The following is a 112240-nucleotide window of genomic DNA, read 5'->3' as shown; positions in this document are numbered from 1 at the left end:
GGGCCTTCGAGAAGATTCTCGCGGACGGCCGCGCCAGGGCGATCGGCGTCTCCAACTTCCTTCCGGAGCACCTGGAGACGCTGCTCGCCGAAACCTCGGTCGTTCCGGCGGTCAACCAGATCGAGCTGCACCCCCAGCTTCAGCAGGGCGAGTTGCGCACGTTCCACGCGGGGCGTTCGATCGCCACCGAGGCCTGGTCGCCGCTCGGCCAGGGCAAGGGCCTGCTGGAGGTTCCCACGGTCGTGGCCGTGGCCCGCAAGCACGGCAAGACCCCTGCCCAGGCAGTACTGCGCTGGCACCTCCAGCTCGGCAACGTGGTGATTCCGAAGTCCGTGACCCCGTCGCGGATCGCGGAGAACATCGACGTCTTCGACTTCGAGCTGGACGCCGACGACATGGCGGCCTTCGCGGCCCTGGACGAGGGCAAGCGACTGGGCTCCGACCCGGCGGTCGTCGGCGCGTAGCGGCGATCCGGGGACTTCCGGACACGCGCGGGGCGGCGCGTAGCAGCGTCCCGGGGACTTCCGGACACGCGCGGGGCGGCGCGTAAGCAGCATCCCGGGGACTTCCGGACACCCAACGGGCCGCCGCGCGAGCTGCGCGGCGGCCCGACGCCCGTCCCCCGCCGGTCCACGGACCGGGCGCAAGATCGCCGTACACTCGTATCCCTGGCTTGCTGCATCCCCGGCTGCTCCGCGCGGCCCTCGACCCACCTGCCGGAGAGGCACTTCCGTGACGCACACCGGTGAGGCGAACCCCACTCCCGCGGGCACCTTCCTGCTGCGCAACGTCGGCAGCGGGCTGCTGCTGGAGGTGCGCGACGGGGCGAAGGGCAGCGGGGCCCCCGTCCAGCAGGGCAAGGAGACCGGGGCCGCCGCCCAGCGGTGGACCCTGACCCCGGTGCACGAAGGCAGCGGCCTGCACCACGTGGTCAATCTCGCCAGTGGCAAGCGGCTGGACGTGGCGGGCGCCAAGCTGGAGAACGGCGTACGCGTCCAGCAGTGGTCGCCCAACAACTTCGGCGCCCAGGAGTGGATCGTCGAGCGGCACCCGGACGCGCCGGGGCGGATCAGCCTGGTGAGCTGGATCAGTGGGCTGCTCCTCGAAGTGGCGGACCGCAGCACAACCGAGGGTGCCCGGGTCCAGCAGTGGGAGGACACCGACTCACCTTTCCAGTGGTGGCAGTTGGAGCCAGCTCCGGCCAACTGACCGCTTTTTGGGCGCGGTTACCGCCCGCGTCGGTGCCATGTTTCGACAAAAACCCTTGCCCCCCGCACCCACCCCTCCAAGAATGCCCCTGACATTCGTCACTGGAGGGGATCCCGCATGCACAAGCCTTACCTCGGTGCACTGCTCGCACTGACGCTCCTGGGAGCCGGCGCGGCGCCCGCGATCGCGGCCACCGGTCAGGACACCGCCGCGACCACCCCGCAGTCCGCCCGGTCGGCGGCCGCGCAGAGCCTCACGGCGGCCGAACACCGGACGAAGGCGGTCGACTTCGCCGGTTCGGTCGCCCTCAGCAACTGTTCGGGGTCCGTGGTGCGAATGCCGCAGTCACGGCCGGACGACCCGGCCCTGGTCCTCTCCAACGGCCACTGCATCACCGAGCAGGACATGCCGGGCGCGGGTGAGGTCGTCGTGGACCTGCCGTCGAGCAGGACCTTCGCCCTGCTGAACGCGAAGGCGGAGCAGGTCGCCACCCTGACCGCGAGCAGGCTGGCGTACGCGACGATGACCGACACGGACATCTCCCTCTACCGGCTGACCAGCACGTACGCCCAGATCAAGAAGGCCTACGGGATCAAGGCCCTGGAGCTGAACACCGAGCACCCGAGGCAGGGGCGGGCCATCACGGTCGTCTCCGGGTACTGGAAGAAGACGTACGGCTGCGCGGTCGACGGTTTCGTGCACCGGCTGAAGGAGGGCGACTGGACCTGGAAGGACTCGCTGCGGTACACCGCCGCCTGCCAGACCATCGGCGGCACCTCCGGCTCCCCGGTGATCGACAACCGCACCGGCAAGGTCGTCGCGGTCAACAACACCGGCAACGAGGACGGCGAACGCTGCACCCTCAACAACCCGTGCGAGGTGGACCGGCACGGCAAGGTGACCGTACGTCAGGGCATCAACTACGCCCAGCAGACGTACGGCATCGCACGGTGCGTCTCGCGTGACAGCGAGGTGGACCTGGACCGCCGGGGCTGCCGACTGCCGCAGCCGGCCGCCAAGCCCTGACCTCTCCTCACGAGTCGCGGCGCGCGGAGCACAGAGTGCGGCGCCCGCCCCGCGCGCCGCGACACTCACAGCAACCTCACAGGTGCCCTCTTGTCCGGCGCGAGGAATCGCCGAACAATGCCCATGACAAACCGGGGTCGACCAGCCCCGGTCACATAAGGCACTGAGGGGACCCCCACATGAAGAAGCCTCTCGTCGGCGCTTTCCTCGCCACCCTGCTCGTCGGGGCAGGCGCGGTACCCGCGTTCGCGGCCACGAGCCAGGACGCGGCGCCGACAGCAACGAGGACGGCCACGGCGCCCGTGACGAACACGTCAACGGGCGTCAAGGCCAAGGCGGTTGACTTCGCGGGAACGGTGGCACTGAGCAACTGTTCCGGTTCGGTCGTGCGCACGGCCGCCTCGCAGCCGAACGACCCGGCCCTGGTGATGTCCAACGGACACTGCCTGGAGACCGGCTTCCCCGCCGCGGGCCAGGTCATCGTCAACCGGGCCTCGACCCGGACCTTCTCGCTGCTCAACGGCGCGGCCCAGAAGGTCGGCACGCTCAGGGCCAGCAAGATCGCCTACGGCACGATGACCGACACGGACGTCTCGCTGTACCAACTGACCAGCACGTACGCCCAGATACAGAGCCAGTACGGGATCAAGGCACTGGAACTCAGCGCGGCTCGGCCCGCGCAGGGCTCGGCGATCACCGTGGTGTCCGGGTACTGGAAGCAGACCTACAGCTGCAACGTCGACGGGTTCGCCTACCGCCTCAAGGAGGGCGCCTGGACCTGGAAGGACTCGGTGCGCTACACGTCCGCCTGCCAGACCATCGGCGGCACCTCGGGCTCCCCGGTGCTCGACACCGGTACCGGCAAGGTCGTCGCGGTCAACAACACCGGCAACGAGGACGGCGGACGCTGCACGGACAACAACCCGTGCGAGGTCGACCAGGCAGGCAAGGTGACGGTACGTCAGGGCATTAACTACGGCCAGCAGACGTACAACATGGTGCCGTGCATCGTGGCAGGCAGCAAGATCGACCTGACCCGTCCCGGCTGCGCGCTCCCGAAGCCCTGACACCCGTGCACGCCTGACCGGAACACCGTGCACACCTGGGCCGACGCCGGCCCCTGCACACCTGGGCCGACGCCGGCCCGTGCACACCTGACCGACGCCGGCCCGCGGCAGCCCGTTCTTGGGCTTCGCGGGTCGGCGTCGCCGCGTCCCCAGGGGGCGGCGGTGGCCGGTCTACGCGCCCTGGCGTCCAGTGCCGCCTTCCTTGCGCAGCGCGAGGACCCGGTAGACCGGATCTGCCCGCCGCAGGTCAGGCTCCGGCAGCGCACGGAGTTCCCGCGCCACCTGCTCCCCCGCCGCCCGGCCCGCCAGGAACCACGATGCGAACTTCCCGCCGACAAGGGTCTCCGCCGCGCCCCGCGGGGTGCGACCCTGGCCGTGGCCGGTGAAGTACGCCTCCCCGTACGGCTCCAGGCCGCCCGCCGCCGCGTACGCCGCTACGAGGTCCGCCCGGTCGGTGGCCCCTCGGTCGTCCCGCCACGGAGCCAGCACCCGGTCGATGTCGCTGCCCACGTCGTGCGCCGCGTCCTTGTCCACCGTCGTGACGAGCACCCCGCCGGGCCGCAGCACCCGCGCCGCCTCTCCGACGACACGGCGCGCGGTCGCCGGGTCCACCAGGTGCAGCAGCCACACCGCGCTCACCGCGTCGAACGAGGCGGCCCCGAAGGGGAGCCGGGCCGCGTCCGCGAGGACGACGGAGTCCCGGCCGAGCCGATCGGCGGCCTTGCGCAGCATCCCGTGCGCCGCGTCTGCGCCCCTGACCCGCAGCCCGGCTCCCGCGGCGGCCAGCCGAGCCGTGACGATGCCGGTGCCGCAGCCCACGTCCAGCAGCGCTCGGGCACCTGCGGGCAGCAGGCCGAGCACCGCAGCTGCGGCGGCCTTCGCGCGGGGCTCGCCGCCCCTCGTCCCGTCGTAGAGCGCGGCCTCGGCGTCGTAATCGAGCAGCATGGACACGACTCTACGTCGCGGCGTCCGCAGTCCGTCCGGCACAACTGGCGCACCGCTCTTGCCGGGGGTAACCGCTCCCCATAACTTGCCGGTATGGAGCTGGAGTTGCGCCACCTGCGGACCGTAAGGGCGATCGCCGACGCCGGCAGCCTCACCAAGGCCGCAGCCGCTCTCGGCCTCGCGCAGCCGGCCCTCAGCACTCAGCTGCGGCGGATCGAACGAGCCCTGGGCGGGCCGCTGTTCGACCGCGACCACACCGGTTCGCGGCCGACGCCGCTCGGGGAGCTGGTCCTCGACCGGGCCCGGGTGCTGCTGCCCGCGGTGCAGGAACTCCAGGAGGACGCGGTCCGCTTCGCCAACACCTGGGCGAACCTGGACCGGTTCCGGCTCGGGGCCACGCACGGCCCGCTGCTCGGCGGCCTGGTCGACCAGCTCGCCCACGCGCGGCCGACGGTGCCTGTCACGACGTACACGACCTGGTCGGTCGGCGAGATCAGCACCATGCTGGTCGAGGGGCGGCTCGACTTCGGTCTGATCGGTACCTGCGGCGAGAGCCGGCCGCCCGCGACGGACCGGCTGAGCTGGGAGGTGGTGGGCGTCGACCCGGTGTTCGTGATGCTCCCCGAAGGTCATCCACTGGTCGGTGAGGAGGAGTTGGAGCTCTCCCGGCTCTCCGGCGAGTGCTGGACGGACGTCCCGGGTGAGGGCTGTTTCGCGGACTGCTTCACGGCGGCGTGCGCGCGGGCCGGTTTCGCCCCGATGCAGGTGTACGAGACGGACACCGCGTCCTGCGTGCACCTGGTCCAGGTGGGCCGGGCGGTGGGCCTGTGCCGGGCCACGTTCCCGCCCGCCGCCGGAATCGTGACCAGGCCGCTGGCCGGGGCGCCGCTGTCCTGGCGGCACCTGCTGGGCTGGCACCCGGGTGCGCCCGCGGCCGACGCGGCGAGGGCGGTCGCCGGGTACACGGACACCGCGTACGCGGAAGCCGTCTCCCGCAGCGCGAGTTACACCCGATGGCTCACGAAGAGCCCTCGCCCCGGCTTCGGCGCACACGGCGAGGGCGGAGGCGGGGGCCGGGGCGGCACGACCTGATCCGCCGGGGCCGGGGCGGCACGACCTGATCCGCCGGGGCCGGGGCGGCACGACCTGATCCGCCGGGGCCGGGGCGGCACGGCCTGATCCGCGGGGGCCGACACGACGTGGTGGTCCGAGCCGTCCTTGTACCGGGCGCCCCGGGGCGGCGTGATCCGCCGTAACAGGGCGGCGCCCCCGAGGGATCAGCTCGCCCCGTGCCCAGAGGCGATGGCCTCGATCCGGCGGGCGAGTTCGAAGTCCCGCTCGGTGAGTGCGCCGCCCGCGCTGTGCGTGTGCACGGACAGCGAGAGCGTGTGATGGCCCAGCACGAGGTCCGAGTGGTGGTCCAACTCGTCCTGCACCACGGCCACCTGCACGACCATCGCGGCGGCCGCGAGGTGCGTGCCCAGCCGGTACGTCCGGGCGATCCTGTCCTGCTCCAGCCGCCAGCCGGGCAGTTCACGCAGCCGGTCCTCGATCTCCTTCTGCGACAACGGCTCACTGGGCATCGTCGAACTCCTTCCACCACGCGGGCACGGCAGCAGGCTCACCGCCCGTGCCCTCATCCGCTCCTGGGTCCATCTGTTCCGGTGTGCAGGGTCAGCCTGCCACCTTCCGCGCCGAGCAGGCCCTGCCGCGGCCACGGGTCGCCCTGCACCCGCGCGTGCAGGTGCTCGTCGTGCCAGCCGTCGGCGTGCAGCAGGGCGCTGCGCATGGTCCCCTCGTACGAGAATCCGGCCTTCTCGGCAACCCGGCAGGACGCCTGGTTGGCGGTGGAATGGGTCAGTTGGACCCGGTGCAGGCCGAGGTCCTCGACCGCCCAGCGGGTCAGCGTCACCGCCGCGTCGACGGCCACGCCCTTGCCGCGTCCGGCGGGCAGCAGCCAGTAGAGGATCTCCCCGGTGCCCCGCGCCAGCTCGATGTCACCCATCCCCGCCGTCCCGACCACCTCGCCCTCCCCCGCCTCCGCGATCGCGAAGACCGCCGACACCTCGGCGCGCCAGCGCTCGCCCCACCGGTCGATCCGTCGTTCCGCCTCCGCGACGGTCAGCCGGCCCGGCCGGTTCCAGTGCTGGATCGCGGGGTCCTGGCCCGCCTCGACGAACTTCGGCGCGTCGGACCTCCGCCACGGCCGCAGCTCCAGCCCGCCCGGCAGGGGCAGTACCGGCTGCTCGTGGTCGCGCATCCGTCCCGCGGGTATCACGTTCGGCACTTCACAAGTCATCGGCACATCCTGTCAAAGCCGCCGTCCCGCACTGCGGCTACCTTCGTCCCATGACAAGCATCGCCATCGACAAAGGAGTTGGCGCCATGCTGCGCCACTGGCGCCGGAGTCGCCGGCTGAGCCAGCTGGAGCTCGCGCTGCGGGCCGACTCGTCCGCCCGGCACATCAGCTTCATCGAGACGGGGCGCGCCCGTCCCAGCCCCGACATGGTGCTGAAGCTCGCCGAGCACCTCGACGTGCCGGTCCGGGAGCGCAACGGCCTGCTGCTGGCGGCCGGGTACGCGCCGCGGTACGCCGAGACCCCGCTCGACGATCCCGCGATGGGTGCGCTCAGAGCCGGTATCGACCAGTTGCTCCAGGGGTACGAGCCCTACCCGGCGCTGGTCGTCGACGGCACGTACACGGTCGTCGCCGCCAACAGCGGCGTGGCGATGCTCCTCGGCGGGGTCGCCGAGCACCTTCTCACCGGGCCGGCCAACGCGATGCGCCTCACCCTGCACCCCGAGGGCCTGGCCCCGCGCATCAGGAACCTGCCCCAGTGGCGCGAGCACCTGCTGCACCAGATGCGCCGGCAGATGGCCCTGGCGAGGTCGGCGGCGCTGCGTGCACTGTACGAGGAGGTCTCGGCCTACCCACTGCCACCCTCCCGGCAGGGCGTGGACCGGCCGGTGGAATCGCCGTACGCCCCTTTCGCCCTGCCCTTGCAGATCGAGCACGAGGGGCGGGTGCTGTCGTTCGTGTCGTCGATCTCGACGTTCAACACGCCGATGGACGTCACGGTCGCCGAACTGGCCGTCGAGACGCTCCTTCCGGCGGACGCGGCCACGGTCGCCTTCCTGCGCACGGCCCCGCCTCACGGGTGAATCCCCGGCGGGTCGCCCGGTCGGTGGCCGGGGTCGGGGGCGACGGCGGTGCTCGTATGGGTTTCCGATCATCACACCGGCCTGCCCATGGCCCGCCCGGAAGGAACCACATGCCCGCCCAGATGTCCCGTACCGCCACCACCAGCGCCGCCACCCTCCTCTGCGTGCCTCTGCTGCTTCTCGGGGCCGGTACGTCCGCGAGCGCGGCGGAGAAGGATCCGCCGCACGTGTCGATCGACCTCACGGACGGGGTGGAGACCGTACGTCCGGGGGCCGGACTCAGATACACCGTCACCGTGCTGAACCACGGCCCGGCCAGGCTGGCCGGGCTGCGCGTCGAACAGCAGCTGCCCCCGGGGGCCTCGGGCCCGTCGGCCGGACAGCGGGCCAAGGTGGCGGGCGGCAAGGCGGTCTGGACCACCGATGTGCCCGGCTACGGCAGGGCGGTGCTGACGTCGAGGGCGACGCTCGGCACGGAGGCGGCGGGAGCGCTGCGGGCGGCGAGCACGGTGTGTGCGTATCTCTCCACGTCGGAGGTGCCGGTGGTGTGTTCGAGCGACATGAACCTGGTGTCCTCGGGGTCCCAGGGTGAGGGCCCGCCGGGGATGCGGGCGCGGAGCGTGGCGTCGGCGGACGGCATCGCGGAGTCCACGCTGCTGGGCGTGGGCCCCGCCGTGGCGATCGGTTCGTCGGCCGGCGCCACGCTGCTCGCCGTCACGGGCGTCCTGGCGCTGCGGCGCCGCAGAAGGGCCAGGACACCTCGGCTGCTGGGCTGACGACCCGCCGCGAGGGGCCTGCGGGCCCCACGCCCCGGTTACCGCGCGGCCTCTTCGACCGCCCCGGCCGCGCGGGCCGCGTCCGCCGCACGCTGCCTGCGCGCCGACATGCAGGCGTAGACGATGACGCCCGCGAAGAGGAAGAGCACGCCCTGGTAGACGGCCGCGTATCCCGATCCGGCGACCAGCCACATCGAGAAACCCGCCGCCAGGGCGGCCAGGACGGCGTCGCGGGCCAGGCGGCCCCGGTCGACCTGCTCCGAGCGGCCGGAGATCAGGAAGTACAGCTGCGCGGCCGTGGCCAGCAGATAGGGAACCGTCGCCGTGAAGGTAGTGACCAGGACCAGGACCTCGAAGACGCCGTCGGAGCCCGCGGTGTAGTTGTAGACGGTGAGCAGCGAGGCCAGGACGACGGTGACGACGACGCCGACCGTCGGGACGCCGCGCCGCTTCGTGGCGAAGACCGACGGGAACAGACCGTCCTTGGCGGCGGCGTACGGGGTCTGCGCGCTCAGCAGGGTCCAGCCGTTGAGGGCACCGAGGATCGAGATCAGGGCGGCGCAGGCGACGACGGTGCCGCCCCAGGTGCCGCCGAACATGTGGTTCACCGCGTCGGAGAAGGGGGCCGCGGAGTCGACGAGCTTGTCGTGCGGGACGTTGCCGAAGACGGAGAGCGTGCCCAGCAGGTAGACGAAGGCGGCGCCCAGGGTGCCGAGGATGGTGGCGCGGCCGACGTTGCGCCGCGGGTTGCGGACCTCGCCGGCGCTGACGGCCGCCGACTCCACGCCCAGGTAGCTGAACAGCAGGATCGCCGCGGACGCCGAGACCGCTCCGACCGGGCCGCTGCCGCTCGCCTGGAACGGACCGAGGTTGTCCGCGCTGAAGGTGAAGAGGCCGCCGATCGCGACCAGCAGGAGCGGTGCGAACTTCAGCACGGTGGCGACGACCTGCACCACGCCGACGTAACGCGTGCCCGCGAGGTTCGCGGCGGCCGGCAGCCACTGGATGACCAGTGCGGCGAGCATCATCGCGAACTTGGAGTCGCCGAGCGGGACCAGGACGTCCAGGTAGCCGACCGCGGCCACGGCGAGCGCGGCGTTGGAGACCCAGGCGGTGATCCAGTAGCTCCACGCGGCGAGGAATCCGGCGAAGTCGCCGAAGGCCGCGCGGGCGTAGACGTAGGGCCCACCGGTTCTGGGGTGCTGGTTCGCGAGCTTTCCGAACACCAGCGCGAGGCAGATCGCGCCGAGGGTCAGGACGCCGAAGGAGACGAGGCTGATGGTGCCGAACGGGGCGACGGAGGCGGGCAGCAGGAAGATGCCGCCACCGATGATGTTGCCCATGACGAGCGTGGTGGCGATGCCGAGCCCGAACCGACGGGCGTGCTTGCTCTGTTCCTCCGGGCCTTCGGCGGCGTCAGCCGGATCCGACTGCGGAACGGTTCCGGTGTCGTGCATGGGGTGGTGCCTCTCGCCGTACGAAGTGCCCAGGGTCGCCGGGCGACAGCCATGGTCGGGTACGGGGAAGCATGCACAAAATCACGCCTTTTCATCCTGTACGGCACGGTCAGGGGCCGGAAAACCTCCTTCGGCGGGGTCGGCCGACAAGGAATCCTGCGCGGGCCCGACCGGCACCTGCGGGCCCTGGCACTCGCGCAACCAGCGGCGAAGTACCTGGTGAACGCGTTCCGCGCCGACGATTTCGGCTCCTTCGGCGACCGGGTCGGACAGAGCGAGGGGCCACAGCAGGAAGGGGCGCGTCTGTTCCCCGCCGAGACCGCCGTGCGAACCGATCTGTTCCTCGAACGCGTGCACCTGGCCGGTTCCCGGGTCGTACGAGGAGTTGACCATGATGTCCGCAGTGTGCGGGAAGCCGTCGGTGCGGCGTACCGCGTCGGCCGCGCCCGGTCCGAAGGGCCGCATCGGGCCCTCGTCGTCGCGCAGTTCGGCCAGCGGGACCACCGCGCCCTCGGGACCCAGCACCACGGCGCCGTGCTCCTCGCTGCGTACCAGCAGAAATCCGATGCCCGGATGCCCCGCGAGCATCCGCAGCAGCGCGGGGTGGCGGCGGTCGATCTCCTCGCGGGAGGCGCGGCCGGCGATGTCGGGAAAGCTGATCAGCCCGAGGTTGCCCGAGGCGAGGACGATCGGGTCCAGCCGCGAGGCGTCCGAGGCTCCGTCGGCCTCGGGCGGCACCGGGAACGGCGCCTCCCGCGTGCCGCTGACCGGCCGGTGCAGCACGGTGAGCACGGCGTCACGTGCCTCGGCGCCGCTGCGCGTGCGCTGGGCGCGCCGCGGTACGGGCAGGCCGCAGCTGGCGCGGACGTAGTCCCGCAGGGTCAGACCGTAGCGGCCCTCGAAGGTCTCGCCGGGGCTCTGGCCGTGGTCGGAGAGCAGGACGGTCCGGTAGGCACGCGGTGCGCGATCGGCGATCTTGGTGATCAGGGCGAGGGAACGGTCGAGACGCTTGAGGATCAGGTCGGCGTCACGGCTGCGGGGTCCCGAGTGGTGGGCGACCTCGTCGTAGGCGACCAGGTCGGCGTAGATCGCCGTGCGGCCGGAGAGCAGGTCCCCCATGACGGCGGACACCACGACGTCGCGCTCGACGACGGTGGCGAAGGCCCTGATGAAGGGGTAGAGGCCGCCCCTGCCGACCCGCGGGGTCTCCTTGCGGAGCCGGGAGCGCACGGAGGAGTGGATCTCGCGGACGACCTCGGCGACGAAGGACATGGCGGTGCGGACCGCGTTGGCGGGGTCGGAGAAGTAGGCGAAGTACCCGGCCCTGGAGCGGTTGCTGGGGCCGCGGCGGGCGGCGATGGACAGCACCAGGGCGAGCTGGTCGGCGCCGCCGGAGAAGAGGTTGCCGCGGCTGGCGCCGTCGATGGTGAGCAGTCCGCCGTCCCCGGTGCGTTCGATGGCGCGGTTCTGCAGCTCGGCGGTACTGGCCGGGCTTGAGCACACCATGGTCCGGCCGCTCTCCTTCTCGTACCAGCGGAAGGCGGGGACGTCGTGGTTGGAGCCGTGCAGGATGCCGAGCTGGCTGGCGCCGGTCTGGCTGGACCAGTCGGTGCGCCAGGGGGTGAGCCGGTGGGTGGGCAGCGCCATGGAGGGGTGCTCGGCGGCCACGGCGGGAACCCGGGAACGGCGGCCGGAGGTGCGCGGGGCCGCGGCGGCGGTCCGGCCCAGCAGCCGGGCCACCGTGGGCATCAGCCCCTGGTCGACCGCGCGGCGCAGGGTGTCGTGGCCGAGTCCGTCGAGCTGGAGGAAGAGGGTGCCGGGCATGCCGTGCCTGCCCTCGTCGCGCCGGCCGCCGCGGCGTCGCTGGGCCAGCCGGGAGAGCCGGCGCCGGTAGGCCTCGTCGTCCCCGACGGTGAGTGCGGTGGAGGTGGCCGAGGCGACGGCGGACATGACGGCGGCGACGACCACGGCCATCTGCGGGTCGGCCTCGCCGCGGCCCTCGGGGATCACACTGAGCGCGATCAGCAGCAGCGAGCCGTTGAGGAAGAAGACGAGCAAACCGAGGACGAGCGCCGGTACGAGCAGGAGCGCGCGCACCGCCAGCGGCCACACCAGCGCGGACAGCAGGCCGAACGCGCCGGCCGCCCAGACGGCCGTAAGGGCCACGCTGGTGAGGCTCTCGTCGTCGTCGCTCTGGAGCTGGAAGTCCGGTAGCAGCCCGGCGAGTGCCAGCATCGTGAGCGTGGACACCACCCAGACGGCGACCAGCCGCAGGAGCGCTCCGCCCGCCCGCCGCCAGCCGATTCTTCGCCAACGCCCCTCGGCCACCACGCCGTACCCACCTGTTCTGATGCCTGGTCCGGGCAGCGTGTGCGCCTGCGGCCCGTTCGCCGGCAGCCTGTTGTCGGGCCGCTGCCGGACCTGCCCGTACGGTCAGCCTGTCACAGCAGGTCGGACGCTTCGGACCGGATCCCGGCAAAGGGCGTCAACAGCCGTCATATCCGGCGGTCGGCATCGAGAGCCGGCGGTGCACGTCGGCCTTCGTCTGCGCGGTGTACACGGGTTCGTCGAGCTCCGCCGTCTCCAGCCGTACGCCCCGGCGCTCGCACTCGGCGGCGAAGTCGTCCGCGCGGGCGAGGGCCCGCTCCAGGACGCGTTGGTTGGGAACCACGAAGACGTCCACCGCTCCGGCGTCGACACCGGCCCACAGTGCGCAGTGGTCGGCACGCAGCCCGTTCAGTACCAGCTGGCGGGTGACGGCGTACCCCTTGTCCGCCGCCCAGCGGACGCACATCGCGTACTGGCTGCGGATGTCCACCAGGAAGGGGTCGCGGTCGAGCTCCTCCAGCGGGATCAGGGCGGCGATGGCCACGACCCGGACGTCGTCGGTGTCCGTACGTGTCTCGTCCATGACCCGTCCCCTTCGCCGCTGTCGCCGCCGACCCTACTCCGCACGGCCCGCCGGGAGGCGCACCCGGACCGATCGGGGGCGCCGTAGGGTGGGGCAGGCATCGCGGAAGGGGTCCGGTCCAACTTGAGCAGCGAGAACGACACGAACGGCGGGCAGGGCGGCCGAAGCAGCGAACGGGGCGCCGGGACCGGCGCGCGCCCGGACAACGAACGGGACGGTGGGACCGGCGCGCGCGGCGCGGAAACGGTGATCACCTGGTGGGGGCACGCGACCTGCACCGTCGAGGACTCCGGGGTCCGTCTGCTGACCGACCCTCTGTTCGTGCGCCGCTTCGCCCATCTGCGACGCCGCCGCGGCGCCCTGCCGACGGCCGACGCGGCGCTGGCCGACGCGGTGCTGATCTCGCACCTGCACTCCGACCACCTGCATCTGCCGTCGCTCTCCCGGCTGGCTCCCGGCACGCTGGTGGTCGTGCCGCGCGGCGCGGTCCGTCAGGTGCCGGCACTGCGCCGGTTCCGCACGGCGGAGATCGCGCCGGGCGAGAGCCTGCGGATCGCCTCGCTGACCGTGCGCGCGGTGCACGCGGAACACGACGGGCGGCGGCTGCCGGTCGGGCCACGCCGCTGTCCCGCGCTGGGCTACGTGGTCGAGGGCGCGTCCGCCACCTACTTCGCCGGGGACACCGGGCTGTACGACGGGATGGCCGAAGCGGTCGGTCCGGTGCACGCCGCGCTGCTGCCGGTGGGCGGCTGGGGGCCGAACCTGGGGGTCGGGCACCTGGACGCGGGCCGGGCGGCGCAGGCGCTGACCGCGCTGGGTCCGCGCCACGCCGTGCCGATCCACTACGGGACGTACTGGCCGATCGGCCTGGACGGGGTGCGGCCGCACGAGTTCCACACGCCGGGCCAGGAGTTCGTACGCAAGGCCGCCGCGCTGGCGCCGGAGGTCTCGGTGCACCGGCTGGAGCACGGCGAGAGCGTGCGGACGACGGCGGGCCGGTCATGAGTGGCCGTTGGACGGCCGCGCAGTGGGTGCTGGAAGCCGCGCAGGTGGTGGACGTGCGCGTGCCGCCGGAGGCCACGCAGCAGGCGGTCGGCTATCCGACGCTCTTCGCCCTGGTGGCGTTCGGCGCGCTGGTGCCCGTGGTGCCGACGGGGGCGCTGGTGAGTACCGCGGCGGTGGTCGCGCTGCACCACACGATGCCCGCGGTGGCGCTGCTGATCGTCTTCCTGCTGGCGGCTGCCGGAGCGTTCGTGGGCGACCTGGCGCTGTACTGGCTGGGGGTGCGCGGGGTGCGCTCCGAGCACGGGTCGAAATGGCTCGACGCGCTGCGCAGGCGTGCACCGCAGCACCGGCTCGAACAGGCCCAGCAGAAGCTGGAGGACCACCGGTCGCAGGTGCTGACGCTGTCCCGGCTGGTCCCGGCGGGCCGGATCCCGGTCATGCTGGCCTGTCTGCTGGCGAAGATGCCGATCGGGAGGTTCGCCCGGGGGGACGTGCCGGCCTGCCTGGCGTGGGCCGTGGCGTACCAGTTGATCGGGGTGCTCGGCGGTTCGCTGTTCTCGGAGCCCTGGGCGGGCGTGGCCGCGGCGATCGCGGTGACGCTGCTGATCAGCGGGGTGCCCTCGCTGTGGCGGCGGCTGCGGCGGTCGGCGACGGTCTGAGCGGCGGCCCGCGCTCGGCGCGGCCCGTGCCCCGCTGCTGGTCGGGCCAGGACAGGTCGGGTCGGGTCGGGCCAGGACAGGTCGGGTCAGGTCAAGTCAGGTCAGATCGGGTCAGATCGGGCCAGGTCAGGACGCGGGAGGAACCCACCGGCAGGTCCCACAGTTCCTCGCGTGGCCGGCCGGCCGCCGCCCAGGCGGCCCGCACCCGGGTGAGGGGTTCGAGCACCGGCTCGGCGGAGAGCACGAAGGTGCCCCAGTGCATGGGTGCCATCTGCCGGGCGCCCACGTCCGTACAGGCTTGTACGGCTTCCTCCGGGTCCATGTGGACGTCGCGCAGCCACCAGCGGGGGTCGTACGCACCGATGGGGAGCAGCGCCAGGTCGAGACCGGGGTGACGGTCGCCGATCTCGCGGAACCAGTGGCCGTACCCGGTGTCGCCCGCGAAGTAGACGCGTCGTCCCTGGGAGTCGGTGAGGACCCAACCGCCCCAGAGCGTGCGGCAGGTGTCGGTCAGGGAGCGCTTGCTCCAGTGGTGTGCGGGAACGAAGTCGAGCCGTACGCCGTTCAGTTCGGCGCCCTCCCACCAGTCGAGCTCGGTGACATGGGTGAAGCCACGCCTGCGGCACCAGCGGGCGACACCGGCCGGGACGAACAGAGGTGTGGCGCGCGGCAGCCTCTTGAGGGTGGGGGCGTCCAGGTGGTCATAGTGGTTGTGGCTGATGACGACGGCGTCGACGGGCGGCAGGTCCTCCCAGCGGACCCCCACGGGGGTGACGCGTGCGGGCGTGCCCAGAATCTTGCGTGACCAGACCGGGTCGGTGAGTACGGTGAGCCCGCCGATGCGCAGGACCCAGCTGGCGTGGCCCACCCAGGTGACGGCGACCGTCGAGGTGTCCACGGCGGGCAGCGGGCCCGGCTCGAACGGCAGTCGGGCGATGTCGCGCAGCCCGTCGCGGCCGGGCCGCATCGCGCCCTCCCGGGCGAGTCTGGCCAGCGCGCGCACCCCGGGCAGCGGTGCGGTGAGGCGGTCGGCGAAGGTCCGTGGCCAGGCGGTGGTGCGGATCTCGCACAGGGGCCGGGTTCCGGAGGAACGTGCCGGCTGCCGGGATCGTTCCACCAGGTCCCACGTGAGGCCCGCCGCGCGTTCCGGAGGGTCGGTGAGTTCGGTCTGGTCCGTCATCGAAAGGCTCCGTTCGGCGGCGGCGGCGGGGGCGGTGAACAGCGGTGTCAGGGGTGGCTGCGGGGCCGGGCGGGAGCCGGACGGGCCGGTGCGGATCGGTGCAGTTCGGTGAGGGCGGTGCCCAGTTCGTTCAACGTCTGCTCCAGATGCGGGAGTTCAAGCGGCCTGGAAGCCGTCAGGGACTCCGTCCGCTGCTGCGGGGTCGCACCGAGCAGGGGCGCTGTGGAGAGACGTACGCGCAGGGCGCCCAACGGGTCGCCGAAACGGTGGCCGCCGGGGACGGGGGTGGCGAGGCGGTCCGTGAGGTACTCCTCGAGTTCCATGGAGTCGGTGACCCCGCGGGCGGCAAGTCCCGCACGCAGCGGGTCCAGGTCCACGTACAGGTGACGGCCGGCAACCGGAGGTCTGGCGAGCGCCCCCGCGGCCAGGACCGTGCGGTGCACCGCCTGCTGCACGTCCGCGTGGAGTGCGGCGGCGGCCCGGGACCGGGCGACGACGGGTTCCGGGTCGTGCAGCGCGTAGGCGGCGGCCTCGGCGATCGGGGCCGCGACGGTGGCGCCGAGCGCGGCGAGCGCGTCCAGGGCGCGGTCGCGCAGAGCAGCCCCGACAGCGGTGTCGGGCAGCCTGGCGATCGCGGCGGGCCAGGTGGTGGGGGTGTGCGCGCCGGCCAGGTCGGTGAGGACCAGGACGTGCTCGGGGAACATCTCGGCGGGGCTGAGGAACACCGTCTCGCACGGCCGGTGCACGGTGTCGCGCCAGGTCTCGTCGCTGATCACCCACAGCCCCTCGGCGAGCGCGACCTCGCAGGCGGCGCGCACGGTCTCGGGCGGCGCGAGGGTCGCGGTCGGGTCGTCGGGCACCGACAGCAGCAGCAGCCGGGGCGTGCCGCCCTCGGCCCGTACCCGCCGGACGGTCTCCATCAGGGCGTACGGATCCGGCACACCGCCGCACTCGGCGGGGGTCGGCACGTGGTAGGAGGACCTGACCGCGTCCCGGCCGCCGCCGAGCAGCCGGATCTGCGGGACCCACCAGGCGGGGCAGGGCCGGGGCAGCAGGACGTCACCCCCTGCGGCCGCCAGCAGAGCGAACAGGAGCGGGGGCGCCCCGGGGGCGGCGATCACCCCGTCGGGGCCGGTCTCCAGGCCGCGGCGCTGCCAGTGGCCTGACGCGGCCGTGCGCAGGGCGGCGCCACCGCCAGGCGGCTCGGACACGGTGCGGCACGCGCCTGCGGCCAGCACGGCGGCGAGTTCCGGCAGGACGGGCAGGCCGGGATCGGGCGCGGGTGGGCCGTGCCGGACCCTGCCGCGGTCCTCGGGAGCCGTCCGCTGCATGCCTGAACCTCCGCCGGTGCCATGACCCTGTGGCCAGGACGTCCGCCCTGACCCCTTTGCCCTTTATACGTAGCTCTGCGGCGGCCCGCCTCCCGTCCGCCGGCCCGCACGGTCCGGCGCGGCCCGCGCGGGCGCCGAACGGGTGGCACGCACGACGGTGCGCCGGGCCCCCGTCCGGGGCCCGGCGCACCGTCGTGTTCAGCCGACAGGTTGTTCAGGCGACGCATTGTTCCGAGACATGGTTCAGGCGATACGTTCCTGCCGGTCAGGCCGCTTCCTTGAGCGCCTGCGCACGGAGCTGTGTGCAGCACCTGTTGATCAGCCGGGACACGTGCATCTGGGAGAGACCGAGGTCCTCCGCGATACGGCTCTGGGTCATGTCCCGGAAGAAGCGCATGTAGAGGATCTTCCGCTCCCGCTCGGGCAGCCTGCGCAGCCCCGGCTTGACCGCCTCGCGGTCGACGATCACGTCGAGGGCCGGGTCGGGCCCGCCGATCGCGTCGACCAGTGAGTAACCGTCCTCGCTGCCGGGCATCTCGGCGTCGAGGGACAGTGCGGTGAAGGAGTCCAGCGCTTCGAGCCCGGAGTGTGCCTCGGCCTCGGTCATGCCGGCCTGCGCGGCCAGCTCGGCGACCGTCGGGGCGCGTCCCACCATCGTCTGGGCGAGTTCCTGGTGGGCGGAGCGGATCCGGTTGCGCAGGTCCTGGACGCGGCGCGGCACGTGCAGGGTCCACATGTGGTCGCGGAAGTGCCGCTTGATCTCACCGCTGATGGTCGGCACGGCGAAGCTCTCGAAGACGGAGCCGTGCCCGGGGTCGTACCGGTCGACCGCCTTCACCAGGCCGAGCGCGGCGACCTGTCGCAGGTCCTCCAGGGCCTCGCCCCGGTTGCGGAACCGGCCGGCCAGCCGCTCGGCCATCGGCAGCCACGCGTTGACGATCTCCTGGCGGATCACATCGCGCTCGCGGCCCTCGGGGAGGGTGACGAGCCGCTCGAAAGCGGCCGCGGTGTCCGGGGCGTCGTCGTGCGGATGCCTGGCTGGGGTGTGAGTGCGCATCGGTTGCTCCCTGGAACCACGGACGGTGCAGACGGATGGATGTCACCGTGGGCAGGGGGAGCCGGGGCCGGTCACCTGTCGGTCCTGGGCACACGTCCGGAGCACGGTCGCCGCTCCCACGGACGTGCCTCCGGTCCGAAGCACGTCGTTCGCCTGCCCTGGCAAGGGAGGGGCAAACGGCGGGCGGGCGGGCGGGGCCGTGTTCCGGGCCGCGCGCCGGTCCGTGCGCGGACTCAGCTCGGCCAGTAGCCGGTGACCCGGCGGACGAGGGTTGCACCGGAGCGCTCCACCGTGGTCCGTACGACGGCGAAGATGGCGCCCTCCAGTGCGACGGCCGGCAGGATCTCGCGCCAGCGGCGGTCACGGTCCAGGCCGTCGGGGGCGTCGTCCTCCCCGGTGACCACCTTCCAGGTCTTGCGGAAGGCGAGCCCGGCGAGCAGTCCGCCCGCCATACCGAAGATCATTCCCAGCGGCTTGTACAGCACTTTCCCCATGTCAGGCCTTCCTTCCCCGGAGCGTGTCTGCCACGTCCAGGGGTGTCGGTTCGTGCTCCGGCCCCGACGGGGGCACGGGGAGCAGGACTTCCTCGTAGCGGCCGAGCGCGAGTATCGCGCCCAGCATGAACACGGGCAGCAGCACGGCGAGTAATGCCATGGCCCCGTCCTTCCCTGGGAATGGGTACGGGCCTACTGGTTCGGGTGACCCCGCTCACAGGTGGTAAACCCGCCGCGCGGGGACCCGGCACGCACAGGCGGTGAACCCGCGGTACGGGCCGGGCGCACCCGGCCGACCCATGAAGGACCGGACCCGGAAGTACCGGAGGAAACCCACTCCGGGCGCGGAGCCCGCGGCCCGCCGTCCCTGACGGTTCGCAGACCCGCGCCCGGAGCCCATCCCTATCCCAAGTGGCCTCTCGGCCGCGATTCGGGTCCCCCGCCCCGGCCCGCCCAAACCCCCCACCACGCGCGGTGTTTCCGGGGTGGGAAAAGGCCGAAGTGCCACGTTTGGCAGCCATGTGCCGGGTACCAGCCGGGGACCCCGGTAGAGCGCGGGGCATCCGGAAGACCATGGAGTGATGCATACATGCAGCGAGGCAGCGACCGAGTCAGCCGACGCCAGGACGACGAGATGAAGCAGGAGCTGCAAGGACTGCTGCGGTCCGGCCACCCGACCAGGACCGAGGAGTGGCACGACCCGGAGCCGGTCGCCGACGACGACGTGGAACTCGCCTCGGACATGGCGCCCAGGCCCGGCCCCGAGGGCGAGTTCGAAAAGGTGCGGTTCGAGCTGGCGCGGCACCTGGGGCGCACCCAGTTCCCGGCGGACCGGGACGCCGTCGTGTCGATGCTGCGGCACGGCCACGCACCGGACCGGCTCTGCGGCGTGGTCTCGGGACTCCCGGCGGAATCGGTCTTCGACAACGTCCAGGAGGTCGCGGTGGCCGCCGTCCCGGAGGCATGGCAGGCCCGCTGACGGGTACCGCGGCCATGGGGCCGGGCGCCTCGCCCCCGCAGCCGCGCAGCTGATGCGCGGCCGGGACATCGGTGATGTGCTGGAGGTCCCGGACGGCCCAGCACGACGACCGGCCGGACGGTCCGGACGGGCCCCTGGACCACCGGCCGAACAGACTTAAGGAGCACAGATGCGCATCGCTTTTCTCGTGGCGCCCGAAGGCGTCGAGCAGGTGGAACTCACCGAGCCCTGGCAGGCGGTGACCGCCGCCGGTGACACCCCGCAGCTCGTGTCCACCGCCTCGGGCAGCATCCAGGCCTTCCACCACCTCGACAAGGGCGACACCTTCCCCGTCGACGAGGTGGTCGGTGACGCGTCCGTCGAGGAGTACGGCGGGCTGGTACTGCCGGGTGGCGTCGCCAACCCGGACGCCCTGCGTACGGACGCGGACGCCGTCGCCTTCGTGAAGGCCTTCTTCGAGGCCGGCAAGCCGGTCGCCGCGATCTGCCACGCCCCGTGGACCCTCATCGAGGCCGACGTGCTGAGCGGCCGTACGCTCACCTCGTGGCCGAGCCTGCGCACGGACATCACCAACGCGGGCGGCACCTGGGTCGACGAGCAGGTGAAGGTCTGCACCGGCGGCCCGAACACCCTGGTCACCAGCCGCAAGCCGGACGACCTCAAGGCGTTCTGCGAGGCGTTCACGTCGGAGTTCGCGAAGCAGAAGTAGAAGCACAAGTAGACGTAGACGTAGACGTAGAAGCCGTCGGCCCCGCGCGGGGCCCACGCACAGGCCCGGCCCGCATCCCAGCGGGCCGGGCCGCTCAGGTTCGGCCCGCGCCCCCAGCGGGCCGGGCCGCTCAGGTTCGGATCGGTCCGGCCGGGTAACCGGCTGCCATGTCCGACCCCATTGCGCAGATTCCCGTCCCTTCCCGTGCACCGGGCCGAGTCGCCGACTGGTTCACCGCCCGCGACCACGCCCTCTTCCACGCCGTGGCCTCCCGGCACTGGCCGGGCGCCGACCGGGTGCTGCCCCGGCTGAGCCGCAGCGCCAACCACGGGCTGCTGTGGTTCGGCGCCGCCGCCGGCATCGCGGCGTTCGGCGGCAGCACTCGCTCCCGCCGGGCCGCGATGCGCGGTGTGGCCTCGCTCGCACTGGCCTCGGCGACCGTGAACACCGTCGGCAAGCGCTCCGTACGCCGGATAAGGCCGGTGCTGGACTCCGTGCCGGTGATACGGCAGTTGAAGCGCCAGCCCCTCACCACGTCCTTCCCGTCCGGGCACTCGGCGTCCGCCGCCGCCTTCGCGACCGGTGTCGCGCTGGAGTCCAAGGGGTGGGGCGCCGCCGTGGCGCCGGTGGCGGGCGCGGTCGCCCTGTCCCGCGTCTACACCGGCGTGCACTTCCCCAGCGACGTGCTGGTCGGCGCCGCGCTCGGTGTGGGCGCCGCCTTCGCCGTACGGGGCCTGGTGCCGACCCGGGACCAGCTGCCCTCGCCCGGCCGGCCGCACACCGACGCACCCCGGCTGCCCGCGGGCCGGGGCCTGGTGGTCGTCGTGAACAAGGCGTCCGGCAGCGCGGCCGCCAAGGCCACGCTGGTACGCACCGCCCTGCCCGAGGCCGAGGTCCGCGAGGTCGACCCCGCGGACCTGTGCGCCGAACTGGACAAGGCCGTGGAGAACGGCACCGCGCTCGGCGTCTGCGGCGGCGACGGTACGGTCAACCGCGCCGCGGTGGCCGCCGCCCGCGCGAAGGTGCCGCTCGCCGTCTTCCCCGGCGGCACGCTCAACCACTTCGCGTACGACCTGAACATCGAGACCGTGCAGGACACCTGCCGGGCGGTGGAGGCCGGTGACGCGGTCAAGGTGGACCTCGGCCGGTTCACGCCCGGCCCGAACCCGGACGGCTCCCCCGGCTACTTCCTGAACACCTTCAGCCTGGGTGTCTACCCGGAGATGGTCCGTGTCCGCGAACGCTGGTCGCCTCGCATCGGCGGCTGGCCGGCCGGGCTGCTCGCCGCGTACGAGGTACTGCGCAGGGAAAGGCCGCTGGAGGCCGAGGTGCGGGGCAAGCGGCGCGGCATGTGGATGCTGTTCGCCGGAAACGGCCTGTACCAGCGGATGGGCCCGACCCCCGGCCGGCGGTTCGACCTGGCGGACGGGCTGCTGGACGTCCGGGTGGTGCACGGCGGCCGGCTGCCGGGGCTGCGGCTGATGCTGGCGGCGCTCTCGGGGCCGCTGAGCCGGTCCGCGTTCCACTCGGCGGGCCGGATGCGCCGGCTGCGGCTGGCGGGCATCGCGCCGGGGACACCGCTCGCCTACGACGGGGAGGTGGCCGAGGCCCCGACCGCGTTCCTCATCGACAAGGCGGACGAGGCCCTCACGGTGTACCGGCCGCTGCCTACCGTTCAGACGGCTCTGTAGGCCCGGACCTCCGCGGCTGCTCCCCCGGCAGGAGCTCGCCGTCGGCGCCCTCGTCGGTGGGCGCCTCCGTCACATCGAGGAAGACCTGGTCGGCCTCCGGCCAGGTCTTCCTGATGCGTAGCTTGATGCGCTCCGAGACCAGCTCGACGCGCTCGCTGTCCAACCCCGGCATCAGGTCGATGCGCGCCGCCACCAGGGTGGATTCCATGCCGAGCCGCATGGTGAGCAGGGATGCCACCCGGTCGATCTCCGGCTGGTCCTCCAGCAGTTCCCGGATGCCGTCGCGCAGTTCGGGGTCGACGGCCTCGCCGATGAGCTGGGCGCGGGCGTCGGAGCCGAGCCGGTAGGCCACGTACACGAGCAGGAGCCCGATGGTGAGCGAGGCCGCGGCCTCGTAGGCGACCTGTCCTGTGGCCATGTGCGCGATCATGCCGCCCATGGCGACGAGCACGCCGACGACGGCGGTGCTGTCCTCGGCGACGACGGTACGCAGCGCGGGGTCCTTGCCGAGGCCCTTGCCCGGCTGCTTGCGGACCTGCCACAGGGCGCGGACGAGCGAGGTGCCCTCGGCGAGGAGTGCCACCGTGAGGACGGCGAGTCCGGCGACGTAGCCGCTGGTGGACTCCCCCGCCGGAGGCTTCAGCAGGGCCTCGACGCCCTGGAAGAAGGAGAATCCCGCGCCGAGGACGAAGATGCCGACGGCGGCGAGCAGCGACCAGAAGTAGCGTTCCTTGCCGTAGCCGAAGGGGTGCTGCCGGTCGGCGGGCCGCTTGCTGCGGCGCAGTGCGGCCAGCAGGAATACCTCGTTGATGCTGTCGGCGACGGAGTGCGCCGCCTCGGAGAGCAGGGCGGGCGAGGAGGCTATGAGACCGCCGACGGCCTTGGCCACGGCGATGAGCAGATTGGCCGCGAGGGCCACCAGGATCGTCACACGGGTCTTGTGGTCGGACCCGCTCCCGGCGGGCCCGGCGTCGCCGGAGCGGGTGACCCGTTCGTCGGGTTCGGCTTGCGTGCTGTTACTCACAGACGGTCAGTTCCGGGGCAGCAGGGGGCCGAGCGGCCCCAGGTCGATGTTCAGGTCCCCGGGTTCCAGACCGAACTTGTCCCGCAGGATGTCCATCCTGTCCTCCAGCAGCATCAGCGTCATGCCGATCCGTTCCTCCTGGTCCTCGGTGAGATCGCCGGTGTCGACGCGGCGCAGCGCCTGCCGCTCCATGAGCTGGCGCAGCAGTTCCACCACGGTGAGGACGAGTTTGGCCAGGTCGCGTTCGACGGTGTCCGCGTCGAGCTCGACCTGCTTGCGCCTGGCCTCGTCGCCGGTGGCTGCCGGGGCGGCGCCGCTCGATCCGAGGCTGATGTTCCCGGCGCGGCCGGTGGCCACCGCTGTGTCGAGGTCCTCGGTGGCGAACTCGGCGCTCGTCGTGGTGCCGGGCAGGTCCGTGATACCTGACCGACCGGCGCTGCCGGACGCACCCGTGGTGCCGGTGAGGCGGTCGTCGTTCATGGCAACTCCCTTCCTCTCCATGTCAGTTCATATCTTCGAACGGAGACGGCACATTCTCGTTGACCGAGCTGATGAGCGCGTTGAGGTCGATGCGTACGAGATCGACGTCCGCGATCCGCAGGGTCAGGTCCCCGGAGAGCACCACGCCACCGCCCAGCAGCCGGTCGAGCAGGTCGACCAGGGCTATCTCGCGCTGGGCGAGGGCGTCTATGTCGTGGTCGTCGCTGTAGTGGGTCACGCGGTCCCGCCGCTCTGCGTGTCGCCGTCCTCGTCGCCGATCCCGGCGAAGGAGTACGGCGCCCACGGCCCGGTCAGCTCGACCTTGACGTTGTCGTCGCCCTCGGGCATCAGTGCCTGCACCTGCTCCACGAACGCTTCGCTGCCGGTGCGGGGCACCAGATAGGCGGCGTTGAGCACGTTCTGCCCGCTGCGGCCCGAGAGCCGGCCGTCCTGGAGGCGGTGCAGCAGGGCGGCCTCCGCGGACTGCGAGAGCTCGGCGTGCAGCTTGCGGCAGAGCGCGTCGGCCTTCTTGGAGTCGCTCTCACGGCTGCGCCGCTGGGCCAGCCGCTGCTGGAGATAACTGCGCCCGGCGCCGGGCCGGTCGGCCGAGGGCGGCGGGGCAGCGGGCGCCGGGTCCGCCTTGGGAGGCTTGGGCGCCGCGTCCGCGTACACCTTGACCCCCCATTCGACCCGTCCGTCGAGCCGCTCCAGCGCCCGGGTGAACCGTTCCTGTCCGCTCTCCAGCAACCGCCGCACCCCGTCGTCGTCGCGGCACACCGTCGCCAGTCGCAGCGGCAGCGGTGTGGTGACGGCGGTCAGGGCGGTGATGACCGCCTGGTGGGTGCGGGCGGTGGTGGCGAGCCAGTCGAGGTCCTCAAGGTGCGCCTTCAGCGGCGCCTCGTCGAAGTCGGCGGCCTGCACCGGGCTGACGACGGCGACGAGGTCGCCGTGGCGCAGCAGCCGGGGCGGCTCGCCGTCCAGGCCGCGCCCGCCCTCTTCGGGGAGGACTCCCTCGAAGGGGCGGGTCACGGCGTAGACGTAACAGAGCTCCTCGGGTCCCGGTCCGTCCTGGAAGACCTCGGTCGGGCAGGCCCCGTCGGGGAAGACCGCGCCGGAACCGGTCTCGCTGGTGTTGTCTGTCATGTCTGTCATGCCTGTTCTGCTTGCCCGTCCTTCGCCTTTTCAAGCTCCGGAGCGGAGGCCTCCAGATCGGCGATACGGCGCTTGAGGCGTTCGTTCTCCTCGGCGATCTCGCGGCGCCTGGCTCCGGAGGAGAGCGAGGGGTCGTCCTCCCACCAGTCAATGCCCATCTCCTTGGCCTTGTCCACCGAGGCCACGATCAGCCGGAGCTTGATGGTGAGGAGCTCGATGTCCAGGAGATTGATCTTGATGTCGCCCGCGATGACGACGCCCTTGTCAAGGACCCGTTCGAGGATGTCGGCGAGGTTGGCCCCGCCGCCCGACCCGTACGGGTCGGGCATTCTGGCCGCGGTGCTCATCGGCGGCCCTCGTCCGAGGGCTCGGCGTCGGCGTACTCACGCTTCTTGCGGGAGTCGGCGTCCTCGTCGTCGACGGCGTCCTCTTCGTCGGCCTCTTCGTACTCGGCCTCCGGGTCCTCCTCCTCGGCCTCCTCGTCGGCCTCGGGGTCGTCCTCCTCCTCGTACTCGGCCTCCGGGTCGCCCTCCTCGTCCTCGGGCTCACCCTCTTCCTCGTACTCGGCCTCGGGGTCGCCGTCCTCCGCTTCCTCTTCTTCCTCGTCCTCGTACTCGGCCTCGGGGTCCTGGTCCTCCTCGGCCTCCTCGGCCTCCTCGTCCTCGTACTCGGCCTCGGGGTCCTGGTCCTCCTCCTCGGAGTCGGGGGCGTCGTCCTCGTGGCCCTCCTCGTCCTCGTGGCCCTCTTCCTCGGCGCGGGCCTCTTCCTCCTCCGCGATCGCGTCCTCGTGGGTCTTGACGACCTCACCGTCCTCGATCGTGCCGCGCCAGCCGTCGTCGATCTCGCCCTTCATCGAGATGTGCCGGGCGTAGTTCTTGAGGTCGAGCCTGGCCCGGCGGCCCTGGGCGCGCCAGATGTTGCCGGTCTTCTCGAACAGCCCCTTGGGGTAGTACTCGATGACCAGGCACACCCGGGTGAGGTTGTCGCCCAGCGGGTGGAAGGTGACGACACCCTTGGTGGTGCCCTTGGCTCCCTCGGTGGTCCAGGAGAGCCGGTGGTCGGGCAGTTGCTGGGTGGTGTGCGCCTTCCAGCTGCGGTTGGACCAGAAGACCTTGAGCTTCCAGTCCGAGGTGGTGTCGTCGGCGGTGGTCGCGCTCTTGACACCCTTGGCGAAGGTGGAGAAGTCCTCGTAGCGGGTCCACTGGTCGTACGCGACCCGGACCGGCACGCCTACGTCGATCGTCTCCAGGATGACGATGGGCTTTCCGCCACCGCCGCCCTTCTTGCGCTTGCCCTTGCCTCCGAAGAGGCCGGAGAACGCGTCCTTGGCCTTGTCCTTCACGTGACCGGCTCCGAGTTCCACGGCGGTACGCATCGGGCCCTTGCCATCGGCGAGCTTCTTGCCGCCGTCCAGTGCGAGCTTGGCGAAGCCGGGGCTGTTGCCCTCCGCGATGTCGTTGAGCTTGCTGGTCGACTCGCCGAGCTTGCGGCCCGCACCGGTCAGGATGCGCGTCACCTGGGCGGCCATGTAGGCCTGCGCCTCGGACTTGAGCCGGTCGGTTATCTCGGAGTCCGGCTTCAGTGCGCCGGCTGCGTTCTTCAGATCAGGCACGGTTCTGGCCACCCTTCGCGCCACCGGTCCTGCGGGCCGCGGTCTTCTTCGCGGTGCCGGTGGTCTTCTTCGCCGCGGAGCCGGCCGTCTTCTTGGCCGTGCCCGACGAGGCGGTCTTCTTGGCCGCGCCCCGGCCGGACGTACGGGCGCTCCCGGTGGTCTTCTTCGCCGCACGGGTGCCCGACGAGGACGAGGCGGAGGAGGACTGCTTGCGGGGGCGGGCCTGACGGCGCGGTTCCTCGCGCTCCTCCTCCTGCTGGCCCTGCTGGTCCTGCTGGTCCTCGTCCTGCTGGTCCTCGTCCTGCTCGTCGTACTCCTCGTCGGAGTCGTCGTCCGCCTGCTTCTTGTTCTTGCCGCCCTTGTCCTTCAGGCTGCTGATGTCGGGAACGACACCGGCGGCCTTGTCCTGCACGCTCAGCGTCCGGTCGTGCAGCTTGTCGGCGAGCCCGCTGAGCTGACGGTTGATGATCGCGCCCGTGGCGGCCTTGCCGACACCCTGCATGTCCTCACGGAGCTGGTCACCCAGCTCCTTGAACTGCGGGTTGTTCTGCAACTGCGAGGACGCGAAGTCCATCAGCGCCTTCGGGCTCAGCTGCAGCTTCTTGCCGGCGACGAACGTGCCGACGGCGAAGGCGAACTTGAGCTTCTTGGTCCGCCCCAGGAAATAGCCCGCGCCTACGGCGAGCCCCAGTCCGAGCCTGTTGTTCATGGTTGTTGCATCCCCTTCTGCTTCTGCTCCAGCCGGTCGAGGAGTTCGTCCTCACGGCGGTCGAATTCGGCCTCGTCGATCTCGCCGGCCTCAAGGCGCTCCTCAAGGGCGCGGAGTTCGCGCTGGATGGCCGCCGGGTCGTAGTACTGCTTCTCCGCCTCGTCCACCACCTTCTGCAGCACCCAGCCGGTGCCGCGGACGGGGGCGAACGGAAGCATGAGGAGCTCTCCAAGGAGGCCCACCGCACTACTCCACGAAGCTGTACGGGGGCAGCGGGCCGTTGACCTGGAGCACCAGGTGCGGGGCCTCCCGCTGAAGGGCGTCGACGGCCTCGATGAACTCGGCGGAGCTGTCCCGCTCGACGAGGAAGGACACGTTGGCCAGCCAGCCGGTGGACTCGGGGCCGGGGCTTGTGTCGGCGGCGGCGCCCTCCAGTGACTGGCGGACCAGCTGTCCGTCGGCCTTCTCGCGCTGCTGCACGGCGGCCACGACGCGCTCGCCGAGCTGGAGCTTCTGCTCGTAGGTGCCGCCGCCCGCCGCCCGGTTGGCCTCGTTGAGGGTGCGCAGCTCGGAGTCGGTGGCGAGCACCTGGTGGAGCACGGCCTCCTCGTCGTGGGAAGCCTTGACGTTGTACTCGACCTTGCCCTCCAGGGCGTCGAGCCGCTCCAGGTAGTGCTTCTCGCGCTCGGCGAGGACGGTCTTCACCGCCTCGTCGTCGGTCGAGACACTGCCGAAGCGCATCGGCAGCACGGCGCCCTGGGCGCCCGCCTCGGACAGCACGCTCTGGTGGGCGAGCAGGTCGCGGCGCTTGGGCCGGAGGTTCTCCGGTGCTTCGCTGACCAGGGCGGTCAGTTCACCGGTCCTGATCGCGTAGACGGCCTGCGGCGGGTCGCCGACGCCGCCCATCTGCTCGGGCAGCGCGGGGTGTGCCGCGCGGGTGATCCCGTAGACGTAGGTGCTCATTCCTGCTCCTCCTTCCGGCGCGTCGTGGTGCGACGGGCCCGCGGCTTCGACTCGCTGCTGCTCTCTTCACGGGCGTCCTTGAAGGCGCCCGATATGGTCTCGGCCGCGCCTGAGAGGGCGCCCTTGGTCTTGCCGGACGCACCCTTCTCCGTGGCGTCGCCGATGATGTCGGTCAGACCGGAGGGCTTCTTGCTGCCGCTCTCCAGGTCGAGGCGGTTGCAGGCCTCGGCGAAGCGGAGGTAGGTGTCCACGCTCGCCACCACGACACGGATGTCGATCTTCAGGATCTCGATGCCGACCAGGGACACACGAATGAATGCGTCGATGACTAGCCCCCGGTCGAGGACGAGCTCCAAGACGTCGTAGAGGCCGCTGGTACCGCCGCCGCCTCCACCTTGCTGTGCCGGAACAACGGACATATCGACCGGATCTCCTTTGCTGGGTGTGGTGCGCGGGAACGGCTGCACGCCGTCCGCCCGCTACTTCTTGTCGGCCCTTCCGCGCTCGTAACGGCCGACGCGGCGATATCCGGTGAGCTCGCCGTCCGGGTCCAGCTGGACCTCGTACGAAGCGAGCAGGCTCATGGTGTCGGGGACGCGCTCAAGTTCGAGCACCTCCACGCGCAACACCCAGCCGTCCTCGGTCTGTTCGAAGGAGGACACGGATTCCGCGGGCATGCCGGTGAGCTCGGAAATCTGCTCGCGGGCCGCGCGCAGGACCTGCATCGGTCCGGGCTTCTTCGGCGCGCGGGGCTCGCTCTCCGGCTCTTTTTCGGGCGGCTGTTCAGCCGCCTTCCTGGGCGCCCGCTTCGTTGCCTTCCTGGGCGCCCGTTTGGCCGCTTGCCTCGGCGCCCGTTCGGACGCCTGCTTCGGCTCTTGTTCCGCCTCTTGCGACTGTCGCTCTTCGCTCTGGTCGTCGTCGGCCGTGGACTGGGTTTTCTTCGAAGTGTTCTCTGATGTATTTGCCATGTCTGCCTCGGAGGTGCGGGTAACCGCGCATGTCTGGCGCAAACCCTCTGACGGCGCGAGTTGTTCGATTCCCGCTGGGGTACTCGTCGCGCCATGAAAACAACAGACAGCGGAGAGTTCCCGGAGGTCCGTACGCGCATTCCGGCGCGGCTTGACCGGCTGCCGTGGTCCCCCTGGCACTGGAGGATCATCATCGGGCTCGGCACGGTGTGGATCCTCGATGGCCTGGAAGTGACCATCGTCGGCAACATCGTGGTGCGGCTCGCCGAGGAAGGCAGCGGCATCGAGATCACGACGGCACAGGTGACCACCACCGCGGCCGCCCTCTACGTGGCGGGGGCGTGCGTCGGCGCCCTGTTCTTCGGCCGGCTCACCGATCTCTTCGGCCGCAAGAAACTCTTCATCATCACGCTCGCGGTCTATCTCGCCGCGACTGCGGCGACGGCGCTGGCCGAATCCGCCTGGTTCTTCTTCGTCTGCCGCTTCGTCACGGGATTCGGCATCGGCGGCGAGTACGCGGCCATCAACTCGGCCATCGACGAACTGATCCCGAGCAGGCTGCGCGGCCGCATCGACCTCATCATCAACGGTACGTTCTGGGCCGGCGCGGCCCTGGGTGCGCTGGCGTCCGTCGCACTCCTGGACACGGACCTGTTCCCCAAGGACGTCGGCTGGCGGCTGTCCTTCGCGATCGGCGTGGTGCTCGGCCTGGTGATCCTTCTCGTGCGCCGCCATGTCCCGGAGAGTCCGCGGTGGCTGATGGTGCACGGCCGGGAGGAGGAGGCGGACCGCATCGTCGGCGAGGTGGAACAGAAGGTCCACGACGAGACGGGCTCCCCGCTTCCCGAACCGGAGGAGGAGATCACCGTGAGGCAGCGGGGCTCGATCGGCTTCCTGGAGATCATCCGCACGGTGTTCTCGCAGTACCGCAAGCGGGCGATCCTCGGTCTCTCCCTCTTCGTCGGACAGGCCTTCCTCTACAACTCGATCACCTTCGGGTACGCGGTCATCCTGGACAAGTTCTTCGGCGTCGGTACGGGTTCGGCGGCGTACTACTTCGCGGTGATCGCGGTGGGCAATCTGCTCGGCCCCCTGGTGCTGGGCCACTTCTTCGACTCGGTCGGCCGCGTCCCGATGATCGCCGGGACGTACATCCTGTCCGGCGTCCTGCTCTTCGGCACGGCCATGCTGTTCCAGAACGGGATGCTGACGGCCACGACGATGACGGCGTGCTGGTGCGTGGTCCTCTTCTTCGCCTCGGCCGGGGCGAGTTCGGCGTACCTGACGGTGAGCGAGGTCTTCCCGCTGGAGACGCGCGCGATGTGCATCTCGTTCTTCTACGCGGTGGGTACGGCGCTGGGCGGCATCACCGGTCCGATCCTCTTCAACGGCCTGGTGAGCAGCGGCAAACCGGGCGACACGACACTGGCGTTCTGCATCGGGGCGGGGCTGATGGTGGCGGCGGGGGTGGTGGAGTCCTTCCTCGGCGTGAAGAGTGAACGCAAGAGTCTGGAGTCGATCGCACAACCCTTGAGCACGGTCCGCCCCTGACCCCTTCCTCCCAACGCGCGGCCCCGCGCGCGCCCCGCCCAGGGGGCGCCCCCTCCAGGGGCGCGGGGAACTGCGCGCCCGGCCACGACACACCCGCACGTCCTGCACCCACGCCCAGAGGGCACCTCCCAGGGGCGCGGGGAACTGCGCGACCAGCCACGACGTGCCCGCGCGAAGGAAACGCACCGGCAAGGGGGCACGCGAAAGGTTGCGCTCCGCGTGGGGGCCGCCCCCTTGCCCACCCGTCCCGCCCCCGGGGGGCGGCCCCGCTGCCCAAGGAGGCTGGGGGTAGGGGGAATGGGGCGGCCCCGCTGCCCAAGGAGGCTGGGGGTAGGGGGAATGGGGCGGCCCCGCTGCCCAAGAGGGCTGGGGTAGGGGGAATGGGGGCGGCCCCGCTGCCCAAGAGGGCTGGGGGATGGGACGGGAGGTGGGTCAGCGGGTCGTGGGGAGTTTTCTGCGGGCCGGGCCCAAGGGCCGGCCCCTGGTCAGGACGTCCGCCCAGGGATTCCGTTTTGCCTGGTCGAGGATCGCCTCCACATCCCCCAGCGACCACGTCCGCGCGTGCACCCCCGGGTCGTCCAACTGCTCCCAGGAGACCGGCACGGCCACCGGCGCCCCCGGGAGCGGGCGCGGCGACCACGGCGCGACGCCCGTCTGCGCGTACCCGTTGCGCTGGACGTCCAGGTAGACCCGGTTGCCCCTCCCCCGCTTGCGTACCGACGTCGTCAGCCTGGCGGGGTGCCGGGCGGCCACCACCTCCGCCACCTCCCTCGCGAAGCCCTTCGACTCCTCGAAGGTGGTGTGGCCGTTCAGCGGCACCACCACGTGCAGACCCTTCGACCCCGTCGCCATCGGTACGGACGGCAGGTTCAGCTCCCCGAGGACCTCCCCCAGCCGGCGCGCCGCCTCCCGTACCGCGCCGAAGTCGTCCTCCGGCGGGTCCAGGTCGAAGATCAGCCGGTCCGGCCACGGCAGCCGGGTCACCCTGGAGGCCCAGCGGTGCAGCGCCAGGCACGACTGGTCGGCGAGGAACACCAGGGTGGCGCTGTCCTCGCACACCACGTGCCGCACCGTGCCGCCCTCCCGGTCCAGCCGCACCCGCCGCACCCAGTCCGGGTAGCTGTCCGGAGTGTCCTTCTGGAGGAAGCGCGGGCCCCGCACCCCGTCCGGGTGCCGTTCCAGCATCAGCGGCCTGTCCCGCAGCTGCGGCAGCATGAACAGGGCGATGCGCCGGTAGTAACCCGCCAGATCGGCCTTGCTGAGGCCGAGGTCGGGGAAGAGCACCTTGTCCGGCCGGTGGACGGTCACGGTGTGCCGCCCGGCCCGCACCTCCAGCGCCCCGTCCGGGTCCGTGCCCTCGATGACGCGTCCGTTCACCGCACCACTGCCTTCTCCACCAGCAGCCGCGCCGCGGCCGCCACGGAATCGGCGTCGATCCCCGCGCCCTGCAACTGCTCGTCGGGAGAGGCGGATCCGGGCATGTTCGAGACGGCGAGACGGACCAGCCGCGGCACCGGCCGTCCGTCCGCGAACGCCTCGGCCACCGCGTCACCGATCCCGCCCTCGGCCCGGTGGTCCTCGACCGTCACCAGGGCGCCGGTCTCCTCGGCCGCCGCCCAGAGGGTCGGTGCGTCGACGGGCTTGACGGAGTACAGGTCGATCACCCGCACCTCGATGCCCTCGTCGGCCAGCAGGTCCGCCGCGCGCAGTGCCTCGGGCACGGTCGTCCCGGCGGCGACCAGCGTCAGCCGGTCCGCGTCCCCGCGCCGAAGCACCTTGCTGCCGCCGATCGGGAACTCCTCGTCGGGGCCGTAGATGACGTCCGCCTTGCCCCGCCCGGTCCGCAGGTAGCGGATGCCGTGGAGGTCGGCCATGGCGGCGACGAGCTTCGCGGTCTGGTTGGCGTCGCACGGGCACAGGACGGTGCTGCCGTGGATCGCCCGCATCATCGCCAGGTCTTCGAGGCCCATCTGGGAAGGGCCGTCCTGGCCGATGGCGACGCCCGCGTGCGAGCCGACGACGTTGAGGTCCGCCCGGCTGATCGCAGCCATCCGCAGGAAGTCGTGCGCCCGGGTGAGGAAGGCGGCGAACGTCGACACGTACGGTACGTGGCCGCGTGCCTGCATACCGACGCCCGCCGCGACGAGCAGCTGTTCGGCGATGTAGCACTCGAAGTACCGGTCGGCGTGGTCCTCGGCGAAGTACTCGGTGCGGGTCGAGTCGCCGACCTCCCCGTCCAGTGCGACGACGTCACCGCGCGCCGCGCCGAGCGCCGCGAGTGCCTTTCCGTACGCGTCGCGGGTCGCCACCTGGTCGCCGCCGTCGGCGGTGGCCCGGAACCTCGGCAGCGTCAGGTGTCCGCCGGTCGCGGCGTGCGGGGCGGGGGCCGCCTCGGCGGGCTTGTGCACGTCGACGTGCCGGGCACGCACCCCGCCCAGTTCGGCGATCGCCGCCGTCGCGTCGGACAGCGGCTTGCCGTGCATTCCCTCCTTGTCGGCGACGTCCGCGACACCCTTGCCCTTGACGGTGTTCGCGAGGATCGCGGTCGGCCGGCCGGCGGTCGAGCGGGCCTCGGCGTACGCCCGGTCGACCGCGTCCACGTCGTGTCCGTCGACCTCGACGGTGTGCCAGCCGAACGCCTGGAGACGACGGGCGTATGCGCCGAGGTCGTGGCCGTGCCGGGTCGGGCCGCGCTGGCCGAGCCGGTTGACGTCCACGACGAGGGTGAGGTTGTCGAGCTTCTCCGCGCCGGCGTGCTCGACGGCCTCCCAGACCGACCCCTCTGCCATCTCGCTGTCGCCGCTGATCACCCACACCCGGTACGGGTCGCGGTCGAGCCGCTTGCCGCAGAGCGCCATGCCGACGCCGACGGGCAGCCCCTGCCCGAGCGAGCCGGTCGCGACGTCCACCCACGGCAGCCGGGGCGTGGGGTGCCCTTCCAGGCGGCTGCCCCGGCTGCGGAAGGTCAGCAGTTCCTCGTCGCTGACGGCGCCGGCCGCCCGGTAGAGGGCGTAGAGGAGCGGTGAGGCGTGCCCCTTGGACAGGATGAGGTGGTCGTTGCCGGGGTGTTCGGGGCGGTCGAAGTCGTAGCGCAGGTGGTTCGCCAGGAGTACGGCGCCGAGTTCGGCGGCGGACATGGACGAGGTCGCGTGCCCGGACCCGGCGGCATCCGTGGCACGGACGGAGTCGACCCTCAACTGCTGTGCGAGATCGGTCAGTTCGTCGGTGGACAGGCCGTTGGTGGGCATGTTTCTCCTCTGGGTTCCCGGTCAGCGAATCCTGCGTCAGCTGGGTTCCTGGTCAGCGAATCCTGCGTCGGCGGTTCCCGCGCCCATGACGACGGTGCGGGAGCGGCCCACAATCGGCTCCGTTGCTCGTTCGCGCCCGTCCCGCGTGCCCTTCCCACGGTCGCCCAAACTCCGTGATCGGTGTGTTTCCGGGCGTCCTGCCGGGTTACCCGGTGGAACAGGCCCTGCTCGACCGGTTGTACGTGAATCAGTTCGGTCCCGACCATCGCGGCTTCTTGGACCTCTACCGCACCGAGGCGCTGCCCCAGGTTCAGGAGTTCTGAGATGAGACTGACCCAGGCCGCCCACCAGCCGTCGCCCGTCCGGCGTCCGGACCTGCGCACCAGAATCGTCCGACTGGTCGCCAGGGCAAGGTCCGTCGTCCTGTGGCGGCGGAACGCGTAGGACCGCCACCCCAGGAGCACGAGCGGCAGATTCGTACCGGGCGGCACGAGGCACCGGGCCGGCCTCCCCGGCTCCGGGCAGCCGCCGCGTGCTAGTCGCGCCCCACCACGGGCGCCTTCCCGGGCACCGGCGGCGCGCCGGGCACGGAGGTGACCGCCGAGGTCACCGCACCGGGCTCGACACCCGGGGCCACGTCCACCGCGCCCGCGCCCACGCCCGCGCCCTGTCGGGACCGGTCCGCCGCGCCCGCTCCCGGCCGGGACCGTGCCGCCTGTCGCAGCATCACGGCCGCGATCAGCAGCGCCGCCGCGACGATCAGCGCGGATGCCCACATCGGCACCACCAGCCCGAGCGCGAGTACCACCCCGCTCACCAGCGCGGCACCTCCGTACAGGCCCGCCGCACCGGCGCCCGCGTACAGCCGGGCCGGCCGGCGCTGCTCCCTCATCCGCTCGCGAAGCTCCTCCGCGACGGAGTCACGCACCACCCGCGCGATCTCCTGCGACAGGTCGAGGTTCGGCGTCGCGTCGGCAGCCCTTCCCAGGTTCGTACCCATGTTCGCACTCATGAGTTGCGCGTACCCGCCCGCACTCCCCGTACGCAGCACCCTTCTCCCACCAGCCCTCTGTCCATATATCAAGACCTATATCTCATGATGCAAAACACGGGCGTACCGTGAACCCATTCGCTGCCCACCACGCGTGAACGGGGTACCGCCATGCCGAAAGAGACCGCCGTCTACACCCACGGCCACCACGAGTCCGTCCTGCGCTCACACACCTGGCGGACCGCCGAGAACTCCGCCGCCTACCTCCTTCCGCACCTGCGCGCCGGGCAGCGCGTGCTGGACGTGGGCTGCGGCCCCGGCACCATCACGGCCGACCTGGCCGAGCTGGTGGGCCCGGAGGGTCACGTCACCGGCGGCGACCACGCGGCCGGCATCCTCGACCGCGCCCGCCGGACCGCGGCCGAACGCGGGCTGCGCAACGTCGAGTTCACCACCGCCGACGTGCACGCGCTCGCGTACCCCGACGACTCCTTCGACGTCGTCCACGCCCATCAGGTGCTCCAGCACGTGGGCGACCCGGTCGCCGCCCTGCGCGAGATGCGCCGGGTGTGCCGGCCGGGCGGCATCGTCGCGGCCCGCGACAGCGATTACGCGGCGATGGCCTGGTACCCGCAGCCGCCGCTGCTGGACGACTGGCTGGAGCTCTACCACCGGGTGGCCCGCGCGGGCGGCGGTGAGCCGGACGCGGGGCGCAGGCTGCGCTCCTGGGCGCTGCGGGCCGGCTTCGAGGAGGTCAACTCGTCCGCGGCGAGCTGGTGCTACGCCACCGCCGAGGACCGCTCCTGGTGGAGCGGCCTGTGGGCGGACCGCACCGTCGCGTCCTCGTACGCGGACCTGGCGGTGTCCGGCGGGCACGCGACCGCCGCGCAGCTGGCGGAGATCGCCGAGGCCTGGCGGGAGTGGGGCACCCATCGGGACGCGTGGTTCATGGTTCCGCACGGCGAGATCCTCTGCCGCGCCTGACCCGGCAGGGGGTGGGGCGGGCACGTCAGTCCCCGAACCGAGCACGTGCGCCCCGGAACGGATCACGCTCGCCCCGCCGCCCAACTACCCTCGGCCGTATGGAGATCCTGGGAACCACACTGCGCGTCTATCTGGACGACACCGCGGCACTGGACACCACGGCCGCCTTCTACGAGCGCATCACCGGTGTCCGCGCGCAACGCTTCGAGCGCGGCGGGGTCTCGGTCGCCGCCGTCGGCTGCTTCCTCGTGATGAGCGGTCCGCGCGAGGAGATCGACCTGTTGCGGAAGGTGACGGCGACGGTCGCGGTGAAGGACGTGGAGGAGGCCCACATCACGCTCACCGCCGCGGGCGCTCAAGTCGTCGCGGGCCCGGTGGCGACCCCGGCGGGCCGCAACCTGATCGTCCTGCACCCGGACGGTTCCGTCTTCGAGTACGTGGACATGGGCGGGCCCACCCCGAGCGGATGAGGGGCCAGGGGCGAGCGTCCGCACCGCCTACCCGAAGTCGTGGGCGTCCGGCGCCGGTTCGTCGGTCTACCCGAAGTCGCGGGCTTCCGGCGCTGGTTCGTCGGTCTACCCGAAGTCGCGGGCTTCCGGCGCTGGTTCGTCGGTCTACCCGAAGTCGTGGGCGTCCGGCGCCGGTTCGTCGGTGATGCTCGCCCACACCTCGTCGGGCGCCGTCGGGCCCCCGCGCAGATCGGCCACCTCGAAGCACTCGTCGAACACGGCGCGGGCCGCTTCCCGGTCCCCCTCGGCGGCGAGCAGCCGCGCCTCGACGAGGCGGAACCGGCCGGTGGCCCGGGTGGCGGGCCGCAGCCCCTCCCAGACGGTACGGGCCTGGGCCGGCCGGCCGGCGGCGAGCAGCGCCTCGATGGCCTCGCGGCCGAGCGCCGCGCTGGCCGCCGTCCACTGCTCGCCCTCGCGACGCTCCTCGCAGAGGTCTGCGAAGGCCTCCGCGTACAGGTCGGCGGCCCGCTCCCGCTGTCCGGCCTCGCGGTCCGCGAAGGCCAGGCAGCGGAGCAGCGGCCAGCGGGAGGGGGCCAGTTGCAGACCGCGCTCCCAGCTGCGGACCGCCTGGGCGAGGTCGCCCGCGTGCCACTGGGCGACACCGAGGTGGTACTCGGTGAGGGGTTCGGCGGGGGCGGTCTCCAGCATGTCGCGCCAGTGCGGGGCGACCAGCGAGGGGCCCGGTGGGACGACCTTGCGGGGCGTGGGCAGCGAGCCGCCCCGGAACAACTCCAGCCAGGGTTCCTGCTGTTCGGTCAGTGTCGACTCGGGGAAGGGCGTGCCCGGCAGCTTGAAGCCGCCGCGCAGCACTTCCAGCGCGCCCCAGCCCGACCCGGTGGCCAGGGTCTCGCCCGGTTCGAGGTCGGCGTGTGCGCGCCACGCGGTGTACGCGGCGTCGACGGCGGCCCGGGGCAGCGCCTCCTCAAGGGCCCGCTCGGCCACCGCGCGCGCGGCGCCCCAGTCGTCTCCGTGCACGGCACGCGCGTCCGCAGTCAGCGGCCCGTACGCCTCCAGCCAGCTGAACTCGGCCTCCGGTTCGAGCGGGACGTGCTCCTGCTGGATGCGGGCGAGTCCGGCCTGGATCTCGGCGTGGCCGGGCGTGCCCGGCTCGGTCAGCCACTCCTGCCGGCGGCGGCCGTCCGCCCCCGAGCCCCAGAGGAACAGTTTGCGTCCGCCCAGCAGGTCGGTGGAGGTCTGCACGAGGCCCGCACCGGTCGCGTCCAGGGCGGCTATCCACTTCCGCTCCTGTTCGGGCACGTCGTAGGAGTAGTGGGCGGAGAGTTCGCCGCGGGCCGGATAGGTGCGGTCGGCGCCCTCGGAGCGCGGGACGGGGACGCGGGCCGGGGGCTTCCCGTCCCCGGAGCACCAGGCCGCGTCGGCGGGGGCGAGGATCCGGGTGCCCTCGTTCTCCTCGACGGTGGTGTGGGACCACCAGTGGACGGGCACGGTCCGCTCGTGCGGGTTGCGGACACGGACGCCCACGTACAGGAAGTCGGAGTCGGCGGGCAGCCACAGGTCCAGCTGGAACGGCAGGTCGCGCAGCCGTTCCCACTCCCACAGACGGAGCATCTCGCCGCCGTCCGGGGCGGGCACGACGGCCGCGTGCAGCGGGGCGAAGGAGAGGGCGGCGCGACCGGTCGCGCCGGTGTTCCACTCGATGCCGCCGGAGAACCAGGCGCCGCCCAGGCCGAGGTCGACCGGCTGGAGGACCGGGTTGCGGTAGACGAGTTCGCGGCCGGTGGGCTTGTGGTGGAGGGAGTGGATCCGGCCACCGAGACCGGGCAGCACGGTCACCCGCAGCCGGTCGTTCTCGATCACGACGGTGTCGATCTCGGTCTCGGCGCGCTCGCGTCCGAAGCCGTCCAGCGCCCGTACGGGAAGGTGCGTGCGCAGTGGTCCGTACCCCGTCCGACCTGCCGTGTCACGCGGCAGCCCCTGCCTGGCCCGGTCCTGCGGCCCGGGCACCCGGCCGAGCGGGCGCAGACCGGGCAGCGGGTTCTCGGGGCCCAGCGGGGCGGCGGGCAGGGTCAGAGCGGCACGTCGCACCGTCGTGGCCAAAACAACCTCACTCGTTCGGTGGCACGGTCAGGCGCAGCTCCGCACGCGCGCCTCGTCCCCGTCTCTCCACGTGCCTATCCGAACACGGGCAGTACCGGCCTGACCAGGGGTTCCGCCGGTCAGAATTGAGCAAAGGCACCCATCGCCCGCGCCTGCCAGGTCTCCAAGTATCCAAGTCTCCAAATCTCCGGGCCTCCGGGCCTCCGGGCCTCCGGGCACGGGAAGCTCAGTCATGCGGCCCGGCTTCTTCGCCCCGCTCCCCTTCGGGCAACCGGACTCGGGGCCTGAACTCCGGCGCCGTGAGCGCCCAGCGTTCGTGGTCGCGCCAGGCTCCGGCCAGGAAGAGGAAGTTCGGTGAGTAGCCCTCGTAGCGGAAGTGCGCCCGGCGGATGAGCGCGAGCGAGGCCGCGTTGCCCGGTTGGACGTTGGCCTCCAGCCGGTGCAGGCCGAGCCGGCCGAAGGCGTGCCGCAGGACCAGGTCGAGGGCCTCGCCGAGCAGGCCGCGGCCCGCGGTGTGGGCGAACGCGCCGTAGCCGAGGGTGCCGTTCTGGAAGGCGCCCTCGACGATGTTGTTGATGTTGACGAAGCCCGCGATGCGCTCGTCCGCGCGGGTGCAGACCAGGAAGCCCGCCCGGTCCGGGTCGCCGATCAGGGTGCCCGCGTACCTGCGGAACACCTCCGGGCTGTCCGGCGGGGCGAGCCATGGTCCGTGCAGCTCGCGGCTCTCGCGGACCCGGGCGGTGAACTCGTCGGCGTCGCTGTGGCGGAACGGCCTGATGCCGACCCGGGGGCCCGTTGCGAGGTATCGGGAGGAGGCGGCGGCAGGCTCGGACATCCGGCCAGGTTACGTCCGGCGGGACGGTACTACGGGCACTTCTCCCCCGTCCCGGTCGCGCCGTACGGGTGCGGCACGGGGCGTGCGGGGGGACTTCGGCCCCGAACCTGCCTGGTGGCGGTGCGTCACACGAGCGCGGGTGCGTCCAGCGTCAGCGTCCCGGCGTCGGCGTCCAGCACCGCCGGAACTCCCAGCGGCACGGTCAGCGCGGGCACCGAGTGGCCGAAGCCCAGCTGTTCCAGCACCGGTACGCCCAGGGTGCCCAGCCGGTCGAGCAGCACCGGCCGGACCTCGCTCCCGTACGGACCGCAGTCCTCCCAGGACCCCAGGGCGACCCCCGCAAGGCCGTCCAGCAGCCCGGAGCGCAGCAGTTGGGTGAGCATCCGGTCCAGCCGGTACGCCTCCTCGCCGATGTCCTCGACGAGGAGGATGCCGCCGTGTGCCGAGGGCCGGGTGTGCGGACCGGCGAGGTCGGCGGCGAGCAGGCAGAGGCAGCCGCCGAACGTGATGCCGTGGGTCCGGCCAGGCACCATGGTGCGGGCGGTGGGCGGGGCCAGGGTGCGTACGGTCTCCGGGGCGAAGAGGGTCGCGCGCAGCGAGTCCTGGGTGGGGCCGTCCTTGAGGAAGGCGGCGGTGGCGGTCATCGGACCGTGCAGGGTGGCGACGCCCATGCGGACCGCGAAGGCCTCGTGCAGGGCGGTGATGTCGCTGTAGCCGACGAACACCTTGGGGCGGCCGTACGCGGCGGTGGCGGCGCGCATCGCCGTCCAGTCGACGAGGTCGATCATGCGGTGGACCCCGTATCCGCCGCGCGCGCACAGCACGGCGGCGACCGACGGGTCGCACCAGGCGGCGGTCAGGTCGCGGGCCCGCGCCGCGTCGTCGCCCGCCAGGTAGCCGAACTCCGCGTGCCTGTCGAGGACATGGGGCATGACCACCGGGTCCAGGCCCCAGCCGCGCAGGACGTCGACCCCCCGCGCCAGCCGCTCCTCGGGGACCGGCCCGCTCGGTGCCACGATCGCGACGCGCGCGCCGGGGCGCAGCCGGGCGGGGCGGGAGAGTTCCGCGAGGGCGGCGGGCCTTCGGGTCAACTGCCGAGCTCCAGTCGCGGCACGTCGGCGCGGTCGATGCCGAACACCTGTGTGTACAGGGAGAGTTCCGCCTCCAGGGCGCGTTCCAGGGTGTCCGCCCTGCGGAAGCCGTGCCCCTCCCCCTCGAACGCGAGATACGCGTGCGGTATGCCGCGCCCCGCGAACAGGGCGAGGAAGCGTTCGGCCTGGACCGGCGGACAGACCGGGTCGTCGAGGCCCTGGAGCAGCAGGAAGGGGGCGGTGACGCGGTCGGCGTGTGCGGCGGGCGAGCGCTCCGCGTAGGTCTCCTGACAGGTGGCGAGCGGCCCGACCAGCGATTCCAGGTAGCGGGACTCCAGGTCGTGGGTCTCGTCCGCGAAGGCGAGGAGGTCGAGGACGGGGTACTTGAGGGTGCCGCACGCGTAGACGTCCGTGCAGGCGAGCGAGGCCGCCGCGGTGAACCCGCCCGCGCTGCCGCCCCGGATCGCGAGCCTGCGCGGGTCCGCGGTGCCCTCGTCGGCGAGGGCCAGCGCGACGGCGGCACAGTCCTCGACGTCCACGACGCCCCACTGACCGCGCAGCCGGTTGCGGTACTCGCGCCCGTAGCCCGTGGAGCCGCCGTAGTTGACCTCGGCCACGCCGATCCCGCGCGAGGTGAAGTAGGCGATCTCCAGGTCGAGCACGAGGGGCGCGTGCCCGGTCGGGCCGCCGTGCGCCCACACCACGTACGGCGGGAGCTCTTCGGCGGGCGCGATCCGTCCCGGGTGGTGCGGCGGGTAGATGTGGGCGTGGACGTCGCGGCCGCCGGGCCCGGTGAAGGTGCGGATCTGGGGCTCGGGGTAGCAGGCGGGGTCGACCGGGTCGTCGTGCGGGGAGCCGATGACCCGGGCCCGGCCGGTGGCGGTGGAGAGTTCCACGACCTCGTAGCCGCTGCGCGGACTGGCCGCCACTCCGACGACGCGGTCGCCGCACGCGGCCAGCGTCGCCGACCAGGCGGTCCACGGCCCCGCCGTGTCGACGAGTTCACCGGTCTCGGGGTCGAGTATGCCGAGCGCGGTGGCGCCCTTGCCGTGGATGACGGCGATCAGCCCGCTGTCCAGGGGGTGGAACCAGCGCTGCCCGATCAGCCAGATCGGTCCGCCGAACTCCTCCTCACGGCCCAGGCACAGCGCCCCACTGATGCGGCGTCCGTCGCGCCGCAGCCGGTAGAGCTCCCACCAGCCACCCCGGTCGGAGACGAACAGCAGCGTGCCGTCCCGGTCCCACTCGACCTGGCAGACGGACTCGTCCTCGCCGCCCGCCAGGCGTCGCACACCGGAGAACGCCCCCGGCGCCGCGGGGATCTCGGCCACCAGCACCTCGGTGCCGTCCCAGGGCATCCTGGGGTGGTCCCAGCCGATCCAGGCGGCCTGTGTCCCGTCGGGCGAGATCCGGGGCCCGGTGACGAAACGGTGCGCGCCGTCGCTCAGTTCCCGTACCCGGCCGCGGTCCTCGGCTGCGGACCCGTCCAGCGGGACGGCCGCGATCACCCGGCGCACGTCGGTGGGTGACTCGCCGAGCGACTCCTCCAGTACGCACCACACCTCACCGTCGTGGATCACCGGGTCGACCCAGCGCAGCCCGCCGCCGACGGCCGAGCGTGGGGTCAGCGGGCGGGGGCCCGCCCCGGCGTCCGCTGCGTCCGGGGCGTAGGCGTACAGCCGTTGGTCGGCGAAGTTCACGAACACCACGAGCGGGCCGTCCGCCTCCCGCGCGGTCCCCGCCCAGGGCTGCCCGCCGTACTCGACGAACCGGCTGCGGACGTCCCACGGCGCGGGCAGCACCGACTGCTCCGCGCCGTCCGTCCGCAGCCGCACCAGGGCCCGCCGGCCGCCCTCGTCGGGGCGCGGCGCGGTCCACCACACCTCGTCACCGACCATGCCGACGAACTGCGGGGCGCCGTCGTGCGAGGCGGCGAGCGCCGCGTCGATCGGCGACGGCCAGCTTCCGTAAGGCCCCGTGGGCACCATTGCTGTCAACTCCCCCAGTGGGATCGGGCGCCGTGTGGTTCGGGCGCGCGGTCAGGCGTTACGAAGGTAATGGTCCAGGACGCGCACCCCGAAGTGCAGTGCTTCGACCGGTACCCGTTCGTCGACCCCGTGGAACAGCGCCTGGTAGTCGAACCCGGCGGGCAGCTTCAGCGGCGAGAAGCCGTATCCGGTGATGCCGAGCCGGGCGAACTGCTTGGCGTCCGTACCGCCCGACATGCAGTACGGCACCACATGCGCCTCGGGTGCGAACTTGACGACTGCCTGCGCGAGTTGGCGGTACGTCGGCGAGTCGACCGGGGCCTGGATCGCGGGCGAGCGGTGGTGGAACTCCCAGTCGACGTGCTCACCCGTGAGCATGTCCAGTGTCCGGCCGAACTCCTCCTCGCCACCGGGCAGAAACCGTCCGTCGATGTAGGCGGTGGCGCTGCCCGGAATGACGTTGACCTTGTAACCGGCCTCCAGCATGGTCGGGTTCGCACTGTTTCGTACGGTTGCCTCGGCGAGGGACGCGGCCGGTCCGAGCCTGTCCAGCAGGGCGTCCACGTCGAAGCCGGGGTCGTCCGGGCCCGGGGACTCCAGCTCGTGCAGCGCGGCCAGTTCACGCAGGCAGGCCCGGACCGTGGGGGTGAGGCGGACCGGCCACTCGTGCTCGCCGATCCGGGCGACGGCCGCCGCCAGCCGGCTGACCGCGTTCTGCCCGTTGACCTTGGAGCCGTGCCCCGCGGTGCCACGGCCGGTGAGCTTGAGCCAGCCCGTACCGCGCTCACCGGCGGCGACGGGATAGATCTCCATCCCTGGCCCGGCATGGAAGGTGTACGCGCCGGACTCGCTGATGCCCTCGGTGCAGCCCTCGAAGAGATCCGCGTGCCGGTCGACGAGGAAGTCCGCGCCGTCCTGCGCACTGGCCTCCTCGTCCGCGGTGTAGGCGATCACGATGTCCCGGCGCGGGCGCACTCCCGCGCGCGCCCAGGCCCGTACGACGGACAGCACCATCGCGTCCATGTTCTTCATGTCGACGGCGCCGCGCCCCCACACCACACCGTCCCGCACCTCGCCGGAGAACGGGTGCACGGACCAGTCGGCAGGCTCGGCGGGGACGACGTCGAGATGGCCGTGCACCAGGAGCGCGTCGGCGCCGGGGTCGGTCCCGGCGATCCGGGCCACGACGTTGGTCCGACCGGGCGTGCGCTCCAGCATCCGTACGTCGAGGCCGGTCGCGGCGAGCCGCTCGGCGACGTACTCGGCGGCCGGCCGCTCGCGGCAGTCACCGCCGCCCCGGTTGGTGGTGTCGATGCGGATGAGGTCGGAGGTGAAGGTCACCACCTCGTCGAACGAGGCCTCGTCGATCGCGCGGTCACCCATACTGCTCCTCCACGGCGGACGAGACGATCGTGGTGACCGCCTTGAAGGTACGAATGCCCTCATACATTGTCGGGCTGGTGTAGGAGACACGCCGCTCACCGGTTCGGGCGACCCCCGGGACCACCGTGGCGACGTCGGAGAGGTGGGCCGCGTCGAACTCCAGCTCCACCGTGAACTCGCCGCCCCGCACCGGCTCGTGCCGTACGGCCAGCGCCGTGGCCTGCTCGGCCGCGGCCCGGATGTCGGCGGCGGTCCTGGTGGGGGTCCGGCACACGGCGGCGTAGCGCGAGACGTGGTCCTTGACGGCGACCTTGCGGGCGCGCGGCGCGTACCCGTCCGCGTCCTGGCAGGTCAGGTCGTCGCCGGTGACGAGCACGACGGGGACCCCGTACTCGGCGACGACGTGCGCGTTGAGCAGTCCCTCGCTGGCTCGGCTGCCGTTCAGCCACACGCCGGTGATCGAGTTGGCGAGGTAGGTGTGCGCGAGGACACCCTCGGTGCCCGCGCCGGTGTGGTAGCCGACGAAGGCGATCCCGTCGACGTCCCCGTGCTGGACCCCCTCGACCATGCTGAGCGACTTGTGCCGGCCGGTGAGCATCTCCGCGCGCTCGTCGAGCCGTTCGAGCAACAGGTTGCGCATGGTCCAGTGCGCCTCGTTGATGAGGACCTCGTCCGCGCCGCCGTCGAAGAAGCCGAGGACGGCCGCGTTCACGTCGGAGGTGAACATCGACCGGCAGCGCTCCCACTGCGGGGTGCCGGGCAGCACGTCGGCGGGCCAGGTGACCCCGGTCGCGCCCTCCATGTCGGCGCTGATGAGGATCTTCATCCAGTCCCACCCTTCACTTCCGTACGTCTGCCCTCGGCGCCGGACAGACGTCGCGCCCACCGTACTGAAGTCGGCGACGGCTCTCGGAGGAGGCTCGCGGTCAGCCCGTGCGCCCGACCACCAGCCACTGGGAGGGCAGCTCCACCCGGGTGCCGTCCACGAGGTACTCGGTCGTCGTCAACGGCATGTCCCCGCTCGCCAGCACGTCGAGTCCCGCCGCCAGGAAGAGTTCCGGCACCTGCGCGTCGGGCATCACCGCCGGGCCGATCCCGTGCGTCAGGACCGCCCGGAGCTTGGGCGGCGGCCCGTCCGGGTGGCGGGCCAGCTCGCGCAGGATGCGCCCGGCGTCCGCGGCGGGCTCGACGACGAAGGCCCGTCCCCGCTCCCCCACCAGCGTGGCCACGGCGGCGGCCACCAGCCTCCGGTCCTCGGGCTCGCACTGGTGCAGCACGCTGCGCAAATACACCTGGGCATCCCCCAGCTCCCGGTGCAGCCGCCGTACCGCGGCGGGTTCGGTGGCGTCGGCGACGGTGAACCGCACCTGTCCGTCCGGATCGCTGCGGCGGGCCCGCGCAATGGCGGCGGGTGCCAGGTCCAGGCCCGTCACCCGGGGAAACCGGTCGGCGAGGAAGAGCGTCTGGGTGCCGTTGCCGCAACCCAGGTCGACGACCGGGAGGGCCGTCTCCGACAGGTGCGGCTCGAACAGGGCGAGGTGGATGCCCGCGGTGAGCGCGGGCTCGGCGTCCCAGAGGACCGCACCCACCCGGTCGGGCGCCTCCTGCCAGAACCCTTCCCAGGCTTCCTTGTAACGGCTCGTCACGCTCATGATCAGCTCCCGGGGTGCGGTGGGCCAAACGGTGAAGATCCGCTCCACCGTCCCTCCCGGGCGGGCGCACTACAAGGTGTCTACATGCATCTTCGTCGGCCGTTCGAGCTGCGCCGACGGCCGTGCACGCCGCGCACGCGCCGTGCGCGCTGGGGTTGACAACGGGGAAGGGGCAGCTCCCGCCGGGACCTGCCCCTTCGCCGCTGCGCGTCGATTCCCTTGCCCGGCAGGGGACTTCGGCCGTCGGCCGGGCGGGGAAGCGCGCGGACGCCCTCAGTCCTCGTGGCCGAGCTGGAGGTCGCGTTCGGTGCGCCCGCCGCCCGCCACCTGGAGGACGGTGGCCACCGGCGGGTATCCGGCGGCGATCACCGTGTACTCGCCCGACGACAGGTCGACGAAGCGGAACGTGCCGTCCGAGCCGGTGGTGAGGGTGTCCACCACGTTGCCCGCCGCGTCCAGCAGGGTCACCCGGGCGTCCTCCACCGGCCGCCCGCCGGTGGCCCGTACGGTGCCGCGCAGTACCGCCCCGCCCGCCAGCTCGACGTCCTGCCGGGTCTCCCGCGAGGCCTGCACGCTGACCGGCAGCGCGGCGGGCCGGAAGGCGGGCGCGCTCGCGGCCAGGGTGTACTCCCCGGCGACCAGCTCCGAGATGACGTAGCTGCCCTCGCGTCCGGTGCGCGTGGAGGCGACGACCTCGCCGCGTACGTCGGTGAGCGTGACGGCCGCGTCACGGACCGGCGTGCCGTCCGCCGTGAGCACGGAGCCGGCGAGCCGGCCGGCGCCGCCCAGGACCACGTCAAGCTCGACCGGCCGTTCCCCCACGGTGACGGTGACGGCCTGCGGCTGGTGCCCGCCCGCCGCGGCGATCAGTACGTACGACCCGGGCCCGCGCACGCTCAGTGCGTAGCGGCCGTCGGAGCCGCTGGCGCCCCGGCCGACCTGCCGGCCCCCGACGTCGATGAGGGTGAGGGCGGCGCTGGGCACGGTGGAGCCGTCGTGGTGCTGGACGGTGCCGCAGACCGGCACACCGCCCGACTGCTGCCCGGGGACCGGTGCGTGGGGCGCGGGGTGGGAGTGGTTCCCGGGCTCGGCGGCCACGGCGGCGGTGGTGGGGGCGGCTGCTGCGGCGGGGGCGTTGTGCGCGGACACCAGTGGTTTCTCCTTCAGGAAGCAGGCGATGAGCAGGCCGAGCACGAGCACCGGCACGAGGTAAAGGAAGATGCGCGGCATCGCCGCGGCATACGCCTCGATGTAGGCGTCGCGCAGCAACGGCGGCATCGAGTGCACCAGTTGCGGGGTGATGGAAGAGGGGTCGGGCAGGTCGACGCCGGCCGGCAGCGAGTCGGCGAGCGCGTCGACGAGGCGGCCCGCGAAGAGGGTGCCGAAGATCGCGGCGCCGACCGAACCGCCCATCTGCCGGAAGTAGTTGTTGGCGCTGGTGGCGGTGCCGAGGTCGCCGGGCTGTACGGAGTTCTGCACGGCCAGCACGAGCACCGGCATGATCAGCCCGATCCCGATGCCCAGCACGGCCATCCACAGGCTGTACTCCAGCTGCGTGGTGTCCGTCTCCAGCCGCGACAGCAGCCACATTCCGGCGGCGGACAGCGCGCTGCCGACGATCGGGTAGATCCGGTAGTGGCCGGTCTTGCTGATGAGCTGCCCCGAGACGATCGAGGCGACGACGACGCCACCCATCATCGGGAGCATCAGCAGCCCGGACTCGGTGGCGGTGGCCCCGTCGACCATCTGGAGGAAGGTCGGCAGATAGCTGGCGGCGCCGAAGAGCGCGATGCCGACCACGGCGCCGACGAGTCCGGTGATGTTGAAGATCGAGTCGCGGAAAAGCCGCAGCGGGATGATCGGCTCCGCCGCGTGGTGCTCGACGACGAGGAACAGCAGAGACGTTCCGGCGGCTCCGGCGGCGAGCCCCAGGATCACCCGCGAGTCCCACTCGTACTCCGTGCCGCCCCAACTCGTCAGCAGCACCAGGCAGGTGGACGCGGCGGCGAGCAGGACGGCGCCCATGATGTCCAGGCGTGGCCGCACGGTGGGCTTGGGCAGCTTCAGCACGACGGCGACGACGGCGAGGGTGACCAGGCCGAACGGCACGTTGATGTAGAAGCACCAGCGCCAGGAGGCGTGGTCGGTGAAGAAGCCGCCGATCAGCGGCCCCGCCACGGACGCGAGCCCGAAGGCCGCGCCGATGAGCCCCATGAACCGGCCGCGCCTGCGCGGCGGCACGATGTCCGCGATGATCGCCTGCACGCCGATCATCAGACCGCCCGCGCCGGCTCCCTGGATCGCCCGGAAGGCGATCAGCTGGTCCATGGTCCGGGACCAGCCGGCCAGGGCGGAGCCGATGATGAACACGACGATGGCGAAGAGGAAGACGCCCTTGCGGCCGAAGAGGTCACCGAGCTTGCCGTAGATCGGCAGCCCGATGGTCGAGGTCAGCAGGTAGGCGGTGATCGCCCAGGACATCCGGTCCAGGCCCTGGAGATCGCCGACGATCTTCGGCAGCGCGGTGGCGACGATCATCTGCTCCAGCGCGGCGAGCAGCAGCGCGAGCATCAGCCCGCAGAACACGAGCCGGATCTGACGGGGCGTGAACTCCCCTGCGGCCGGGCCCGGTTCGTCACCCGGTCCTGGCGCGCGGTCGAGCCGTTCCACCTGCTCGATGTCGAAAACGTCCTGCCCGGCCGAGGGCGGGGCGGAACGCGTCGCGTCCCGCTCGTCCTTCACCAGAGTGATGCCACCCACGTGTCTGCTCCCCTCGTCGCGCCTGTCGTCACGCCTGCGCCGCCCATTTGTCGCATTCAGCAACAAGGCGGAGCAAGCGCGACGATTGACGCGCGGGGCGTACGCGGGCGGAATCCGGGCCGGTGGGAGCCCCTACGGCGTACAACTGGGCGGCACGGAAGACCACTCGAACCGGTGAGCCCGGGGTCTTCCCGTAACGGCCCTCGCACCACGGACAGTTACTACTTCTTCTCCACCTCGGCGGCCAGGTTGGCGAGCACCGCGTCGTGGATCCGGGCGAGTCCCTTGGGGGCGAAGGTCCGCTCGAAGAAGCCGCCGACGCCGGTGGCACCGGTCCACACCGACGTGACGACGGCCTTGGCGGAACCCTCTCCGGCCGGGGTGACCGTCCAGGTGGTCACCATGGAGGAGTTGCGGTCCTTCTCCACGAGCTGTCCGTCCGTCGGCTCGGTGACCTCCAGCAGGCAGTCGCGCACCCGCTTGGACGTGGCCTGGAGCTTCCAGTGGACGAGGGTGCCCTCGCCGTCACCACCCTCGCGCACCTCGTACTCGCTGAACTGCTCCGGCAGGAGCTTCGCGCGCGCACCGCTGTAGTCGGCCAGCGTGTCGAACACCGTCTCCGCACCCGCCGCGATGATCCGCTCCGTCGTGGCCTCTACCTGCGCCATGCCTCGTCCTCCAGCAGTCCGTCTTTCAGGATGGTGCGCCCAGCCAATCACCTCCCGGGCAGCCGCCAAAATCGAGGTTGCGACAGGTAAGGGAACATGTGTTCTATTCTTGGTACGGCACTACCCAGGAGGCGCCATGCGCTGGAACCATCTGGCCGAGAACGCGGCCGACGACCCCGCCGGACCCGGCACCGCGGCGGCGGGGCCCGACGCCCGCGCCGCCGCGCTCTTCGACGCGGACGCGGTCACCACCCGCACCTTCGACACCCCGGAATTCCGCGGGATCACCTTCCACGAGGTGCGGGCGCGGTCGATCGTGAACCGCGTTCCCGGGGCGTCCCGCATGCCGTTCGAATGGACGGTGAACCCGTACCGGGGCTGCTCGCACGCGTGCGTCTACTGTTTCGCCCGCAAGACCCACAGCTATCTGGACCTCGACACCGGGCTCGGCTTCGACTCGCAGATCGTCGTGAAGACCAACGCCCCCGAGCTGCTGCGCCACCGCCTCGGCGGCCGGAGCTGGCAGGGCGCGCACATCGCGATGGGCACGAACGTCGACTGCTACCAGCGCGCGGAGGGCCGCTACCGGCTGATGCCCGGCATCATCGAGGCACTGCGCGACTACGCCAACCCGTTCTCCGTCCTCACCAAGGGCACGCTGATCCTGCGCGACCTGCCGCTCCTGCAGCAGGCGGCCGAGGTCACCGAGGTCGGGGTCTGCGTCTCGGTCGGCTTCACCGACCACGAGCTGTGGCGCACCGTGGAGCCCGGCACGCCCTCCCCCGGGCGCCGCCTCGACGCCGTCCGCACCCTGACCGAACACGGCTTGTCCTGCAGCGTGCTGATGGCCCCCGTGATCCCCTTCCTCGGCGACTCCCCCGAGCAGCTGCGCGCCACGGTCCGCGCGATCGCCGAGTCGGGTGCGACCTCCGTCACCCCGCTCGCCCTGCACCTGCGGCCGGGCGCCCGGGAGTGGTTCATGTCCTGGCTGACCGCACACCATCCGCGACTGGTCACACGCTACGAGCAGTTGTACGCCGCCGGGGCCTACGCCCCGACCTGGTACCAGCGCCGCATCACCCGTACCGTCCACGAACTGGCCGCGGAGTACGGCATGGGCCCCGCCCGCAGGGGCGAGGCCCGCCGGATCCCGCCGTCCCGGCAGGCCGAGGAGGCACCTGCCGGGGGACCCACCCAGCTCAGCCTGATGTGACGCGGGCGTCCGGGGTCAGGCCAGCCTGCTCAGTGAGGCCGCTGCCGCCGCGCCGAGCCTCGGATGGTCCAGCGCCGCGTCGAGCACCTCGGTGGCCCGTACGTCCCGCAGCCGTCCGAGCCCCTCCACGCACGCCAACGCGACCCGCCAGTGCGGCTCGTTCGGCGCGAGCAGTCCGCGCAGGGTGGTGATCAGCGCGGGTACGGACTCGGGGGCGCGCAACTCGGTGAGCAGCCTGACCGGTTGAAGGGCGTACGCGGTGCGCATGGTGTTGGTGGCGAGCGCCGCGGCGGCGCGCGCCGTGCGGGGGTCGCCCAGCCGGGCGAGGGCGTGAGCGGCGGAGACACAGCGTTCCGGGTCCCGGTGGTTGAGCAGCAGGACGAGCGTTTCGAAGGCCCGCCGGTCACCCGCGCAGCCGAGCCGGAAGGCGGCGACCTCCCGCGCCCAGAGCGGCTGTTGGGGCTCGGTGAGTACCCGGGCGAGTATGTCGTGGTCCGGTGTCGCCACCAGTTGTACGTACGAGGCCGATGCGCCGGCCTCTGCGCCCAGCCTGTCGATCAGGGACCGCAGTTCCTCGTCCATGCGGCCAGCGTAGCCAGCGCGGGGGCGCCACGGGCGGGGGTGATCACATTCGTCCGTTCCCGGTGGGGCGGCGCCCCGGGCGGCAGCCAGTCCCTCCGCGAGGAGCCCCGGGCGGCCCAGATCACACCGGCCGGGGGCCTCCGGGGGCTGGCGCGCTCGTTACCCGCCGGTTAGTCTCAAGTGAGCGGGGCGCCCCCACCACAGGGCTCAACCCCCGCTGAAAGCTCCACTCCTGGCGGCCTGGTGACGCAGCCGCCCGGAGGCGCAAGTCGGTTCGGCGTTCTTCGTACGGCACGGCCCGGGACAGGGCCCGCCGGCTCCTCCCGCACGACGCTCGCGTCCGCACGCCCGCCGTGCGTCGACGATCCGTCTTCCCGGTGCGCGTTTTCCGGCGCCCTGACGCCCCTCATCAGTCGTCACTCATTCTCTGGAGTCCCGTGATGGACACCCCTGTCTCCACCACCCCTCTCTCCTCCCTCGCCACCGTCGCCGTCGTCGGCCTCGGCACGATGGGCACCGGCATCGCCGAGGTCCTGGTCCGCGCCGGCCGTACCGTGATCGGTATCGACATCAGCAGTGCCGCGGCGCACCGGGCGGTCGCAGCCCTTGAGGCGTCCACCGCCCGCGCGGTCCGCAAGGAGCGGATCACCGCGGTCGAACGGGCCGAGGCGCTGGCCCGTTTCCGTACCTCCGTCGAGCTCTCGGCCGCCGCCGAGGCGGACCTGGTGATCGAGGTCGTTCCCGAGTCGTACGAGATCAAGCACCAGGTCTTCCGCGAGCTGGACGCGGTGGTCCGCCCGGAGACCGTGCTGGCCACCGGCACCAACGCCCTGTCGGTGACCCGGCTGGCCGCCGACTCCGCGCGGCCCGAGCGCGTCCTGGGCCTGCACTTCTTCAACCCGGCCCCCGCGATGAAGCTGGTGGAGATCGTCTCCTCGGTCCTCACCGCCCCCACCGCGGTCGCGGCCGTCACCGACCTCGCGCACGACCTCGGCAAGGAGCCGGTCGCGGTCGGCGACCGGCCGGGCTTCGTCGCGGACGGGCTGCTGTTCGGCTACCTCAACCAGGCCGCCGCGATGTACGAGGCCAAGTACGCCTCCCGGGAGGACATCGACGCGGCGATGCGCCTGGGCTGCGGCCTCCCGATGGGACCGCTGGCACTGCTCGACCTGATCGGCATCGACACCGCGCGCACCGTCCTGGACGCGATGTACGCGGAGTCGCAGGACCGGCTGCACGCCCCCGCCCCGATCCTCAGGCAGCTCGGCGCGGCCGGACTGACCGGCCGCAAGGCGGGCCGCGGCTTCTACACGTACGAGGGCGCGGGCAGCTCCGCCGTCGTCCCCGACGCGCTGACACCCCCCGAGGCGGCGCCGCCGGCCGACGGCAGGGAGATCCGCACGGTCGGCGTGGCCGGTTCGGGGACGATGGCCTCCGGCATCGCCGAGGTCTTCGCCAAGGCCGGCTACGCCGTGGTCCTCGCCGCCCGGGGCCAGGAGAAGGCCGACAGCGCCAAGTCCCGGGTCGGCAAGTCCCTTTCGCGCTCCGTCGACAAGGGCCGGATGACCGCGCAGGCCCGTGAGGAGACGCTCGCCCGGATCACCCCGGCCGGTTCCCTCGACGCCTTCGCCGACGTCGACCTGGCGCTGGAGGCCGTCGCCGAGGACCTCGGTGTCAAGCAGCAGCTCTTCGCCACCTTCGACAAGGTCTGCAAGCAGGGCGCGATCCTGGCCACCACCACCTCCTCGCTCCCCGTCGTCGCCTGCGCCCGCGCCACCTCGCGCCCCCAGGACGTCGTCGGGATGCACTTCTTCAACCCGGCTCCCGCGATGAAGCTGGTGGAGATCGTCCGGACGGTGCTGACCTCGGACGACGTCCACGCGACGGTCCGTGACCTCACCACGAGGATCCGCAAGCACCCGGTGGACTGCGGCGACCGCGCGGGCTTCATCGTGAACGCGCTGCTCTTCCCGTACCTGAACAACGCGATCAAGATGGTCCAGGAGCACTACGCGTCGCTGGACGACATCGACGCCGCCATGAAGCTCGGCGGCGGCTACCCGATGGGCCCCTTCGAGCTTCTCGACGTGGTCGGCCTGGACGTCTCCCTGGCCATCGAGCAGGTGCTGCACCGGGAGTTCCGCGACCCGGGCCTGGCCCCCGCGCCGCTGCTGGAACACCTGGTCGCGGCCGGCTGTCTGGGGCGCAAGACGGGGCGGGGCTTCCGGGAGTATGCGCGACGCTGAGAGCCGGCCGGGGCGGGACCGCCCCGGCGGGTCTCCCCCGGCCGGCTCACGGGCGGGAGCCTCGGGGTGGGGCGGGCTGCTGGCAGGCGCGGGCGGCCCGCCCCCTCAGGCACGCTCCCCTGCGCGGATGGGTTACGTTCAGGACATGCCCCAGGCCCCCAGGACTTCCCGTACGAACTCCGCGCCCGACGCGCCCGAGAGCGCCGCGGGCTCGCGCGCGGCGGCGCAGCGCCTCAAGATGCGCCGCGAACTGTCCGCCGCGGCGATGGAGCTCTTCGCGACCAAGGGGTACGAGGCCACCACGGTGGACGAGATCGCCGCGGCGGGCGGAGTCGCACGCCGCACCTTCTTCCGGCACTTCCGCTCCAAGGAAGAGGCGATCTTCCCGGACCACGACGACACCCTGGTACGGGCCGAGGCGGTGCTGCACGCGGCGCCCCCGCACGAGCACCCGCTCGACACCGTGTGCCGCGGCATCAAAGAAGTGATGCGGATGTACGCCGCCGCGCCCACGGTGTCGGTGGCCCGCTACAAGCTGACCCGCGAGGTGCCGACCCTGCGGGAGGCCGAGATCGCCTCGGTGGCCCGCTACGAGCGGCTTTTCACCCGCTATCTGCTGGGCCACTTCGACGAGCACGACCACCATCCCGGCAACGACGACCCGCTACTCGCCGAGGTCGCCGCCTCCGCGGTGGTCACGGCTCACAACCACGTGCTCCGGCGCTGGCTGCGGGCGGGCGGCCAGGGAGACGTGGAGTCGCAGCTGGACCACGCCTTCGCGATCGTCCGCGACACCTTCGGCTCGGGCATCGGCGCGGGCCGCAGCGCCAGGCCGGAGCACGACAGGGCGCAGTCCGACGCGGCGACGGTACGCAGGAACGGCGAGGTCCTGGTGGCGGTGGCGCGCACCGACGCCCCGCTGGACGAGGTCATGCGGACCATCGAAGAGGCCCTGAAGAAGCGCTGACCCGGCCGCCGGGCCCCGGCAGCGCGACGACGCCACAGCCGCCGGCCGCCTCGTCCCGCCGGTGCGGCAGCCACTGAGACGCACGCCACGGCACAGGCCGTCCCCGACACCGGGGGCGGCCTTTTCCGTACGCCAATACGGGCCGAGGCGGACATCGCGGCGGGCCCCGGCACCGCCCCGGCACCTCCGGTCGATCGATCATCGTGCATCTGCGCAGGCCAGTGCCCAAGTGAGCGAATTTGTTGGCACTCAGTGCCTTGCGGCCTGTCACGGGGTGCCATACGTTGATGTTGTCCGGGCGGCGGGCGTACAGAGATCTTTCGTACGCCGGCTGTCCCCGCACACCACTGGTGTGCGCGCCCGGACGCCTGCGTCACAGGCACCTCCCGCGCACCACCCCGCGCTGCCGACAGCTGCATCTCAGAAGCCCCTCGCAGCACCGCCGAACCGACGGCACACCTCCACCCACCCTCAAGCACCCCGTCGACCCCTCAAGGCGCTCCACCCTCAGGAGCGCTCCGCCGGAGGCCCCCCGTGAAGGAAATCCTGGACGCGATCCAGTCGCAGGAAGCGACTGCCGCGGACTACGCAGCCCTCGCAGTCCCCGAGTCGTACCGCGCGGTCACCGTGCACAAGGACGAGACGGAGATGTTCGCCGGACTCGACACCCGCGAGAAGGACCCGCGCAAGTCGATCCACCTGGACGACGTGCCGGTGCCCGAACTCGGCCCCGGCGAGGCCCTGGTGGCGGTCATGGCGTCGTCCGTGAACTACAACTCCGTCTGGACCTCCATCTTCGAGCCGATGTCGACCTTCGGATTCCTCGAAAGGTACGGCCGGCTCAGCGAGTTGACCAAGCGGCACGACCTGCCCTATCACGTCATCGGCTCCGACCTGGCCGGCGTCGTGCTGCGCACCGGCCCCGGGGTGAACGCCTGGCAGCCGGGCGACGAGGTCGTCGCGCACTGCCTCTCGGTCGAGCTGGAGAGCTCGGACGGCCACAACGACACGATGCTCGACCCGGAACAGCGCATCTGGGGCTTCGAGACGAACTTCGGCGGCCTCGCCGAGATCGCCCTGGTCAAGTCCAACCAGCTGATGCCCAAGCCGGGCCACCTGAGCTGGGAGGAGGCGGCGGCCCCGGGGCTGGTCAACTCGACCGCCTACCGCCAGCTGGTCTCCCGCAACGGCGCCGGCATGAAGCAGGGCGACAACGTGCTGATCTGGGGCGCCAGCGGCGGACTCGGCAGCTACGCCACCCAGTTCGCCCTGGCCGGCGGCGCCAACCCGATCTGTGTCGTCTCCAGCGACCAGAAGGCGGACATCTGCCGGGCGATGGGCGCAGAGGCGATCATCGACCGCAACGCCGAGGGCTACCGGTTCTGGAAGGACGAGCACCACCAGGACCCGAAGGAGTGGAAGCGCTTCGGCAAGCGCATCCGCGAGCTGACCGGCGGCGAGGACGTCGACATCGTCTTCGAGCACCCTGGCCGCGAGACGTTCGGCGCGAGCGTGTACGTCACCCGCAAGGGCGGCACGATCGTCACCTGCGCCTCCACCTCGGGCTTCAACCACGAGTACGACAACCGCTACCTGTGGATGTCGCTGAAGAGGATCGTCGGCTCGCACTTCGCCAACTACCGCGAGGCGTGGGAGGCCAACCGCCTGATCGCCAAGGGGAAGATCCACCCGACGCTGTCCAAGGTGTACTCGCTGGAGGACACCGGGCAGGCCGCCTACGACGTGCACCGCAACCTGCACCAGGGCAAGGTCGGCGTGCTGGCGCTCGCCCCGCGCGAGGGCCTGGGTGTCCGCGACCACGAGCTGCGGGCCACCCACCTCGATGCGATCAACCGCTTCCGGAACGTGTGATGACCCGGCGCGAGAAGGACCGCCCCTGGCTCATGCGGACCTATGCCGGACACTCGACCGCCGAGGCGTCCAACGAGCTCTACCGGCGCAACCTCGCCAAGGGCCAGACCGGTCTTTCGGTGGCCTTCGACCTGCCCACCCAGACGGGCTACGACCCCGACCACATCCTCGCCCGCGGCGAGGTCGGCCGGGTCGGGGTCCCGGTCTCCCACCTGGGCGACATGCGGCGGCTGTTCCAGGACATCCCGCTGGAGCAGATGAACACCTCGATGACCATCAACGCCACCGCAATGTGGCTGCTCGCCCTCTACCAGGTGGTCGCCGAGGAGCAGGGCGCGGACCCGGACCGGCTCCAGGGCACCACCCAGAACGACATCGTCAAGGAGTACCTGTCGCGCGGGACGCACGTCTTCCCGCCGGGGCCGTCCCTGCGGCTGACCACCGACATGATCACGTACACGGTCAACCGCATCCCCAGGTGGAACCCGATCAACATCTGCAGCTACCACCTGCAGGAGGCCGGGGCCACCCCGGTCCAGGAGATCTCCTACGCGATGTCCACGGCGATCGCGGTACTGGACGCGGTGTTCGCGTCCGGGCAGGTCCCCGAGGAGCGCAGGGGGGACGTCGTCGCGCGCATCTCCTTCTTCGTGAACGCGGGCGTCCGCTTCATCGAGGAGATGTGCAAGATGCGCGCCTTCGGCCGCATCTGGGACCAGGTCACCCGCGAGCGGTACGGCATCGAGAACGACAAGCAGCGGCGCTTCCGCTACGGCGTCCAGGTCAACTCGCTGGGCCTCACCGAGGCCCAGCCGGAGAACAACGTCCAGCGCATCGTCCTGGAGATGCTGGCCGTCACCCTCTCCAAGGACGCCCGCGCCCGCGCCGTCCAGCTGCCGGCCTGGAACGAGGCATTGGGGCTGCCCCGGCCCTGGGACCAGCAGTGGTCACTGCGCATCCAGCAGGTCCTGGCGCACGAGAGCGACCTGCTGGAGTACGAGGACATCTTCGCCGGCTCGCACGTCGTGGAGGCCAAGGTCGCCCAGCTCGTCGAGGAGTCCCTCGCCGAGATGGGGCGGATCGAGGAGATGGGCGGTGCCATGGCTGCCGTCGAGTCCGGCTACCTCAAGTCGCAGCTGGTCTCCTCGCACGCCGAGCGGCGGGCCAGGATCGAGGGCGGCGAGGAGAAGATCGTCGGCGTCAACGTCTACGAGACCACCGAGCCCAACCCGCTCACCGCCGACCTCGACACCGCGATCATGACGGTCGACCCGGCGAACGAGGCCCGGGTGGTGGCCAAGCTGCACGAGTGGCGGGACAACCGCGACGAGGCGCGTGCCCAGGAGTCCCTGGCCGCCCTCAAGGCGACCGCCGCCTCCACGGGCAACCTGATGGCCGCCACCGTGGAGTGCGCCCGCGCGGGCGTCACCACCGGCGAGTGGTCCTGGGCGCTGCGGGACGTGTTCGGCGAGTTCCGCGCCCCGACGGGGGTGTCGTCGGCCCCGGTGGCCGTCACCGCGGAACCGGGCACGCCGTTGGCCCTCGTACGCGAGAAGGTACGGCGGACCGCCGACGAGCTGGGGTCGGGGCGGCTGCGTCTGCTGGTCGGCAAGCCCGGCCTGGACGGGCACTCCAACGGCGCCGAGCAGATCGCGGTTCGGGCCCGTGACGCGGGCTTCGAGGTGGTCTACCAGGGCATCAGGCTCACCCCCGAGCAGATCGTGGACGCGGCGCTCGCCGAGGATGTGCACTGCGTCGGCCTGTCGATCCTGTCCGGCTCGCACGCCGAGCTGGTCCCCGACGTGCTGGTACGGCTGCGGGAGGCCGGCGCCCCGGAACTGCCCGTCATCGTCGGCGGGATCATCCCGAACGCCGACGGCGCCGAACTGAGACGGGCGGGAGTCGCCGCCGTCTTCACCCCGAAGGACTTCGGGATCACGGAGATCATCGGCCGTATCGTCGACGAGATCCGCAAAGCGAACAAGCTCGACCCTCTGGAGGTCCCCGTATGACCAGCGCCCACGACGGCAGCGCCGTCGACCGCCTTCGCCCCCGCCGCTCCTGTCTCGCGGTCCCCGGGTCGAACCCCCGCTTCCTGGAGAAGGCCCAGGGCCTCCCCGCCGACCAGGTCTTCCTCGACCTGGAGGACGCCTGCGCCCCGCTGGCCAAGCCCGAGGCCAGGCACACCATCGTGAAGTTCCTCAACGAGGGTGACTGGACCGGTAAGACCCGGGTGGTACGCGTCAACGACTGGACCACCGAGTGGACCTACCGCGACGTCGTGACGGTCGTCGAGGGCGCCGGGGCGAACCTCGACTGCATCATGCTGCCGAAGGTGCAGGACGCCCAGCAGATCGTCGCGCTGGACCTGCTCCTCACCCAGATCGAGAAGACCATGGGCCTCGACGTCGGCCGGATCGGCATCGAGGCGCAGATCGAGAACGCCCGCGGACTCAACAACGTCAACGCGATCGCCGAGGCGTCCCCGCGCACCGAGGCGATCATCTTCGGCCCGGCCGACTTCATGGCGTCGATCAACATGAAGACCCTGGTGGTGGGCGAGCAGCCGCCCGGTTACGGCGCGGACGCCTACCACTACATCCTGATGAAGATCCTGATGGCGGCCCGCGCCAACGACCTCCAGGCGATCGACGGCCCCTACCTCCAGATCCGCAACGTGGACGGCTACCGCGAGGTCGCGAAGCGCGCGGCTGCGCTCGGCTTCGACGGCAAGTGGGTGCTGCACCCGGGCCAGGTGGAGGCGTCGAACGAGATCTTCTCGCCGTCCCAGGAGGACTTCGACCACGCCGAGCTGATCCTGGACGCGTACGAGTACTACACGTCCGAGGCGGGCGGCAAGAAGGGTTCCGCGATGCTCGGCGACGAGATGATCGACGAGGCCAGCCGCAAGATGGCGCTCGTCGTCTCGGGCAAGGGACGGGCCGCGGGCCTGCGGCGCACCTCGAAGTTCGAAGCCCCGGAGGCCTGATCACCATGCAGTTCGGACGCACCTTCGAGGAGTTCGAGGTCGGCGCGGTCTACAAGCACTGGCCGGGCAAGACGGTCACCGAGTACGACGACCACCTCTTCTGCCTCCTCACCATGAACCACCACCCGCTCCACCTGGACACCAACTACGCGGAGCGGACGACCGACTTCGCCAGGAACGTCGTCGTCGGGAACTACGTCTACTCCCTGTTGCTCGGCATGTCCGTGCCCGACGTCTCGGGCAAGGCGATAGCCAATCTGGAGGTCGAGTCGCTCAGGCACATCGCGCCGACCTTCCACGGCGACACGATCTACGGCGAGACCGTCGTCCTGGACAAGACACCCTCGAAGTCGAAGAGCGACCGGGGGATCGTCCATGTCGAGACGAAGGGCTACAAGCAGGACGGCACGGTGGTGTGCGTCTTCCGCCGCAAGGTGATGGTCCCCACCGAGACGTACATCAAGGAGCGCGGCGGCGAGCAGCCGGGCCGCCCGGAGCCGAAGGTGCAGGAGAAGTAGCCATGGCCCGTCTTGCCCAGACCGCCGGTCTGACCGACATCCAGCAGGAAATCCTCGCCACCGTAAGGAACTTCGTCGACAAGGAGATCATCCCGGTCGCCACGCAGCTGGAGCACCGCGACGAGTACCCGACGGAGATCGTCGAAGGCCTCAAGGAACTCGGCCTGTTCGGGCTGATGATCCCCGAGGAGTACGGCGGTCTGGGTGAGTCCCTTCTCACATACGCGCTCTGCGTGGAGGAGATCGCCCGCGGCTGGATGAGCGTGTCCGGAATCATCAACACCCACTTCATCGTGGCCTACATGCTCAAGCAGCACGGGACACAGGAGCAGAAGGACACCTTCCTGCCCAGGATGGCGCTGGGCGAGGTGCGTGGCGCGTTCTCGATGTCGGAGCCGGCGCTCGGCTCCGACGTCTCCGCGATCAGCTCCAAGGGCGTCCGTGACGGCGACGAGTACGTGCTCGACGGCCAGAAGATGTGGCTCACCAACGGCGGCACCTCCACGCTCGTCGCGGTGCTGTGCCGCAGTGACGAGGGTCACCCCGAAGGCACCGCTCCGCACAGGTCGATGACGACGTTCCTGGTCGAGAAGGAACCCGGCTTCGGCGAGGTCCGCCCCGGACTCACCATTCCCGGCAAGATCGACAAAATGGGGTACAAGGGGGTGGACACCACCGAACTGATCATGGACGGCCTGCGTATTCCGGCCAATCGTGTGCTCGGCGGGACCACCGGCCGAGGGTTTTACCAAATGATGGACGGCGTAGAGGTCGGCCGGGTCAACGTCGCCGCCCGTGGTTGCGGGGTGGCTCAGCGTGCCTTCGAACTGGGGGTCTCCTACGCCCAGCAGCGCCATACCTTCGGCAAACCGATCGCCCAGCACCAGGCCATCCAGTTCAAGCTGGCCGAGATGGCCACCAAGGTGGAGGCCGCCCATGCGATGATGGTTAATGCAGCACGCAAAAAGGACAGCGGGGAACGAAACGACCTCGAAGCGGGGATGGCCAAGTACCTGGCCTCCGAGTACTGCAAAGAAGTCGTCGAGGACGCCTTCCGCATTCACGGCGGTTACGGGTTCTCGAAGGAGTACGAGATCGAGCGCCTCTACCGCGAGGCACCCATGCTGCTGATCGGTGAAGGTACCGCCGAGATCCAGAAAATGATCATCGGGCGGCGTCTCCTGGAGGAGTACCGACTGCAGGGCTGATTATCCCATTTGCGTGGTTTTCAACGCGAAGAAGATCACACCCTGTCATCTTCTCCGGGCGGCATTTCGGCCGCTGACTCTCTTTCCGGCTTGCCCAGTTGCGCCCCGCAACCGATACCATCGCCGGAAAGCCGCCGTCCCCCGTCTCTGCGCGGCATCATCCGCTACGAAGGTCTTCCATGCCCCACAGCCAAACCTCTGCACCACGCGACGGCGTCACCCCGGGTCCCGTTCCCAGGGGTCGCCTTGCTCGCGGAGCATCGCCGTGGCTCCTGCCGACCGTCGCCACCGCGGCCCTCACCTTGGCCAAGTCGCGCAAGTCGGGCCGCTGGGCCGCAGCAGCCGTTCCCACCACCGCGCTCGCGGCGGGGATGCTGTGGTTCTTCCGCGACCCCGAACGCGAGATCGCGCAGGGCCGGGTCATCTCGCCCGCCGACGGTGTGGTGCAGAGCATCATGCCGTGGAAGGACGGACGCACCCGCGTCGCGATCTTCATGAGCCCGCTGAACGTCCACGTCAACCGCGCCCCGCTGGCCGGCACGGTGACGTCCGTCGAGCACATCCCCGGCGGTTTCGTTCCGGCGTTCAACAAGGAGAGCGAGAACAACGAGCGCGTTGTCTGGCACTTCGACACGGAGCTCGGTGACATCGAGATGGTGCAGATCGCGGGCGCGGTGGCCCGCCGCATCGTCCCCTACCTCCCGCAGGGCACCAAGGTGGAACAGGGCGAGCGGATCGGCCTGATCCGCTTCGGTTCGCGAGTGGACATCTACCTTCCGGAAGGTGTCGATGTCGCGGTCGAGGTGGGCCAAACCACTACCGCGGGGGTGACTCGCATTGACCGTGACTGATCCAGAGACGCAAGCCGCCTGGGTTCCCGAGGCCGAGGCCGACGACGCGGAGGACATGCCGCTCAGTATGAGGTTGTCGATAGCGGACACCCTCACGCTCGGCAACGCGACGTGCGGCTTCATGGCGGTGTACTTCACCACCACCGGGATCCTCATCCCGCACCTTCAGGGCAGCCAGGAGAGCGGCATGGCGCGCAACAGCGCCGCCACCGCCGTGATCCTGATGCTGCTCGCCGCGATCTTCGACCTGTGCGACGGGCTGGTGGCCCGCAAGCTGCGCAGCTCGCCGATGGGTGCGGAGCTGGACAACCTCTCCGACCTGATCAGCTTCGGGCTCGCCCCCGCCTACTTCGTCCTCGTGTACGGAATGGTGGCGGACGACGCCCAGCAGCGGGTGGCGGCGCTGGCCGCGATCGTGGTGTTGCTGGCGGTGGTGCTGAGGCTTGCGCGGTTCAGTTGCGTGACCTTGAAGGACGGCATGTTCCAGGGCATGCCGAGCCCCTTCGGAGCGCTCACGGTCGTCTCGATCGTGCTGCTGGAGCTGCCCTTCATCCCGACCCTGATCGCCGTGATCGGGGTGGCCTGGCTGATGGTGAGCCGGGTCGAGTACCCCAAGCCGCGGGGCATCCTCGCGGTGGCGATGCTGAGCTGGATCGTCGGGGCGATGGGTCTGCTGGCGGCGTGGGCGTTCGACGCTCCCGGCGGTCAGCTGCTGCTGCAGACCGGCTGCGCACTGCAGCTGGTCCTGGGCGCGGTGATCCCGCTGTTCGCGACCGCGCGGCGCGTGAACACCTTCCGCGGCAACCGGCGCGAGGCACGGGCGGCCCAGCTGCCGTAGCAGTCGCGACACGTACGTGAAGAGGGCCCCCGACCGGTGCGAACCGGTCGGGGGCCCTCTTTCGTGTGAAGTCCAGGCCCGGCGGCCGGCTCAGACGTGCGCGGCCGAGCCGAGCAGGTGGGACGCGTTCTCGAGCGGCGAGAGGACCGGCGCGGGCGCCGGGGCGACGGTGTCGCGGCAGGTGAACCCGAGCCGCGTCAGTGCCCGGGACACCTCGCTCGCGGTGAAGTCACGGCGGTCCTGGCGGGTGATGACCTCACCGACCTGCTTGACGGGGTAGGTCCGGCGGCCGATGGTGACGGACTCGCCCGTGACGGGTTCGGGCTTGATGCCCTTCATCGCCTCCTGGACCTCGCTCTTGACCAGCTCGAAGGGGAAGCGGGCGATGACGACGCGCATGAGACCTCAACAAGTTCGCAGGAAGGAGAGCTGACGGGGGGTGTGCGTTACGCGGCGCTGTGCTGGGTGCCGCCCGGGGCGCGGCGGGCCTGCCCGGGACGGCTGCGACGGCCGCGGGAGGGCGAGCCGCCCCGCCGGGACCGCTCGGCGGCCGGGGCGGTGATGACGACCGGCACCCCGGACGGCGTCCTGGCTCCGGTGATGCGGGTCAGTTCCGCCTCGCCTGCGCGCACCTGGGTGGTCTGCGGGGTGATTCCGGCGGCGCGCATCAGACGGGTCATGTCGCGGCGCTGGTTCGGGGTGACCAGGGTGACCACGCTGCCGGACTCGCCGGCGCGGGCGGTGCGGCCGCCGCGGTGCAGGTAGTCCTTGTGGTCGCTCGGCGGGTCGACGTTGACGACCAGGTCCAGGTTGTCGACGTGGATGCCGCGGGCGGCGACGTTGGTCGCCACCAGCACGGTCACGTGACCGGTCTTGAACTGCTCAAGGGTGCGGGTGCGCTGCGGCTGGGACTTGCCGCCGTGCAGCGCCGCGGCCCGTACGCCGCTGTTGAGCAGGTGGTCGGTCAGCCGGTCGACGGCGTGCTTGGTGTCCAGGAACATCAGCACCCGGCCGTCCCGGGCGGCGATCTCCGTGGTGGTCGCGTGCTTGTCCGCGCCGTGCACGTGCAGGACGTGGTGCTCCATGGTGGTCACGGCGCCGGCCGACGGGTCCACGGAGTGGACCACCGGGTCGCTCAGGTAGCGGCGCACCAGGAGGTCGACGTTGCGGTCCAGCGTGGCGGAGAACAGCATCCGCTGGCCGCCGGGCCGCACCTGGTCGAGCAGCTCGGTAACCTGCGGCATGAAGCCCATGTCGGCCATCTGGTCGGCCTCGTCGAGGACGGTGATCTGCACGTCGTCCAGGACGCAGTCCCGGCGCTCGATGAGGTCCTTGAGCCGGCCGGGCGTGGCGACCACGACTTCCGCCCCGCCGCGCAGCGCGTGGGCCTGGCGGCCGATCGACATGCCGCCGACGACGGTGGCCAGTCGCAGCCGCATGGCACGGGCGTACGGGGTGAGCGCGTCGGTGACCTGCTGGGCCAGCTCGCGGGTCGGCACCAGCACCAGGGCCAACGGCTGACGCGGCTCGGCGCGCTTTCCCGCCGTACGGGCGAGGAGGGCCAGGCCGAAGGCGAGGGTCTTGCCGGAACCGGTGCGGCCACGGCCCAGGACGTCGCGGCCCGCGAGGGAGTTGGGGAGGGTGGCGCCCTGGATCGGGAACGGCACGCTCACCCCCTGCACGGTGAGTGCGGCCAGCAGCGCGGCCGGCATGTCCAGGTCGGCGAAGGCCTCGACGGCGGGCAGCGGCGGGGTGACGGTCACCGGGAGGGCGAACTCGCCCTGCGGCGCCGCGGGGCGCCGGCCGTGACCACCGGAGCGGAAGCCGCCGCCGGAGCGGGGACCCGAGCCGGAACGGGACGTACCCGAGCCGGAGTATCGGGAGTCTGTGCGAACGGTGGTGCGGGCGTTGCTGCTGCGCATACTGCGGTCCATGCGGAACCTTTCCTCGACACGGCACGCATCGAGGAATTCCCGGTGGCGGCCAGCGGGTGAGCGCCGCGGAGAATCGCAGGATCGAGCCGAATGAAATGCGTAAACGAATTCCAGCCGTTCGGCTTCGGGCCACGAGAGGGCCAAGGAATACCGAAGGAAAATGGAATAAATATGGAAAACCGGTCGGTGGGCCGGAGAAACACGGCGCGCCACCACCCCGGGAAATGCAACGAGCTGGGGCCCGCACCCCAAGGTGCGGGCCCCAGCTGCGTACTGCGTGCCTGGGATCAGGCGGGGGTGATGTTCTCCGCCTGCGGGCCCTTCTGGCCCTGCGTGACGTCGAAGTTCACCTTCTGGCCCTCCTGGAGCTCGCGGAAGCCCTGAGCGGCGATGTTCGAGTAGTGGGCGAAGACGTCAGCGCCGCCGCCGTCCTGCTCGATGAAGCCGAAACCCTTTTCCGCGTTGAACCACTTTACGGTGCCAGTAGCCATGTCAAACTCTCCTTGGAAACCACAACTGCAACTGCAAACCACAACTGCAGATGAGTGGGACACTAGCACGGAAACATCAACCGGTCGCGTGGAAGATTTTTACGCGTCGGCCCGCCTCGGAATTATCGTCCCCGCCGGGCGCTTTTTTCTGCGTCGGCAAGGACAGATATGGGAGTCGGCAAGGACAGATATGGGACCGGAGGCGTGTCGCCGCGGTGCTCCGAGAGCGGGCGGGCCCGTGCCGGCGGGAGCACCGCTCGCAGGTCAGCCGCCGGGGGTGAAGCCCTCGGCGGGCTTCGACGCGGTCGGCTCCTGGACGACCTTCAGGCCACCGGGGGTCTTCGCGTCCGGCTGCATGATGACGGACTGGCGGGTGGAGGGGGCCTTCGGATCGCTGAAGTCGTGGGTGATGCCGAATCCGCTCTCGAAGGTGTTCATGGTGAGCAGCGCCGCGCCGATCCCCGCGCGGGTGAGGTTCTTCTCGGCGCACGCCTTGGTGAGGGCCGCGCCGTAGAGCTTGCCCGCCGTGTAGCCGGCGACGACGCCGTTGTCGAGGCCGTCCTTGGGATAGGCGGCCGCGTAGGTCTTCGCCAGCTTGGCGGGCCCCGCCTCCGGTGAGCCGATGGGCAGGGTGGAGGCGGCCACGTAGTAGTTCTTCATCAGGGCCGGCCCTGCGGGAGTGGCGAGGAGCTGGGGTGCGAAGGCCGAGTTGTTGCCGATGACGGGCACGGCGAACCTGCCCGCGGCGGCCACACCGACCAGGGACGCCGCCTGACGGGGGCCCGCACTGACGACGACGGCCTTCACGCCCGCCTTCTTGAGCGCGGCGACCTGCGCCGACATGTCGTTGTCGGTGGGCTTGATCTTCTGCTCGACGACCGTGAGCCCGGCCTGCTGGGCGGCGTACTTGGAGCCCTGGAGGGCGTTCTCGCCGTAGTCGCCCTCGAAGTACACGTGGCCGATCTTGTCGCCCTTGGCGATCCGCTTCTGGCTGAGCAGGAAGTCGATCGCGTTGATGGTCTCGATGTCGTACGTGGCGCCGACCACGCGGACGTACGGGCTGCCGAGCAGGGACGCCGACCAGGCCTGCGGGAGGATCAGGCCCTTGTCCTGCGTCTCGACGCGCTGCTTGACCGCGGCCACGAACGGCGAGCCGATGAACTGGAGGAAGCCGGCCACCTTGGGTTCGAGCTCGGTGTACGCGGAGACCGCCTTCTGCGGGTCGTACCCGTGGTCGCGCACGGTGAGCTGGACCTTGCGGCCGCAGATGCCGCCCGCCGCGTTGACCTCCTTGGCCCACAGCTGCTGGGCCTGGGTGACGCTCTTGCCGAGGGAGGCGTACACACCGGTCAGGTCGGTGAGAACGCCCAGCGGGATGGTCGTGGCGGTGATGCCGTCACCGGTCTTCACGCCCTTCTCGTCGGCCTTCCCCTCGCTGCCCGTGCCGGCCTTGCTGCTGCATCCGGTGATGCCCAGCGCGAGGGTGAGGAGTGCTGCCGCGGCAGCGGTCGAGTACCTTCGTTCCGTCATTTTCTTCCCCTTGGCAGATGCAGGCGGGAGAGGCCGCCGGGCAGGAACAGGACCACGGCGACGACCGCCGCGCCGTACAGGTAGCGGGCCGCCTCACCTGGGGCGATGCCGCCCGCACCCGTGCCGGGCGCCGTGACCAGGGGCAGCGATTCGCTGTAGCGGGTGAGGAGTTGGGGCAGCAGCGACACGAAGGCGGCGCCGATCACCGCGCCGCGCACCGAGCCGAGCCCGCCGATGACGATCATCGCCAGGAATTCCAGGGAGAGCGTCATGCCGAAGTACTCGGGGACGGTCCGCTGGAAGACCAGGGCGAGCAGCACCCCGGCGAGACCCGCGTACATCGAGGACAGGACGAAGACGGACGCCCGGTAGCGGGCCACCGGCACACCCATGACGCCTGCCGCGATGCGGTGGTCACGGATCGCGTTCATGGCCCGGCCGGGGCGCCCGCGCAGGATGCCGCGCGCGAAGAGCGCACAGAGCAGGAGCGCGAGCAGGGCCGCGTACCAGAGTTTCTCCGCGGACTCGAAGGGCACGCCCGCGATGACGGTCTGCGTGTCGTCGAAGGCGACCCCGAAGAGATCGAGCGGCGGCACGGAGCGGCCGTTGAAGCCGCCGGTGAGGTCGCTCGCGTTGAACAGCACGTGCTGCCCTATGAAGATCAGGGCGAGGGTGGCGATGCCGAGGTACGCGCCGCGCAGCCGCCCCGCGATCGGGCTGAAGAGGCCGCCCGCGATCCCCGCGACACCCACCGCGAGGAGGGCGGCCAACCAGCTGGGCAGGCCGAGTCCGGTGAGCAGATGACCGTTCTCGGTGGTGGGGTCGGCGGCGAACACGCAGTAGCTGTACGCGCCGACGGCGAGGAAGAAGGCGTGCCCCATGGACAGCTGTCCGGTGGCGCCGGTGAGAAGGTTGAGACCGATCGCGGCGATCGCGGCGGCCATCGCGAACAGCCCGGCCTGGAGCCAGAAGCGGTCGAGGTAGAAGGGCAGCGCGAGCAGGACGAGCGCGAGTGCGCCCCAGAGGTACGTACGCAGGTCGCGCAGCGGGCGGGCGGGGCGGCCGTCGGACGCCCCGCCGCCCGAGGTGTCCCCGGGCCGCCGCGGGCCGGATCCGTCCGCCCGTGCACGTCCGGCAGCCTCCTGCCGGGCGGTACCGGAGTCGTGCGTCTGCGGTGCGTCCGTCGTGCGCGGGCCGTTCGGCGTGGTGTCAGACACGGGCCAGCTCCTTCGTGCCGAACAGGCCCGCCGGGCGGATCAGCAGGACGACCACCATCACCAGGTACGGGGCGAGGTCGCCGATGCCGCGGCCGAGGAAGGAGAGTTCGCCCTGGTAGCCGGTGGCGAGGGATTCGACGACGCCCACGATGAGTCCGCCGGCCAGGGCGCCCGTCGTGGAGTCCAGACCGCCGAGGATGGCGGCGGGGAAGGCCTTCAACGCGGCCAGCGAGGTGGCCCGTTCGAGGCCGGGGGTGGGAAAGACGGTCAGGAAGAGCGCCGCGACCGCGGCGAGCGCCCCCGCGACCGCCCAGGCGGACAGCGAGACCCGGCCGAGGCGTACCCCCATCAGGGCCGCCGTCTGCGGGTTCTCCGCCGCGGCGCGCATGGCGACGCCCCACGAGGTGTACCGGAAGGCGAGCAGGAACGCGGCGATGAGCACGGCTGCGGCGATGAGCGCCGCGATCCGGGTCTGGGCCAGGGTGATCGGGCCGAGGCTCACCACCTGGTCGCCCCACGGGTCGCCGGGCGACAGGACGCGGGTGCCGATGCGCCGGGTGAGCTCGGTGACCAGAAGTATGTCCACGCCGATCGTGACGATCGCGAGGACGCTGTGGTCGCTGCCCCGGTAGCGCCGCATGACGAGGAATTCCACCGCGGCGCCGACCACCGCGGCGCCCGCGACGCCGGCCGCGAGCGCGAGCCAGAAGCCGAGGTCGTCGTGGAGGACGGCGGTGAGGTATCCGCCGGCCAGGAGGAGCGAGGCGTGGGCGAAGTTCACGACCTCGGTCGCCTTGAAGATGACGACGAAGCCGAGGGCGATCAGGGCGTAGACGGCTCCCATGGAGAGGCCGCCGAGAAGGAGTTCGATGAGAGTCGTCATGGCGTGGGCGCCCCCAAGTACGCCTGGATGACGGCCGGGTCGGACTGCACCTGGGCGGGCGGGCCGCCCGCGATGCGCCGTCCGAAGTCGAGTACGGTCACCGCGTCCGCGAGCCGCATCACCACCCCCATGTCGTGTTCGACGAGGACGATCGAGATGCCGAGGCTGTCCCGTACGCCCGCCACGACGGCCGCGGTGGCGCGCCGTTCGTCGGCGGTCATTCCGGCGACGGGTTCGTCCAGCAGGAGCAGCCGCGGCTCCATGCACAGGGCGCGGGCCAGCTCGACGAGCTTCTGCTTCCCGTACGGCAGGACGCCGGCGGGCCGGTCGAGGTCGTCGGCGAGGCCGACGAAGTCCGCGATCTCCCGCACCCGTTCCAGGTGTTGGCGCGACTCGCGGGCGGCGGACGGCAGCCGGAGCCCCGCGGCGATGAAGCCGGTGCGGGTCAGCCGGTGCCGGCCGAGCAGCAGGCTCTGCGCGACGGTCGCCTGCGGCGGCAGGGCCAGGTTCTGGAAGGTGCGGGCGACGCCGAGGGCGGCGATGCGGTCGGGGGCGAGTCCGGTGATTTCCGTACCGCCGAGGCGGACGCTGCCGGAGGTGGCGCGGTAGACGCCCGACAGGACGTTGAAGCAGGTGGACTTTCCTGCCCCGTTGGGCCCGATGACGGCGTGCACGCTGCCGGGATCGACGGTGAAGGAGACCCGGTCGAGCGCGGTCAGGCCGGCGAACCTCACTGTCACGTCGGTGACTTCCAGGGCGCCCACCGTCCCGGCGCTGTCTGTCTCGGTCATGCGGGCCACCTGCTCAGCGTGGCCGCACGCGTTCCCGCGCGCCGCGCGTCCTCGGCCGCCGTCTCGTCGACGACACCGAGATAGCGGCGGCGCACCTCGTCGGACGTGGCGAGTTCGCCGGCCGGGCCGTGCAGGGCGACCTCGCCCACGTCGAGTACGTACGCGGCGGTGGCGAGCCGCAGGGCGAGGGCCGCGTTCTGCTCGACCAGCAGGACCGACGTGCCGGCTGCGTTGATCTGCTGGACCGTCTCGGCGATCCGGGCCGCCATCAGCGGGGCGAGGCCGAGGGACGGCTCGTCGAGGAGGAGGAGCCGGGGGCCGGACATCAACGCCCGCCCCAGGGCCAGCATCTGCTGCTCACCGCCGGAGAGGAGCCCGGCGCGCTGGCGGGCGCGGTCGGCGAGGACGGGGAAGAGTTCGTGGACGCGGCCGAGTGCCTCGCGTACGGCGACCCGCCCGCCGGGAGCGCCGAGAGCGCCCGCGCGGAGGTTGTCGGCCACCGTCATGCGCGCGAACACCTGCCGGCCCTCGGGGACCTGCACGATCCCGGACGCGACGACGCGGGCGGCGCTCGCACCGTTCAGGTCGCGGCCGTCGTAGGAGACGGTGCCCGCGGTGACCGCGCCCCGGTGGTAGCCGAGGGTGCGTGAGATCGCCCTCAGGAGGGTCGACTTGCCCGCTCCGTTGCCGCCGAGCACGGCGACCACGCCACCGGCGGGCACGTCGAGCGTCACCTCGCGCAGGGCGCGCACCGGCCCGTAACCGACGGAGAGGGACCGTACTTCCAGGCCGCCGGGGCCGGGGGCGCGGTGCTGCTGCTGCGATTGCTGTCGGGGGATATCCACGGGAGCACCTCCTTGCCGTGTCAGCGGACCCCTGTGAGGCCCACAGACGAACAGTTGACACGTGTAACCGTCCAGTGAGTATGCTTGAATCGCTGCGGATGACCAGCGGCGGGAGGCGGCCGTTGTGCTCGGGCACAAGGGGGCTGTCCAGCGCGCCGAAGCGGTGGCATCCTCACCGGTCATGAGTGGCCGCAGAGCACGCACGGATCGCGAACTGTCAGTGCTGGCGAGCGCGTCGGAGGTGCTCATCGGACGGCTGGGGCACCTCACCGACCTGCTCATCGGCGAACTCCGGGCGCACTCCCCGCAATACGACATCGCCGTACCGGTGGACGAACACTGGGAGCAGACCAAGGAGGCGCTGAGGTACGGCATCGAGGCGATCCCGGCGCCCCGTTCGGCGCCCCGGCGCGATCTGGACTTCGCCGAGCAGCTGGGCAAGAGACGTGCGGAGCAGGGGCTTTCGCTGGAGCTGTTGCTGCACGCGTACCGCAAGGCGGGCTATCTCGTCTGGGACGAGCTCCTCGACGCCGTCACGGCCAAGGACCCCGACGCGCTGCCCGTCCTGGTGCACACGGCGGCGCAGCTGTGGGCGGCGGTGGACCGCCAGGCCGCCACGGTCGCCGAGGCGTACCGGAACACGGAGGCGGACATGCAGCGGCGCAGCGACGAGCGGGTCCAGGCACTGCTCGACGCCCTGCTGGAGGGCCAGACCTCGGCGGCACTGGTCGCCGGCGCGGCCGCGGGGCTCGACCTGCCCGAGCAGGGCAGGTACGCGGTCGTGGTCCTGCGGGTCGAACGGCGCGACGGACGGGAGCAGTTCCACCGCGTGACGGCGGCGGCAGGGCTGCGGTTCTTCTGGCGGATGCGGACGGACTGCGAGGTGGGGGTGGTGGCACTGGACCCCGGCACGGGTCTCGGGGAGCTGTCGGCCGAACTGGAGCGGCGGTGCGCGGGGCCCGGCGGGGTGAGCCCGGTGGTGGCGGGCCTGGCCGAACTGGGGCTCGCCAGAAGGCTGGCGGAGACGGCCCTGCGCACGTGCGCCGTGACCGGCCCGGTGGGTACGCCGGGGATCGTACGGCTGGACGAACGGCTGCCGGCCGCGCTGGTGGTCAGCCAGCCGGAACTGGCGGCGCGGCTGGTGGCGGAGGTGTTCGGCCCCCTGCTCGAACTCGACCCGGGCGACCGGGCGGTACTCCTGGAAACGCTGGACGCGTGGCTGGGCGCCCAGGGGTCGGCGGGCCGGGCGGCGACCCGGCTGTACTGCCACCGCAACACCGTGTTCAACCGCCTCCGACGCCTGGAACAACTGACGTCCCGCTCGCTGTCCCGACCGCGGGACCTGACGGAGATGACACTGGCGCTGGATGCGTTTCGGTTGTCGGCAACGTGAGGGGGCCGGGGGCGGCCTGGGACGGGGGCGGCGCGGGGCGTGAGCACCCAAAGCGTGGAGCTTCACGCGAGAGGGGCGGGCGGTCGCGCGGGAACACCACGCGCGCGGTGGGGCGGGGCACCACGGGTTGGGAGCTCTACGCGAGACGGGACGGGCGTGCCCACAGTCGCGCACCGGTCAACGGCCGGCCACCACGCCCCGTCGGGTGTACACCGGTCGACGGCCAGCCCCACCATGCGCCCGCAGGCGCACATCGGTCGACGGCCGACCCCACCATGCGCCCGCAGGCGCACATCCGTAGGCAGCGGGCCCAGCATGTGCCCGCGGGCGGGACAGAGCACCGCTCTGCCACGCCCCCGCAGGAGCCGCACCGGCCCGGTGCGGCTCCTGCGTTTGCGTACGGCTACGGCAGGAGAAAGTCCCTGCCGATCTGTTCGGCGACCCGTTCCAGCAGTGGGCCCGCCTCTGCCATGCTGCGTTGCGGGTCCGGCTCCAGTGCGCTCAGTGCGTACGCCCTGCGGATTCCCGCGCGGCCCAGTGCCTCGGCGGGGAGTGCCAGGCGGCCGCACACCGCGACGACCTCCACCCCGCGCGCCCGCGCCGCCGCGGCGACACCCGCGGGGGCCTTGCCGTGCAGGGTCTGCTCGTCGAGGGAGCCCTCGCCGGTCACCACGAGCGTGGCCCGCTCCAGCGCCGGGGCGAACCCCAGCACGTCGAGCATGACCTCGATACCGGGCCTGAAGCGCGCGCCGAGCGCCACCAGCGCCCCGTAACCGATGCCTCCCGCGGCCCCCGCCCCCGGAGTGTCGGCCAGATCGGTGCGGCCGGCCGCCGGGCCGAGGATGGACGCGTAGTGCGTCAGCGCCGCGTCCAGCGTCGCCACGTCCTCCTCCGAGGCACCCTTCTGCGGCCCGTACACCGCCGGCGCGCCGACGGGCCCGGTCAGCGGGTTGTCGACGTCGCTGGCGAGGACGAGGTCCACGCCGCCCGCGGCGAACCGCTCGTCGAGACCCGACAGGTCCACCGTGGCGAGGTCGCGCAGCCCGCCGCCGCCCGGGGCGACCGGCTTGCCGTCCGCGTCGAGGAAGCGTGCGCCGAGTGCGGCCAGCATCCCGGCGCCCCCGTCCGTGGTGGCGCTGCCGCCGACGCCGAAGACGATCGTCTTCGCGCCCGCGTCGAGCGCCGCCCGCAGCAGCTCGCCCGAACCGTACGTGGTCGAGGTGAGCGGCTCGAAGACGCCCGGCGGGAGGTGCTGGAGGCCGGAGGCCTCCGCCATCTCCACCACGGCCGTGCCGTCCGCCTCGCGGAAGGCGTACGCCGCGGCCCGTCCTTCGCCGCGCGGGCCGGTGACCCGTACCTCACGGCGTTCGAAGCCTGCGGCGACCGCCGCGGCCACCGTGCCGTCGCCACCGTCGGCGACCGGCAGGGACTCGACCTCCAGGCCGGGTACCGCCCTGCGCAGCCCGGCCGTCACCCGCTCGGCGACCTCCACGGCCGTGAGCGAGCCCTTGAACTTGTCGGCCGCGACGAGCACGTGCACCCCGTCGCCTCCCGTACCGCTTGCAGTTCCGTGTACTGCTCCGTCCGCCACCTTGCATCCCTTGCTTTCGAACAGGCAGTCGCGCCGCCCCGACCATAACCGCCCACCCCGCCCTGTGCCCACGACCCGTCTCGCCGGCCGGGATCGGCCGGCCCTCATCCGCCACCCGTTCCCACGGCGCGCCAACCCCTAATATCGCGACATTACCGGCCATAAGGTGTGCGGCATGAGTACGGAATCCCTCGATCCACCCCTGCCGGACCCCGATCCGGAATCCACGTCGGGCGACCCGCTGCACGACGGCAGACCCGACGTCGGCGTCATCGTGACCGGTGTGCTCGCCGTCGCGGCCGTGGTCGCCTGGGCGGTGCTCGGCAAGAGCTCGTTCGAGAGCGCCTCCTCGGCGGCCCTCACCTGGGTCCTCGACAACTTTGCCTGGCTGTTCGTCATCGCGGCCGACGTGTTCCTGCTGATGTGCCTGTTCATCGCGCTGAGCAGATTCGGACGGATCAGGCTGGGCAAGGACGACGCGGAGCCGGAGTTCACCAATCTGGCCTGGATCGCGATGATGTTCAGTGCGGGCATGGGCATCGGCCTGATGTTCTACGGGGTCGGCGAACCGCTCCAGCACTACCTCACCCCGCCGCCCGGCAGCGGGGCCCGGCCGGGGACGGGGGCGGCAGCGCGCGCGGCACTGGAGTACTCCTTCTTCCACTGGACGCTCACCCCGTGGGCGATCTACGGCATCGCCGGACTTGCTCTCGCCTACGCGACGTTCCGCAAGGGCCGCGGGAACAGGCTGAGTTCGGCCTTCGTGCCGCTGCTCGGCGAGCGCCGCGCGGAGGGCTGGCAGGGCAAGCTGATCGACCTGCTCGCGGTCTTCGCGACCGTCTTCGGTACCGCGACCAGCCTGGGCCTCGGCGCTCTCCAGGTGGCCAAGGGCCTGAACATCGTCACCGGTGTCGAGGACAGCAGGGGCGCCCAGCTGATCATCATCGGTTCGCTCTCGGCGGCCTTCGTACTGTCAGCCTTCTCCGGCCTGCACAAGGGCGTGAAGTGGCTGAGCACGCTGAACCTGGTGCTGGCGGCGCTGCTGATGGTGTTCGTGTTCGTGCTCGGCCCGACGGTCTTCATCCTGGACGCGATCCCGGCGTCCGTCGGCGGATACCTCGACCAGTTGCTCCCGATGGCGACCCGCACGGGCGCGTTCGGCGACAGCGAGTGGCTGGGTGCGTGGACGATCTTCTACTGGGCGTGGTGGCTGTCCTGGGCGCCGTTCGTCGGCACCTTCATCGCCCGCATCTCCCGCGGCCGCAGCATCCGCGAGTTCCTGATCGGCGTGCTCCTGGTGCCCAGCGGGGCGACGGTCGTGTGGTTCTGCGTGATGGGCGGTGCCGCGATCCGGCTTGACCGGACGGGAGCGGCCGACCTCGCCCGGTCGGTGAAGGAGGGCCCGGAGGCGTCGCTCTTCGCGATGCTGGACGCGCTCCCCGCCGGCACCGTCACCTCGTGCATCGCCATGCTCCTGGTCATGACGTACTTCGTGACCAGTGCCGACTCGGCGTCCCTGGTGATGGGCTCGCTCACCGCCAGGGGCGCACTGCACCCGCCTACCTGGCTGGTCGTCCTGTGGGGAATCCTGATGGCGGCGGTCGCCGCGGGCCTGCTGGTGGCGGGCGGCCTGGACTCCCTCCAGACGGCGACGATCCTCGTCGCGCTCCCCTTCGTCCTGGTGATGCTCGGTCTGTGCTGGGCGCTGGTCAAGGAGCTCCGCGCGGACCCGGGCGCCGGCCCGGCCCGCCACCACGCGCTGCACGGGCTGCGGGACGCGGTACGGACGATGGTCGGCGAGGCGATCACCGAACAGGGCCACGACCGACGTCACCCGAGGCTGCGACGGGCGGCCAGGTCCCGCCGGGACACGCCCTGAGCCGTCCGGCCGCCCCTGCCTGCCGCAACGGCCCCCCTACCCTGGGCGGGTGACCCAGGAACAGCAGGACTACACCGCGTACATCGCCTCACTCCCCCGCGTCCTCGCCGGGGCGGCCGCGCTCTTCCGCGACGCGGACGGGCGGATCCTGCTCGTCGAGCCGAACTACCGCAAGGGCTGGGCACTGCCCGGCGGAACGATCGAGTCCGACTCGGGCGAGACCCCGAGGCAGGCCGCCCGCCGGGAGACCCTGGAGGAGATCGGCCTGGACGTGGAGCTGGGGCGGCTGCTCGCCGTCGACTGGGCGCAGGGCCAGGACCGCCCGCCGATCGCCGCGTACCTGTACGACGGCGGGATCCTGACCGCGGACCAACTGGCCTCGATCCGCCTCCAGGAGGAGGAGCTCCTCTCGTGGCGCCTGGTCCCGGTCGACGAGGTTGAGTCGTACGCACTGGGCGCCCTGCCCCACCGGATCCTGGCCGCCTTGGCGGCTCTGGCGGACGGGGCGGGCGCGGTGGAGCTGGAGAACGGAAAGCGGGCGTACGGCTCGTCCGGCGTATGAGGTTCCGTGTGAGCTTCCGTGTGAGGAATTCGTGCGAGGAACTCCCTGTGAGGAACCCCGTGTGAGGGACAGTGCGCCGGCCGAAGTCCCGGGCGCGGACGAGGCCGGAACACTGGGCCCTCGAACACGTCAGCCCTCACCGGGTGCCGGCCCGGACGTCGACGCGGGTGACGTCACAGACGGCGACACCGACCCAGGTGCCGACGCCGACACCGACCCAGGCTCCGCCGCCGCCTCGGTCGCCCCGGCCGCGTCCCCCCGTACCCCCCGCACCCCCCGCACCCCCCGCTCCAGCCCCAGCGTGACCAGCACCGAGGTCCCCGCCAGCACCCCCATCGCCACGCCCGGCGAGGTGAACTGGGCCAGTCCGCCCGCCAGGGCCGCTCCCACCCCCTGCATCGCCAGCATTCCCGAGGTGTGCAGGCCCAGTGCGTGCCCGCTCAGTTCGTCCGGTGTCAGTGCCACCAGGCGCTCCTGCAGCAGCAGCGTCGCCGCGAATCCGACGGACGCCACCAGCACCAGGGCCACGGCCACCGGCAGCGGGGGACGCAGGAAGAAGGCCAGGTACGGCGCCGCCAGCAGCAGCCGCAGGGCCGGCCCGCCCCTGGACCGCCACCTCGGCGGTACGAACCGGCCGACCACCGTGTCCCCGATCAGCATCCCGCACGCCGCGAAGGCGAACAGCACGCCGGCCCGCCCCGGTTCGTACGGTACGTACAGGGACTCGCAGCCCACGATCAGCCCGTTCGGGACGCACAGCATGAGGTAGACGTACCGCCTCGGCCTGGACGACCACAGCAGCGCGTTGGTCCGCCAGGTCGCGGAGACCGAGGCCCGGCCGGCCGCGCGCGGGGGCCTGCCGGACAGGCCGAGGCGGGCGGCGCCGGCCGACACGAGGTAGAGCGCGGCGCCGACGAGAAGCGTCCCGCGCGGCGACGCCACGTTCACCAGGATTCCACCGGCGGCGAAGCCGCAGATCTGCATCGCGCCGTTGGACATGTTCATCACGGAGCGGCCGATCAGGAACCCGTCGCGGACGAGGATCTCGTTGAGCAGTCCGTACGTCACTCCCCCGCCGAGCGACGCGAAGACGCCGAGGGTGAGCAGCAGGGCGAAGGACGCGGCCACCGGCAGGCCCGGTACCGCCTGGACCGCGGTGGCCAGGGAGAAGACCAGTCCCAGGCCCGTGAGCGCGGCGCGCGGCGGCACCCGGTCGGCGGCGGACAGCAGGGTGCTCGCACCCACGAGCTGGGCGAGGGAGGGGCCGAACATGGCGAGGGAGGAGAGCAGCGGCGAACCGGTCGAGGCGAAGATGAGGGTGCCGAGGGCCAGGCCGGTGACGGTCTGCGCCGCCGACTTCATGGAGGCGGTCAGGAAGAGCGGGGTGAACTCCGGCTGCCGGAACAGCTCGCGGTAGGTGCGCATGACGGGAGTGTCGGAGCGCAGTACCGGACGGAGTTAGTGTTTCGCACCGGCGCGAAACAACGTCGGGGCCACGCACACCACTCACGGCTCCGAGGGGCGGTGCACACCCACAACCACTCACGACTCGGGCCCGCACACCCACAACCACTCACAACTTCAGGGCCTCGCACACCCACAACCACTCACGACTCCAAGGGGCGGCGGTACGCATGGGCTGGTGGCAGGTCGACGCGGACACGCTCGCGGGTGGACGGTTCGTGATCTCCCCGCTGAACGAGACGATTTCGAGCCTCAAGCTGCTGCAACGGCACGCACCGGCCACGCATCCCGGTGAGCGTGCCTGGCTCGCCCGGCATCTGCCCGCCTTCCGCGCCAGACTCGCGGGGGACCCGCTGACCCCGCTCCTCCTCCGGGCGGCATTCCGGCCGACGTGGAACGCGGACTTCATCACGCCCACCCCCGCCGGCCAGGGGGAAGAGGCCTTCGCGCGGGAGCTGGACCGGGTTCGGGCCGCCACGGCCGATGCGGTGCGCGCGGACCTGACCGTGGCGCTCGGCGGCCCGCCGCCGGCCGCCCTGCTCCGCGAGGATCTCGGGGAGCACGCCGCGGACCTCCTCGACTGGGTGTGGCAGCGGACCGTGCTCCCCGACTGGCCGCGCCGCCGCCGGGTGCTGGAGGCGGACATCGTGGCGCGTACCGCCCAGCTGAGCCGGGGCGGCTGGGCCGCGGCCCTCGACGACCTGCGGCCCGGGATGCGCTGGCTCGGCAACGACCGGCTACAGATAAACACCCAGGACTTCCCGCCCCGGGAGGCCTCCGGCGCACAGCTCCTCTTCGTCCCGGTCAGCTTCCGCACGAGCTGGGTGTCCTGGGAAGGCGCACACCGGTTCGCGGTGGTGTACCCGTGCGCGGGCGTACTCGCCGAACCCGGCAGGCCGGCCGCCCCGCAGGCCCTGGGAGCGCTGCTGGGCCAGGGCCGTGCGGGCATCCTGGTGCTCCTCGACTCCCCCAAGAGCACCACCCAGCTGGTCGCGCTGACCGGCCTGGCGCTGGGTTCGGTGGGCCGCCATCTGAAGGTCCTGCTCGACGCCCGCCTGGTACGGCGCAGAAGGTCCGGCCGCTCGGTGCTCTACTACCGCACGGAACCGGGCGACCTGCTGGTGAACGCCGCCACGCCGGACAACTAGGGCCTGCCCGGCGCGGCCCCGGGACCGCGCGGCCGGACCTGTCCGGCGGAAGGGCCCTGGCGTGCACCGGTCAGCTGGAAGAGGGTGTCCGCCTCGGGCACGCCTGGGGCATGCCCCTCCAGGGTGAGCAGGCGCTGCTTGTTGGTGAGGCCGCCGCCGTAGCCGGTGAGGCTGCCGCCGGATCCGATGACACGGTGGCAGGGGACGATGACGCTGATCGGGTTCCTGCCGTTGGCGAGGCCGACGGCGCGGGAGGCCTTGGGGTTGCCGAGGGCGTGGGCGAGTGCTCCGTACGAGCGAGTCTCGCCGTACGGGATCTTCAACAATTCCGCCCAGACGGTGCGCTGGAAGGGCGTTCCCACCAGGTGGAGCGGGAGGGTGAACTCCGTCAACTCCCCCTCGAAGTAGGCGTTCAGCTGCGCGACGACTTCGGGAAAGGGTGCCGGGTCGCGGTCGCCGAAGGTCTCCTCCGGCGGCCGGTGGCGCTGGTCCGGCATGTGGACGGCGGAGAGGACGCCGTCGGTGGCGACGAGGGTGAGCAGCCCGAGCGGGCTCTCCAGCAGGGTGTGTCGTCTGACTGCGGTCATGGCGCTGAACTCCGTTAATTCGGCAGGTGGTTGATGGGGTGCGAGTCGGTTGCCCACAGGTACTGGACGGCGTAGGCCCGCCAGGGGCGCCATGCCGCGGCGCGCGAGGTGAGCGCGGCGGGAGTGTGCGGCAGGCCCAACTGCTGCGCCGCGCGCCGGATTCCGAGGTCGGAGGGGAGGAAGGCGTCCGGGTCGCCGAGGGCGCGCATCGCGATGACCTCCGTGGTCCAGGGCCCGAAGCCGGGAAGTTCCAGGAGCTGGGCACGGGCCCGGTCCCAGTCGCTGTCGACGTCCAGGGTGAGGGAGCCGTCGGCCAGGGCGGTGACGAGCGTGACCAGCGTGGCGCGGCGGCTGCGCGGCAGGGCGAGGGCCTCGGGGTCGAGTCCGGCCAGGGCGTCGGGGGACGGGAAGAGGTGGGTGAGGCCGCCTGCCGGGTCGTCGATCGGTGCGCCGTGTGCGGTGACGAGCCGTGCGGCGTGCGTCCGGGCGGCAGCCGTCGACACCTGCTGGCCCAGCACCGCCCGTACGGCGAACTCGGCCGCATCGGTGGTGCGCGGCACCCGCCGTCCCGGCGCCCGCTCCACCAGCGGCGCGAGCAGCGGGTCGGCGCTCAGCCGTGCGTCGACGGCGGCCGGATCGGCGTCCAGGTCCAGCAGCCAACGGCAGCGGCTGATGGCGTGCGTGAGGTCGCGCAGGTCGGTGAGGGAGAGCTGGCAGGCGATGTGGCCGTCCCCCGGGGAGAGCGCCACGATGCCGTGCCCGTACGGGAGTTGGAGGGTCCGGCGGTACGCTCCCGCGCGCCACTCCTCGACCCCGGGGACGGCGGTCGCCGCGAGGTGGCCGAAGAGGTTGTCGGGGTTGAGCGGGGCCCGGAACGGCAGCCGCAGGCTGATCACCCCGGGTGCTTCAACGTCTCCCCTGCGTCCTCGGGCCCGCAGCTCCCCGGGGGCGAGCCCGAAGACCTCCCGCACGGTCTCGTTGAAGGTGCGTACGGAGGAGAATCCGGCGGCGAACGCGATGTCCGCCATCGGCAGCGGTGTCGTCTCGATGAGCAGGCGTGCGGTCTGGGCGCGCTGGGCGCGGGCGAGGGCGAGCGGTCCGGCCCCCAGCTCGGCGCGCAGTTGCCGTTCGATCTGCCGGGTCGAGTAGCCGAGCCGCGCCGCGAGACCCGGCACGCCTTCGCGGTCGACCACACCGTCCCGGATCAGACGCATCGCACGGGCGACGGAATCCGCGCGGGCGTTCCACTCCGGCGAACCGGGGCTGGTGTCGGGGCGGCAGCGCTTGCAGGCCCGGAAGCCGGCCTGCTGGCAGGCGGCGGCGCTCGGGTAGAAGGTCATGTTCTGCGGCTTGGGCGGAACCACCGGGCAGCTCGGCCGGCAGTAGATCCCGGTGGTGGTGACTGCGGTGAACACCCACCCGTCGAAGCGCGCGTCCTTGGACTGCACGGCGCGCACACAGCGCTCGGTGTCGGTGTGCATGGCCCGGGTGGCCTGCGTCGTGACCGACGCGTCCTGGGTGTTCTGCGCTGCCGTAGTGGGTGACATGCCTCCAGCATCGGGCAGTCCACCCCACCCGGCTGGCGGAAATCCGACATCAACCTGTGGCGACCAGGGGCGGCCCGAAGCCCTCGGGTACCTGGCACCGCCGCGCGCACCGCACCCCGCAGCGACGCGCCGACCGAGCCGACCCTGCGGGTCAACGCTTCCGAAGCGTGCCGGATATCGTACGAAAGGGTAGGAAGTTCGGAGCAGGATCCCTTCTGGTACGGAGAGCGGCGCTGTGCACGGTGAGTACAAGGTCCCAGGCGGCAAGCTGGTCGTGGTCGATCTGGAGGTCGACGACGGGCTCCTGAAGAACGTCCGGGTGGCCGGAGACTTCTTCCTGGAGCCCGACGAGGCGATCCTGAGCATCGACGCGGCGATCGAAGGCGCTCCCGCCGACACCGACGCCGCCGGGCTGAAGGCCCGTATCGACGCCGCGCTCCCCGAATCGGCGACCCTGTTCGGCTTCACCACGGACAGCGTCGCCGTCGCCGTACGCCGCGCACTCGCACGGGCCACCGACTGGCGCGACTACGACTGGCAGCTCATCCACGAGGCCCCGCAGTCCCCGGCCCTGCACATGGCTCTCGACGAGGTCATCACCACCGAGGTCGCGGCCGGCCGCCGGCCTCCCACGCTCCGCGTCTGGCAGTGGGACGCCCCGGCGGTCATCATCGGCAGCTTCCAGTCCCTGCGCAACGAGGTCGACCTGGCCGGCGCGGCCCGCCACGGCGCGCAGGTGGTCCGGCGCATCTCGGGCGGCGGCGCCATGTTCGCCGAACCCCGGAGCACGATCACCTACTCCCTCGCCGTGCCGGAGGCGCTCGTCTCCGGGCTCTCCTTCGCCGACAGCTACGCCTACCTCGACGACTGGGTGCTCTCCGCCCTCGGCGACATGGGCATCAAGGCCTGGTACCAGCCGCTCAACGACATCGCCACCGAGGTCGGCAAGGTCGCCGGAGCCGCCCAGAAGCGCGTGGTCGGCCCGGACGGAGGGGCCGGCGCGGTGCTCCACCACGTGACCATGTCCTACGACATCGACGTCGACAAGATGCTCGACGTACTGCGCATCGGCAAGGAGAAGCTGTCCGACAAGGGCACCAGGAGCGCCAAGAAGCGCGTCGACCCGCTCCGCCGCCAGACCGGACTCTCCCGTGAGACCGTCATCGAGCGGATGATCGACTCCTTCCGTCGGCGTTACGGACTGACCACCGGCAAGGTCACCGACGAGGAGATGGCCCGCGCACGGGAGCTGGTCCGCACCAAGTTCCAGAACGACGAGTGGACCGCGCGGGTGCCCTGAGCGTGCCGCGTGCCCCGACCGAGCGCGCGTACTGCCCCGAGCGGGCGTACTGCCCCGAGCGGGCGTACTGCCCCGAGCGGGCGTACTGCCGGGAGCGGGCGTACTGCCGGGAGGCAGGACGTGATCAGCCCGTCGGCGGGGCGGGCGCGGCCATCCGTTCGCGTACCTCGTTCACCAGGGCCCCCGCCGCCTCCACCGCGTCCCGGTCCAGGCCGCCCAGTGCGCGGGCCGTCCGGTCGGTGAAGTCGTCCGGGGCGCACGCCACCCGGGCGGCCGAGGCCAGGGCGCCCTTCTCGTTCAGGCACCACACCCGCGCGTGCGCCAGCATCGCCTGGGCCAGCACGCCGAAGGCCCGCGAGAGACACAGCGCGACGTGCAGCACGTCGCCCGCCCCGACCGACTTGCAGGCGGAGGCAACCAGGAAGTCCGCTTCCCACGCTGCCTCGACCAGCGCCTCGCGCAGGGGCTCCGGGTAGTGCCGCGCCTCGGAACGCAGCCTCGTCAGCACGCCGGAGGGGTCGGCCAGCACCCGGCACAGTGCGGCCTCGCCCGCGTACGCGGGTGACCAGAAGCCCAGGGGGTGGCCCGGCTGGACGCCCACCTCGAACCGGCCCGCCAGACAGCCCCGCCACACGCCCTCCACTCGGTCGAGGTCGCGCAGGATCCAGTCGACCGCGGTGCCGTCGACGCTCAGCCACGCCCCGCCGTCCACCCAGGGGCCCCAGCCGCCCGGACCCGCCACCTCCACCGCCTTCCCGGTGAACTCGGCTGCGAGGGAGGCGAGCGCGGCCACGTCCGGCGCGTCCCGGTAGTACACGCCGAGGTCCCAGTCGGAGTCGGGGCGGTGGCTGCCCCGGGCGCGGCTGCCGCCGAGAGCGACGGCGTGCACGCCGGGGACGGCGACGAGGCGTTCGGCCATGGTGGCGACAAGAGCGTCGAGGTCTCTGTTCACGGGGCGCGACCCTACCCCCGCCGGGGTTGCCGGTGCACGGGAATACCCTGGGGCTCCGCAGTGACGTGGCGTGAGGAGTGCAAGGTGTCGCCGATGCTTGATGCAGTCGTCGTGGGGGCGGGTCCCAACGGTTTGACCGCCGCCGTCGAGCTGGCCCGCCGCGGCTTCTCGGTGGAGGTCTTCGAGGCGAAGGACACCGTGGGCGGCGGCGCCCGCACCGAGGAGCTGACCCTGCCCGGCTTCCTGCACGACCCGTGCTCCGCCGTGCACCCGCTGGGCGTCGGCTCACCGGCCTTCAGGGCGATGCCCCTGGAGCGGTACGGGCTGGAGTGGCTGCACCCCGAGCTGCCGATGGCCCACCCGTGGGACGACGGCACCGCAGCCGTGCTGTCCCGGTCCGTCGCGGAGACCGCCGCGTCGTTCGGTCCGCGTGACGCGGGTGCGTACCGCCGGCTGGTCGCCCCTTACCTCGGCAGGTGGGACACGCTCTCGCGGGACTTCATGTCGCTCCCGCTGACCGCGCTGCCGCGCCACCCGGTGACGCTCGGCCGGTTCGGACTCACCGGGCTGCCGCCGTCGACATGGCTGCTGCGGCGGTTCCGGGACGAGAAGGCGAAGGCGCTGATCGCGGGGTTGGTCGCGCACGTCATCGCGCCGCTGAGCGGGTTCGCGACCGGCGCCGTCGGCCTGATGTTCGCGCTGGCCGCGCACGAGAACGGCTGGCCCGCCCCGCGCGGCGGCTCCCAGGCCATCCCGGACGCGCTCACCGGGTACCTCCGCGACCTGGGCGGTGTGGTGCACACCGGTTACGAGGTCAAGCGTCTCGACGACCTGCCGCCCGCCCGCGCGTACGTCTTCGACACCTCGCCGACCGCACTGGCCCGGATCGCGCGCCTGGGCAACGCGTACGAGAACTACCGTTACGGCGCCGGCGTCTTCAAGATCGATTACGCGCTGGACGGCCCCGTCCCGTGGACCGCCGAGGAGGCCCGCCGCGCCGGGACCGTACAGATCGGTGCCACGCAGGGCGAGATCGGCAAGGCCCTGCGCCAGGCGTCGGGCGGCACCCCGCCCGACGCCCCCTTCCTGATCACCGCCCAGCCGAGCGTCGTCGACCCGTCGAGGGCCCCGGAGGGCAAGCAGGTGTTCTGGGCGTACGGGCACGTCCCGCACGGCTGGGACGGGGACCTGACGGACGCGGTCGAGCGGCAGATCGACCGTTTCGCGCCTGGCTTCCGCGACCGCGTGCTGGCCAGGGCGACGGCCGGCCCGCCCGAGCTGGCCGCGCGCAACGCGAACTACGTGGGCGGTGACATCGCCTGCGGCGCGTTCTCCGGCCTCCAGGTGCTGCTCCGCCCGAAGCTGTCCCTGTTCCCGTACGGGACGAAGCACCCGGCGGTCTTCCTGTGCTCGTCGGCGACACCGCCGGGTCCTGGCGTGCACGGGATGTCGGGGCACAACGCGGCGAAGGCGGTGTGGCGCAGGCTCCGGGCGACGGAGCGCTGAGGGGCGGACGAAGGACACGGGTTCCGCCCTCCGGGCCGCGGCGCCCGGGGGCCGGGCTCGCCGGGGCCGCGGCGGGTCACGCGCCCAGTGCGGGGATGACCGTCTCCCCGTAGGCGTCGACGACCTGCTCCCGTGCGTCGTGCATCGCGTACACGGCGAACTGGTCGACCCCCAGCTCCCGCAGTGCCCGCAGCTTCTCGATGTGCGCCTCCACCGGTCCCAGCAGGCAGAACCGGTCGACGATCTCGTCCGGCACGAAGTCGGTGTCGGGGTTGCCCGCCCGGCCGTGGTGCGCGTAGTCGTAGCCCTGCCGGGCCTCGATGTACGAGGTGAGCGCCGCCGGTACGAGGCCGGAGTCCGCGCCGTACCTCGTCACCAGGTCCGCGACGTGGTTGCCGACCATTCCGCCGAACCACCGGCACTGGTCCCGCGCGTGGGCGAGGTCGTCGCCGACGTACGCGGGGGCGGCCACGCAGATCTTCACCTCCGCCGGATCGCGCCCGGCGGCGGACGCGGCGTCCCGTACCGCCCGGATCATCCACTCCGTCAGGAACGGATCGGCGAGCTGCAGGATGAAGCCGTCCGCCTTCGCTCCCGCGAGGGCGAGGGCCTTGGGCCCGTACGCGGCCATCCACACCGGCAGGTGTCCGTCCGTCACCCAGGGCAGTCGTACCTTCTGCCCGTCCACCTGCGCCTCGCGCCCTTCGGCGAGGTCCCTGATGACTCCGATCGCCTCGCCGAGCCTGGCGAGGGTGTTCGGACTGCGTCCTGCGACGCGCATCGCGGAGTCGCCGCGGCCGATGCCGCACACGGTGCGGTTGCCGTACATGTCGTTGAGGGTGGCGAACGTGGAGGCGGTGACCTCCCAGGTCCTGGTCCCGGGGTTGGTCACCATGGGCCCGACGATCAGCCGCCTGGTGTGCTCCAGGATCCGGCTGTAGATGACGAACGGTTCCTGCCAGAGCACGGCTGAGTCGAAGGTCCAGCCGTAGCGGAATCCATTGCGTTCGGCGCGCCGCATCAGGCCGACGACCTCGGACGCGGGCGGGTCGGTCTGCAGGACGAGTCCGAAGTCCATCGGCATGACGGGCGTACCTCCTGGTTCGGGTACCGGCCGGTCCGGGTGCCGGCCGGCTCAGGTACTGGCAGGTGGACGGTAGTGCGTGGGCGCGGGTGCGGGGCGGAGGCGATCACTTGCGTTTCGGGAGGGGAGGACTCTACCCGGCTCCCCCGCCCGTCAGTCAGGACCGGACACACCAACTTTCCGGACCTGGACCGCCCGGCGCGGGGCAGGCGCGGGAACGACGCGGGGCAGGCGCGGGAACGAGGAGCGCCCCGGTCACGTGCCGGACAGGGGACCGAGGACCGGCCCGGGGCTCCGGAGGCCGTCCGGAGGCCGGTCGGAGGCCGTCCAGCCGACGGTGCCCGCCACGGCCCGCCCCCGTCAGCCCGACTTCGGCGGCTTCAGCGCGTCGACGGCGAAGAGCGTGTTCCTGGCCGCGGCCACGATCAGCGTGCGGCCCGCGACGGTGACGCGCGGACTCGCTCCCTGCTCGCCGGTCAGGCCGTCGGCCTGTGGGTCCGTCGTCCACAACGACCGGCCGTCGCGCGGCGAGAGCGCGACCACGCGGCCGGTGGCCGAGCTGAAGTACAGCGCTCCGGGTCCGGCCGCCGGGCCGGAGGCACCTTCCACGTTCGTCTGCCGCGACCACTTCTTGCGACCGGTCGTGGGGTCGAGCGCCGTGACGAGTCCGCTCTGCCCGCTCACGTACACGGTGCCGCCGGCCATGCCGGGCGTTCCCGCGTACGTCTGCGCCAGCCTCGCGTACGTGACCTTCCGGGTGGCCGGGTCGACCCGCGCCACCCCGTCGTAACCGACCGCCGCCGCGCCCTCCCTGCGTTCGCGCAGGAGGACGAACGTGCCGTCGGTGACGCCCATCAGCACGGCGGGCCCCTTGACCGCGACGGGCCTGCCCAACTTCCCGGAGGCGCGGTCGACCTGGCGCAGCGTGGGGTGGCGCACCTCCAGGGCGTCCACCTCCGCGTTCATCGCGCACATCGCGTGGAGCTCTGTGCCCGCCGCCACGGGGGCGCACTGCGAACCGGACGGGAACGGCGTGGTCCAGGCGAGCTTCCCGCTGTGTGCGTCCCTGGCCTCGAAACGGGAGTTGGAGCCGTCGACCGTCACCACGGTGGAGCCGGCCACCACCGCGTCCTGCGTCCGTCCCGTGACCGCCCTGGATCGGGCGCCCGACGGCACGGACCACAACTCCCTTCCGCTCACCGCGTCGAGGGCCACCACCTCCTCGGCGGGGCCCTGCGGGCTGTCCTCGGCGGCGAACCGGTAGCCGAGCACCGTGTCGTCGGTTGCGCCCACCAGGTGCATGCCCTGGACGGGCACACCGGGGCTCTTCGCCGTCCAGGCCCGCGAGCCGTCGGAGGTCCTGACCCGGGTCGCGACGACTCCGCCACCCCCGCAGAACACCGCGTCGCCGCGCGCGAGGCAGCGCAGCTCGTCGGGGATGTCCTCCCGGCCGCCCGGTACGGCCTTGCGCCACGGCTTGAACCCGGCCGGGAGCGGGGCGCCGGGCGCGGCGGCGCTGTGGCCCGGGGCGCCGGTGCCCCCTCCCGTCCCGCCGCCCGCTCCGGTGGCCGTCAGGGCGGCGAGCCCACCGCCGACAGCGGCCACCGCGACCGCTGCCGCCAGCACGGGACGCCAACGCCTGAGCGCCCGACGGCCCGGTACGTCACGCCGCCGGTCGGGCCCCGTGCCGAGGTCGGGCCCCGTACCAACGTCGTGTCCCGCACCGGGCTCGTGTCCCGTCCCGAGGTCGTGCCGCGTCCCGAGGTCGTGCTGGGTGTCCGTCTCACTGGTGCGGCCCACCGCTCCGTCCGCCGTGGAGCTCCCGAGGTCGCCCGGCAGGTCCCGCAGCAGTACGAGGAGTTCGTCCGCCGACGGGCGCCCCTCGGGCTCCTTCGCCAGACACGGCTCGACGACCGCCCGCAGAGCCGCAGGTACCAGGTCCAGCGCCGGCTGCTCGTGCACCACCTGGTAGGCCGTCATGTACGGGCTGTCCGCGTCGAAGGGCCCCTGTCCGGTGGCCGCGTACACCAGCAGGGTGCCCAGCGAGAAGACGTCGGAGCGCGGACCCACCCCACGCGGCGCCTGCAGCTGTTCGGGGGACATGAAGGGCGGCGTGCCGATGACCCGTCCCGTCATCGTGAGGGTCTGCTGGTCGACCGCGCGCGAGATGCCGAAGTCGATGACCCGCGGGCCCTCGGGCGAGAGCACGACGTTCGACGGCTTCAGGTCACGGTGAACGACGCCCACGCGGTGGATGTCGCGCAGCGCCTCGGTCAGGCCGACGGCGAGCGCCCGCAGTTGCGTACCGCTCAGCGGCCCCGACGCGCCGATGCGCTGCGCGAGGGTGTCTCCCTCGATGTAGGTCGTCGCCATCCACGGCTGTTCGGCGTCCGGGGCGGCGTCGACCACGGCGGCCGTGAACGCGCCGCTCACCCGCCGCGCCGCCGCCACCTCCTGGCGGAACCGGATGCGGAACTCGTCGTCCCCCGCGTACTGCTGGTGGATCAGCTTGATCGCGACCGGGCGCCCCGAGTCCGTGCGCGCCAGGAAGACGGTGCCCATGCCGCCCGAACCGAGCCGAGCCTCCAGCGGATAGCCGCCGATCTCAGCTGGGTCCCCCGCGCGCAGCGACACTCTTCCCGACCTCCCGTCCCCCGTGCGTCTCTCCCACCACGGGCGCGCCTACTCGTCCTCCCAAACTAACCGCCGACCGGAGCACGCGGTCACGCGGCCTTGACCCACACCCCAAGGTGCACACCTCAAGTTGCACACTTCGAGGTGTTGATCCACCATGGGAGCATGACTGCATCAGACGCGACGGCCGCCTCCGCGGCGGAGGCCGCAGCCGAGGTATGGGTGGTGGTCGGGCGCCTGCTCCGGAAGCTGCGTTCACTGGACGGCTTCGACGAGGAGGGCGACCTCTCCGCCGCCCAGGCCTCCGTGCTCAGCCGCCTGGTGAAGCGGGGACCCTCGTCGGCGAGCGAGCTCGCCGGGGCGGAGAACGTCCGCCCGCAGTCGACCGCCAAGATCATCGCCGTGCTGGAGGGGGCCGGGCTGGTCGAGCGCAGCCCCGACCCCCAGGACGGCCGTAGGCAGGTCGTCAGTGTCACCCCGCTGGGCCGGGAGTACTGGGAAGGCGGACGGCGCGCCAGGCAGGCCTGGCTCGCCCGAACGCTCCAGGAGTACGGCACCGAGCAGGAGGTGCAGGCACTGATCACGGCCATGGCTCTCCTCGACAGGGTGGCCGACGCATGACCCAGCTCACCGCACGGCTGCGCCAGGGGCGTGCGTCAGCGCCCGCGGGCTTCGACCGGCGGCTGGTCCCGCCCATGGTGCTGGGGTCGATCCTGAACCCGGTCAACTCCTCGATGCTCGCGGTGGCGCTGATCCCCATCGGCCGCGCCTTCGACGCCTCGCCGTCCCGGACCGCCTGGCTCGTCTCGGGGCTCTACCTGGCCACCGCGGTCGGCCAGCCCGTCGTCGGCCGGCTGGTGGACACCCTCGGCCCGCGCCGCCTCTACCTGCTGGGCACCGGCCTGGTCGGCCTCGCCGGGCTGCTGGGCACCTTCGCGCCGCACCTGTGGGTGCTCGTGGCCTCCCGGGTGCTGCTCGGTTTCGGCACCTCCGCCGCCTACCCGGCCTCGATGTCCCTGCTGCGCTCCGAGTCCGACCGGACGGGCACCAAGAGCCCGAGCAGGATCCTGGCCCTGCTGTCGGTCTCCAACCAGGTCATCGCCGTCGTGGGACCCACGCTGGGCGGACTTCTCATCGGAGCGGGCGGCTGGCAGCTGATCTTCTCCCTCAACGTGCCGCTGTCGTTGGCCTGCCTCGTCCTGGGCGCCCTGCGTCTGCCAAAGAGCGCGGTCGCCCCCGCGGACGTCCGCACGGACGCCACCGGCATGGTCCTGTTCGCCGGATCACTGACCGCTTTCCTGCTGTTCCTGATGGACCCGGCAGCCGCGCACTGGTACTTCCCCCTCGCCGGGGCGGTGGCCGGCGTGGTGTTCGTACGCCGGGAACTCGCGCACTCCGCTCCCTTCGTGGACCTGCGGGTGCTGGGCGGCAACTACCCGCTGCTGGCCACGTACGGCAGGCAGTTCCTCAGCTACACCGCCTCGTACGCCTTCCTGTACGGCTACAGCCAGTGGCTCCAGGACGGCCGCGGCATCGGCGCGGCCCAGGCGGGTCTCATGCAGATACCGATGGCGCTGACCGCCCTCACCGTCACGGCCCTGACCGGCCGCCACCCGCAGGTGCGGGGCAAGCTGGTGGTCGGCTCGCTGTTCCAGATCGCCGGCTGCGCGTCGCTGCTCCTGCTGGACTCCCACAGTCCCGTGCCGCTGCTGCTGGCCGTCGTCGCGGTCTCCGGCGTCCCCCAGGGGCTCAACGGTCTCGCCAACCAGAACGCCCTGTACGCACAGGCGGACGCCGCGCGCATGGGCGCCTCGGCCGGGCTGCTGCGCACCTTCACCTATCTCGGCGCGCTGGTCTCCTCCGCGGCGACCGCCGCCTTCTTCGGTGACGGCGCCACCTCGGCCGGCCTGCACGACCTCGCCTTCCTCCTGGTCGGCGTCTCCCTCCTCCTCCTGATCCTCAGCGTCGCGGACCGGCCCCTGGGCCGCGTGGGCCGCGACGGCTGACCCCTGTCCTGCCTTCAACCCCCCACCATCACCACGAAAGGCGCACACCATGCCCCTGACCACTCTTGACACCCGTGCCGCGCTCGTCGTCGTCGACCTCCAGCACGGCATCATGCGCATCCCCGGCGCCCCGTACACCACCGCCGAGGTGCTGGAGCGCACCGTGCGTCTCGCCGACGCCTTCCGCGCCTCGGGCCGCCCCGTCGTCCTCGTACGGGTGACCACCGCAGCCGACGGTGCGGACGCGACGCCCGGTCGTACCGACGCGGGCACCGGCCCCCGTACCGCGCCGCCCGAGGGCTGGGACCGTATCGTCGACGAACTCGCCGGCCACCCCGAGGACATCACCGTCACCAAGCGGAACTGGTCCGCGTTCTACGGCACCGACCTCGACCTCCAGCTGCGGCGCCGCGGGATCACCCAGGTCGTGCTCACCGGCGTCGCCACCAGCATCGGCGTGGAATCCACCGCCCGCGCGGCCCACGAACACGGCTACCACGTGACGTTGGCGACCGACGCGATGACCGACATGGACGGCGACGCCCACCGCAACAGCGTCGAGAAGATCTTCCCCCGCCTGGGCGAGACCACCACGACGGACGACCTCCTGAAGCAGCTGGGCTGAGAGGTTCCGGCAGACCGCGGTCGAGCTCGGCATTCATCCCGTCACGCTGGCGAAGTGGGTGCGGCAGGACGACATCGACCACGGGCGGCGCCCGGGAACACCGTCGAGCGAATCGGCCGAGCTGCGGGCCGCTGAAGACGGTGTCGCGCAGCCAGGGGCCGGGGATGTAGGAGGCCTCCATGTGGAGATCGGTTCCGAGGAATCTGCGCAGTTCGTGGTTCACCGGGGGCGTGTAGCTGTTCATGCGCCGTGCTCTGCACTCGCCGCCGGCATTGCCAGAGCCGCGGCCTCCCGGGCTGCGACGAGGGCGGTGGTGAATGCGTCGGCGAGGGCGGCGGCCTCGCCGGTCAAGGACCGGATCTCGGGCGGCCGCGTGGGCGTCGCGGGCGGTGGCCGCGAGGAAGTCCAGCAACTCCTCGTGCTGGCCAGCCAGTTGCTCGGCCTGCTGGAGCGCGGCGTAGCGGGCGTCGGCATCGGCGGTCTGTGCGGCGTACTCCTCCAGTGCTTCCACCCGGCTCACGATGCCGTCGAGCCCGGGGCCGGCGCTTGGTTGCGGGCCTTGAGCGCCGCGCGAACCGGTTATGGGGCCGTCGCCGAGCAAGGCGCAGGTGATGGGCTGTCCGGCCGCCCCACCACCCACCTGTGCACCCGCAACGACACCGGGAGCACGGCGCGGTGATCGGTACGCAGCTCGTCGTGCTGCGCCGCCGCCTGTGGATCAACCCCGGCGGAGATGCCCATCTCCTGCAATGCGTCGCCCGGACCCGGAAGGGCGCACAGTGCCAGAACCTGGTCGAGTACGGACTGCCGAGAACACCTCCGCCGCACGGCACCCCCGTTCAGCACGGCACACGGTGCGATCCGATGGCCGGCACCCCTCGTGCCACCTGCCACCACGGCGGCCCTCCGGAGTGCCGGCCACCTTCATGACCTGCGGGCGAAGGCGGTCCGTATCTGACCGACGTACGCGTGGATCAGTAACCTCGCACGGCGGGGCGGCCGTTCCCGGCCGCCCCGCTTGCTCTCGCGAACCTCCATGAGATCCACTCGGTGATTCATGAACGCAAGCGGAAGGTGATCGGTAGCTTCGTCGCGCCAGTGTTTCCGGAGTCTGGCAGCCACTCGGCATCATCGCCCACGCGCAGGTCGGTCAGGCGCGCGGCCAGGGCTGCGAGAGCCACATTGACATCCGCCCGGGCGACGAAATGCCCCAGACAGTGATGTATCCCGCCACCAAACGTGAAGTGTGGCGAACGCTCGGCGTCGAGGTCGAGTCGGTCCGGGTTGTCGAACTCGGCGGGATCGGTTCCCGACGAGAGGGTGAACATGTGGACCGTCGTGCCCTTCTCGATCGTGTGCCCTTTGTGTTCGAAGGTTTCCGCCGCCTCGCGGGACACCCATCGGCCCACCGGATTGATGCGCAGCACTTCCTCGGCCGCTCTGGCGGAGTAGCGGGCAGGGTCTGCTGCCAGCTTCTCCCACTGCTCTGGCTGTTCCGCGAACGACTGGACTGCCAACGTCAGTTGGTTTTGCGTCGTGTCGATGCCTGCGAAGATGAGCAGGATGATGAGATTGACCAACTCCTCATCCGAGAGCCTGCCGTCATCCTCGTCCCGTGTCTCCACCAGAGCGCTCAGAATGTCGTCCTGCGGCACCTCCCGCCTGCTCCGGACCAGAGACTTCGCGTACTCGGTGATCTCGGCGACAGCCGCATCGATGTGCTCGATGTTCTCCCGGATGGCGACACCGATGCTGAGTCCGATGATGGACGAGAGCCGGTGGATCTTCCTCCAGTCGCCCTCGTCGATGCCCAGGATCATGCACAGAATTCTGGTGGAGTACGGTGCGGCGAAGCGGCTCGAGAATTCGGTCCGTCCGGCCTCGATCCACTCGTCGATCAGGTCGTCCGCCAGGGCTCGGAACCGAGGGCGCAGCGGATCGATCCGGCGGGGTGAGAATGCAGGGTTGACCAGGCGTCGGATCCTGTTGTGCTCCATTCCCTCCAGCACGAGCAGAGTCTTTTTCCACCAACTGTCGAAGCACCCGTCGACGACGCCGTGGTGTGCCGGCCACTTGGCCGATCCCTGGGTCAGACGCGGATCCTTCAGAAGAATCCTGGTGTCTTCGTAGGAGATGACGGCCATGCCCCAGTCGGTTCGTGCGTACCAATGCATGGCCCGGGCCTTCCGCATCTCCTCCGAGTTCATGCGGAAGTCTTGGTCACTGATGTCGATGTACGGAGCTTCAGCTCGCTGTGCCATGGCAGTCGACTCTCAATCGTCGGGTACTCGGGATCACTCGGAGGCCAATGGACCGATGCGGTAGAGGACTTCGTCATGGTGACTGTCGGGGAACAGGCTGTGAGGGAACAGCACGCGCGTCTCGATATTGGCCGAGTGCTTCTTGGCGAACTGCTTCAGCACCATGATGATCGCCTTGTTCTGGGCAGATACCGTGGCCTCGACGTATCGAACACCCTTGGCCACCTGCTCGTCGGCCGCGGCCTGGAAGAGCTTCACTCCGAGGAAAGGGATGCCGTGGCGCGGATTGACGGCGGTCTGCCAGACGAAATAGGTGTCGGGCTCGTCAGGGCGGCGGTATCCGGTGAGGAAGCCGACCAGTTCGTCGTCGACGGTCGCGACCAGCGAGCCGTTGGTGAAGTCCCTGAACCACAGGGTGTAGTAGTAGACGCTGTTGGAGTCCAGGCCGTCAGTGTTCTCGACCAACTCCCACACGGCCGGTCCGTCCTCGGGCACCGGCGCTCGGAATTCGGCCGCCTGCTTGCTCGCGACGGGGACCTGATCTGCTTCGGCAGTGGATGTGGAACCAGTGGTGATCGTCATGGTCAGACCTCCTCGGTCAGCAGTGGGTGGACACCGTTCTTGTCATGGCGCTCGCGACTGATCACCGGCGAGTTGAATACGTGCATGGTGGAGTGGAAGTCCCTTCTCTGTCGGCGATATCGGGTCCGGTCATGCCGTCTCGTAGACGGCGCGCTGTGTGATGCGCAGTCCTTGGTCAAGATCGTCGGTGGTGATGGTCAGCGGAGGCAGCAGCTTGACGACCTGGTCATGCACTCCGGAGGTCTCGATGAGGAGTCCAAGGTCGAAGGCCCGGCGTGCGGCTCGGCCGGCGTGCAGCGGATCGGAGAGCTCCAGGCCCCAGACCATTCCGCGGCCCCGGTAGGCCGATCCGCTGTGGTGCGCAGCGGTGTCGCGCAGAGCGGTCTCGATGATCTGCGCGTGTGCCAGGGTCTGCTTTTCGAGCTGGTCGTCGGACCAGTAGGCGTTGAGGGCAGCGGCCGCGGTGACGAAAGCAGGGTTGTTGCCGCGGAACGTTCCGTTGTGCTCGCCCGGCTCCCAGATGTCGAGTTCGGGCCGGAAGAGGCACAGAGACATCGGCAGTCCGTACCCGCTGATGGACTTGGAGACGGTGACGATGTCCGGGGTGATGCCGGTTTCCTCGAAGGAGAAGAACCCTCCGGTGCGGCCACAGCCCATCTGGATGTCGTCGACGATCAGGAGCATGTCATGCTCTTGACACAGCGAGGCGAGGGTGCGCAGCCACTCGGCGCGGGCCACGTTGATACCACCCTCGCCCTGAATGGTCTCCACGATGACCGCGGCCGGTCGGTCGAGACCGGAGCCGTGGTCGCCGAGCAGCCGCTCGAACCACAGGAAGTCGGGTGTCTTCCCGTCCATGTAGTGGTCGAAAGGCATGGGAGTGGCGTGCACGAGCGGGACGCCGGCGCCGGCTCGCTTGAAGGCGTTGCCGGTCACCGCCAGGGAGCCCAGCGACATGCCGTGGAAGGCGTTGGTGAAGGAGACGATCGTCTCGCGCCTCTTGACCTTGCGCGCCAGTTTGAGGGCGGCTTCGACGGCGTTGGTGCCCGTCGGGCCCGGGAACATGACCTTGTACGGCAGATTTCGCCGGCGCAGGATCGTGTTCTGGAACGACTCCAGGAACGCGCGCTTAGCCGTGGTCGACATGTCCAGGCCGTGCGTGACGCCGTCGCGCTGCAGGTAGTCGAGCAGGGCGCGCTTCAACACTGGGTTGTTGTGGCCGTAGTTGAGAGACCCGGCCCCGGCGAAGAAGTCCAGGTACTCGTGCCCGTCCTCGTCGTACATCCAGCTGCCCTGTGCCCGGTCGAAGACGGTGGGCCAGTTGCGGCAGTAGCTTCGTACCTCCGACTCCAAGGTCGTGAAGACGCTCAGGTCGGGCTGCGTGATGGTCATGCCACCACCTGTCCGTTCTGTGTGGCGAGCACGAAGTTGGTGAAGGTGTCCACCGAGATGAAGTCGTCCGCCTCCAGGTCTTCCGGGTCGACGGCCAGGCCGATGGAGTCCTCCAGGTTCATCAGCATCTCGAGCATGGTGGTGGAGTCCAGGTGCAGGTCGTCGAAAAGCTTCACATCGCCGGTGAGGCCGGTGACGGGGCGCTCCAGGACGTCGGTGAGGGCGTTCTCAAGGGCGGTGACAACGTTCTGGCGGTCCATGTTTGTGTCCTTACGTCTGGTGAGGAGTAGGTGTGTTCGGGTGTGGTGAAGGTCAGTGGGCGAGGCGGGTCTGCAGGGCTTCGGTGGTGATCGAGGTCGCCGGGGTCTGCTCGATCAGAGCGGCAAGCTTCTTGCGGTCGACCTTGCCGTTTCCGTTGGTGGGCAGGGCGTCGAGGCGGACGCAGCGCCGCGGGATCTTGAAGGGCTCGATGTGTTCGCGCATGCCCTGGCGCACCTCGTCCGCGGTGATGTCGGCGACCACCGCGAGGAGCGCGGTTCGTTTGCCCTCGGGCGGCAGTACGGCGGCGGAGGTCACTCCGTCGACGCGGGTCGCGGCGGCTTCGACCTCGGTGGCGCTGAGACGGAATCCGCGCTCCTTGTACAGGTCGTCGCGGCGGCCGGAGAAGTAGAGGTAGCCCTCCTTGTCCTGCCAGCCGTAGTCGCCGGTGCGCAGCTCAGGGAAGAGTCCCCCAGTGCGAGGGAAACGCTCGGCGGTGAGTTCGGGGCGTCGCCAGTAGCCGGCCATGACGTTCGGTCCGCGGACCACGAACTGGCCGATCTCGCCCGACGACAGGCGTTCGCCGTCGTCGCCGATGACGAAGACCTCGGTGCCGGGCAGCGGTATGCCGCAGGAGCCGGGGTGGGTCAGGTCGCCGTCTGGCGGCATGATCGCGGTGCGCTTGCACTCGGTCAGGCCGTACATGACCTGGATCCGCAGCTGCGGCAGCGCCTCGCGTAGTGCGGACATGGTGCTGTCCGACAGGGCCGCGCCGGTGTTGGTGAGCAGGCGCAGCTTGCCGAGCTTGCCGGCGCTGCGGCGGAGCAGCCAGGCGAGCCGGTCCGCGACGGAGGGCACGCCCGGAAGGACCGTGGCGCCGGCCGCTTCCAGGCTGCGAAGGAGCGGCGGGCCGGCCTCGGCGACTGTGCCCAGGTGAAGTCGGGCGCCGCTGAGCGCGGACAGATACACCTGGTAGAGGCCGTAGTCGAAGGACAGCGGCAGTGGGCAGTACACCACGTCCTCTGCGCGGTAGTTCAGGCAGTCCTGGATGGCCGTCGCCGCGAACAGGACCTGCTGGTGAGTGCTGACCACGGCCTTGGGCAGGGCAGTGGTGCCGGAGGTGTAGATCAGGCTGACCGGGTCGACGGTGAGGGTGCCGGGGTTCTCTGGCAGCGGGGTGGCAATGGTCCTCCGGTCGAGAGCGGGGCGTACCAGCTCCTCGATCCGCAGGAACGTCAGCTTGTTCCGCACTGCGGTGTCCGCCACCTCCGGGTCATCGGACACCAGGAGTTCGGGCTCGCAGTCCTTCACGACATGTTCCAGCGGTGCGCCGCGCACCTGCTCGTGCAGGATGCTGAAGACGGCGCCGAGGCGGGATGCGGCGTACACGAGGAGCGTGATGCCGATACCGTCCGAGGCAGTAACGACGATACGGTCGCCGCGCCCCACGCCCTCCTGCTGGAGGTGGCCTGCCATACGCACGCTGGCCTCCGCGAGTTCGGCGTAGGTGAGGCAGCTGCCTTGGCTACTGAGCGCGACGGATTGCGGGCTGCACTCGGCGGCCTGGTCGAGGAGTTCGTGCAGGAGTTGCGCTGAGCGGGGCATCATGCCTCCTCGGCCGTACGGTTGGGGGCGGTGACCACATTCGTCCTGCGGTACGGGACGACAGTGGTGGCGGTGGCAGTGCACACGAGCTGGGGCGTGTCCAGGACTGCGGCGGCACTGTCACCTGCTTCCGGGCGGGCGCTGAGGACCTTGTGCGCCTCCAGCTCGACCACCCGGCGCAGCCTGGTCTGTCGTACGAGCCGGCCGCGTGCCTCGATGTAGTCGCCGGGCTTCACGGGTGCGGTGAAACGGAGGTCGGCGTACTGGGCCAGCAGGCCCTCGTCGCCGTCTGTGCGGATGGTGATCTCGGTGACCAGGTCGCCGAAGAGCCGCAGAATGTGGGCGCCGTCCACCAGGCCACCGCCATAATGGGCGTCTTCCTGGCCGATGCGTACGCGAATGAGGGCTGTGGTCTGCGAGGCTTGTCCGTCAAGGGCGTTCTGCTGGAGGGGGGCGGCCGTTTCGGCAGTGGGCAGGGACACGGCTTCAGGCTCCTTTGCTGCTGTTGGTCCGATGTCGTGTGCTGCACCGTCGGGTGCGGGAAGGCCGATGGCGACGGCGGCTACGACGTTCTCTTTGTGCGTGATGGACACTGAGACGACGGACGGGGTGAGTTGGGCAGCCCGCTCCCGTAAGCGGACGACCGGGGCACCGTGCGGTGTGTGCTGCACACAGATCTCCCGTGGCGCCACGCCCTGGAGGAAGCCGATGCCCAGGACTTTGAGGACGGCTTCCTTGGCGGCGAACCTGCCTGTGAGGAACTCCAGACGTCGGCGGGCGCCGAGGGTCTCGGCGTGGGCCAGTTCCTCGGGGGCAAAGCCGAAGTGCAGGAACCAAGGCCGTTCGAGCAGGCGGCGGAGTTCCGAGCAGTCGAGGACGTCCACTCCGACCCGGACGGTCCGGCTTGCTGCGATGCTCATCCGGCCGCGGCGCGCAGATCGACGAGGTGCTGCTTGGCCAGCAGGTCCTCCGTGCTGTCGCGTTCCCGGACCAGATGGGCTCGCCCGCCATGTACCAGGACCTCGGCCGGGAATCCGTGGCTGAGGAAGAGGCCGGGGGAAGCGGTGGGTCCGTAGGCTCCGGACCGCTCCACGGCGAGCAGGTCTCCCGGACGCACCTCTGGCAGCTGGACCTTCTTGGCAACCACGTCGTTGGGCGTGCACAGCGGTCCGGTCACAGTGTGGGGCCGCAGCTCCTCGTCACCACGGTCCTCGAGATGGCGGATCGGGAAGTTTCGCTTGACGAAGCTACCGACACCGACAGCGGCCATGTGGTGGTTGGTGCCGCCGTCGGCGACCACGAAGGTCTCCCCCATGGAGTCCTTCACATAGCGGACTCGGACGACGTAAATGCCGGCCATGGCTGTCAGGAACCGGCCCAGCTCCATAATCGTCCGGCAGTTCGGGTTACGCGCGGAGAAGGAGGACAGCACGTCCGTCATGCCGGCCCCGAGTGCCACGAGGTCCAGGTCCTCCTCGTTGTCGAAGTAGGCGATACCGAGCCCGCCGCCGAAGTCCACGGTCTCCAGCGGGAATCCGAGGTGCCCGGCCAAGTCCTCGGCAGTGGCGAGGATCTGCCGGGTGTTGTGGATGACGTCCTCGTGGTTCAGGAACCGCGTCCCCATGTACGCATGCACCCCCTTCAGTCGGACGTGCCGCAGCGCCGCGAGCCGTTGTTTGGAGTCACGCAGTTCGGCCTCGTCGATACCGAATTGCCGGGGCTTTCCACCCATGGCCAGTCCTGACCCCTTGCTACCGAAGGCAGGGTTCACACGTAGGAGCACTGGGAACTCGTCACGGCCGGTGGTGGCCAGCAGCGCGTCCAACAGGTCCAGTTCGTCCAGCGACTCGCAGACGATCGCGTGGATTCCGGATTCAATGCACGCGGTCAGTTCTCGTTCGTCCTTGCCGGGGCCGAGGAAGATGATGTCCTCGGGCGCGACCCCTGCTCGCAGAGCGGTGACCAGTTCGGCGTACGACGAGACTTCGGCGCCGGCGCCCACCGAGTTCAGCACTGCACATACGCTGATGTTCGGGTTGGCTTTGAGCGAGTAGAAAACATCGGTAGTGGCGGGGAGCACGCCGCGCAGCTCACGGAACATGCCTTCCAGAATATCCGCGTCATAGACGAACAGAGGAGTGCCGAACTCCTCGGCGAGCGCTGACATCGCGTGTCCCTGGACATGGGTCTTCGAAGTATTCACACGATCACTGCCATCCGCCGTCGTCGAGTCGGCGATCAACCGTCCGCTGCTCTGCGGGTACACCCTCTGGGTCGAATATCCAACGTGTCATTACTAGCCTCTCTCGCGGGTGTCTACATCAGTGATAATGATTCTGCTTGCTTTCACACGGCGATGGAATAAGTAACGTCCGGCCTGAATCGGCCCCGACCTGTTCAGGCCGCTTTCGGGTTGGACGCTGGCCCTTGATCCGTCTCCCCTGATCCACGGCAATGGCTCGGCAGATGCGGATGGTTGATCATCGGGCTCTGCGCGGGAGGCAGGGTGACTCTGCTACACAATTCGCCAAACCTGCTCGAACCGCCCCAGTCAGGACTGTCTGTGATCTGCTCTTCCACAGGTCGAGGCAGGCCGCCGGAAGCTCTCGCCGAATTGTGCAGCAGAGTCCATAATCCCCTCAAAGATCGAAAAGGGTAAATAGCAGTATCAGGTGGCTTACTCCTCGGTGAGCAGCGGATAGACGCCGTCCCCGTCGTGGACCTCCCGGCCGGTGACGGGCGGGTTGAACACACAGATGAAGCGAGAGTCGCTCTTGGGGCGCAGAGTGTGCCGTTCGTGGCCGTCAAGGAGGTACATCATGCCGGGTGTGATCAAGTGCTTCTCCCCCGTCTCCTCGTTGGTCAGCTCCGACTCACCCTGAACGCACAGCGCGGCTTCAATGTGGTTTGCGTACCACCACATCGGCGGCTCGGCGCCGGCATAGACCGTCGTCTCGTGCAGAGAGAACCCGACCTTTTCTCGGGCCAGGACAATGCGCCTGCTCTCCCAGGCGCCGGACTCCGACTTCACGTGGCGCTCAGTCCCCTCAAGATCCTCAAACGAACGGACGATCATGATAGAGATCTCCTTCTCCTGCTAAGGGGCTTTCATGGACGGCACGGGCAGACCAGCGCCGGTGAACAGAATTCTTCACGATCCCTGCGGTCCACGGGAAGAGAATTTCGATGGACTGATTCGGCCCTGACCCTTTCAGTCCGCCGTACTCCTATCCAGACATCGACGAGGTGCGGGCCTGAACAGGTCGGGACCGGTTCAGGCCACTTGTCACCTCTTCCATCACTGCGCGGAGGCTCACAGAATTGAGGTCACGCAGAGCACATCAGCGCGAGAGGCCCGAGCGACGGAAGGTCGAGTCACGATGAAGATCGTTGTTGACGCAGGAAAGTGCCAGAACCATGGCCAGTGCGCTATTTCGGCACCAACCAACTTCGAGCTCACCGCCGGCGGGGAGCTTCAGTATCAAGAGTCGTTCGATGAGGAGAATATCGCTGACATTGAGGATGCTATCGACGCCTGCCCCCTTCAGGCGATCTTCCTGAATCAGGATGCCCGTGACTGAGAGGGAGTCGGTTGTCGGAATCGTCGGTTCAGGTATAGCTGGATTGCGTGCGGCTGACGCGATACTCAAGCGTAGGGCTGACGCCAGGATCATCATCTTCGGCGACGAGAATCACCGTACGTACAATCGGCCCGGCCTGACGAAGAATCGGTATCCGACATCGACCTCCTCAGACATGCCCATCGTTGAAGATCTAAAGATCAGGAGAGCCGAGAATGACGCTCTGACCTGGCGTCTCGGCACCAGAGTCGAAAGCGCAGACTTGCGCAACAAGTTGTTGCATCTGAGTTCAGGTGAAACGTTCGCATACGGCAGACTGGTGATCGCTACAGGCGTGCGCCCGCGCACCTCGACCGCCCAGACCGGCAGGGAGCGCGAGTGTTACACACACAGAACTCTGCGCGATTTGGACGATGCCCGGGTCATCCACCATGAGCTGCAGAAGAACAAAAAGGTCACGATCATGGGCGCCGGATTCGTCGCCTGTGAACTTGCTTCGCTGGCCAAAGAGTACGGTTGTGACGTGGTAATGCTCGAAGCACTCCGACGCGGGCCGTTTGAGAGCATACTCGGGGAGCGCATCTCTACCGCACTCGCACATTGGCTCGTCAAGAACGGCGTGACGTTCCTGACCGGCAAGGCTGCACGGGACAAGCTCCGCGATCGCTCTGCGAGTCAATCACTGTCTATCGAGGCCATCGGAAGCGTGCCCAACGTCGAATGGCTGCGCGGGAACGGTCTGGATCTGTCCGACGGGGTGCGCGTCGATGAGTATATGCGTGTGCCGGGATACGCAGATGTGTTCGCGGCCGGGGATATCGCGCAGTACCCCGACCCGTGGGCCTTGGGAAGTCTTACACGTAGGGAATTCTGGAAGAACGCGATCGATACCGGAGATCTTGCAGGCAGGTCCGTGGCGTCATCTCTGAATCACGACGGAAAGATCTCCCCCATCGAGTACTTCCCTAACGTGACCACAGAGATATGCGGACTGCGCATTCAGATTGCCGGAAACTTGAATATGTCGGATTCCGTGGAGATCATGTACGGGGATCTTAATCAACTAGATCACGGAGTGCTCGTCCGGTTTCTACACAAGGGAACGATGGTCGGCGTCGCATACATGGATACAGGCGCCCGCTTCAACAGCGCCTACATCAAACTTCTGACGTCGTTGAAGCTGCGTTGGCGCGAGGACAGGGCTTCGGCATATTCGGCCCTGGCTGTTCGGGCGGATTGGACAACCTGACGCCCCGACAGCAGAAGGTGCCGATGACCTGCGAGGGTCTGATTGCTGACGTCGGATCCGGTGCAGGAGCGTACAGGGTGGGACTGTGGGCTGCGCGTGCGCGCTGACGGCAAGGGGCTGATGGGGCATGCAGAGCGGTGAGGCTGGCCGGTGGGCCCGCCCGGGTGCTGCCGACAGGTTTCGGGCCCGGCCGGCGTGACCGGGCGACGACGGTGGTTCAGCTCGTGGTGGCCATCGCTCTGGGCACGACGAATTTGAGCGAGGCCGAGAAACTCGGCCTGCACCACTGCTCCTTGTTCGATTCTCCTGCCTCGGATTCCACAGTCCGCCGCGTGCTGGCCGTGCTGGCCGTGCTGGCCGTGCTGGCCGCGCTGGCCGCACTGGGAGGACATGCCCTGGAATCGATCGCCAAGTCACGGCGGAAGGTCCGCCGGCACGTGAGGTCCCAGCTGCACTTGCGGCGCGGCAGCTTTCCGTGGCTCAGCGCGGCGGGCCGTCGGCCGAAGGGCTGAGTCATGGTCGACATCGACGCCACCATCATCACGGCCGCCTCGAAGAAGGAGCCGGCGGCGCCGACGTTCAATGGCACCTTCGGCTTCCACTCGCTCGCGGCGTGGTGCGCGAACACCGACGAGTGCCTGGCCATGGAGCTGCGGCCGGGCAACGCGGGCGCGAACACGGTCACCGATCACCTGCAGGTCCTGTGGCCGCCGCGCTGGCCCAGGTCCCGCACTCCAGCGTCTTCAAGACCCTCGTCCGTGTCGACGAGCCCGGGCCGCCCACGGCCTGCTCGAACACCTCGTGGTCCTCAACACCCGACGCCGCACCGTGCGCTTCAGCGTCGGCTAGAAGATCACCGGCGAGGACGAACAGGCCATCACCCGCCTTCCCGAGCAGGCCTGGGAGATCTCGCTGAAACAGGGCGGAACGCTCCTGCACCGCGATCACGCCGAGGCCGAAGACCGCATCCGTACGAACAAGGCTCTCGGCCTGCGTAACCTGCCCTCGAAGTCGTACGCGGTGAACACCGGTTGGATGCTCACCGCGAACCTCGCCGCCAACCTGGACGCCTGGGTCCGCCTCCTCGGCCTGCACGACAGCGACGGCCTGGCCGACGCCGAGCCGGACACGATGCGCTTCCGTCTCTACCACCTGCCCGCCCGCCTCGCGAAGCATGTCCGCAGCCGATGGCTCCGCTTCGATACCACCGGGCCCCGAGCCGATGCCTTCATCACCTGCCGGCGCGGGCTCACCGAACTCCGTGCCCTCACCTGACGCGCCGGCCCTGTTCGCGACGCCATGTTCATGAAGCGGACGTCCGTCGACCATGCCGAAGCCTTGACTCGCGCTACCCCACCCACACTTCGCCGTGATTGCGCACCGCAGCCGTCACGTTGCCGAGAAGAGTTCACTGAAGTGCCTCGATTGGCGCTCCGGGCGCTCAGTCCACGTCAATTGGAAGCAGAGGCACTTCGGCGCTTCGTAGGTGCCATTCGGTCAGCTGAGGGCACGCAGCAGCAGCGCGTGCCCAGATCAGCTCCGCAGCCCTCTCTGCCTCATTCAGAGAAGCGACGCGGAGAAATAGACCGATCACCGGGTGAGGCCGCTCCTGAGCATGCACGCTGACGTGCTCAAGAACGTCAGGTGCGGCGGCTTCGAGCGCCTGTCTGATCTCAGCAGGCACGCAGGCATCACCTGGAGAGGCAATAGCGAGATGGACGAGGTACATGAGGCAACTGTCCTATTCGAGGTACTGTCAATCCCCTTCGGCTGCTTGTCGACCAGCGGTTGTGCGCACCTCACGGCCGAACCATTCCTCGCGCGGCCGCGTGCGCGCCGGCCTGGAAACGGCTGCGCGCGCCAAGCTGGTTCATGAGTTTCGTGGCGATGCGGCGCGCGGTGCGAGCCGAAACACCCAGTCGCGCCGCGACGGACTCGTCGGTGTGTCCCAGGGACAACAGCCTGAGGACTTCGGCCTGTTGCGTGTTCATCCGCTGTGTATCAACAGGCGAGGTGGTCTCGTCCAGTGACTGTGCGGACTGCCAGACGCTCTCGAACAGGGCGTACAGTGACGAGACCACTCCTGCTGTCCGCAGGACCACCGCCCCGGCCGCGGTGTCGTCGGAGTCGGAGTCGGCGGCGACGACGGCGATCCTGCGATCACAGATGATCATGCAGTTCGGCAACGAGGGAACGGTGCGGATGCGTCCGCCGAGCGCGGCCAGCCCGTCCGCGTGCGCCATCGTCACAGGGTCATTGCGGGCGCTCTCCAAATACACGCTGCGCAGTTGCACTCCGCGTTCCAGTAGGTCCTCGGCGAGCGGCCGCGAGCTGCGTATGTTGTCCGCCGTCTGTGCTCCGCCCGGAGCGAATGTCAGCAACTCGCGTCCGACCTCGGCGTACAGAGTCGCCAGGTAGTCGCGGACGCCGTCGGCTCCCTTCAGACGGTGCAATTCATCTCCGCCCTGCATGGACTCCGAATTGAGCTGTAAGGCGACGGCCTGAGCCTCTTGCACACGTTGCTGTTGCGCGGCGAGTTCGGTTCGTTGCCTGGCAAGCAGTATTTCTGCGGCAAGATGCGGAGCAACTGCGTGGAAGCTCTGGGAATCTTCGGAGGATCGGCGTACCAGGGCCAGTTCGCTGAGAGTGTCGAGTGCTGTAAGTATGGCCTGCTCGGGTAGCTGGAGGCGGTTGATCAGGTCGGCCACGCCTCCCTGCGGATGCGCCAGCATCTCGCGGTAGACCACCTCGGCCGTGGCGTCCATTCCGAGAACGTCGAACATGCGATTCCTCATCTTGGAAAGTCAGAGTCTTCCGACCTCACGCCGGTGTGAGGTGAAGCAGGGACCGGCCGCCTCACAGCGGCCGCCTGCGGGCATGTGCCGTCAGCTCAGCCGTTGCCGTGGTTGTCCTCCGTCACCACGATGGCGCTCGGCGAGGCCACGGAGGCGACAGCGGTCTGCTGGACTGCCTGAGGTGTGGCTGCGACGGTAGAAGAAGCGGTGAATACCCCGACGAGTGCTCCGAGGACGATGGCGGTGGCTATGGAAGCGGCGCGCATGAGTGAACCCCTTCGAAGAACGAACCTTTTGACTCCTCAGATGCTGCCGGTCCGTCTTCCCTTCCCCTGCCCCTCTGGACACCCGCCCGATCCCCGCTCCGTCAGCCGCTCGGCGTACCCGGCTCAACGTGCCGTTTCCGGCACCTTCATGAGAGAGAAGAGGTTGTCAGCCGCGGCGCGGCGCTCCTGTGCCATCTGCGCGTTCCCTTGAGCCTCCGCGGTATGGGCAAGTCCCCACAGCGCGCACGCCTCTTCATAGCGCAGCTCCATCCGGCAGGCGATCTCGTGGGCCAGAAGCTGCTGGTCCTTCGCCAGATCCAGGTTCCCCTGGGCGTACCGCACGCGTCCGACGGAGAGGTGCACGGTGGCGCGGTGGATGTCACCGGTGCTGCAGGTGACCTTGGTGAGTGCGTGGTCGGCGCTGTCCGCCGCCTCCTCCATCTCGCCCATGCGCACCAGCACATCGGCTCTGCGGGCGAGTACGAGCGGCAAATCCGGGAGCATGTTCAGGTCCCGGCACCGCTCCAGTGCCGTGTCGGTCCGGGCGAGCGCCTCCTCATAGTGCCCCAGCCCTTCGATCGCCTGGGAGAGGTAGCTCAACGCGTGCACAGATAGCTGCACTTCCCTTATCGAATCGAAGATGGCCACCGCGCGCTCGGCCGATTCCACCGCTTCCTCGAACCGCCCGAGCCGTACCTGGATCAGGCTCAGCATGCTGCGCGAGGAACCGTCGAGTCGAGTGAAGCCGAGCTCCTGCGCGCGTCTGCCGGCCTCCTGGCTCATCTGTAGCGCACGCTCCAGCTCGCCCATGCTGTTGTATGCCTGTCCGAGGCGGGCGCGGCACTCAGCTTCGCTGTGCTCGTCCTCCATCTGCCGGGACAGGTCGACGGCTTCCTCCAGGCGGGCGACCGCGCCGCTCAGCTGCCCCAGCCGCCACTTGCCCATGGCCAGGTTCATCAGGTTCAGCCGGGCCAGCGACTGATCTCCGAGCTGTGTGGACGCGTTGACGCCCTTCTCCAGCGCCGTGTTGGCGCTGGCGTCGTAGCCGCGAATGCTGGAGTGGAAGCCCAACTCACGTGGCAGTCGTGCGGCATGCCACAGCAGTCCTTGCTCGTACGCGGCGTCCACGGCCGCGAGAAGGCTCTCGCGGTGTTGGTCGAGCCACTGGAGTGCCTTGTCCTTGTGGACGAAGCCTTGGCCCAGTGAGCCTTTCTCGTCGGTGCCGCTGACGCGGCGCCGCCCGGGGAACAGCGTGTCGCAGGCAAGTTCCGCTGTGCGCAGGTAGTGGTCGAGCAGTCGCTCCGTGGCCTGCCCGTCCTTCGGTGCCCGCTCGCCCTGCGCGACCCGCTGGACGAAGCTGCGCACCAGGTCGTGCAGCGCGTACACGCCCGGCTCCCTGGCTTCCAGGAGTCGGGCGTCGACGAGCTCTTCCAGTACGTCCTCGGCCTTGAGGGTGTCGATGTCCAAGAGCGCGGCAGCCTCGTCCGCATCCAGGTAGCGTCCCGGGTGGTGACCGAGGAGCCGGAAGGCTGTGCGCTGCTCGGTTGGCATGGACTGGTACGACAGGGTCAGTGCGCTCGCAACTCCTCGTCCTTCGCTGGCGAGTTCGTCCAGGCGGCGATTGTGGTCCCGCAGCCGTTCGACGAGCCGCTGGACGGTCCAGCGCGGGCGGTTCGCCAGTCGGGCGGATGCGATCCTGACCGCCAGCGGCAGTCCTCCGCACAGCCTCAGCAACTCACGGGTCGCTTCCGGCTCCTTCTCGACGCGTTCGGCACCGAGGGTGTTGTGCAGGATCTGGTGGCTGTCCGGCTCCGGAAGGGCGCCTACGGAGAGCCACCCTGCGCCGTCGAGGCCGGTCAGCCGCGGGCGGCTGGTGATCAGGACCAGGCTGTTGCTGGAGGCAGGGATCAACTCCCGGACCTGCTCGGACGCGGCTACGTTGTCCAGGACGAGGAGCATGCGGCGGCCGCGCATATAAGACTGCCATCGCGCGGCGCGCCCGGCCGGCACGGTGGGGATCTCCTCGCTGAGAATGCCTACGGCCGCGAGCAAGTCGCCCTCTGCCTGGAACGTGCTGAGCGGCGTGTGACCCGGCGTGAAACCGTGCAGGTCGATGAAGAGGTTGCCGTCCGGATACTCCTCGGCCAGTTGGTGGGCAGCTCTGACGGCGAGTGCCGTCTTGCCGCCGCCGCCCATTCCGTCGAGGGCGAGGACTTTCGGAGAGTCCTCCGGGGCGCGGCGGACAGCGTCACGGATCCACTGCAGCTCGGAGGTGCGGCCGGAGAAGTCGGGCACGTCGAAGGGCAGCGCGTGCGGAGTTTCGGTCGCCTGGTGCGGGTCGGCGGTTAGGGAGATTCGCTCCGGGCGTGAGAGCGCGGGGTCCTGGCGCAGAATGCGTTCGTGGAGTTCAATCAGCTCTGCGCCGGGGTCAATGCCCAGTTCCTCCGCGAGTTGCTCTCGCACTCGGGTGAACTCATCGAGTGCGGCAGCCTGTTGGCCGGAGTGATAAAGGGCGAGCATGAGCCGGCTGCGCAGCGTCTCGCGCAGCGGATGTTCGTCGACCAGAGCGCGCAGCTCGCCCGTGATCCCTGCGGCCTCGCCCGCTTCGATGCACAGGCCGTAGAGCTGCTCGGCAGCGGTGAGTCGCTGCTCCTCCAGCGCGGTCGAGGCGCCGTCGATGACCCGGCCACCGGATCCAGCCAGTACGGATCCGCGCCACAGCGCCAGCGCCGCACGGAACTGCGCGGCCGCCTGCTCTCTCTTCTTCGCCTCCAGTGACTCCCGCGCCTGGTGCAGCAGCTGCTGGAACTGCAGCAGATCGAGGTTTTCGGCGCCGACGACCGCTCGGTATCCCGCCCCGTCGGTAGCGATGATGTCGTGACCGTGTGGAATGCGGCCGCGCAGCTTGGCGACGGTCTTGCGCACTTGGTGCTCGGCGCTGTCCGGCAGCTTTTCCTGCCAGGCGGCTTCCACCAGGCGGGAGATGGGTACGACGCGTCCGGCTTCCAGGAGCAGCGCGACGAGGATGCGTTGCTGTAACGCACCGTTGACAGGCAGGAGCTCGCCGTCGATGCGGACTTCCAAAGACCCCAGTACGGCGAACTCCGGTCGAGTGCGCGCGCTGTCCTGAATGTCCTCTGCTGTCACGGCCTGCACCCCGCTCTCTCCCGTCAGTGGTCAGCGGTGGGAAATGAGACACACGCGACCGGGAAAGTAGATCCTTCTTGCGGAGCGCACACCAGCAGTGATCAAGCCATTTCGCGCCTGTTGCCTACCGGATTTCGGCGACCAGGTCGCCTCGGGCCTTGGCAATCCGCTCGCGCGTGTGCTCCGGTGTCTCCCCCTCGACGACCACATAGGCACGCCGGGCACGCGGGTCGCCGATGGAAGCGACCAAGTTGCCGACGGAATACGGGAATCTGGCGCCACGGACCCACGGGGTCACAGCGATGTTCTCGGTGCCCGTGTACGTCAGCAGCCGTCCTTCGGGCAGCAGGAAGAAGCCGGTCTCTGCGTACTGGTGGGCTACCGGCACGACCGGGCTGCGGCCGAGGAGGTCAGCGAAGACCGCTGCCTCCAGGTCGAACCCGTGCGCGATGTCGACGAGCAGAGGAATACGGTCGCCCCCCAGATGCGTGCGACAGGACAGGATTCGCGGCCCGTGGGGCAGCAGCGCCACCAGTGTGTGGGCCGGGCCGGAACAGTATCCGCTCGCCGTCAGTCGCTCCTCGACCGCCGTCTCGATGGTCCGGCGCTCGAATTCGGTCAACGGCGCCGGGTGGAGGTGGCCCGTCACGTGGAAGTGCGGTGCTCCTGTGGTGCGTTGGGCCGTTATCCCGACCATGTGGTGGCGTCCGTTCACCGTCAGTGTCTCGACGCTCACCCTGGGGGTCGATGCAGGCTCGTGTCCGGCGCCTTCGAGGGCCTGGAGACGCTCGTACACCGCCGGCGGGTTCGTGGACAGACCCAACTGCCAGGCCTCTCGAACCACTGGGAGAGCGGGGTTGCCGTGTCCGCCGTGCAGCACGGCGTCGATGCCGTGGCGCCGCGCGGTCCGCGCGACAGTCTTGCGCAGTTGGGTCTCGTCGGAGAAATCGGCGAGCAGCAGCTCTTCAGAGGCCTCTGCGACCTGCGGCGCGAAGTCGGTCTCGAGCTGCTCCGGATCCCATAACGACCAGATGCGGAACCCCAGCTCGGCCCCCTTGCGCACGAGCTGGTGGCTCGGCATCACCAAGAGCAGATGGGGCTGCGAGTTCCTCAGGGAGTATGCACTCATAACGCCACCATGAACTTCGTTCTTCCCCTTCTGTTCCCTTCCCCTTCTCCTGTACGAGTTGACCAGGACTGGCCGACGAGGTGCATGAGGGACAGAGAAGAAAGAGCGTTTGCTCGCAGATCACCTTTTCGCTGATGCGCAGAGCTTGATGTCGTGCCGCTGCTCCCGCGGCTCGGGACGACGAGCCTCGGAAGGGAACACGAACGTCGCGGCCAGTGCCTCGGAGAGCTGCACGCTCAGCCAACAGAACCTGACTTCTTGCGCTGGTTGGCGAGGAAGCGCGCCTTCTTCTCTCGGTTCCCGCACGTATTCATGTCGCACCATCGGCGCGTACGGGATCGACTGGCGTCGAAGAACGCGGCTTGGCATGTCGGTGAGGCGCACAAGGCCATCTTGCCGTCTCGCTCTCCGGAGATGATGTCGATCGCATCCGCGGCGATCACGCTGAGCGCGTCTTCCACGGAAGCTGAACCCAGCCGCCACTCCCGGCGGCCGTCGGACGCCAGGGTGACCACAGCCCCACCGCGAGTGCTGCAGCGATTGAGGACTCGGACAGCCGAAGAGGGAAGTGGGCCCTGTTCCGCAACGGCGGTGGCCGCAGCATGAATCGACTCCCGCAGTTCACGGGCGCGTTCGAGCTGAAGCTCGGTACAGGAGTCGACCACGAGCTGGTGGACCGCCAACCAGTCCACCAGCCGGGACGGCACGGGGATGCGCTCCACCGGGCTGCCGAAGCGCTCTGTCAGAGTCGCCGTGAAACTGGTCGCCAGCACTTGGCCAATACGGAACTCAGGGAAGTGCGCGACAGTCATAGAACCATCGTAGCAGGTTCCCCTCCCTCTCGACGGACCTGGCGTCACGGTGGGCGCGGAACCGCCTTACCTGGTTGCCACCTGAGGCGCGGGCATGCTAGAACCGCCTTACATGGTTCCAGATTGACTGGGAGATCTCATGACTGCCCTTGCCCCTGCGCAGCGCGCCGTTCCCAAGAAGATCCTCTTCCCGCTGCTCTTCATTCCCGTGTTCCTCGGAGGTGTGGACTCGACGCTGTTCAACGCCAACGCCTATGACTTGCCCGTGCTGGACGATTCCTGGCGCCTGTGGTTTATCGACGGATACTCGATCGCCCTCGCAGCGAGTGTTGTCCTGGGCTCCCGTCTGGGTGCGCGGATCGGCCCCGGCGCAACATTGACGATGGGGCTTGCTGTGTTCGCGGTCGCAGGCGCCAGCCCCGCACTGCTGGATTCACCGGAGGCATGGACAGCGGCCCGGTTCGTGCAGGGCTTCGGCTATGCACTGATCATTTCCAGCGTCGCCTCGGCTGTCGGCAGCCTGCCGCACACCTCGGAGCGCGCCCTGGGCTACTCCTTGTGGATTCTTTCCTTCAGCATGGGGGCCGGATCAGGTCCCCTGGTTGGCCGGGCATTCGTCGATGCCGGCGCGTACACGTTGCTGTTCTGGTTGCCGGCCGTGGTGGCCCTGCTGTGCGGTTCATTGGTATGGCTGCTGCTGCGCGGGATCAATCTGGGACACGCGTCATCGACGAAAATCGATGTCGCCTCCTCGGTCTTGGCCCTCCTTGGCTTCGGCCTGTTCGTGGGCGGCCTGCAGAGCCACGGCGGGATGATTGCGCGCCTGCTGGCGACCGCTGCCGGATGCGTCATCCTGACGTTCTTCTGCCTGCGGCAAGGCCGCTCCCCGGACCCGCTCGTCGATATCCGCATGCTCAGCTTCTCCCGCGTTGGTGTCTGTGCGTTCGCGTTCACCTTCGCCGCGGGGTGCTACACAGGATCCATCTTCCTGCTCAGCGCGAAGGCTGACTCGCTCGTAGCCCTTCTTCCGGTCGCGGCGCTGGCGCTGTGGGTATCGCTCGGCGGGTTCGTGCTCAATAAATTGCGCATGCGCCTGCTTCCGGTGCAGGTCTTTCAGGTCAGCATGGCCCTGTGCGCTCTCGGCCTTGCAGTGGCCGCCTTTTTCAACCCGTGGTTGGCTGGCTTCCTGATCGGTCTGGGCGTGGGAATCGCATACGCGGCGGGCGACGTATACCTTCTGGGAAGCGTCGCACCCAAGGATGTCGCCCGCGCCGGGGCCCTTCAGGAGACCAGCATCGCGGTGGGTGCGGCCATGGGTGTGGCGGGGTTCGGCGGCCTCTTCGCCAGCACCGGCTCGGTCACGATGACGTTCGCCATCACCGCGGTCGTCATGGGGGCCGTCACCTGGACCTGCCGCTACAACCGCGGCGTCCTCACTGCCTGATGTCGGCGTACGCATGAGCCTCCCTCGGACGACGAGCACCCTGTGCCCCGACGCCGACAGTGCCGTCGCCCAACGACGCGTCGGCCACGGGCCCGTTCGCGAGACGCGCCACCGGACCCAGACCGGCAGCTGCGCCCGATCTCCGCAGCCCAGGGCGGAACGGATCAGATCGGGCGCCGATCGACAGTCGACACCGCCGAGCTTTGGCTAGGGTTTGTCACGGATCTTTTGACGCTGTCGACGGTCGAGTAATTCCCCACGATCATGGTCCCCAGCTCCGCTTGATTCCCCAGCTGGTTGCGGCCGGTGACGGGCCGCCCGACTGCCCGGAAACCCTGGCGCCCATTGGGAGCACGGAGCTCCGTCGGCGTCCCCCAGGGGACGCCGACGTCGGCACTCTTGCCACAGCACCGCCGAGTCATAGGTCCACCCGTAGGTGAAACCGTTCCGCTCCGCACGCTTCATCGGGCTGATCACCTTCGAGGCCGGCGGGTCCGCCTACAGGACGAGCCCAAAGTCCATGCGCTGCTCCTTGCGTTCAAACGAATGGGAACGAGCCGGTCGGCCTAACTCAGGTACTGACTGCTTGAGCGAGGCAGATACGTGCCGTGACCGGCCCGCCCCTTGAACTCCCCGCCCTCGATAACGATCTCGCCGCGCGAGAGCACGGTCTCGACCCGGCCGGTGATCCGCCTACCTTCGTACGCCGAGTAGTCGACGTTCATGTGGTGGGTGGCGGCGGAGATGACCTGCTCGGCCGCCGGGTCGTAGATGACGACGTCGGCGTCCGCGCCCGGCGCGATCGTGCCCTTCCGGCCGTACAGGCCGAACATCCGGGCCGGCGTCGCGCACGCGATCTCGATCCAGCGGCGGCGGGAGATGTGGCCGTCGACGACGGCCTGGTGGAGGAGGTCCATACGGTTCTCGACGCCCGGCAGCCCGTTGGGGATCTTGGAGAAGTCTCCGCGGCCCATTTCCTTCTGGCCGGTGAAGCAGAAGGGGCAGTGGTCGGTGGAGACGACCTGGAGGTCGTTCGTACGCAGCCCCCGCCAGAGGGCGGCCTGATGTTCCTTGGGGCGCAAGGGAGTTGAGCAGACGTACTTGGCGCCCTCGAAGTTGGGCTCGGCGAGGTTGTCGGTGGAGAGGAAGAGGTACTGGGGACAGGTCTCGCCGAAGACCGGGAGCCCCTGGTGGCGGGCGGTCGCGATCTCGTGGAGGGCTTCCTCGGCCGATACGTGGACCACGTAGACCGGGGCGCCCGCGACTTGCGCGAGCTTGATGACGCGGTGGGTGGCTTCCGCCTCCAGCAGGGCTTTGCGGACCTCGCCGTGGTAGCGGGGGTCCGACTCGCCACGCGCCAGGGCCTGCTCGACGAGGACGTCGATGGCGAGGCCGTTCTCCGCGTGCATCATGATCAGCCCGCAGTTGGAGGCCGCTTTCTGCATCGCGCGGAGGATCTGGCCGTCGTCGCTAAAGAAGACTCCAGGGTACGAAGTGAACAGTTTGAACGAGGAGATCCCTTCGGAGACCAGGCCGTCCATCTCCTTGAGGGACGACTCGTTCACGTCCGACATGATCATGTGGAAGCCGTAGTCGATCGCACACTTGCCGCCGGCCTTCGCATGCCACGCGTCCAAGCCCGCGCGCAGACCCTGCCCCGGGGACTGGATCGCGAAGTCGATGATCGTCGTCGTGCCGCCCCACGCCGCCGCCCGCGTACCCGACTCGAAGGTGTCGGAAGCGAAGGTTCCGCCGAACGGCATCTCCATGTGGGTGTGCGCGTCGACGCCGCCCGGGATCACGTACTTGCCCGTCGCGTCGATCGTGCGCTCCGCCGTCCAGCTCTGCGTGCCGGGGGCGGCCAGTGCGACCACCCGGCTGCCCTCGATCAGAACGTCCGCGTGGACCTCCTCCGCAGCCGTGATGACGAGCCCGCCGGTGATCTGTGTACGCGTCATGTGTACCCGTGCTCCTTACGTCAGTTGCGCCTCCGGCCGCGCTCACACACGGCCCACCTGGTGGACTCCCTACAGATCGGCGCCATTGGCGTGCGAACCGGGGGGGGCCGGCCCCCCCCCCCCCCCGGCGGGCGCCCCCCCCCGGGGGGCCCCAGACCGGCTGGGGGGGGGTACCCACCGGATCCGGCAATTGATATTTTGGTGGGGGTTGGGAAGAGCACGTA

Annotated in this window: 104 protein-coding genes and 4 pseudogenes (1 of these 108 only partly in view); 41 read left to right on the top strand and 67 right to left on the bottom strand. The window is 70.7% G+C overall.

Going from position 1 to position 112240, the window contains the following annotated elements; all coding sequences use genetic code 11:
• The 4 genes from ACIQM4_RS03235 to ACIQM4_RS03220 all read left to right on the top strand — a co-directional run.
• Nucleotides 1-464 carry the 3' portion of an aldo/keto reductase gene (locus ACIQM4_RS03235; protein WP_401585220.1) on the top strand. It extends 367 nt beyond the left edge of the window, so 464 of the gene's 831 nt are visible here — the last part of the coding sequence; its start codon lies beyond the left edge, outside the window; it ends in the stop codon at nt 462-464.
• 268 nt (nt 465-732) lie between these two features.
• Entirely contained in the window at nt 733-1209 is a 477-nt protein-coding gene (locus ACIQM4_RS03230) for an RICIN domain-containing protein (RefSeq protein WP_401585217.1), read from the top strand.
• 117 nt (nt 1210-1326) lie between these two features.
• A complete protein-coding gene (locus tag ACIQM4_RS03225) occupies nt 1327-2235 on the top strand; it encodes a serine protease (protein ID WP_401585215.1) in 909 nt (302 codons plus the stop codon).
• 179 nt (nt 2236-2414) lie between these two features.
• A complete protein-coding gene (locus tag ACIQM4_RS03220; RefSeq protein WP_401585212.1) occupies nt 2415-3302 on the top strand; it encodes a serine protease in 888 nt (295 codons plus the stop codon).
• Nucleotides 3303-3473: 171 nt separating this feature from the next.
• Here ACIQM4_RS03220 and ACIQM4_RS03215 read toward each other — a convergent pair whose 3' ends face one another.
• Nucleotides 3474-4244 (bottom strand): class I SAM-dependent methyltransferase, encoded by a 771-nt coding sequence (locus ACIQM4_RS03215; protein WP_401586086.1) that lies wholly within the window; start codon nt 4242-4244, stop codon nt 3474-3476.
• A gap of 96 nt (nt 4245-4340) precedes the next feature.
• On the opposite strand from ACIQM4_RS03215, the gene ACIQM4_RS03210 reads away from it, so the two are divergent.
• Nucleotides 4341-5339 (top strand): LysR substrate-binding domain-containing protein, encoded by a 999-nt coding sequence (locus ACIQM4_RS03210; RefSeq protein ID WP_401585209.1) that lies wholly within the window; start codon nt 4341-4343, stop codon nt 5337-5339.
• Nucleotides 5340-5524: 185 nt separating this feature from the next.
• On the opposite strand, the gene ACIQM4_RS03205 is transcribed toward ACIQM4_RS03210, so the two are convergent.
• Both ACIQM4_RS03205 and ACIQM4_RS03200 read right to left on the bottom strand, forming a co-directional pair.
• Nucleotides 5525-5830 carry a 4a-hydroxytetrahydrobiopterin dehydratase gene (locus tag ACIQM4_RS03205; RefSeq protein WP_401585206.1) on the bottom strand — a complete coding sequence of 102 codons (306 nt, stop codon included), beginning with the start codon at nt 5828-5830 and terminating at the stop codon, nt 5525-5527.
• Between the two features lie 53 nt (nt 5831-5883).
• A complete protein-coding gene (locus ACIQM4_RS03200; protein WP_401585203.1) occupies nt 5884-6546 on the bottom strand; it encodes a GNAT family N-acetyltransferase in 663 nt (220 codons plus the stop codon).
• Between the two features lie 50 nt (nt 6547-6596).
• Between ACIQM4_RS03200 and ACIQM4_RS03195 the strand changes: the two genes are divergently transcribed.
• Nucleotides 6597-7409 (top strand): helix-turn-helix domain-containing protein, encoded by an 813-nt coding sequence (locus ACIQM4_RS03195; RefSeq protein ID WP_401585200.1) that lies wholly within the window; start codon nt 6597-6599, stop codon nt 7407-7409.
• Between the two features lie 110 nt (nt 7410-7519).
• Nucleotides 7520-8185 (top strand): hypothetical protein, encoded by a 666-nt coding sequence (locus tag ACIQM4_RS03190; RefSeq protein ID WP_401585197.1) that lies wholly within the window; start codon nt 7520-7522, stop codon nt 8183-8185.
• A gap of 38 nt (nt 8186-8223) precedes the next feature.
• On the opposite strand, the gene ACIQM4_RS03185 is transcribed toward ACIQM4_RS03190, so the two are convergent.
• The 3 genes from ACIQM4_RS03185 to ACIQM4_RS03175 form a co-directional block, all read right to left on the bottom strand.
• Nucleotides 8224-9642: an amino acid permease gene (locus ACIQM4_RS03185; protein WP_401585194.1), complete on the bottom strand. Its 1419-nt coding sequence runs from the start codon at nt 9640-9642 to the stop codon at nt 8224-8226.
• Between the two features lie 81 nt (nt 9643-9723).
• Nucleotides 9724-11970 (bottom strand): phage holin family protein, encoded by a 2247-nt coding sequence (locus tag ACIQM4_RS03180; RefSeq protein WP_401586083.1) that lies wholly within the window; start codon nt 11968-11970, stop codon nt 9724-9726.
• 157 nt (nt 11971-12127) lie between these two features.
• Complete coding sequence (locus ACIQM4_RS03175; RefSeq protein WP_401585191.1) at nt 12128-12553, bottom strand: hypothetical protein; 426 nt, start codon at nt 12551-12553, stop codon at nt 12128-12130.
• A 246-nt stretch (nt 12554-12799) separates the two neighbouring features.
• Here ACIQM4_RS03175 and ACIQM4_RS03170 point away from each other — a divergent pair, with 246 nt between their 5' ends.
• Nucleotides 12800-13558 (top strand): MBL fold metallo-hydrolase, encoded by a 759-nt coding sequence (locus ACIQM4_RS03170; protein ID WP_401586081.1) that lies wholly within the window; start codon nt 12800-12802, stop codon nt 13556-13558.
• Complete coding sequence (locus ACIQM4_RS03165; protein WP_401585188.1) at nt 13555-14217, top strand: DedA family protein; 663 nt, start codon at nt 13555-13557, stop codon at nt 14215-14217. Before ACIQM4_RS03170 ends, ACIQM4_RS03165 begins: the two co-directional genes overlap by 4 nt.
• A 91-nt stretch (nt 14218-14308) precedes the next feature.
• Here the strand turns inward: ACIQM4_RS03165 and ACIQM4_RS03160 are convergent, their stop codons facing one another.
• The 5 genes from ACIQM4_RS03160 to ACIQM4_RS03140 form a co-directional block, all read right to left on the bottom strand.
• Nucleotides 14309-15397 carry an MBL fold metallo-hydrolase gene (locus tag ACIQM4_RS03160; RefSeq protein ID WP_401585185.1) on the bottom strand — a complete coding sequence of 363 codons (1089 nt, stop codon included), beginning with the start codon at nt 15395-15397 and terminating at the stop codon, nt 14309-14311.
• Nucleotides 15398-15444: 47 nt separating this feature from the next.
• Nucleotides 15445-16728 (bottom strand): aminotransferase class I/II-fold pyridoxal phosphate-dependent enzyme, encoded by a 1284-nt coding sequence (locus ACIQM4_RS03155; protein WP_401585182.1) that lies wholly within the window; start codon nt 16726-16728, stop codon nt 15445-15447.
• A 265-nt stretch (nt 16729-16993) separates the two neighbouring features.
• Entirely contained in the window at nt 16994-17785 is a 792-nt protein-coding gene (locus tag ACIQM4_RS03150; protein ID WP_401585179.1) for a SigB/SigF/SigG family RNA polymerase sigma factor, read from the bottom strand.
• A gap of 233 nt (nt 17786-18018) precedes the next feature.
• A complete protein-coding gene (locus ACIQM4_RS03145) occupies nt 18019-18279 on the bottom strand; it encodes a DUF4235 domain-containing protein (RefSeq protein WP_401585176.1) in 261 nt (86 codons plus the stop codon).
• Between the two features lies 1 nt (nt 18280).
• The gene (locus ACIQM4_RS03140) at nt 18281-18439 is read right to left on the bottom strand and encodes a hypothetical protein (protein WP_401585174.1); all 159 of its coding nucleotides are present in this window, start codon (nt 18437-18439) and stop codon (nt 18281-18283) included.
• Between the two features lie 429 nt (nt 18440-18868).
• Here ACIQM4_RS03140 and ACIQM4_RS03135 point away from each other — a divergent pair, with 429 nt between their 5' ends.
• The 3 genes from ACIQM4_RS03135 (at nt 18869) to ACIQM4_RS03125 (ending at nt 21658) form a co-directional block, all read left to right on the top strand.
• On the top strand, nt 18869-19258 hold the full coding sequence (locus ACIQM4_RS03135) for a DUF2795 domain-containing protein (protein WP_401585172.1): 390 nt from the start codon (nt 18869-18871) through the stop codon (nt 19256-19258).
• Between the two features lie 169 nt (nt 19259-19427).
• Nucleotides 19428-19967: a type 1 glutamine amidotransferase domain-containing protein gene (locus ACIQM4_RS03130; protein ID WP_401585169.1), complete on the top strand. Its 540-nt coding sequence runs from the start codon at nt 19428-19430 to the stop codon at nt 19965-19967.
• Between the two features lie 167 nt (nt 19968-20134).
• Nucleotides 20135-21658 (top strand): bifunctional phosphatase PAP2/diacylglycerol kinase family protein, encoded by a 1524-nt coding sequence (locus tag ACIQM4_RS03125; RefSeq protein WP_401585166.1) that lies wholly within the window; start codon nt 20135-20137, stop codon nt 21656-21658.
• Here the strand turns inward: ACIQM4_RS03125 and ACIQM4_RS03120 are convergent.
• The 11 genes and pseudogenes from ACIQM4_RS03120 to ACIQM4_RS03070 form a co-directional block, all read right to left on the bottom strand.
• Nucleotides 21636-22682 (bottom strand): cation diffusion facilitator family transporter, encoded by a 1047-nt coding sequence (locus ACIQM4_RS03120; protein WP_401585163.1) that lies wholly within the window; start codon nt 22680-22682, stop codon nt 21636-21638. The two genes, ACIQM4_RS03125 and ACIQM4_RS03120, sit on opposite strands and share 23 nt — an antisense overlap.
• Nucleotides 22683-22688: 6 nt before the next feature.
• Nucleotides 22689-22919, bottom strand: coding sequence for a gas vesicle protein K (locus ACIQM4_RS03115; RefSeq protein WP_401586078.1), 231 nt, complete (start codon nt 22917-22919; stop codon nt 22689-22691).
• 265 nt (nt 22920-23184) lie between these two features.
• Nucleotides 23185-23400, bottom strand: coding sequence for a gas vesicle protein (locus ACIQM4_RS03110; protein ID WP_401585160.1), 216 nt, complete (start codon nt 23398-23400; stop codon nt 23185-23187).
• The gene (locus tag ACIQM4_RS03105) at nt 23397-24314 is read right to left on the bottom strand and encodes a GvpL/GvpF family gas vesicle protein (protein ID WP_401585158.1); all 918 of its coding nucleotides are present in this window, start codon (nt 24312-24314) and stop codon (nt 23397-23399) included. Before ACIQM4_RS03105 ends, ACIQM4_RS03110 begins: the two co-directional genes overlap by 4 nt.
• Nucleotides 24311-24661, bottom strand: coding sequence for a gas vesicle protein (locus ACIQM4_RS03100; protein ID WP_401585155.1), 351 nt, complete (start codon nt 24659-24661; stop codon nt 24311-24313). The genes ACIQM4_RS03105 and ACIQM4_RS03100 overlap by 4 nt, the downstream gene beginning before the upstream one ends.
• A complete protein-coding gene (locus ACIQM4_RS03095) occupies nt 24658-25926 on the bottom strand; it encodes an SRPBCC family protein (RefSeq protein WP_401585153.1) in 1269 nt (422 codons plus the stop codon). Before ACIQM4_RS03095 ends, ACIQM4_RS03100 begins: the two co-directional genes overlap by 4 nt.
• Nucleotides 25919-26635 (bottom strand): DNA primase, encoded by a 717-nt coding sequence (locus tag ACIQM4_RS03090; RefSeq protein WP_401585151.1) that lies wholly within the window; start codon nt 26633-26635, stop codon nt 25919-25921. Before ACIQM4_RS03090 ends, ACIQM4_RS03095 begins: the two co-directional genes overlap by 8 nt.
• Complete coding sequence (locus ACIQM4_RS03085) at nt 26632-26877, bottom strand: gas vesicle protein GvpG (protein ID WP_401585149.1); 246 nt, start codon at nt 26875-26877, stop codon at nt 26632-26634. The genes ACIQM4_RS03090 and ACIQM4_RS03085 overlap by 4 nt, the downstream gene beginning before the upstream one ends.
• 4 nt (nt 26878-26881) lie before the next feature.
• Nucleotides 26882-27598: a GvpL/GvpF family gas vesicle protein gene (locus ACIQM4_RS03080; RefSeq protein ID WP_401585146.1), complete on the bottom strand. Its 717-nt coding sequence runs from the start codon at nt 27596-27598 to the stop codon at nt 26882-26884.
• Nucleotides 27595-28017 carry a gas vesicle structural protein GvpA gene (locus tag ACIQM4_RS03075; protein WP_401585144.1) on the bottom strand — a complete coding sequence of 141 codons (423 nt, stop codon included), beginning with the start codon at nt 28015-28017 and terminating at the stop codon, nt 27595-27597. Before ACIQM4_RS03075 ends, ACIQM4_RS03080 begins: the two co-directional genes overlap by 4 nt.
• Nucleotides 28018-28077: 60 nt before the next feature.
• Nucleotides 28078-28353: pseudogene (locus ACIQM4_RS03070) on the bottom strand (gas vesicle protein); the annotation flags it as partial.
• Between the two features lie 306 nt (nt 28354-28659).
• On the opposite strand from ACIQM4_RS03070, the gene ACIQM4_RS03065 reads away from it, so the two are divergent.
• Nucleotides 28660-30117, top strand: coding sequence for an MFS transporter (locus ACIQM4_RS03065; protein WP_401585141.1), 1458 nt, complete (start codon nt 28660-28662; stop codon nt 30115-30117).
• Between the two features lie 432 nt (nt 30118-30549).
• Here the strand turns inward: ACIQM4_RS03065 and ligD are convergent, their stop codons facing one another.
• Both ligD and ACIQM4_RS03055 read right to left on the bottom strand, forming a co-directional pair.
• Nucleotides 30550-31494 (bottom strand): non-homologous end-joining DNA ligase, encoded by a 945-nt coding sequence (ligD, locus tag ACIQM4_RS03060; RefSeq protein ID WP_401585139.1) that lies wholly within the window; start codon nt 31492-31494, stop codon nt 30550-30552.
• On the bottom strand, nt 31491-33350 hold the full coding sequence (locus ACIQM4_RS03055) for a transketolase (RefSeq protein WP_401586075.1): 1860 nt from the start codon (nt 33348-33350) through the stop codon (nt 31491-31493). Before ACIQM4_RS03055 ends, ligD begins: the two co-directional genes overlap by 4 nt.
• Nucleotides 33351-33538: 188 nt before the next feature.
• Between ACIQM4_RS03055 and ACIQM4_RS03050 the strand changes: the two genes are divergently transcribed.
• On the top strand, nt 33539-33688 hold the full coding sequence (locus tag ACIQM4_RS03050; RefSeq protein WP_401585136.1) for a hypothetical protein: 150 nt from the start codon (nt 33539-33541) through the stop codon (nt 33686-33688).
• Between the two features lie 212 nt (nt 33689-33900).
• Here the strand turns inward: ACIQM4_RS03050 and ACIQM4_RS03045 are convergent, their stop codons facing one another.
• A complete protein-coding gene (locus ACIQM4_RS03045) occupies nt 33901-34377 on the bottom strand; it encodes a phage holin family protein (protein ID WP_401585133.1) in 477 nt (158 codons plus the stop codon).
• Nucleotides 34378-34527: 150 nt separating this feature from the next.
• Between ACIQM4_RS03045 and ACIQM4_RS03040 the strand changes: the two genes are divergently transcribed.
• Both ACIQM4_RS03040 and ACIQM4_RS03035 read left to right on the top strand, forming a co-directional pair.
• Nucleotides 34528-35340, top strand: a complete 813-nt coding sequence (locus tag ACIQM4_RS03040; RefSeq protein ID WP_401585130.1) for a class I SAM-dependent methyltransferase — start codon at nt 34528-34530, stop codon at nt 35338-35340.
• A gap of 98 nt (nt 35341-35438) precedes the next feature.
• Nucleotides 35439-35810 carry a VOC family protein gene (locus ACIQM4_RS03035; protein WP_401585127.1) on the top strand — a complete coding sequence of 124 codons (372 nt, stop codon included), beginning with the start codon at nt 35439-35441 and terminating at the stop codon, nt 35808-35810.
• Nucleotides 35811-35954: 144 nt separating this feature from the next.
• Here the strand turns inward: ACIQM4_RS03035 and ACIQM4_RS03030 are convergent, their stop codons facing one another.
• The 9 genes from ACIQM4_RS03030 to ACIQM4_RS02990 form a co-directional block, all read right to left on the bottom strand.
• On the bottom strand, nt 35955-37907 hold the full coding sequence (locus ACIQM4_RS03030) for a DUF5107 domain-containing protein (protein ID WP_401585124.1): 1953 nt from the start codon (nt 37905-37907) through the stop codon (nt 35955-35957).
• A 226-nt stretch (nt 37908-38133) separates the two neighbouring features.
• The gene (locus ACIQM4_RS03025; protein ID WP_401585122.1) at nt 38134-38742 is read right to left on the bottom strand and encodes a GNAT family N-acetyltransferase; all 609 of its coding nucleotides are present in this window, start codon (nt 38740-38742) and stop codon (nt 38134-38136) included.
• Nucleotides 38743-38867: 125 nt separating this feature from the next.
• On the bottom strand, nt 38868-39833 hold the full coding sequence (locus ACIQM4_RS03020) for an LD-carboxypeptidase (protein ID WP_401585120.1): 966 nt from the start codon (nt 39831-39833) through the stop codon (nt 38868-38870).
• A complete protein-coding gene (locus ACIQM4_RS03015) occupies nt 39830-41821 on the bottom strand; it encodes a prolyl oligopeptidase family serine peptidase (RefSeq protein WP_401585117.1) in 1992 nt (663 codons plus the stop codon). Before ACIQM4_RS03015 ends, ACIQM4_RS03020 begins: the two co-directional genes overlap by 4 nt.
• A 51-nt stretch (nt 41822-41872) precedes the next feature.
• Nucleotides 41873-43204 carry a M20/M25/M40 family metallo-hydrolase gene (locus ACIQM4_RS03010; RefSeq protein ID WP_401585114.1) on the bottom strand — a complete coding sequence of 444 codons (1332 nt, stop codon included), beginning with the start codon at nt 43202-43204 and terminating at the stop codon, nt 41873-41875.
• Nucleotides 43197-44030: a M55 family metallopeptidase gene (locus ACIQM4_RS03005; protein ID WP_401585111.1), complete on the bottom strand. Its 834-nt coding sequence runs from the start codon at nt 44028-44030 to the stop codon at nt 43197-43199. Before ACIQM4_RS03005 ends, ACIQM4_RS03010 begins: the two co-directional genes overlap by 8 nt.
• A 100-nt stretch (nt 44031-44130) precedes the next feature.
• Nucleotides 44131-44856 carry a class I SAM-dependent methyltransferase gene (locus ACIQM4_RS03000; protein ID WP_401585108.1) on the bottom strand — a complete coding sequence of 242 codons (726 nt, stop codon included), beginning with the start codon at nt 44854-44856 and terminating at the stop codon, nt 44131-44133.
• 273 nt (nt 44857-45129) lie between these two features.
• The gene (locus tag ACIQM4_RS02995; protein WP_401586073.1) at nt 45130-47526 is read right to left on the bottom strand and encodes an MFS transporter; all 2397 of its coding nucleotides are present in this window, start codon (nt 47524-47526) and stop codon (nt 45130-45132) included.
• A 311-nt stretch (nt 47527-47837) separates the two neighbouring features.
• Nucleotides 47838-48284 (bottom strand): SRPBCC family protein, encoded by a 447-nt coding sequence (locus tag ACIQM4_RS02990; RefSeq protein ID WP_401585106.1) that lies wholly within the window; start codon nt 48282-48284, stop codon nt 47838-47840.
• A 136-nt stretch (nt 48285-48420) separates the two neighbouring features.
• Here ACIQM4_RS02990 and ACIQM4_RS02985 point away from each other — a divergent pair, with 136 nt between their 5' ends.
• Entirely contained in the window at nt 48421-49497 is a 1077-nt protein-coding gene (locus ACIQM4_RS02985) for an Rv2578c family radical SAM protein (protein WP_401585103.1), read from the top strand.
• A gap of 15 nt (nt 49498-49512) precedes the next feature.
• On the opposite strand, the gene ACIQM4_RS02980 is transcribed toward ACIQM4_RS02985, so the two are convergent.
• Nucleotides 49513-50079 carry an adenylosuccinate lyase gene (locus ACIQM4_RS02980; protein ID WP_401585100.1) on the bottom strand — a complete coding sequence of 189 codons (567 nt, stop codon included), beginning with the start codon at nt 50077-50079 and terminating at the stop codon, nt 49513-49515.
• A 440-nt stretch (nt 50080-50519) separates the two neighbouring features.
• Between ACIQM4_RS02980 and ACIQM4_RS02975 the strand changes: the two genes are divergently transcribed.
• From ACIQM4_RS02975 to pssA, 9 genes are all read left to right on the top strand, one after another.
• Nucleotides 50520-52325: a 3-hydroxyacyl-CoA dehydrogenase family protein gene (locus ACIQM4_RS02975; protein WP_401585097.1), complete on the top strand. Its 1806-nt coding sequence runs from the start codon at nt 50520-50522 to the stop codon at nt 52323-52325.
• 127 nt (nt 52326-52452) lie between these two features.
• Nucleotides 52453-53292: a TetR family transcriptional regulator gene (locus tag ACIQM4_RS02970; protein WP_401585095.1), complete on the top strand. Its 840-nt coding sequence runs from the start codon at nt 52453-52455 to the stop codon at nt 53290-53292.
• A gap of 534 nt (nt 53293-53826) precedes the next feature.
• Complete coding sequence (gene ccrA, locus ACIQM4_RS02965; protein WP_401585093.1) at nt 53827-55164, top strand: crotonyl-CoA carboxylase/reductase; 1338 nt, start codon at nt 53827-53829, stop codon at nt 55162-55164.
• The gene (locus tag ACIQM4_RS02960; RefSeq protein ID WP_401585089.1) at nt 55164-57176 is read left to right on the top strand and encodes a protein meaA; all 2013 of its coding nucleotides are present in this window, start codon (nt 55164-55166) and stop codon (nt 57174-57176) included. Before ccrA ends, ACIQM4_RS02960 begins: the two co-directional genes overlap by 1 nt.
• Nucleotides 57173-58153: an HpcH/HpaI aldolase/citrate lyase family protein gene (locus ACIQM4_RS02955; RefSeq protein WP_401585086.1), complete on the top strand. Its 981-nt coding sequence runs from the start codon at nt 57173-57175 to the stop codon at nt 58151-58153. Before ACIQM4_RS02960 ends, ACIQM4_RS02955 begins: the two co-directional genes overlap by 4 nt.
• Nucleotides 58154-58158: 5 nt before the next feature.
• Nucleotides 58159-58671, top strand: coding sequence for a MaoC family dehydratase (locus ACIQM4_RS02950; protein WP_401585083.1), 513 nt, complete (start codon nt 58159-58161; stop codon nt 58669-58671).
• 2 nt (nt 58672-58673) lie between these two features.
• On the top strand, nt 58674-59879 hold the full coding sequence (locus ACIQM4_RS02945; protein WP_401585080.1) for an acyl-CoA dehydrogenase family protein: 1206 nt from the start codon (nt 58674-58676) through the stop codon (nt 59877-59879).
• Nucleotides 59880-60058: 179 nt separating this feature from the next.
• Nucleotides 60059-60730: a phosphatidylserine decarboxylase gene (locus ACIQM4_RS02940; protein ID WP_401585077.1), complete on the top strand. Its 672-nt coding sequence runs from the start codon at nt 60059-60061 to the stop codon at nt 60728-60730.
• Nucleotides 60717-61568 carry a CDP-diacylglycerol--serine O-phosphatidyltransferase gene (pssA, locus tag ACIQM4_RS02935; RefSeq protein WP_401585074.1) on the top strand — a complete coding sequence of 284 codons (852 nt, stop codon included), beginning with the start codon at nt 60717-60719 and terminating at the stop codon, nt 61566-61568. The genes ACIQM4_RS02940 and pssA overlap by 14 nt, the downstream gene beginning before the upstream one ends.
• A 90-nt stretch (nt 61569-61658) precedes the next feature.
• Here pssA and ACIQM4_RS02930 read toward each other — a convergent pair whose 3' ends face one another.
• From ACIQM4_RS02930 to ACIQM4_RS02895, 8 genes are all read right to left on the bottom strand, one after another.
• Nucleotides 61659-61967, bottom strand: coding sequence for an SCO5918 family protein (locus ACIQM4_RS02930; protein WP_401585071.1), 309 nt, complete (start codon nt 61965-61967; stop codon nt 61659-61661).
• A 47-nt stretch (nt 61968-62014) separates the two neighbouring features.
• Nucleotides 62015-63502: a DEAD/DEAH box helicase gene (locus ACIQM4_RS02925; protein WP_401585068.1), complete on the bottom strand. Its 1488-nt coding sequence runs from the start codon at nt 63500-63502 to the stop codon at nt 62015-62017.
• A 287-nt stretch (nt 63503-63789) separates the two neighbouring features.
• Nucleotides 63790-63993 (bottom strand): cold-shock protein, encoded by a 204-nt coding sequence (locus tag ACIQM4_RS02920; RefSeq protein ID WP_069572018.1) that lies wholly within the window; start codon nt 63991-63993, stop codon nt 63790-63792.
• Between the two features lie 264 nt (nt 63994-64257).
• The gene (locus ACIQM4_RS02915; protein WP_401585064.1) at nt 64258-65523 is read right to left on the bottom strand and encodes an ABC transporter substrate-binding protein; all 1266 of its coding nucleotides are present in this window, start codon (nt 65521-65523) and stop codon (nt 64258-64260) included.
• Nucleotides 65520-66569, bottom strand: coding sequence for a branched-chain amino acid ABC transporter permease (locus ACIQM4_RS02910; protein ID WP_401586071.1), 1050 nt, complete (start codon nt 66567-66569; stop codon nt 65520-65522). The genes ACIQM4_RS02915 and ACIQM4_RS02910 overlap by 4 nt, the downstream gene beginning before the upstream one ends.
• A 163-nt stretch (nt 66570-66732) precedes the next feature.
• Nucleotides 66733-67623: a branched-chain amino acid ABC transporter permease gene (locus ACIQM4_RS02905; protein WP_401585061.1), complete on the bottom strand. Its 891-nt coding sequence runs from the start codon at nt 67621-67623 to the stop codon at nt 66733-66735.
• On the bottom strand, nt 67620-68414 hold the full coding sequence (locus tag ACIQM4_RS02900; RefSeq protein WP_401585058.1) for an ABC transporter ATP-binding protein: 795 nt from the start codon (nt 68412-68414) through the stop codon (nt 67620-67622). Before ACIQM4_RS02900 ends, ACIQM4_RS02905 begins: the two co-directional genes overlap by 4 nt.
• Nucleotides 68411-69202 carry an ABC transporter ATP-binding protein gene (locus ACIQM4_RS02895; RefSeq protein WP_401586068.1) on the bottom strand — a complete coding sequence of 264 codons (792 nt, stop codon included), beginning with the start codon at nt 69200-69202 and terminating at the stop codon, nt 68411-68413. Before ACIQM4_RS02895 ends, ACIQM4_RS02900 begins: the two co-directional genes overlap by 4 nt.
• Nucleotides 69203-69440: 238 nt before the next feature.
• Between ACIQM4_RS02895 and ACIQM4_RS02890 the strand changes: the two genes are divergently transcribed.
• The gene (locus tag ACIQM4_RS02890; protein WP_401585055.1) at nt 69441-70652 is read left to right on the top strand and encodes a PucR family transcriptional regulator; all 1212 of its coding nucleotides are present in this window, start codon (nt 69441-69443) and stop codon (nt 70650-70652) included.
• Between the two features lie 403 nt (nt 70653-71055).
• Here the strand turns inward: ACIQM4_RS02890 and ACIQM4_RS02885 are convergent, their stop codons facing one another.
• On the bottom strand, nt 71056-72186 hold the full coding sequence (locus ACIQM4_RS02885) for a glycerate kinase (RefSeq protein ID WP_401586066.1): 1131 nt from the start codon (nt 72184-72186) through the stop codon (nt 71056-71058).
• Between the two features lie 232 nt (nt 72187-72418).
• On the opposite strand from ACIQM4_RS02885, the gene ACIQM4_RS02880 reads away from it, so the two are divergent.
• A complete protein-coding gene (locus tag ACIQM4_RS02880; protein ID WP_401585052.1) occupies nt 72419-74122 on the top strand; it encodes a BCCT family transporter in 1704 nt (567 codons plus the stop codon).
• Between the two features lie 49 nt (nt 74123-74171).
• Nucleotides 74172-74684 (top strand): NUDIX domain-containing protein, encoded by a 513-nt coding sequence (locus ACIQM4_RS02875; protein WP_401585050.1) that lies wholly within the window; start codon nt 74172-74174, stop codon nt 74682-74684.
• A gap of 129 nt (nt 74685-74813) precedes the next feature.
• Here ACIQM4_RS02875 and ACIQM4_RS02870 read toward each other — a convergent pair whose 3' ends face one another.
• Nucleotides 74814-76109, bottom strand: coding sequence for an MFS transporter (locus ACIQM4_RS02870; RefSeq protein WP_401585048.1), 1296 nt, complete (start codon nt 76107-76109; stop codon nt 74814-74816).
• 209 nt (nt 76110-76318) lie between these two features.
• On the opposite strand from ACIQM4_RS02870, the gene ACIQM4_RS02865 reads away from it, so the two are divergent.
• Entirely contained in the window at nt 76319-77296 is a 978-nt protein-coding gene (locus ACIQM4_RS02865; protein WP_401585045.1) for an ArsR family transcriptional regulator, read from the top strand.
• 92 nt (nt 77297-77388) lie between these two features.
• Here ACIQM4_RS02865 and ACIQM4_RS02860 read toward each other — a convergent pair.
• Nucleotides 77389-77883: pseudogene (locus ACIQM4_RS02860) on the bottom strand (methylated-DNA--[protein]-cysteine S-methyltransferase); the annotation flags it as partial.
• A 14-nt stretch (nt 77884-77897) separates the two neighbouring features.
• On the bottom strand, nt 77898-79364 hold the full coding sequence (locus ACIQM4_RS02855) for an AlkA N-terminal domain-containing protein (RefSeq protein WP_401586063.1): 1467 nt from the start codon (nt 79362-79364) through the stop codon (nt 77898-77900).
• A 301-nt stretch (nt 79365-79665) separates the two neighbouring features.
• Between ACIQM4_RS02855 and ACIQM4_RS02850 the strand changes: the two genes are divergently transcribed.
• Nucleotides 79666-80730, top strand: coding sequence for a biotin/lipoate A/B protein ligase family protein (locus tag ACIQM4_RS02850; RefSeq protein WP_401585043.1), 1065 nt, complete (start codon nt 79666-79668; stop codon nt 80728-80730).
• Between the two features lie 124 nt (nt 80731-80854).
• On the opposite strand, the gene ACIQM4_RS02845 is transcribed toward ACIQM4_RS02850, so the two are convergent.
• A complete protein-coding gene (locus ACIQM4_RS02845; protein WP_401586061.1) occupies nt 80855-81649 on the bottom strand; it encodes a nucleotidyltransferase domain-containing protein in 795 nt (264 codons plus the stop codon).
• A 117-nt stretch (nt 81650-81766) separates the two neighbouring features.
• On the opposite strand from ACIQM4_RS02845, the gene ACIQM4_RS02840 reads away from it, so the two are divergent.
• Nucleotides 81767-83188, top strand: a complete 1422-nt coding sequence (locus ACIQM4_RS02840) for a phytoene desaturase family protein (RefSeq protein WP_401585041.1) — start codon at nt 81767-81769, stop codon at nt 83186-83188.
• A gap of 76 nt (nt 83189-83264) precedes the next feature.
• Here ACIQM4_RS02840 and ACIQM4_RS02835 read toward each other — a convergent pair whose 3' ends face one another.
• Together ACIQM4_RS02835 and ACIQM4_RS02830 are read right to left on the bottom strand one after the other, a co-directional pair.
• Nucleotides 83265-84266 (bottom strand): TIGR03842 family LLM class F420-dependent oxidoreductase, encoded by a 1002-nt coding sequence (locus ACIQM4_RS02835; protein WP_401586058.1) that lies wholly within the window; start codon nt 84264-84266, stop codon nt 83265-83267.
• A gap of 366 nt (nt 84267-84632) precedes the next feature.
• On the bottom strand, nt 84633-86906 hold the full coding sequence (locus tag ACIQM4_RS02830) for a serine/threonine-protein kinase (RefSeq protein ID WP_401585038.1): 2274 nt from the start codon (nt 86904-86906) through the stop codon (nt 84633-84635).
• A gap of 165 nt (nt 86907-87071) precedes the next feature.
• Here ACIQM4_RS02830 and ACIQM4_RS02825 point away from each other — a divergent pair, with 165 nt between their 5' ends.
• The 5 genes and pseudogenes from ACIQM4_RS02825 to ACIQM4_RS02805 all read left to right on the top strand — a co-directional run bounded on the left by ACIQM4_RS02825 (nt 87072) and on the right by ACIQM4_RS02805 (nt 90216).
• The gene (locus ACIQM4_RS02825) at nt 87072-87527 is read left to right on the top strand and encodes a MarR family winged helix-turn-helix transcriptional regulator (RefSeq protein ID WP_401585036.1); all 456 of its coding nucleotides are present in this window, start codon (nt 87072-87074) and stop codon (nt 87525-87527) included.
• A complete protein-coding gene (locus tag ACIQM4_RS02820) occupies nt 87524-88912 on the top strand; it encodes an MFS transporter (RefSeq protein WP_401585033.1) in 1389 nt (462 codons plus the stop codon). Before ACIQM4_RS02825 ends, ACIQM4_RS02820 begins: the two co-directional genes overlap by 4 nt.
• A gap of 49 nt (nt 88913-88961) precedes the next feature.
• The gene (locus ACIQM4_RS02815; protein WP_401585030.1) at nt 88962-89537 is read left to right on the top strand and encodes a hydrolase; all 576 of its coding nucleotides are present in this window, start codon (nt 88962-88964) and stop codon (nt 89535-89537) included.
• A 7-nt stretch (nt 89538-89544) separates the two neighbouring features.
• A pseudogene (locus tag ACIQM4_RS02810) lies at nt 89545-89688 on the top strand (IS3 family transposase); the annotation flags it as partial.
• A 162-nt stretch (nt 89689-89850) separates the two neighbouring features.
• The gene (locus ACIQM4_RS02805; protein WP_401585028.1) at nt 89851-90216 is read left to right on the top strand and encodes a hypothetical protein; all 366 of its coding nucleotides are present in this window, start codon (nt 89851-89853) and stop codon (nt 90214-90216) included.
• A gap of 376 nt (nt 90217-90592) precedes the next feature.
• On the opposite strand, the gene ACIQM4_RS02800 is transcribed toward ACIQM4_RS02805, so the two are convergent.
• The 8 genes from ACIQM4_RS02800 to ACIQM4_RS02765 form a co-directional block, all read right to left on the bottom strand.
• Complete coding sequence (locus ACIQM4_RS02800; RefSeq protein ID WP_401585025.1) at nt 90593-91798, bottom strand: cytochrome P450; 1206 nt, start codon at nt 91796-91798, stop codon at nt 90593-90595.
• 33 nt (nt 91799-91831) lie between these two features.
• A complete protein-coding gene (gene ectA / locus ACIQM4_RS02795) occupies nt 91832-92380 on the bottom strand; it encodes a diaminobutyrate acetyltransferase (RefSeq protein WP_401585022.1) in 549 nt (182 codons plus the stop codon).
• Nucleotides 92381-92509: 129 nt separating this feature from the next.
• Nucleotides 92510-93772: a diaminobutyrate--2-oxoglutarate transaminase gene (gene ectB, locus ACIQM4_RS02790; RefSeq protein WP_401585020.1), complete on the bottom strand. Its 1263-nt coding sequence runs from the start codon at nt 93770-93772 to the stop codon at nt 92510-92512.
• Nucleotides 93769-94032 (bottom strand): acyl carrier protein, encoded by a 264-nt coding sequence (locus ACIQM4_RS02785; RefSeq protein WP_401585017.1) that lies wholly within the window; start codon nt 94030-94032, stop codon nt 93769-93771. Before ACIQM4_RS02785 ends, ectB begins: the two co-directional genes overlap by 4 nt.
• A gap of 52 nt (nt 94033-94084) precedes the next feature.
• Nucleotides 94085-95635, bottom strand: a complete 1551-nt coding sequence (locus tag ACIQM4_RS02780; protein WP_401585015.1) for a class I adenylate-forming enzyme family protein — start codon at nt 95633-95635, stop codon at nt 94085-94087.
• Nucleotides 95635-96555, bottom strand: coding sequence for a 4'-phosphopantetheinyl transferase superfamily protein (locus tag ACIQM4_RS02775; RefSeq protein WP_401585013.1), 921 nt, complete (start codon nt 96553-96555; stop codon nt 95635-95637). The genes ACIQM4_RS02780 and ACIQM4_RS02775 overlap by 1 nt, the downstream gene beginning before the upstream one ends.
• Nucleotides 96552-97802 carry a diaminopimelate decarboxylase gene (locus ACIQM4_RS02770; protein WP_401585010.1) on the bottom strand — a complete coding sequence of 417 codons (1251 nt, stop codon included), beginning with the start codon at nt 97800-97802 and terminating at the stop codon, nt 96552-96554. The genes ACIQM4_RS02775 and ACIQM4_RS02770 overlap by 4 nt, the downstream gene beginning before the upstream one ends.
• A 510-nt stretch (nt 97803-98312) precedes the next feature.
• Nucleotides 98313-98711: an ectoine synthase gene (locus tag ACIQM4_RS02765; RefSeq protein WP_401585008.1), complete on the bottom strand. Its 399-nt coding sequence runs from the start codon at nt 98709-98711 to the stop codon at nt 98313-98315.
• A gap of 304 nt (nt 98712-99015) precedes the next feature.
• Between ACIQM4_RS02765 and ACIQM4_RS02760 the strand changes: the two genes are divergently transcribed.
• The gene (locus tag ACIQM4_RS02760) at nt 99016-99216 is read left to right on the top strand and encodes a ferredoxin (RefSeq protein ID WP_401585005.1); all 201 of its coding nucleotides are present in this window, start codon (nt 99016-99018) and stop codon (nt 99214-99216) included.
• Nucleotides 99209-100465, top strand: coding sequence for an NAD(P)/FAD-dependent oxidoreductase (locus ACIQM4_RS02755; protein WP_401585002.1), 1257 nt, complete (start codon nt 99209-99211; stop codon nt 100463-100465). The genes ACIQM4_RS02760 and ACIQM4_RS02755 overlap by 8 nt, the downstream gene beginning before the upstream one ends.
• 217 nt (nt 100466-100682) lie before the next feature.
• Here the strand turns inward: ACIQM4_RS02755 and ACIQM4_RS02750 are convergent, their stop codons facing one another.
• The gene (locus ACIQM4_RS02750) at nt 100683-101150 is read right to left on the bottom strand and encodes a hypothetical protein (RefSeq protein WP_401584999.1); all 468 of its coding nucleotides are present in this window, start codon (nt 101148-101150) and stop codon (nt 100683-100685) included.
• A 167-nt stretch (nt 101151-101317) separates the two neighbouring features.
• On the opposite strand from ACIQM4_RS02750, the gene ACIQM4_RS02745 reads away from it, so the two are divergent.
• Nucleotides 101318-101740 carry a transposase gene (locus tag ACIQM4_RS02745; protein ID WP_401586055.1) on the top strand — a complete coding sequence of 141 codons (423 nt, stop codon included), beginning with the start codon at nt 101318-101320 and terminating at the stop codon, nt 101738-101740.
• Nucleotides 101741-101906: 166 nt separating this feature from the next.
• Here the strand turns inward: ACIQM4_RS02745 and ACIQM4_RS02740 are convergent, their stop codons facing one another.
• From ACIQM4_RS02740 to ACIQM4_RS02715, 6 genes are all read right to left on the bottom strand, one after another.
• Entirely contained in the window at nt 101907-102194 is a 288-nt protein-coding gene (locus ACIQM4_RS02740) for a hypothetical protein (RefSeq protein WP_401584997.1), read from the bottom strand.
• A gap of 70 nt (nt 102195-102264) precedes the next feature.
• The gene (locus tag ACIQM4_RS02735; RefSeq protein ID WP_401584994.1) at nt 102265-103248 is read right to left on the bottom strand and encodes a LuxR C-terminal-related transcriptional regulator; all 984 of its coding nucleotides are present in this window, start codon (nt 103246-103248) and stop codon (nt 102265-102267) included.
• A gap of 107 nt (nt 103249-103355) precedes the next feature.
• Nucleotides 103356-103526, bottom strand: coding sequence for a hypothetical protein (locus ACIQM4_RS02730; RefSeq protein ID WP_401584991.1), 171 nt, complete (start codon nt 103524-103526; stop codon nt 103356-103358).
• A gap of 123 nt (nt 103527-103649) precedes the next feature.
• Complete coding sequence (locus ACIQM4_RS02725) at nt 103650-106673, bottom strand: AfsR/SARP family transcriptional regulator (RefSeq protein ID WP_401584988.1); 3024 nt, start codon at nt 106671-106673, stop codon at nt 103650-103652.
• A gap of 124 nt (nt 106674-106797) precedes the next feature.
• Nucleotides 106798-107802, bottom strand: coding sequence for a phosphoribosylglycinamide synthetase (locus ACIQM4_RS02720; protein ID WP_401584986.1), 1005 nt, complete (start codon nt 107800-107802; stop codon nt 106798-106800).
• Nucleotides 107803-108038: 236 nt separating this feature from the next.
• The gene (locus ACIQM4_RS02715) at nt 108039-108614 is read right to left on the bottom strand and encodes a CGNR zinc finger domain-containing protein (RefSeq protein WP_401584983.1); all 576 of its coding nucleotides are present in this window, start codon (nt 108612-108614) and stop codon (nt 108039-108041) included.
• 139 nt (nt 108615-108753) lie between these two features.
• Between ACIQM4_RS02715 and ACIQM4_RS02710 the strand changes: the two genes are divergently transcribed.
• A complete protein-coding gene (locus tag ACIQM4_RS02710) occupies nt 108754-110058 on the top strand; it encodes an MFS transporter (RefSeq protein ID WP_401584980.1) in 1305 nt (434 codons plus the stop codon).
• A gap of 396 nt (nt 110059-110454) precedes the next feature.
• On the opposite strand, the pseudogene ACIQM4_RS02705 reads toward ACIQM4_RS02710, so the two are convergent.
• Together ACIQM4_RS02705 and hydA are read right to left on the bottom strand one after the other, a co-directional pair.
• A pseudogene (locus tag ACIQM4_RS02705) lies at nt 110455-110580 on the bottom strand (TIGR03842 family LLM class F420-dependent oxidoreductase); the annotation flags it as partial.
• 44 nt (nt 110581-110624) lie between these two features.
• On the bottom strand, nt 110625-112016 hold the full coding sequence (hydA, locus tag ACIQM4_RS02700) for a dihydropyrimidinase (RefSeq protein WP_401584977.1): 1392 nt from the start codon (nt 112014-112016) through the stop codon (nt 110625-110627).
• Nucleotides 112017-112240 lie beyond the last annotated feature (224 nt).

Source organism: Streptomyces sp. NPDC091272 (assembly GCF_044757485.1).
GTDB lineage: Bacteria > Actinomycetota > Actinomycetes > Streptomycetales > Streptomycetaceae > Streptomyces.
Note: the sequence above shows the minus strand (reverse complement) of the source record. Positions and strands in the feature narration are given on the sequence as shown.

What these genes read in the sequence shown, in the direction of transcription:
- ACIQM4_RS03225 (WP_401585215.1), top strand. Translation starts at nt 1,327, where the DNA reads ATGCACAAGCCTTACCTCGGTGCACTGCTCGCACTGACGCTCCTGGGA.
- ACIQM4_RS03220 (WP_401585212.1), top strand. Translation starts at nt 2,415, where the DNA reads ATGAAGAAGCCTCTCGTCGGCGCTTTCCTCGCCACCCTGCTCGTCGGG.
- ACIQM4_RS03210 (WP_401585209.1), top strand. Translation starts at nt 4,341, where the DNA reads ATGGAGCTGGAGTTGCGCCACCTGCGGACCGTAAGGGCGATCGCCGAC.
- ACIQM4_RS03205 (WP_401585206.1), bottom strand. Translation starts at nt 5,830, where the DNA reads ATGCCCAGTGAGCCGTTGTCGCAGAAGGAGATCGAGGACCGGCTGCGT.
- ACIQM4_RS03200 (WP_401585203.1), bottom strand. Translation starts at nt 6,546, where the DNA reads ATGACTTGTGAAGTGCCGAACGTGATACCCGCGGGACGGATGCGCGAC.
- ACIQM4_RS03195 (WP_401585200.1), top strand. Translation starts at nt 6,597, where the DNA reads ATGACAAGCATCGCCATCGACAAAGGAGTTGGCGCCATGCTGCGCCAC.
- ACIQM4_RS03190 (WP_401585197.1), top strand. Translation starts at nt 7,520, where the DNA reads ATGCCCGCCCAGATGTCCCGTACCGCCACCACCAGCGCCGCCACCCTC.
- ACIQM4_RS03185 (WP_401585194.1), bottom strand. Translation starts at nt 9,642, where the DNA reads ATGCACGACACCGGAACCGTTCCGCAGTCGGATCCGGCTGACGCCGCC.
- ACIQM4_RS03175 (WP_401585191.1), bottom strand. Translation starts at nt 12,553, where the DNA reads ATGGACGAGACACGTACGGACACCGACGACGTCCGGGTCGTGGCCATC.
- ACIQM4_RS03165 (WP_401585188.1), top strand. Translation starts at nt 13,555, where the DNA reads ATGAGTGGCCGTTGGACGGCCGCGCAGTGGGTGCTGGAAGCCGCGCAG.
- ACIQM4_RS03160 (WP_401585185.1), bottom strand. Translation starts at nt 15,397, where the DNA reads ATGACGGACCAGACCGAACTCACCGACCCTCCGGAACGCGCGGCGGGC.
- ACIQM4_RS03155 (WP_401585182.1), bottom strand. Translation starts at nt 16,728, where the DNA reads ATGCAGCGGACGGCTCCCGAGGACCGCGGCAGGGTCCGGCACGGCCCA.
- ACIQM4_RS03150 (WP_401585179.1), bottom strand. Translation starts at nt 17,785, where the DNA reads ATGCGCACTCACACCCCAGCCAGGCATCCGCACGACGACGCCCCGGAC.
- ACIQM4_RS03145 (WP_401585176.1), bottom strand. Translation starts at nt 18,279, where the DNA reads ATGGGGAAAGTGCTGTACAAGCCGCTGGGAATGATCTTCGGTATGGCG.
- ACIQM4_RS03140 (WP_401585174.1), bottom strand. Translation starts at nt 18,439, where the DNA reads ATGGCATTACTCGCCGTGCTGCTGCCCGTGTTCATGCTGGGCGCGATA.
- ACIQM4_RS03135 (WP_401585172.1), top strand. Translation starts at nt 18,869, where the DNA reads ATGCAGCGAGGCAGCGACCGAGTCAGCCGACGCCAGGACGACGAGATG.
- ACIQM4_RS03130 (WP_401585169.1), top strand. Translation starts at nt 19,428, where the DNA reads ATGCGCATCGCTTTTCTCGTGGCGCCCGAAGGCGTCGAGCAGGTGGAA.
- ACIQM4_RS03125 (WP_401585166.1), top strand. Translation starts at nt 20,135, where the DNA reads ATGTCCGACCCCATTGCGCAGATTCCCGTCCCTTCCCGTGCACCGGGC.
- ACIQM4_RS03105 (WP_401585158.1), bottom strand. Translation starts at nt 24,314, where the DNA reads ATGACAGACATGACAGACAACACCAGCGAGACCGGTTCCGGCGCGGTC.
- ACIQM4_RS03100 (WP_401585155.1), bottom strand. Translation starts at nt 24,661, where the DNA reads ATGAGCACCGCGGCCAGAATGCCCGACCCGTACGGGTCGGGCGGCGGG.
- ACIQM4_RS03090 (WP_401585151.1), bottom strand. Translation starts at nt 26,635, where the DNA reads ATGAACAACAGGCTCGGACTGGGGCTCGCCGTAGGCGCGGGCTATTTC.
- ACIQM4_RS03080 (WP_401585146.1), bottom strand. Translation starts at nt 27,598, where the DNA reads ATGAGCACCTACGTCTACGGGATCACCCGCGCGGCACACCCCGCGCTG.
- ACIQM4_RS03075 (WP_401585144.1), bottom strand. Translation starts at nt 28,017, where the DNA reads ATGTCCGTTGTTCCGGCACAGCAAGGTGGAGGCGGCGGCGGTACCAGC.
- ACIQM4_RS03065 (WP_401585141.1), top strand. Translation starts at nt 28,660, where the DNA reads ATGAAAACAACAGACAGCGGAGAGTTCCCGGAGGTCCGTACGCGCATT.
- ACIQM4_RS03045 (WP_401585133.1), bottom strand. Translation starts at nt 34,377, where the DNA reads ATGAGTGCGAACATGGGTACGAACCTGGGAAGGGCTGCCGACGCGACG.
- ACIQM4_RS03040 (WP_401585130.1), top strand. Translation starts at nt 34,528, where the DNA reads ATGCCGAAAGAGACCGCCGTCTACACCCACGGCCACCACGAGTCCGTC.
- ACIQM4_RS03035 (WP_401585127.1), top strand. Translation starts at nt 35,439, where the DNA reads ATGGAGATCCTGGGAACCACACTGCGCGTCTATCTGGACGACACCGCG.
- ACIQM4_RS03025 (WP_401585122.1), bottom strand. Translation starts at nt 38,742, where the DNA reads ATGTCCGAGCCTGCCGCCGCCTCCTCCCGATACCTCGCAACGGGCCCC.
- ACIQM4_RS03015 (WP_401585117.1), bottom strand. Translation starts at nt 41,821, where the DNA reads ATGGTGCCCACGGGGCCTTACGGAAGCTGGCCGTCGCCGATCGACGCG.
- ACIQM4_RS03010 (WP_401585114.1), bottom strand. Translation starts at nt 43,204, where the DNA reads ATGGGTGACCGCGCGATCGACGAGGCCTCGTTCGACGAGGTGGTGACC.
- ACIQM4_RS03005 (WP_401585111.1), bottom strand. Translation starts at nt 44,030, where the DNA reads ATGAAGATCCTCATCAGCGCCGACATGGAGGGCGCGACCGGGGTCACC.
- ACIQM4_RS03000 (WP_401585108.1), bottom strand. Translation starts at nt 44,856, where the DNA reads ATGAGCGTGACGAGCCGTTACAAGGAAGCCTGGGAAGGGTTCTGGCAG.
- ACIQM4_RS02990 (WP_401585106.1), bottom strand. Translation starts at nt 48,284, where the DNA reads ATGGCGCAGGTAGAGGCCACGACGGAGCGGATCATCGCGGCGGGTGCG.
- ACIQM4_RS02985 (WP_401585103.1), top strand. Translation starts at nt 48,421, where the DNA reads ATGCGCTGGAACCATCTGGCCGAGAACGCGGCCGACGACCCCGCCGGA.
- ACIQM4_RS02980 (WP_401585100.1), bottom strand. Translation starts at nt 50,079, where the DNA reads ATGGACGAGGAACTGCGGTCCCTGATCGACAGGCTGGGCGCAGAGGCC.
- ACIQM4_RS02975 (WP_401585097.1), top strand. Translation starts at nt 50,520, where the DNA reads ATGGACACCCCTGTCTCCACCACCCCTCTCTCCTCCCTCGCCACCGTC.
- ACIQM4_RS02970 (WP_401585095.1), top strand. Translation starts at nt 52,453, where the DNA reads ATGGGTTACGTTCAGGACATGCCCCAGGCCCCCAGGACTTCCCGTACG.
- ACIQM4_RS02960 (WP_401585089.1), top strand. Translation starts at nt 55,164, where the DNA reads ATGACCCGGCGCGAGAAGGACCGCCCCTGGCTCATGCGGACCTATGCC.
- ACIQM4_RS02955 (WP_401585086.1), top strand. Translation starts at nt 57,173, where the DNA reads ATGACCAGCGCCCACGACGGCAGCGCCGTCGACCGCCTTCGCCCCCGC.
- ACIQM4_RS02950 (WP_401585083.1), top strand. Translation starts at nt 58,159, where the DNA reads ATGCAGTTCGGACGCACCTTCGAGGAGTTCGAGGTCGGCGCGGTCTAC.
- ACIQM4_RS02945 (WP_401585080.1), top strand. Translation starts at nt 58,674, where the DNA reads ATGGCCCGTCTTGCCCAGACCGCCGGTCTGACCGACATCCAGCAGGAA.
- ACIQM4_RS02940 (WP_401585077.1), top strand. Translation starts at nt 60,059, where the DNA reads ATGCCCCACAGCCAAACCTCTGCACCACGCGACGGCGTCACCCCGGGT.
- ACIQM4_RS02930 (WP_401585071.1), bottom strand. Translation starts at nt 61,967, where the DNA reads ATGCGCGTCGTCATCGCCCGCTTCCCCTTCGAGCTGGTCAAGAGCGAG.
- ACIQM4_RS02925 (WP_401585068.1), bottom strand. Translation starts at nt 63,502, where the DNA reads ATGGACCGCAGTATGCGCAGCAGCAACGCCCGCACCACCGTTCGCACA.
- ACIQM4_RS02920 (WP_069572018.1), bottom strand. Translation starts at nt 63,993, where the DNA reads ATGGCTACTGGCACCGTAAAGTGGTTCAACGCGGAAAAGGGTTTCGGC.
- ACIQM4_RS02915 (WP_401585064.1), bottom strand. Translation starts at nt 65,523, where the DNA reads ATGACGGAACGAAGGTACTCGACCGCTGCCGCGGCAGCACTCCTCACC.
- ACIQM4_RS02905 (WP_401585061.1), bottom strand. Translation starts at nt 67,623, where the DNA reads ATGACGACTCTCATCGAACTCCTTCTCGGCGGCCTCTCCATGGGAGCC.
- ACIQM4_RS02900 (WP_401585058.1), bottom strand. Translation starts at nt 68,414, where the DNA reads ATGACCGAGACAGACAGCGCCGGGACGGTGGGCGCCCTGGAAGTCACC.
- ACIQM4_RS02890 (WP_401585055.1), top strand. Translation starts at nt 69,441, where the DNA reads ATGAGTGGCCGCAGAGCACGCACGGATCGCGAACTGTCAGTGCTGGCG.
- ACIQM4_RS02880 (WP_401585052.1), top strand. Translation starts at nt 72,419, where the DNA reads ATGAGTACGGAATCCCTCGATCCACCCCTGCCGGACCCCGATCCGGAA.
- ACIQM4_RS02870 (WP_401585048.1), bottom strand. Translation starts at nt 76,109, where the DNA reads ATGCGCACCTACCGCGAGCTGTTCCGGCAGCCGGAGTTCACCCCGCTC.
- ACIQM4_RS02865 (WP_401585045.1), top strand. Translation starts at nt 76,319, where the DNA reads ATGGGCTGGTGGCAGGTCGACGCGGACACGCTCGCGGGTGGACGGTTC.
- ACIQM4_RS02855 (WP_401586063.1), bottom strand. Translation starts at nt 79,364, where the DNA reads ATGCACACCGACACCGAGCGCTGTGTGCGCGCCGTGCAGTCCAAGGAC.
- ACIQM4_RS02845 (WP_401586061.1), bottom strand. Translation starts at nt 81,649, where the DNA reads ATGGCCGAACGCCTCGTCGCCGTCCCCGGCGTGCACGCCGTCGCTCTC.
- ACIQM4_RS02835 (WP_401586058.1), bottom strand. Translation starts at nt 84,266, where the DNA reads ATGGACTTCGGACTCGTCCTGCAGACCGACCCGCCCGCGTCCGAGGTC.
- ACIQM4_RS02825 (WP_401585036.1), top strand. Translation starts at nt 87,072, where the DNA reads ATGACTGCATCAGACGCGACGGCCGCCTCCGCGGCGGAGGCCGCAGCC.
- ACIQM4_RS02820 (WP_401585033.1), top strand. Translation starts at nt 87,524, where the DNA reads ATGACCCAGCTCACCGCACGGCTGCGCCAGGGGCGTGCGTCAGCGCCC.
- ACIQM4_RS02815 (WP_401585030.1), top strand. Translation starts at nt 88,962, where the DNA reads ATGCCCCTGACCACTCTTGACACCCGTGCCGCGCTCGTCGTCGTCGAC.
- ACIQM4_RS02800 (WP_401585025.1), bottom strand. Translation starts at nt 91,798, where the DNA reads ATGGCACAGCGAGCTGAAGCTCCGTACATCGACATCAGTGACCAAGAC.
- ectA (WP_401585022.1), bottom strand. Translation starts at nt 92,380, where the DNA reads ATGACGATCACCACTGGTTCCACATCCACTGCCGAAGCAGATCAGGTC.
- ectB (WP_401585020.1), bottom strand. Translation starts at nt 93,772, where the DNA reads ATGACCATCACGCAGCCCGACCTGAGCGTCTTCACGACCTTGGAGTCG.
- ACIQM4_RS02785 (WP_401585017.1), bottom strand. Translation starts at nt 94,032, where the DNA reads ATGGACCGCCAGAACGTTGTCACCGCCCTTGAGAACGCCCTCACCGAC.
- ACIQM4_RS02780 (WP_401585015.1), bottom strand. Translation starts at nt 95,635, where the DNA reads ATGCCCCGCTCAGCGCAACTCCTGCACGAACTCCTCGACCAGGCCGCC.
- ACIQM4_RS02775 (WP_401585013.1), bottom strand. Translation starts at nt 96,555, where the DNA reads ATGAGCATCGCAGCAAGCCGGACCGTCCGGGTCGGAGTGGACGTCCTC.
- ACIQM4_RS02770 (WP_401585010.1), bottom strand. Translation starts at nt 97,802, where the DNA reads ATGTCAGCGCTCGCCGAGGAGTTCGGCACTCCTCTGTTCGTCTATGAC.
- ACIQM4_RS02765 (WP_401585008.1), bottom strand. Translation starts at nt 98,711, where the DNA reads ATGATCGTCCGTTCGTTTGAGGATCTTGAGGGGACTGAGCGCCACGTG.
- ACIQM4_RS02760 (WP_401585005.1), top strand. Translation starts at nt 99,016, where the DNA reads ATGAAGATCGTTGTTGACGCAGGAAAGTGCCAGAACCATGGCCAGTGC.
- ACIQM4_RS02740 (WP_401584997.1), bottom strand. Translation starts at nt 102,194, where the DNA reads ATGTACCTCGTCCATCTCGCTATTGCCTCTCCAGGTGATGCCTGCGTG.
- ACIQM4_RS02735 (WP_401584994.1), bottom strand. Translation starts at nt 103,248, where the DNA reads ATGTTCGACGTTCTCGGAATGGACGCCACGGCCGAGGTGGTCTACCGC.
- ACIQM4_RS02730 (WP_401584991.1), bottom strand. Translation starts at nt 103,526, where the DNA reads ATGCGCGCCGCTTCCATAGCCACCGCCATCGTCCTCGGAGCACTCGTC.
- ACIQM4_RS02720 (WP_401584986.1), bottom strand. Translation starts at nt 107,802, where the DNA reads ATGAGTGCATACTCCCTGAGGAACTCGCAGCCCCATCTGCTCTTGGTG.
- ACIQM4_RS02715 (WP_401584983.1), bottom strand. Translation starts at nt 108,614, where the DNA reads ATGACTGTCGCGCACTTCCCTGAGTTCCGTATTGGCCAAGTGCTGGCG.
- ACIQM4_RS02710 (WP_401584980.1), top strand. Translation starts at nt 108,754, where the DNA reads ATGACTGCCCTTGCCCCTGCGCAGCGCGCCGTTCCCAAGAAGATCCTC.
- hydA (WP_401584977.1), bottom strand. Translation starts at nt 112,016, where the DNA reads ATGACGCGTACACAGATCACCGGCGGGCTCGTCATCACGGCTGCGGAG.